This is a genomic window from Streptomyces sp. NPDC006435 (assembly GCF_040612315.1).
Taxonomy (GTDB): Bacteria; Actinomycetota; Actinomycetes; order Streptomycetales; family Streptomycetaceae; genus Streptomyces.
Genome location: NZ_JBEXPY010000005.1, coordinates 188,350 through 303,692, shown reverse-complemented (window position 1 = coordinate 303,692; position 115,343 = coordinate 188,350). Strand labels below are relative to the sequence as shown.

The window sequence follows — 115,343 nt, the reverse complement described above, 5'->3', positions numbered from 1 at the left end:
GCAGTTGCGCGAGGCGGCGGCGGCGTGCGGGCGGGCACGGGTCCTCGACCCGGTGGCGGCCGAACTCGCGCGGTACCGCGAGGTGCGGGAGAGGTACGTGACGGTGACGGAGATTTCCACAACCGGTACGTAGTCCACAGGCCCCGGCAGGATTCCCGCCTCTCCTCCAACCTGGGACCGGTGGCCGCGCGGAAGCGGTCACCGGTCCGGGGACCGAAGGGGAGGCGGAGTCATGAACGACACCTTGGTGACGCTGGTGGGCAACGCGGCGACGGGCGTGGAGTTCCGGGAGACGGCGTCCGGCGGAATGGCTCGATTCCGTTTCGCGGTGACGCCGCGTCGCTGGGATCGCGGGAAACAGCTCTGGACCGACGGACACACCAGCTTTTTCACCGTGTGGGCCTGGCGGGCGCTGGCGCTGAATCTGTCCGGTTCCGTTTCCATCGGGGAACCGCTCGTCGTGCACGGCAGGCTGAAGGTGCGTGAGGAGGAACGGGAGGGGCGGCGGAAGACGTTCGTGGACATCGAGGCGGTCGCGGTGGGCCACGACCTGACGCGGGGGACGGCCGCGTTCCGGCGGGTGGCGAAGGGGGAGCCCGTCCCGGCGATCCCCGTGGGGAGTTCGGGCGGGGCGGGCGGTCCGGGCGGCGGCGACCCGTGGGACAGCAGGGGAAGCGACGGGGGCGGCGGGGGCGGTGGGGGAGACGGTGGTGGGGGCGGTGCGGGGGAGGAAGGAGAGGAGCGGGCCGTGCGGCGGAGGAGCGGGCGGTCCACGGGGCGTCAGAAGGCCGGCGGGGAGGTCGGCGAGCAAGCCGGAGGGGAACTCGCCCCGGTTCCGTGAACGGTCCGGTCCGGACGGCCGGACAGAACATGAACCGGAGAGGACGGGGCGGTTCCGGGGCCGAAGGGGCGAGAGGAACATATGCGAGATCGGCGATAACGATTCCGATTCGGAATGGTTGTACGACGGTACGACTGGGGACTGTTCATCTTTTCGTCCCTAGGATTCCCCCGTACTCACGGGGCACTTGAGTCGACTGGCAGGACAATCCCCACACGCGTATCGGGCGCGGAGGGTCCTGCCCGGAGGGGAATTCTGTGTTTTCTGCTTCTTCAGCGACCGCTTCGCCGTCCATGGAGACGACGACCGGATCTTCACGGCGGCGCGGCATAACCAGGCTGGCCGCGTCCGTGGTGGCGTCCGGGCTGGTCATGGCAGGCGCCCTCGTCGGCGCGGGCAGCGCGGTCGCCGACGAGACCCCGCAGCACCAGGGCGGCGCGGCCGCGGTTCTGGACGGGTTGAAGACCTACGACCGCGCTGTGCTCCACGCGGACGGCAAGAACCAGCAGCTGCCCGCCGGTCTCTTCGAGATGACCGTCGACGGCGGCGGCAAGCTCAAGACGTACTGCATCGACATCCACAACCCCACCCAGGACCAGGCGAAGTACCTGGAGACCCCCTGGGACCAGACCTCGCTCAACACCAACAAGAACGCGGGCAAGATCCGCTGGATCCTGGAGCACTCCTACCCGCAGGTCGACGACCTCGCGGCGCTCGCCAAGTCGGCCGGCACCGGCCCGCTCACCGAGAAGACCGCGGCGGCGGGCACCCAGGTCGCCATCTGGCGCTACTCGGACAACGTCGACGTCGAGGCCCTCGACGGCCAGGCCGAGAAGCTCGCCGACTGGCTGGAGAAGAGCGCCGTCGACCAGGCCGAGCCCAAGGCGTCCCTCGCCCTGGACCCCGCCGCGGTCTCCGGCAAGTCCGGTGAGAAGCTCGGCCCGATCACCGTCCGCACCAACGCCGGCCAGGTCTCCGTGACCCCGCCCGCCGACGCGGCGAGCGGCGTCAAGGTCACCGACAAGAGCGGCAAGCCCGTCACCACCGCGGCCAACGGCGCCGAGCTCTACTTCGACGTCCCGGCGGGTGCCGCCGACGGCACCGCCTCGCTGACCGTCCAGGCCACCACCTCGGTGCCGGTCGGCCGGGCCTTCGCCGGTGTCACCAAGAGCCAGACCATGATCCTGGCCGGCTCCAGCGAGTCCACGGTCTCCGCGACCGCCACCGGCACCTGGGCCAAGAAGGGCGCCATCCCGGCCGTCTCGGCGAAGAAGAACTGCGCCAAGGGCGGCGTGGACGTCACCGCGAGCAACGAGGGCGACGAGGCGTTCACCTTCGAGCTGGCCGGTGCGAAGCACACCATCGAGGCGGGCAAGTCCGAGACGGTCACCATCCCGGTCGCCGAGGACCAGGCGTACGACTTCACGATCACCGGCCCCGGCGGCTTCAGCAAGACCTTCAAGGGCGTCCTGGACTGCAAGACCAGCGGCAGCACCACCGGCGGCACCGACACCCAGACCGGCGGGGAAAAGCCCGCTCCGGCCACCTCCGGCGGCAGCGCCACCGGCGGCTCGGGCGACCTCGCCGAGACCGGTGGCTCCAGCGCCACCCCGGTCATCGCGGGCGTCGCGATCGTCCTCGTCGTCGTCGGCGGCGGCGCGGTCTTCCTGCTCCGCAAGCGCAAGGCTCAGGCCTCCGCCTGATCGAGCAGTGACCGAGGGCGGGCGGATCGTCACGCCCGCCCGGTGACGGCCCCGGTACGCCGCCGCGCACGCTGATCACAGCGTCCGCAGGCCCGTACCGGGGCTTTCGCGTGCCCGGGGCGGCTTCGCACGGGGGCTCCGGGCTCTTCGTGCGGGGCCCCGGGCCCGGGGCCCCGTGCACCGCCCCGTACGGGCCCGTGCACCGACCCGTACGGGATCTCCGCGGCCGGAGGCCGTACTGGTTTCCGTCCGGGTGCCGACGTCAGGCAAGATGGGTGTATCTGCCCACACCTCTATTGCTGCCGGACGGTTTCTCTTGGCTGAGTACATCTACACCATGCGCAAGACGCGCAAGGCGCACGGCGACAAGGTGATCCTCGATGACGTCAACCTGAACTTCCTGCCCGGCGCGAAGATCGGTGTCGTGGGCCCCAACGGCGCCGGCAAGTCCACGGTGCTGAAGATCATGGCGGGCCTGGAGCAGCCGTCCAACGGCGACGCGTTCCTGTCGCCCGGCTTCACCGTCGGCATCCTCATGCAGGAGCCGCAGCTCGACGAGACGAAGACCGTCCTGGAGAACGTGCAGGACGGCGCCGCCGAGATCATGGGCAAGCTCAAGCGCTTCAACGAGGTCGCCGAGCTCATGGCGACCGACTACTCCGACGAGCTCATGGACGAGATGGGCAAGCTCCAGGAGGTCCTGGACCACGCCAACGCGTGGGACCTGGACGCCCAGCTGGAGCAGGCCATGGACGCGCTGGGCTGCCCCCCCGGCGACTGGCCGGTCGTCAACCTCTCCGGTGGCGAGAAGCGCCGCGTGGCGCTCTGCAAGCTCCTCATCGAGGCCCCGGACCTGCTCCTCCTCGACGAGCCCACCAACCACCTCGACGCCGAGTCGGTGAACTGGCTGGAGCAGCACCTCTCGAAGTACGCGGGCGCCGTCGTCGCCGTCACGCACGACCGGTACTTCCTGAACAACGTCGCCGAGTGGATCCTGGAGCTCGACCGCGGCCGCGCCCTGCCGTACGAGGGCAACTACTCCACGTACCTCGACAAGAAGGCCGCCCGCCTCAAGGTCGAGGGCCGCAAGGACGAGAAGCGCGCCAAGCGGCTCAAGGAAGAGCTGGAGTGGGTCCGCTCCAACGCCAAGGGCCGGCAGACCAAGTCCAAGGCCCGTCTCGCCCGTTACGAGGAGATGGCGGCCGAGGCGGACAAGATGCGGAAGCTGGACTTCGAGGAGATCCAGATCCCGCCGGGCCCGCGGCTCGGTTCCATCGTCGTCGAGGTCGAGAACCTCTCGAAGGCCTTCGGCGACAAGGTCCTCATCGACGACCTGTCGTTCACGCTGCCGCGCAACGGCATCGTCGGCGTCATCGGTCCGAACGGCGCGGGCAAGACCACGCTGTTCAAGATGCTCCAGGGCCTGGAGACCCCCGACAGCGGCTCGGTCAAGATCGGTGAGACGGTCAAGATCTCCTACGTCGACCAGTCCCGCGCCAACATCGACCCGAAGAAGACCCTCTGGGCCGTCGTCTCGGACGAGCTGGACTACATCAACGTCGGCCAGGTCGAGATGCCCTCGCGGGCGTACGTCTCCGCGTTCGGCTTCAAGGGCCCGGACCAGCAGAAGCCGGCCGGTGTCCTGTCCGGTGGTGAGCGCAACCGCCTCAACCTGGCGCTGACGCTCAAGGAGGGCGGCAACCTGCTGCTCCTCGACGAGCCCACCAACGACCTCGACGTCGAGACCCTGTCCTCGCTGGAGAACGCCCTCCTGGAGTTCCCGGGCGCCGCGGTGGTCATCTCCCACGACCGCTGGTTCCTGGACCGGGTCGCCACGCACATCCTGGCGTACGAGGGCGACTCCAAGTGGTACTGGTTCGAGGGCAACTTCGAGTCGTACGAGAAGAACAAGGTCGACCGCCTCGGTGCGGACGCGGCCCGTCCGCACCGTGCCACGTACAAGAAGCTCACGCGAGGCTGATCGTCTTGGCTCGTCACATCTACAGCTGCCCGCTGCGCTGGTCGGACATGGATGCCTTCGGCCACGTGAACAACGTGGTCTTCCTCCGCTACCTGGAGGAGGCGCGCATCGACTTCATGTTCCGGCTGGCGCCGGGGGACGGCTCGCCGTCCTTCTCGGGCGGGTCCGTCGTGGCCCGGCACGAGATCGACTACATACGGCCGCTGGTCCACCGGCACACGCCGGTGACCATCGAGTCATGGGTCACGAAGATCGGCGCGGCGTCACTGACGATCGCGTACGAGATCAAGGACCCGGACACGGTGTACGTACGGGCCTCGACGATAGTCGTGCCGTACGACCTGGCCCAGTCGCGGCCCCGTCGGATCTCCGACGAGGAGCGGCTCTTCCTCGAGCAGTACATGGCCGAGGAGCCCGCTGCGGTATGACGGTGCCCGTACGGTCGCTGGAGTTCGCCGACACGAGGGAGGCCGCGGATCTCGCGGCCTTCCTCGGCCGGCTGCTCCACTACGACCGGGCCGCCGCGGTGCGGCTGCAGGCGGGCGGCGGGGCGCTGGCCGTGTTCGGCAGGCCGCCGTCGTTCGAGGTCCTGGCGATCCGGGCGGCGCGGCTCGCCGTCCCGGACGAGTTCGACGTCACCGTGTCCGCCGGTGAGCTCCTCGAATCCCTGGAGGAGTCGACCGGCGCGGGCGCGATCCCGGCCCCCGTCACCGGGCCGCCGTGGACGGGCGTGCTCCCGCCGCGCGGCGGCTGGCGGGAACAGCCGGGACTGCCGGGGCCTCCGGCCCTGCGCGGCGCCGTCGCCGCCGCCGTGGCCGAGTTCCGCAGCCGCGACGAGGCGCTGCCCGAGGAACGCCGCACCCGGGCGGAACGGGACCTGATCGGCCGCGAGATCTGGTCCCGGACGGTCGGTGGCACGGCCCTCCCGCTGCGCGCCGTGCACGCCGCCCAGTCGCTGGGCTTCCTGCGCGCGGCACCGGACTTCCCGGTCGCCCTGCTCGCGGCCGGTTCCTGGCTGCGGCTGCGCACCCCGTTCGGCTCGATCGCCCTGCGCGGCCAGGGAGGCGGCCTCGGCACCCTCGCGGTGACGGTGGGCGCGGGCTGAGACCCGGGAGCCGAGAGGCGCGGGCCGGGAGCCGAGCGAGCCGGGGTCCGTAGCGGTACCGGTTCCGCAGCGGTGCCGGGTCCGGGCCCGTAGCGCCGTCGGGGCCGGGCCTCCGTCGGTCAGTCGCCCTTCCCGGTGCGCGGGCAGGTCAGGTCGGCGCCGGGCAGGGTGCCGTCGCGCAGGTAGTCGTCGACGGCCCGGTCGGCGCAGGGGACGGGAGTGAGCCCGGCGGATCCGCGCCCGTACACCCCGTGCGCGCGGATGTCCGCCGTCACCAGCCGGGAACCGGTCAGCCTGCGGTGCAGGGCCAGCGCCCCCTCGTAGGGGACGTTGTTGTCGCGCCGGGCCTGGAGCATCAGCACCGGCACGGCGTTCCCGATCACCGGGGCGGGCTCGCGGGACGTGCTCGTCCAGAACGCGCACGGGGCCGTCATGCCGTTGACGAGCGGGCCGAAGACGGGCTGGTCGGCACGGCTGCGCTCCATGTTCGTCCAGTACGTCTCCGGGTCCTTCGGCCAGCCGCCGGACGGCCAGCCGCGGTCCCCGCACATGAAGAGCGCCCCGCCCAGCATGCTGTCCGCCAGCTCGGGCGAACCGAGCAGTTCGAGCAGGGCGGCGAGCTCCGGTCCCGGCTCGACCGGCCTGCCCGCGGCGGCGTCGGTCAGATCGCGCACCGTACCGGCGAGCGCAGGGTCGTACTCCGCGTGCTGGATGAACTGCCTCAGCACCAGCCGCAGCAGCGGCGCGTCGAGCCGGACCCCGGAGACGGTGACCGGACGCCGCTCGGCGCCGTCGAGCAGCCGCTGGACGCTCGCCCGGACCCGGGCGGGAGTCGTGCCGAGCCGGTAGGCGGTGTCCCGTCGCGCGGTCCAGCCGGCCCATTCGTCCAGGGCCGCTTCGAGGGGCGCGCCCGCCCGTTGGAACAGCTCGTACTGGGTGGCCGCCGGGTCGGTCGAGGAGTCGATGACGACGCGGTCGGCGCGGCGGGGGAACATCTGGGTGTAGACGGCGCCCAGGTCGGCCCCGTACGAGACGCCGTAGTACGACAGCCGGCGCTCGCCCAGCGCCGCACGGATCGCGTCCATGTCGCGGGCGACGTTCCGGGTCGTGGCGTGCGGCAGGAGCCGGGCGTTGTCGCCGTGCGTCCGGCAGCGGCGCGCGGTGTCGCGGGCGGACCGCACCGACCGCTCGAAGTCCGCGCGGCGGGTCGTGGTCGGGCCGGGTGCGGGCGCCGGGGCGGCGGGGCCGCAGGTGATCGGGGTGGACCCGCCGAGGAAGCGCGGATCGAAGCCGATCAGGTCGTAGCGGTCCGCGACGTCCTTCAGCGCCGGTCGCAGGGCGAGCGTGCTGTCGAGGCCGGTGCCTCCCGGGCCGCCCGGATTGGACAGCAGGACGCCCCGCCGTTCGCCGCGCGGCGCGGTGGCCCGGATCCGGGAGACCGCGATCCCGATCGTCGGGCCGCCGGGATCGGAATGGTCGAGGGGGACGGTCACCTCCGTGCACCGCGCGCCCGCCGCGTTCAGCGCCTGCTGCTGCGGCGGGCAGGGGCCCCAGACGAGCCGTTGGTGGACGGGGGCTGCGGGGGGTGCGGCGGGGGCGGCCGACGCGGGCACACCGCCCGCGAGTAATCCGGCCAGGCCCAGGCCGGCGGTGACCAGTGGGGCGACGCGCATCGTGCTCCTCGGATCGGGGGTACGGGATGATCTCCGCACACGACGCTAGGAGCGCACGGGCCGCCGGACCATCGGGCCACCCGGTGGAAACCACCTGGGGCAGACCCCCGGTGGAAACCACCTGGGGCAGGTCCCCGGTGGGAGCCGCCCGAGGCGGACCCCCGTCCGTCAGGGGCGCGGCTGGTCGTCCGGCCAGATCCCGATGTGGTCCTGCTCCAGCTCCAGCATCACCCGGTGCTCCATCCCGAGCGCCTCCGTGTAGTCGGCGGGCAGTTGCAGCCGGCCCGCGCGGTCGAGCATCGCGTACTCCCGTGCCACCTGGGACTCCTGGCCCGTCGCCGCGTCCACCTCGGTGCGGCGCAGCACCTCGGAGGACGTGCGGCCGTCGCGGATGGCGACCGTGCGGCGGACCTCGGACGCCACCGTCTGGTCGTGGGTGACGATCACGATCGTGGTGCCGAGCTCCTCGTTGGCGCGGCGGAACGCGGCGAAGATCTGCTCCCCCGTGGCCGAGTCGAGCTCGCCCGTCGGTTCGTCGGCGAGCAGCACCGACGGGTTGTTGGCGAGCGCCACCGCGATCGCCACCCGCTGCTGCTGGCCGCCGGAGAGCTGCTGCGGGCGCCGGTCGCGGCAGTCCGCGATGTCCAGGATCCGGAGCAGCGAATCGGCGCGGGCGATCCGTTCGGCGTTCCGGCCCCGGCCGCGCAGCTGCATCGGCAGGGTGACGTTCTGGACGGCGGTGAGGTACGGGAGCAGGTTGCGGGCGGTCTGCTGCCAGACGAAGCCGACGACCTCCCGGCGGTAGCGGAGCCGTTCCTTCTGCCCCATCGCCAGCAGGTCGCGGCCGGCCACCTTCGCCGACCCGGCCGTCGGCACGTCGAGGCCCGCCAGGATGTTCATCAGGGTCGACTTGCCGCTGCCGGAAGCGCCGACCAGGGCCATCAACTCGCCCTCGGTGACCAGGAGGTCGAGGCCCTGGAGGGCCTGTACCTCGACCCCGTCCGCGGAGAAGATGCGGACCAGCCGGTCGCAGGCGATCAGCGCGTCGTGCCCGTAGGAGGGCCGGTCGCGGCGGGCGGTGGCCCGCTGTTCGAGCTCGGCGAGGGTGCTGCCGGTCGACGGTGACGTCATCGGGGGTCTCCTGCCCTGAGTTCGGTGATCGATCCGCGACGGCCGGCCCACCATGCCTGGACGGCGGCCATCGCGGCGGTGAGGACGACCACGCCGAGTGCCGGAAACACCAGCGACCACGGGTCGGGCCGCAGGTGGGCGGCGTCCGGCGCGGTGGCGCCCGGCCCGTCGAAGAGCGCCAGCCCCACGAGGTCGACGCCCGGGGCCAGCAGCGTGATCGCCGCCCAGCCGACCAGCACCCCGCCGAGGGCCGCGGGCAGGGCCTGCGGCAGCGATTCCAGCCACAGCAGCCGCCTGCCCTGCCGGGAGGTGAGGCCCATGGTCCGCAGCCGGGCCAGCAGGGCGATGCGCTCCGGCGCGGTGCGCAGCAGCGACAGCAGGACGGCCAGCAGGGCGTAGCCCGCCCCGACCGCGACCGCCGCCGCGTAGATCCCGCGCGCCCCCTGCTGCATCGGGGTGTCGACGAACGCCGCCCGCTCCTCGGCGCGCAGCCGTACGGAGACGCTCTTGCCCGCGGGCCGGACGGCGTCCCGCAGCGCCTGCGGGTCCGGGTCCCCGGCCACCAGCAGGGTCGTGGTCAGCTTCCGGGTGAGTGCCGCGGAGTCGACGAGCAGGAACTCGTGGCCGGGGACGGCGGCGGTGCGCGGCACGGTCCCGACCACCCGCACCCTGAGATCCCCGGCCGGGGTGGTCAGGTCGCGCGGCCCGTCGCCCAGTTCCGCGGCGGTGGCCGGCGAGGCGATCACCGGTACGACCACGCTCCCGGCCTCGCCCCTGGCGGCCCGCAGCCGGTCGGCCCGGAACGTCCCCAGGTCCGTCGTACGGGCCAGCCCGGCGTACGCGTCGGGGTCGACGCCCAGCACGACCGTGTTCTTCATGCTGCCGGAGCCGTCCGCGGCGGGCGGCATCGGCACCTCGGTCACCACCTGCACCGCGGCCACCTGCCGTACGCCGTCCGCCTCCCGGACCTCCCGGACCAGCCGGTCCGGGAGCGGCACCGCGTCGAGCGGTCCGCTGATCCGGGCGTCCGCTCCGACCGCGAGCACCGCAGCCCGGTCCCGGGCGCCCGAGACCCCGGCGAGGACCGAACCGCCGAACGCCGCCGTGGTCAGCGCCAGCAGCAGCGCGAGCAGCGGCAGCGCACCGGCCGCCGAACTCCGCCCGGCACGGGCCAGCGACAGGAAGCCGATCGCCCCGCGCCGCCGGGAGACGGCCCGCGAGGCCAGCCGCAGCGGCCACGGCAGCAGCCGCACCAGGACCAGCGCCGCGATCAGCCCGACGAGCACCGGGGCCGCGCTGACCAGCAGGTCGCCGCCGTCGCCGTCCGCCGTGCCGCGCCGCCGCAGCCCGACCACCGCACCCACCGCCAGCACCAGCACGGTGAGCTCGGCGACCGTACGCAGCCGGGACGGGCGGGCGTCCATCAGGTCGTCCCGGGTGTCGGACAGCCGCAGCCGGCGGTGCGGCAGCACCGCTCCCACCGGAACCGCGACGCAGATCAGCGCGGCGACGAAGGCCGGCCCGGCCACCGAGGGCCACAGCCGGGCCGGTCCGAAGAACGGCAGCGCGGCCAGCAGCCCCAGCGCCGCCGCGGGCACCGCGACCACCGCCGTCTCGGCGAGCAGTCGCCCGCCCATCCCGGCCAGCGAACCGCCGCGGGCCCGCAGCAGCGCCAGTTCCTCCCGGCGCCGCCCGCCGATCAGCCCGGCCGTCATCAGCAGCACCACGGCGGCGACGGCCCCGACGCCCACGGCGGCCACCGTGACGACCGGCTCGATCGCCATGTGCAGCGTGTCGTACCCGGCGAGGATCCGGTCCAGTTCGGTCCGGAAGGCCGCGTTGTCACCGGCCGTCGCCCGCAGCCGCACCAGTGCCGGGCCGCCCTCCAGCGAGGCGAGCGCCGAGCGCAGCCCCGGCACGTCGTCGGCGGCCAGCCCGGAGGCGTCCGGCGGGAACCGCCAGAACATCTCCGGCTCGCCGGTCGAGCCGAGCAGGGCGGGCCCGGCGTCCGGCGCGAGCAGCACGGCCGCGGTCCAGTAGTAGCGGGGCGGGTTCGGGGGAGGCGGGGTCGGGACCGGCTCGGGCACGAAGGCCGGGGTCCGCAGCAGCGGATCGGCCGACCAGTAGGTGCTCCGGGGCTTCTCGGGGGTGACGATGCCGGTGATCCGTACGGTCAGGTGCTCCCCGGCCCGGGTCGGTACGGAGAGCGTCGAGCCGGGCTTCGCCCCCAGCACCTTCGCGGTCTCCTCGGTGATCGCGCCCTCCACCTCGCCGGTGTCCTCGGTGACCGTGCCGCGCACGGTGGGCCAGGCCCCGGAGCGCAGTGCGGCGTGGCGGGGGAGGTCCGACAGGGTGGTGTAGCTCAGCTGCGGATCGAGCCCTTCGGGCCGGGGCAGCCAGGCCTCCTTCGCGATCAGCGCCTTGCTGGTGCCGAAGCCGTACGAGGACTCCTCGGCGCCGGGCCGCACCCCGGCGGGCAGCGCGGCGCGGGCCTTCTCGTGGACGGTCCCCAGCGCCGCGTCGCGCACCGCCGCCTCGCGCTCGGCCGGGGCCATCTGGAGGCTGGGCTGCGGGCTGATCAGCTCCATGACGCTGTGCCCGGGGGTGGCGGCGGTGATGTCGTGGCGCAGCCCGTCGGTCCCCTGGCGCTCCACCGCGCGCGGGAAGAGGGCCGCGAGGAACGACGTGACCAGCACCAGCAGGGCCAGCGCCCAGGCGGTGCCGGGCGCGGTGCGCAGCCGGGTACGGACCCAGGGGGCGCAGGCGGCGGGGGCGCTGCCCCGGACGGAACGCGTGGTCATGTCAGTCGTCCCCCTGGGTACGCAGCGAGGTCGCGGGGTCGGAGCGGCGCATGGCGAGCGCCACGACGACCACCAGCGGCAGTGCGGCGACACCCGCCAGCAGCGCCGCGGTCTGTCCGGCGGGCAGCTGCACCAGCACGCCGGGCACCGGTGCGGTGGCCTGTCCGGTCAGCACGATGAGCGGCACGACGACCCGGTTGAGCACGGTCCCGAGCACGGCCCCGACCAGCAGCGCGATGGCGATCAGCACCCCCTGCTCGGCGGCGATCATTCTGGTCAGCCTGCGGCGCGGGGCGCCCAGTGCCCGCAGGACGGCGAACTCGCCGGTCCGTTCCCGCTGCGCGCCGATCGCGTTCACCGCGAAACCGACCGCGGCCAGGGCTGCGGCGACCACCGCCACGGCGGGCAGCGCGGACTGCGGCCCGGCCCCCAGCGGGTCGCCGACCAGGTCCCGGGCGATCTCGTCGCGCACCAGGACCTGGGCCGGGTCGGTGTCGGGCCGGGCCCGCAGCGCGGCGGCGACCTCGTCGGCCCGGCCCGGGGCGGTGCTCAGCCACCACTCGTCGGCGGTGAACGAGGCGGCGGAGCGCCCGGAGAGGACCTGGCCCACGGCCCCGAGGTCCAGCAGCATCGCCCCGCCGTCCCGGTCCGGGACCCGGCCGGAGTCGTCCGCACCGGAGCCGGGGCCCATGGTCGGCAGCCGCCGCACCACGTCCGCGATCCGCACCCGGACCTTCTCCCCGGCCAGGGTGACGTCGACGTGCTGGCCCTTCTTCGCCCCGGTGGCCTTCAGGTACGCGTCGGTGACGACGGCGTTCGGCACGGGCGCCTTCGGGCGGGGCGCGGTGGCCCGTACGGAGTAGGCGGGCGCGCCCCACGAGTCGTGGGCCGCCGCGAGGTCGTAGCCGAAGGCCAGCGGGGTGCGGGCGGAGGCGGTCGCCTCCACCGGCTCCTCGTCCGTCTCCTCCCCGGAGAAGGCGAAGCCCAGCGCGGCGTTCCAGCGGAAGCCGTCGGGGACCGGGACCGGCCGTTCGGTGCCGCCGGCCGTCACGGCCCGCAGCGCGTCGATCTCCACCCGGTACGAACGGTCCGCTTCGGTCGGCGGGTTGCCGCCCAGTTCGAACCCGGTCACGGTGAAGTCGCCCGCGGCCGCCACCGCGAAGGCCACCGGATGCGGCTCGCCGTCCGCGGGCACGGCCCCGGCCGACACCCGGTAGGGCAGGCCGTAACGGTCCTCCAGCAGCACGGACAGCAGCGGCGCGGCCTCCTTCGCCGACGGGCGGCCGTGCGGCCCGGTCACCGCGATCCGCGCGTCGAACCGGACCCGCTCGCTGTTCTCCGGCAACGGCAGCCCCACCCGGACGGGCCGCGGCGCGTCGAGCGGGTCGAACAGCCGATCCCGGGACCGGTCGCCCAGGTCGTCGCGGATCAGCATGTGCTCGTCGGCGCGCGCGGTGTCCAGGACGAGGACCTCGGCGGTGCGCTCGTCGGAGAGCTCCGTGGTCGTGCGGAACGCGGGCGCCGCCTCCCGCACCCCCGGCATCCGGGCGTACGTGCCCGCCCTCGTCGGATCGTCGACGGCACCGGTCGTCACGCGCAGCGAGGCGCCCGCCCGGAAGTCCGCCTGGTCGTCCTGCGAACGGTCCCAGGACGCGCGCTGCCCGATCGCCAGCATGCCCATCGCCGACGCGAGGACCAGCAGCAGCACGGGCCCGGCGTTGCGCATCGGGCGGCGGCTGAACTGCCAGCCGGCCAGGGCCGCGATCAGCCCCCGGCCGCCCGCCGCCCGGCGCTCGGCGAGCCGGGCCACGGGCGGCAGCAGCCGCAGCGTCAGCACGGTGCCCGCGAGCAGCAGCAGCGCGGGGGCGGCGACCAGCAGCGGATCGATGCCGAGGTCGCCCTGCCGGTCCCCGCTCAGCGCACCGCCGCCGGATTGCGTGCTCCGGCCGTTCAGCTGCCAGTACGCCACCGCCGCGATCACCAGCAGACCGATGTCGGCGCCCGCCCGCAGCGGACCGGGCAGCGCGGCGGGACGACCGCCGCGGCGCTCCTGGGCACCGGCCATGAGCACGGGCGCCACCACGGCCACCGCGCAGGTGAGCGCGGTGACACCGGCGACCAGCCAGACGGTGCCGGTGAGACCGGTGTCCAGCCGCAGCCCGATCCGGGACAGTGCCCCGCGGTCCGCGAGCAGCCGGGTCAGCGGCCCGGCGAGCAGCGGGGCGACGAGCACGGCGGGCAGCGCCAGCAGCAGCGCCTCGATCGCGGCGAGCGCCGTGATCCGGCCGCGCGAGGCGCCCCGGGCCCGCAACAGCCGGGTCTCCTCGGCGCGTTCGCTGCTCAGCAGCCGGGCCACCAGCAGCAGCGCGTAACCGGCGAGCATCACCAGCTGCACGGCGACGATCACCAGCGTGGAGCGGGAGACCAGCAGGGCCCGGTCGATCTGTTCCAGCACCCGGGGGAGCGAGGTCCGCGCGGTGGCGCCGCTCTTGAACTCCGGTGCGGCCAGGAGCTTCTTCGGGGCCGCCGTCGCCGCGTCGTGCAGGGCGTCGATCTGCCCGGTGGTGACGGCGCGGAAGTCGGCGCCGGCCAGCCACGCCAGCCGGCCGGGGCTCGTCCGCCCGGCGGCGAGGACGGCGGGGTCGGCGAGCAGCGGACCGTACGTCGTGAAGGAGACCCGGCGGACGCCGCGCCCGCCGAGCTCGTCCAGCTGCCAGTACGGATCGGTCCGGTCGACGGCCTCGTACGTGCCGGTGACCAGGATGCGCAGGGGCTTCTCGGTCAGCCGGTCGGTGAGGGCGAGCGACGAACCGGGCTTCAGCTTCAGCGCGTCGGCGGCGGCCCGCGGCAGGGCGACCCGGACGGGTCCGCCGGACTTCCCGGCGCCGGATGCGGGCAGGTGGCCCGCGACGACCCGGATCCGGCTGCGGTCGAGCGAGGCGAGGTGGGTGAGGTCGGGCTCGTCGCCCCGGCCGCCGGTGGTCCGCGGCAGCGCGTACGCCCCCGACGTCTCCAGCGTCCGGACGGTCAGGGGAAGGCCGGGGAAGGTGTCGCGGGCCGTGCGCCGGGCCAGCGCGTCGGCAGCTTCCCGCCGGTCGGACGGCACCTGCGCGGACATCACCAGGGAGGCGGCGGTCGCCGACCGGTGGGTGAGCGCGTGCCGGATCGAGGCGTCACCGACGGAGCCGGAGAAGGCGGTGAGCGCGGCCAGGACCGAGGTGGTCAGCAGCACGGCGAGCACGGCCGCGGTGAGCAGCAGTCGATGGGCCCTCACCCGGAGAAAGACGAACCCCGTCACACGCGCCCCCCTGGGCCCTCATTCCACCCACGCCCCCCGGCGTTCTGCGCATGGTTTCAAGACGCGTGTGCTCTTGGAAACCGCTTCCTTACGTATTTGATGCGATTGTGATCGTTAATCGGCGAAGGGTGACCGAAATGTGTACATGGTGAGGGGTAAGGGGGTGCTCAGCCCTCGGTGTTGATCATCGAGGCGGCGGCGTAGGTCAGGTAGTCCCACAGCTGCCGGTCGTGCTCCGGTGCCAGCGCGAGCTCGTCGAGCGCCGCCCGCATGTGGCCCAGCCAGGCGTCGTGCGCCGCCCGGTCCACCCGGAAGGGGACGTGCCGCATCCGCAGCCGGGGGTGGCCGCGCCGCTCGCTGTAGGTGCGGGGCCCGCCCCAGTACTGCATCAGGAACAGCGCGAACCGGTCCTCGGCCGGACCGAGGTCCTCCTCCGGATACATCGGCCGCAGCAGCGGGTCCTCGGCCACTCCCCGGTAGAAGAGGTGCACCAGGCGCCGGAAGGTCGCCTCGCCGCCGACCTGCTCGTAGAAGGTCTGCTCCTGAAGAGTGTCGCGCGGAATCTCTGTCACCCGTCCATCGTCGCAGACGCACCGGCCGAGTACCGGGGGCCTAGGACCCCTCGAATTCCTGGCACCCGGGGCCCCGGCGCAGGAAGGTGGAGGTATGGACGCGCGCCCCGACCCGTTCGCCGCAGCCGCCGCCGAGGAGCGGTGGGCGATGGTGCGGGCGATCGTGGCCGGCGGGGCGCTGGCGGACCCGGCCTGGCGGGCCGCGTTCGAGCAGGTGCCCAGGCACCTGTTCGTGCCGTACTACTTCGTCGACGGCGGCCGGGAACGCCTGTGGTGCGAGGACCCCGACCCGGACCGGCGGGCCCGCTGGCTGCGCGGGGCGTACGAGGACGGGCCGCTGGCCACCCGCATCCGGGACGGCGAACTGATCTCGTCGAGCAGCCAGCCGTCACTGATGGCCCGGATGCTGGAGGAACTGGACGTGCGCGAGGGGCAGCGGGTCCTGGAGATCGGCGCGGGCAGCGGCTACAACGCGGCCCTGCTCGCCCACCGGCTCGGCGACGACGCCGTGACCACCGTCGACCTGGAACCGGAGATCACCGAGTCGGCCCGCCGGCACCTGGCCGCCGCCGGACACCACCCGGCGGTGATCACCGGGGACGGCGCCCGGGGCTGCCCCGGACGCGGCCCGTACGACCGGATCATCGCGACCTGCACCCTGCCGTGCGTGCCGTGGGCGTGGCCGGAGCAGTGCGTGCCGGGCGCCCGGATCCTGGCACCGTTCGCCACCGGGCTGATCGTGCTGCGGGTGCGGGAGACGGCGCACGGCAGGTGCGCCGAGGGCCGGTTCCTGCACACGGCCGCCTACTTCGTACCGCTGCGCGGCGCGTCGACGGCCCCGGTCCGGCACCCGCACACCGGCACGGTGCCCAGGCGCATCGGCGGGAACGAACTCTTCCGGTTCCTGCTGGCGCTGACCGGGGACACCCTCGACCCGCACGAGGCCCGCTCCCTCTGGGAGCGCGAGCGGCACCCCGGGCGGGAGAGGTTCGGCATCACGGTCGCGCACGGGCGGCAGTGGGCCTGGCTGGACGACCCCGAGGGGCCGTACGCCTGGCCGCTGCCCACCGCGTGACGGGGCCGGTTCCGACGTGCGACGGGCCCGGCCCCGGCAGCCGCCGGGACGGATCAGTCCCGGCGGATCGTGATCGTCGTCCACGCCCCGATGTGCACCCGGTCGCCGTCCTTGAGCGGGACGGGGACATAGGGCTGGATCGGGTCCTCGGCGCCGTTGAGCGTGGTGCCGTTGGTGGAGTTCTGGTCGACCACGGCCCAGCCGCCGTCGGGCTGCTGAACCAGCACCGCGTGCTGGTGCGAGACGCCCGGGTCCTCCGGCGGCACGGACAGGTCGATGTCGGGGGACTCGCCTGTGCTGTGCCGCCGGCGGCCGACGGTGACCTGGTTGCCGGACAGCGGAAGCTGCTGCTCCGGGGAGTACGCGGGCAGGTTCAGCCCGGTCGCCTCGGGGCCGCTGCGCTGCATCATCGCCAGGAAGTACTCACGGTCCGGGGCGATGACCGCGGTCCAGCTCGCGGGCGGCCGGTTCTGGTCGGCGCCCGGGAACGGCGACTGCCCCTGCTGCGGCGCGGGCGACTGCTGCGGGCCCTGGGGCCGGGACGGCGGCGACAGCATCCAGTCGTCGTCGCTCTTCTCCGGCGTCTGCGGCGGGGCGGGCGGCTGCGGGGCCGGCGGACCGGGCCGGTCGAAGCCGGGCGGCGCCGACTGCTGCTGGAACGACGGCGGGGACTGCTGCTGGAACGGCGGGGGCGGCGGGCCCTGCTGGAAGGCCGGCGGAGGCGGCGGACCCTGCTGCTGGAACGGCTGCGGAGGCAGGGGCGACTGCGGACCGGGGCCGGGCGGCGGCGACTGCGGACCGGGTCCCGGAGGGGGCGACTGCAGGCCGGGTCCCGGCGGCGGGGGCGACTGCGGGCCGGGGCCCGGAGCGCCGGGGTGACCGCCCTGCCCGGACAGCGGCTCGGCCGGACGATTCATCTGAGAGGGCCGCGAACCCGGGAACGGGTCGTGCTGCTGCGGGGGACCGGGCGGCTGCTGCGCCTGGAAACCGGGCGGCAGGTTGAGACCGGGCGGCGGGCCGGTGACGGCCTGCGGGGCCAGCGGCGTGTACGACGTCGCGGTGTTCGTGAGGAAGTTCCAGCGGCACTCCTCGCAGAACGGCGCCATCGCCTCACGGGGCGTGCGGCACTGCGGACAGAGCTCCGCCTGCTGGGTCGCGTCGGAACCGGCCCCCGGGGGAGGGAAGCCGTAACCGGGGGCGGGCGGCGGAGGCGGCGGCGGGGGCACCGCGCCCGCGGGCGCGCCCCCTGGCGCGCCGGTCATGCGATGGCCGCAGACCTCGCACCAGTCGTCGGAACCCGACTGGTGTCCGTTCGGGCAGGTCGGCATGTCGGCGCTTCCCCCTCTCCTTGGCCGGCCCCGGGGCCGGCGTAGTCCTTGCTCTCAGCCACCCGGTGGATCGCTCCGGCCGGGCGGCTCGGTCGTGTGTCCGTGCAGTTGTCCCGCGCCTACTTCTTGACGCGGACGGTCTTGGTCGAGCGCGTTTCGAGGGTCATCTCGTCGGCATCCGCGACCTTCGCCTTCAGTCGCACAGTACCGGTCGCGGCGTCCACGACGTCCACCACCTTCGAAAGCAGTTTCGCAGTGTCCTCGTTCCCGGAGGCCGACGCCAGCTGCACCGCACGGCCCAGTTTCGCGGTCGCGCCGTCGTAGTCGCCCGACTTGCGGGCGTCGAGTCCCTGCTGGATGACCTGGGCCAGTTCCGCCTGGCCCGTGTAGTGCGCGACCTGCGGATTGATCGAGGTGGACGCCGCCATGTCCTCGGTCCACACCGCCCGGACCAGGCCCTGGGAGAGCGTCTGCGGCACTCCGCCCGACAGGTCGGGAAGGACCAGCGAGACCCGGGAGGCCAGCATCTCCTGTCCGATTCCGGCCTGTGGCACCCGTACGCACACGTGGTAGTCACGGGACTCGTCGCCCCAGGAACCCGTGGGGTAGTCCCCGGCACGGGGGCCCGCCTCGGTGCGCCGGTCGGTCAGGTCGACCACCGAAGGCGCCACCTGCTTCACGAACTGGATCTCGACCCCGACGGGCGTCCACAGGCGCAGCGCGACGTCCGCGACCTCCTTGCCCATCGCGTTCTCCATCATCCGCGTGAAGTCCGCGGCCAGCCCCGCCGGGTCGGCGACGATGTCGGCCGTGCCGAGCAGCGCCGAGGCGACGGATGTGACCTCTTTCACCTCCCAGTCGGTGCCGACCCCGCGGGCGTCACAGGTGAAGCGGCCCGCGCAGGCGTCGAGTGCGGCCCGCAGGTCCTGCGGCGACTCGTGCTCGTTGCGGCCGTCGGTGAGCAGGATGCCGTGCCGGATGGTCACGTCGGCCGCGCCGAGCAGCCGGTCGGCCAGCTTCAGCCAGGTGCCGATCGCCGTGCCGCCGCCGGCGCTGAGCGCGCGCAGCGCCCCCTTGGCCTGCGCCCGGGTCTGCGCGTCGGCGACGGCGAGCCTGCCGTTGCCCGGGTAGACCTCCTTGGCGACGTGCGTCCCGCCGATCACCGCGAACGAGGTGCCGTCGCGCAGGGTGTCGATGGCCGCGGCCGTCGCGTCGCGGGCGTTGCGCATCTTCGTCGGCGGATAGTCCATCGAGCCCGAGCAGTCGACCATGATCACCACGGCGGCGCCCGACGGCTGCCCCGGAACGCGCGGGGACGGCACGGTGCCACCGGACAGCGGGACCCTGCCGGTGGTGCCGCCCCCGGTCGAGGTCACCGTGACGATCGCGTTGACCTCGCGACCGCCCTCCGGCAGATATTCGTTCTGGTACACCTCGACGGAGAACTGCGGCACGTTCGACTTGGAGAAGTTGGCCATCTGTTCGGCTCCTCGGTACTCCAGGCATCGGATGAGGACGGCTGGGAGAGGGAAAACGGGCGAAGACGTCGGTGGGGGATCGGACGGACGGAAACGGAGTCAAGAGTTACGGAACAGGGCTCATGCGGTGTCGCAGGCCGATCCTGCCCCTTGGGGTCGTACGGCGAACGGCAGCAGGGCCACTGTTACGTTGTCGTGGCCCCCGCCGTCGAGGGCATGGCCGACCAGCACCTGGGCGCCGTGCAGGGGGCGTCGGCCCGCGTCGGCCGGCACCGCCGCGGACATCTCGTCGGCCGACTCCGCGTAGTTCCACAGGCCGTCCGTGCACACCACCACGAGGCCGGGCCGGTCGGGCTTGAACGCCGCGGTGTGCGGCTCCAGTTCGTACGCGTCGGCGCCGAGCCACCCCGTGATGGCGTGGGCGCGCTCGTCGGCGTACGCCTCGGCCTCGTTCATCAGCCCGGCCGCCACCATCTGCGCGGCCCAGGAGTCGTCCTCGGTCAGCCGGGCCGCCCGGTGGGAGCGGTCGTCCGGCACCCAGTAGGCGCGGCTGTCGCCGACCCAGCCGACGATCAGCAGCTCGCCCACCACGACCGCGCCGACCAGGGTGCACGCCGGGGCGTTCTGGTGACGGTGCTGCTCCTGCTCCCGAACCGGCTGCCGGGCAAGGACGTTGACCGCCTCGGCGGCCGTGACGATCGCCTCGTGCATCGCCTGCTGCGGGTGGACGCCGCGCGGCAGCGACTCCAGGAGCGACTCGTTGGCGGCGCTCGCCGCGGCGGCCGACGCCTCGTCGGGGCGGCTGGCCGACGAGACGCCGTCGCAGACGATCGCGACGACGGCGGGCGAGCCGTCGGGCAGGGCGGTGGTCGAGATCGCGAACGAGTCCTCGTTGCGGTGATGGCGAAGACCCCGGTCGCTGACGGCGGCCACCGAACCGAGCTCCTGCTCCATGTGGTCGCGCTCGCGGGGCTGGGCGTGGCCGCAGTTCTCGCAGTACCCGTCGGTGTCGACACGGCCGACCCGGCAGGCCACGCACAGCCGGCCGCCGGCCGCCGACGCGGGCACGGGCGCCGGGTCCGCGACGACGGTACGGGGATCGGGCGCGCCGGCGGGCGGGGCGGCCGCGGGGGCCGGTGCGGGTGCGGCCAGCTCGAAGTCGCCCGAACCCGCCGGGGTCTCCGGGGCCTCCGGGGTGTCCGCGTCGGCCTCGCCGCTCTCCGTCACCGGCACGGCCAGGGCGACCGTCGGGTGGTCCGACGGGGCGGCGGGCACGGCCGACAGGTCGTACCCGCACGCACCGCAGAACAGGTCCCCCGGCTCCACCGGCTCGGTGCAGCCGGGGCACGGAGAAAGGGCCGTCTCCCGGGACTTCTGAGACTGCGGCTTCTGCGACATCTTCACACCCACGTCCGGGGGCGGAAACGGTTGGCCCGCTCCACCAGTTCGATCCTCTCGTCGCCGGGCTCCGCGAGCCGGGCGAGCATCCGGTACGAGCGTTCCAGCCCGAAACGCAGGCCGCGCTCGTCCAGTTCACTGCCGAGCAGCGTCCCCGGCCCGGCCCCCCGGGCGGCGGCGGGGCCGCCGGAGAGCACCCAGTCCAGCGCCGTGCCCAGGACCTCGACCGACAACTGCTCCCGGCGCACCGCGTCCAGACCGAGCCCGGCCAGCCCCGACACCTGGGCCGCCGAGGCCGTCAGGTCGGCGAGCAGCGGTTCGTCCGGGGACCGGCCGCGCAACCGGGCGCGCACCGCGGCGACCCGGGCGGCCGTGCAGTGGATCGACGCCTCCGGCACGGACTCCAGCGCCTCGACGGCCCCGACCCGGTCACCGGCGGCGAGCCGCACCCGTGCCAGGCCGAACGCGGCGCTCACGAAGCCCGGGTCGGCCGTCCACACCAGCCGGTAGTACTCGGCGGCGTTGTCCAGTTGGCCCAGGACCTCCGCGCAGACCCCCAGCGCCAGCTTGGGCGCCGGCTCGCCGGGGAACGCGTCGTACACCGCGTCGAAGGAGAGCGCCGCGCTGTCGTGGTCACCGGTCACCAGCGCGGTGACGCCGCGGTACCACACGACCCGCCAGTCGTCCGGGTGCTGCCGCTCCAGCTCGGTCAGCATCCGCTCCGCCGAGTCGGGTTCGTCCAGCTCCAGACGGGCGCGCAGTTCGCGCAGCCGGGTCTCCAGCGAGGCCGAGGGCACGGACCGCAGCGCGCCGATCAGTTCGGTGGGGGCGATGGTCATCAGACCGGCGAGGAAACCCGCGTTGGGGTCGCTCGCGTCGACCCGGGGCACGGGCAGCGCCAGCGAGGCGGACCGCACGTCGAGCCCGGCCGTCGGGGAGCCGGCCGGGGCGTGCGCCGACGTCGAGGCCGCCGGGCTGCGGGGGGCCGGAATCGCGGCCGGTGCGCCACCGGCCGACGGCCCGGCGGGCGGCAGCTGCGCCGCGCCCCGACCGGAGGGCGCCGGGGCGGCGGGCCGGGCGCCGAGCCGCGACACGTCTTCCGTCTGCTCGGGGAACAACTGCGTGTCCGTGACCCGTACTTCCGTGCCGAACAGCGTCGACAGCGCCGGGCGCGGGCGCCCCGTCTGCAACGACACCACCTCGCGCAGCACGCCCGTCAGCTGCTCCGCCATCTCCGCCGCCGAGGCGAACCGCCGCGCCGGGTCCGGGTCGGTGGCCCGCACCAGCAGCCGGTAGAACGACTCGTAGGTCCGGAACACCTCGATGTTCTCCGGATCCGGCAGCGAGTCCACGAAGACACTGGTGTAGCCCTGGAAGTCGAAGCTGAGCACCGCGAGCGTCCGGGCGACCGTGTACAGGTCGGAGGCGACCGACGGGCCGACCTCCGCGACCTCCGGTGCCTGGTAGCCCACCGTGCCGTAGATGGCCGACTCCTCGTCGTTCATCTTGCGCACCGCGCCCATGTCGATCAGCTTCAGCTGGTCCTCGGTCTGGATCGCGTTGTCGATCTTGAAGTCGCAGTACAGCAGGTTGCGGCTGTGCAGGTGGCCGAGCGCCTCCAGCGCCTCGATGCCGTACGCGCACGCCTGCTCGACCGGCAGCGGGTCGCGCTTCCCGTCGGCGGTGCGGCGTTCGTTCGCGATGTCCTTGAGCGACTTGCCGCCGACGTACTCCATCACGATGTAGCCGTCGAGCGAGCCGGTGTTCTGGTCGAGGTGCTCGACGAAGTTGTAGATCCGGACGATGTTGGAGTGCTCGATCTCGGCGAGGAAGTGGCGCTCGGAGATCGCGGCCTTCATGGCGTCCTGGTCACCGGTGTCGAGCAGGCCCTTGAGCACCACCCAGCGGTCGGAGACCGCGTGGTCGACCGCGAGGTAGACCCAGCCGAGCCCGCCGTGCGCCAGACAGCCCGCCACCTCGTACTGGCCGTGCACGATGTTGCCCTCGCGGAGCTTGGGCACGAAGGAGTACGGGTGGCCGCACTTGGTGCAGAACCCCTCCGTACGGCCCACCCGGTCGCCGCGGGACCGGCCCACCGGCGCCCCGCAGTCGGAGCGCGAGCAGAACCGCTTCCGCTCCGGCACCTCCGGGTTCTTCATCACCGCGGAGCGGGGGTCGTGGCGCGGCACGTCCGGCACCTCGACCAGGCCCATGCCCAGCCGGCCCCGGGCGGACGGGCCCGACGACGAGCCGGAGGCACGCACCGAAACCGACGGGGACGTGGCGGAGCCGGACACCCCGTGCGAGAGCCGCCCCGACACCGAACGCCGCGAGGACGACGAACGGGCGGACTCCCGGGACGAGGCCCGCGAACCGGAGCCGTGCGTGCCGGCCGTGATCCCGGTGGGCGGCGAACTCACCATCCCGTCGGGCGAGACGACCGGGGCCAGACCGCAGGTGTCGCAGTACAGCTCACCGCCGCCCATGTCCTCGTAACTGCCCTCGCACGCGGGGCGCTGGCATTCCGTACTCATCGTCGATCCCCCTGCTCGCCCCGCCGCCGCGACGGCTCCTGCGTCCTGTCCGCACCCGTGTTCATCGCCGGTCCTCCGATCCCGGTGTCCCGCGTTGGGACAGCAGTTCGGCCGCCGCCTCCTGGTAGCGCAGCACCGCCTGCCCGGCCACCCGAAGATCGCACGGCGCGCTCCACAGCATCCGGCGCGCCGCGTCGTACCGCTCGATCAGCAGCGGGTCCTCGGCCAGGCCGTGCCGGGCCACCTTCGCCTTGTACGCGTCGAGTCTGCCGCGCAGCTCCGCCCGCACGGCCAGCGGGGCGGTGACCGCGGTCAGCGATTCCCGGGCCCGCAGCAACTCCTCCTCGGCCTCGCGCTCCAGCGTCTCCAGGAGCGGCGAGAGCCGGTGCCACTGGGCGTGCCTGCGGTACTCCGACGCGGCGACCAGCCGCTCCTGGAGCGCGGTCGCCGGACCGCTGACCGCGGGTACCTCGGTGGCGGCGATCTTCGCCAGCACCTCGCCGCGCGCCGTACGGGCCTCGGCCAGGGTGCGGTCCGCGCGGGAGAGGACGTCGCGCAGCTGGACCAGCCGCTGCTCGGCGTCCTGCCGGACCGCGAGCACCGCCTCGATCTCACGGCGCACGTCGTCCAGGGCACGGGCCGCCCGGTCGTAGCGCGCCGTGTCGGGCCGGCCGCCGCCGGGCGCCGAACTGCCCGGCCCCGACAGCCAGAACGCGAGCGGGTCGGAGACCACCTGCACCCGGAGCGTGGCCAGCTCCTGGGTGATCGCCTCCAGTTCGTCGCCCGCCGGATGCTCACCGGGCCGCACCCCCACGGAGTGCGCCAGCGAACGGGTGCGGTGCAACTCGGCGGCGAGCAGGTCTATGCGGGCGGGCAGCGCGGACCACACGGAGTCGGAGGCGACGACCATGTCCAGCGAACGGGCGTACAGCTCGTTCATCCGGGCGACCAGCTCCTCCAGCGTGAACCGCTCGGAGAGCCTGGCCGGGCCGGCGATCGACGGATCGGGGCGGGCCGCCGCGTGCGCGACGGTGACGCTCTGGCCGCGCAGCAGATCGGTGAGGGCCACCAGGTCGTCCCGGTTGGGGTGGCGACGGCGGGCCCGTACCGAGCGGGCCCGGGCGAGCGCTCCGGTGTACGCGTCGAAGTACCCCCACAGCAGGGTGATCGCCTGTTCGGTGGAGGCCCAGCGCTCCCTGGTGACACCGCTCAGATCGGCGCCCTCCAGGAGCCGGCGGCCCGCATGGTCCTGCAGGGCGAGGAGCGAGGTCTCGATCGCCTCGTGCTCCGCGCCGAGCCGGGCCAGCGCACGGTCCGCCTCGTCCCGGTCCAGGACCGGGCCGGGGGGCCTGGCCGCATAGTCGGGGAAGGGGCCCGCGACGCCCATCGATCACCTCTCCGCTCCTCCGGCCGGGACGGACCCGGCAGGTTCAGTGCCACCGCCCCGGCGTCCTGTGCCGCGGCTTCGCACGCGGCCCGGAACGCCCGGTGCCGGTGCCCTTCTCGATAACGTCTGCCCCGTCGTGCCGTCCGGCACCGGGCTGTGGTCAGCCGGCCTCGGACGTGGGCTTCCTGGGCGGCGTCTTGCCGGGCAGTTTCTCCTCCAGCCACTTCTTGTACGACTTCGTCCAGCGGCCGTCCCTGCTGTAGTCGGCCAGTACCCGGTTGACCCGGGCCACCAGGTCGGTCGCGCCCTTCTTGGCGGCCACGCCGTAGTACTCCTCGGTGAACGGGGCGCCCTTGAACTCGACCGCCGGGTCCTGGGCTGTCTGCGCGGCCGCCAGGGCGTCGTCCGTGACCACGGCGTCGACCTCGCCGAGTTGCAGCCGCACCAGGCAGTCCAGCTGGTTGGAGACGTGGAGCTGGCTCTCGTCCTCCTTGCGGCGGGTCTGCGCGGGATCTTGGATCGCGTCGGGCGCCTTCCGCTTCAGCGCCGTGCGCGCGCTGGAGCCGTCGGCGGTGCACACCCGCTTGCCGGCCAGGGACTCGTACCCCTCGATGTCCGAGTCCTTCGGCGCGATGACCTGCTGGCCGGCCTGGAAGTAGGGCGTGGAGAAGGTGACGTTCTTCTCGCAGTCGATCGACATCGTGCGGACCACGAGGTCGATGTCGCCGTTCTTCAGCAGCGTCTCCCGGTCGGCGGTGGAGACGACCCGGAAGACCACCCTCCTGTCCTCGGGAATGTCGGGCAGGAGGTCCTCGGCGATGGCCTCGGCCAGGTCGATGTCGAAGCCCACGATCCTGTTCTCTGCGCTCTCCGGGTCGCGGGACGCCCAGAAGAGGCTGTTCTGGTCGACGCCCACGACCAGTTGACCGTCTCTCTCGATCTCCTCGACCTTGGCGCCGGTCGCGTCGGCCGGGGAGACGCTCGCCCACGGGTCCGTCGTGCAGTCGGCGGCCAGGGTCCGCGTCACATGCGTCGTCGCCGTCGCCCCGGGGACACCGGTGGAGGCGTCGGCGGCCGCGCCGGAACCGCCGAGGAGGAGCGGCAGCAGCGTGAACGAGGCCGTCACCGCGCAGGCCGCGGCCATGCCCGTCACACCGCCCCAGCCGCGCAGCCTGCCGACGGCGTTGCCCGTCATGCGTTTCCTGGTCATCGCTCCCCCTCTCACCGGTACTCCGAGACCCTGCGGTTGACACCGGCGATCACGGCGCCCGCCCCCAGCAGGGCGAGCAGGACCGCCCCGTACGGCAGCAGCGACAGTGCTCCGCGCCCGCTTTTCGCGGCCGCCCGGAACTGCTCCGTCTCGTGGCCGCGCGCGGCCTCCAACTCGTCGCCCACCTGCTTGTACGAGGACGTCTTCGACCGGCCGATCTTCTCCCGCGCGTCCGCGTAGTCGCCCGTCTTCTCGCTCTCGCGGGCGGCCGTGTGGCTCCGTCGCCACTCCTCGGTGGCGTTGAGCGCTCTGTTCACCGGGCCCTTCCCCTTGGAGTCCTCGGCAAGCTTTTCGGCCTTCGCCAACTGCTGACCGAGCTCTTTCATCTCGGTGGTGAAGCCGCTCTCGTACGTGTCCCGGCCCTCCGGGGTGAGGACCGAGCCCCGGGCGACCAGCGCGAGGTTCTCGTTGGCGCGGGCCTTCAGGGAGTCGATCCGCGCGGAGTTGAGCACGTCGAGGGACCGCTGCCCGTGCATGTCGGCGTCGAGCAGTCCGGACCTGGCCATCGTGTGCCCCACGGCCAGCCACAGCAGGACGGCGGTGGACGCGGCGGTCGCGGCGAGCAGACCGCGGTTGAAGACCCGGTTCGTCCTGCGGTAGTCGCGGCGCTGCGCCCGGTACAGCGCGCCCAGGGTCACGAGGCCCAGCCCGATCGAGAGAAACGGCCAGGTCCGGGCGTCGTCGCGGTCCCGGCCGAGCCGCTCGGTCTCCGAGTCGTACAGTTTCTCGGCGGCCGGCAGCAGGCCCTCGGTCATCTTCTGGTTCGCGTAACGCAGGTACGCGCCGCCCAGCGGGAAGCCCTGGCGGTTGTTGTCGCGGGCCCGCTCGACCAGTCGCACGTACTCGGGAAGTCCCTCGTAGAGCTCGGTGATCCGGGCCTTGGACTTCTGCGAGGCGCTCGGGTCGCTCGCCGCCGCCTGCAGCCACTCGTACGCGTCGGCGACGGCCTTGTCGTACTCCTTGCGGGTACCGGCGGGTTCCTGCCTCCCGGCGAGGAAGCCCTCGGTCACCGCGGCGTCGGCGGCGGCCAGGGACTGGAAGATGTCGGCCGCGTGGCTGCTCAGCGGCTGGCTGTGCTCCACCACGTCGTTGGCGGACCCCGCCCGGTCCTGGACCTCCAGCGCCGTCACGCCCCCGAACGCGACGACGAGCAGGGCCAGTACGGCACCGATGATCCGGAGCCTGCCCGGCTCGGTCGTGGCGGCGGCCCGCATCCGGCCGGTCGCCGCGGACCAGGGCGTGCGCCGGTCCGGACCGGGGGCGGTCGAGGGCACGGACGGTTGCACCCGTGCCTTCTCCGGCGCTGTGCGCACGGTCGGCGGGTGTGTCACCTGACCTCCCCCTCGGTCGTCCACGTGGTCCGGCCCCGCCCGGTCCGGGGAGCCGTCGCCCGGCCAGAAGTATGGCCGCAGGGACCGCATCCGCACCAGGAACGTTCTGGATCCCGCACCGGTCCGTGACACGATCACAGCATTCGATCAAGGTGTGCGCCGCCGATCAAGCCCGATCGGCGGTCCGGTCCGCGGAACGGACCTTCCTCCCCACCCATGAACACGTGCGGGGCGATCGAACGGTTCCCGTGCGCGAGGGGCGCCCCGCGACGCCGTGCGCCGTGGAACGCCCCTCGGGGAGACCGCAGTTGCGGGTTCAGGAGTACTGCGCGCGCAGCCTCCCGTGCACCTCGGCGCTCGCGCCCGCGTGGTCCAGGCCCAGCAGCGCGGCCCCCAGCACCGGAGGTTCCGTCACCACCCGGATGTGTGCCCTCGGGGCACGCGCCGCGAGACGTTCGGCGATCCCCCCGTCCAGCCGCGGGTGACGGGCCGCCAGCACACTGCCGCCCAGCACCACCGGCGCCTCCTCGTCCAGCAGGCCGAGCCGGCCCAGCGCGACCGAGGCCATCGCGACGACCTCCTCCGCCATCCGGTCCACCAGCGCGACCGCCGCCGGATCCCCGTCCGCCGCGGTCGTGAAGAGCACCGGGGCCAGCTCGTGCCGGCGCTCGGGCCCGATCCGGCCCAGGTGCAGGGCCTCGATCAGCGCGTACATGGAGTCCAGCCCGAAGTGCCCGGGCAGCGTGCGGGCCAGCTCGGTCGGCCCGCCGCGGCCGTCCTCGGCCCGCGAGGCGACCCACATCGCCTCCTCGGCCAGGCCGCCGCCACCGCCCCAGTCGCCGGAGATCCGGCCTATGGCGGGAAACCGCGCGGTCCGGCCGTCCGGCACCATGCCGACGCAGTTGATCCCCGCGCCGCAGACGACGGCCACGCCCCGCGGCTCGTCCACCCCCGCGCGCAGTATCGCGAAGGTGTCGTTGCGCACCTCGACCGAGGGGCTCCAGCCGCGGGCGTGCAGCGCCGCCGCCAACTGCTCCTCCTCCACCGGGAGATCGGCGTTGGCGAGGCAGGCCGAGACGTGCGCGACGGCACCGGCCGGCACGCCGGCCGACTCCAGCACTTGGTCGACGATCGCGCCGAGGTCGGCCACGGCCACGTCCACACCCACGACCGGTGGCTGGAAGCCGCCACCGCGGGCCGTCGACAGAATCGTTCCGTCGGCGGCGACCAGTGCCACGTCGGTCTTGCTGTTCCCCGCGTCGATCGCGAGGACCGAAGCGTTCATGCCCACGCCAGGTGCTCCCGGTTGTGCGCGATCAGCTTGTCGGTGAGCGCCTCGGCCTGCGCGAACTGACCGATCAGCGGATGCGCGAGCAGCGCCTTGAACACCCGGTCCCGGCCGCCGCGCAGGGCCGCCTCCAGGGCCAGGTCCTCGTACGCCGTCACATCGGCGATCAGCCCGGCGTACAGCGGGTCCAGCTCCGGCACGGCGAGCGGGACGGCGCCCGTGCGGTCGACCCGGGCCTGCACCTCGATCACCGCGTCGTCCGGCAGGAACGGCAGCGTTCCCCGGTTGTGGGTGTTGACCACCTGCACCGCACAGCCGCCCGAGCCGAGCAGCGAGGACGCCAGGTCCACGGCGGCCTCCGAGTAGAAGGCGCCGCCGCGCTTGGCGAGCAGCGCGGGCTTCTCGTCCAGCGCCGGATCGCCGTACATGGCCAGGAGTTCCTTCTCCATCGCGGCGACCTCGGCCGCGCGGGACGGCTTGGTGCCGAGCTCCTCGACGACCTCGTCGTGCGCGTAGAAGTAGCGCAGGTAGTACGAGGGGACGACGCCGAGCCGGTCGACGAGCGCCCGGGGCATGCGCAGGTCGTCCGAGATGGTGTCGCCGTGCTCGGCGAGCAGCCTCGGCAGGACGTTCTCGCCGTCCGGGCCGCCCAGGCGCACCCCGAGCTCCCACGTCAGGTGGTTGAGCCCGACGTGGTCGAGGTGCACCTCGGCGGGGGTGACGTCGAGGAGCCGGGCGAACTTCCGCTGGAAGCCGATCGCCACGTTGCACAGGCCGACGGCCTTGTGGCCGGCCTGGAGCAGCGCCCGGGTGACGATGCCGACCGGGTTGGTGAAGTCGATGATCCAGGCGTTCGGGTTGGTGCGGCGGACCCGTTCGGCGATGTCCAGGACGACCGGCACGGTGCGCATCGCCTTGGCGAGGCCGCCGGCGCCGGTGGTCTCCTGGCCGACGCAGCCGCACTCCAGCGGCCAGGTCTCGTCCTGGTTGCGGGCGGCCTGGCCGCCGACGCGCAACTGGAGCAGGACCGCGTCGGCGTCGGCGACGCCCGCGTCGAGGTCCGAGGTCGTGACGATCCGTCCCGGGTGGCCCTGCTTGGCGAAGATCCGCCGGGCGAGGCCGCCGACGAGTTCCAGCCGGTCGGTCGCCGGGTCGACGAGGACCAGCTCCTCGATCGGCAGCGTGTCCCGCAGCCGGGCGAAGCCGTCGATCAGTTCAGGCGTGTAGGTGGACCCGCCACCAACTACTGCGAGCTTCATGGTCAGCCCTTTACTCCGGTCAGTGTGACGCCCTCGACAAACGCCTTCTGGGCGAAGAAGAAGACGAGGATCACGGGGGCCATGACCAGTACGGTCGCGGCCATGGTCAGGTTCCAGTCGGTGTGGTGCGCGCTCTTGAAGGACTCCAGCCCGTAGCTGAGCGTCCAGGCGGCAGAGTTCTCCGAGGCGTAGATCTGCGGCCCGAAGTAGTCGTTCCAGGCGTAGAAGAACTGGAAGAGCGCGACGGCGGCGATGCCCGGCTTGGCCATCGGCACCACGACCCTGAGCAGGGTGCGCAGTTCGCCGCAGCCGTCGACCTTCGCGGCGTCCAGGTACTCGTCCGGGATGGTCAGCAGGAACTGCCGCAGCAGGAAGATGGAGAACGCGTCGCCGAACGCCATCGGGACGATCAGCGGCCAGAGCGTGCCGGACAGGTCCAGCTGCTTCGCCCAGAACAGGTACATCGGGATGACGACGACCTGCGGCGGCAGCATCATCATCGAGATGACGAGCATCAGCGACAGGTGCCGGCCGCGGAAGCGGAACTTGGCGAGCGCGTACGCCACGGGCAGCGACGAGACGACCGTGAGGACGGTGCCGAGTCCCGCGTACAGCAGGGTGTTGCGCCACCAGAGCAGGAAGCCGTCGGTCTGGAAGACCTTCCGGTAGTTGCCCCACTCGAAGGGGTGCGGCCACAGGTCGCGGGTCAGCGCCTGCTGGTCGCTCATCAGCGAGGTGAGCAGCAGGAAGACGAACGGCAGCACGAAGAAGAGCGCGGCCGCGACGCCGAGCGCGTGCACGGCGATCCAGTTCAGCAGCGCCTTGCGGCGCGCGGTGCGTTCGGACGGCGTGGCCGGGCCGGGGGCCGGTCCGGCCGTCTTCACGGGGTCGAGAACCTGCGCCACGTCAGTCACCTGCCTGGATCAGTCCGCTGCGGCGCCGCATCAGCAGTGCGGTGAACGCCATGGCGAGGACGAAGAGGACGAGCGCGACCACGCAGGCGGAGCCGTAGTCGAAGCGCTGGAAACCGAGGTTGTAGACCACCTGCGGAAGCGTCAGTGTCGACTTGTCGGGATAGCCCGGTTCGAACTGCTGCCCGGAGCCGCCCATCACCCCGGAGGCGACCTTCCCGGCCACGAACGGCTGGGTGTAGTACTGCATCGTCTGGATGATCCCGGTGACCACCGCGAACATGATGATCGGCGAGATGTTCGGCAGCGTGACGAAGCGGAAGCGCTGGAACGAGGACGCCCCGTCCAGCTCCGCCGCCTCGTACTGCTCCTTCGGCACGTCGAGCAGCGCGGCCATGAAGATCACCATCAGGTCGCCCACCCCCCACACCGCGAGCGCGGTCAGGGCCGGCTTGGACCAGGCGGTGTCGGTGAACCAGCCCGGCGCGGGCAGCCCCAACCCGTCGAGGGCCGAGTTGACCGGTCCGGTGCCGGGGTTGAGCAGGAAGACGAAGCAGAGGGTCGCCGCCACGGGCGGGGCCAGGTAGGGCAGGTAGAACAGGGTGCGGAAGACCCCGGTGCCGGTCTTGATCTTCGTGATCAGCAGCCCGACGCCGAGACCGAACACCACCCGGCAGCTGACCATGACCACGACCAGCCAGAGCGTGTTGCGCAGCGCCGGCCAGAACAGCGGGTAGTCGTTGAGGACGAACGACCAGTTCTGCAGCCCGCTGAACTCGGGGGCCGTGAAACCGTCGTAGCTGGTGAAGGAGAAGTAGACCGTGGAGATCAGCGGGTAGGCGAAGAAGACGCAGAACCCGATCAGCCACGGCGACATGAAGGCCGCGGTCCTCAGCGCCGAGCGGCGGTGCCTCGCGGCGAGCGTCGAGTGATGCCGCTTCGGACGGAGCGTGTGCGTGCTCATCGCGGTGCTACTTCGCCTGCTCGATCGCCGCGTCGATCTCCGCGGCGGTCTTCTTCAGGCCCGCCGCGATGTCCTTCTGCTCGCCCTTCTCGACGGCGAACCCGAGGTTCTGCAGGGACACCAGGTACGCGCCGCCGTTCACCGAGGGCGGGGTGGTGGTGCTGGCCGGGTTCGCGGCGATGTCCAGGAAGGTCTTGAAGCGCGGGTCGTACTTCAGCTTCGGCGACTTCAGCGCCGCCAGGGTGGAGGGCACGTTGTGGATGGCGTTGGCGAAGTTCACCACCGCGTCGGTGTCGGTGGTCATGAACTTCACCAGCTCCCAGGCCGCGTTCTGCTTCTGCGAGGTGGCGGCGATGCCGGCGATGGTGCCGGTCAGGTAACCCCTGCCGTAGGTGTCCGCCCGGTCGTCGGGGACGGGCATCGGGGCGACGCCGATCTCGAACCCCGGCTTGGCCTCCTCGGCCATCCCCAGCCGCCACTCGCCGTCCAGCTGCATGGCCACCTGGCCGGTGTGGAACGGGTGCTTGGCGCCCCACTCGTCGCCGAACGAGGTGCGGAACTTCTCCAGCTTCTCGTACCCGCCCAGGTCGTCGACCAGCTTCTTCTGGGTGCTCAGCATGTCGGCGAACGACGGGTCCTTCGCGATGTTCGACCTGCCGTCCGCGTCGAAGTACTTCGGGTCCCAGCCGCCGAGGTAGTGCTCGGTCGTCGTCTCGTAGCCGTGGTAGTTCGGCATGAAGCCGAGCCGCTCGTACGAGTCGCCCCTGGTCCTCGTCAGCTTCTTGGCGACCTCGGCCAGCTGGGACCAGGTCCGGGGCGGTTCGGTGATGCCGGCCTTCTCGAACGCGTCCTTGTTGTAGTAGAGGCCGTAGGCGTCGCCGAGCAGCGGCACGGTGCACCGCACCCCGTCGAACTGCGTGTACTCGTTCATCGCCTTCGGGAAGGTCTTCTCCGGGTCGATGCCGTCCTTCTTCAGGAACGGGTTCAGGTCGACGAACGCCTTCGACGAACAGAACTTGCCGACGTTGTTCGTGGTGAACGAGGAGACGACGTCCGGGGTGTTCGAACCGCCCGCCCGCAGCGCCTGGTTGATCTTGTCGTCGGTCATGTTGCCGACGACCTTCACATGGATGTTGGGGTGTGCCTTCTGGAAGGCGTCGACCGTCGCCTGGATCGCCTCCGCCTCGCTCGGGTTGATCCAGCCGTGCCAGAAGGTGATGGTCGTCTCCTTGGACGGATCATCGCTGGCACCGGAGCTGCTCTGGCCGGTACAGGCCGAGGCGAACAGAGAGATGGCGGCGGTCGCGGCGAGTGCGACGGCCGACTTCCGGCGGTTTCCGGACATGGGGGTGTCTCCCGGTGAAGGATGGGGGCGGAGGAAGGGACGAGCGGGTCAGCGGGACGTGTCGAAGACCTCGTCACGGGTGGTGACGAGGGCGCTCTCCAGCGCGCCGCGCAGCACGGGACGGTGCGTCACCTCACCGGCGATCAGCCGAGGCCGGGAGGCGGCCAGTTCGGAAAGTTCGGACTCCACCCGGCCGCGCAGCGGTTCCCCGCCGGCCGCGATCACCTCGCCGGACAGCACGACGACCTCCGGGTCCAGCACGGCGGTCATCGAGGCGAGACCGGTCGCGATCCCGGTGGCGAACAGATCGAGCAGTCGGGGGTACGGGCCGTCCTCGCCGGCCTGCGCGGCCTCGGCGGCGCGGGCGAGCAGCCGGGCCGCGACCTCGTGGTGGGTGCCGGAACCGCGGATCAGCCCGTCGTCGATGCCGAGCTCCCGGCCCAGTCGGGACAGCACCTGCGCCCCGGCCAGCTCCTGGAAGCCGCCCGCGTTCACCTTGGTGACCTGGCGGACCAGCGGGGCGCCCGGCACCGGCAGGAAACCGACCTCGCCCGCGCCGCCGGTGAATCCGCGGTGCAGCCGTCCGTTGATGACGAGGGCGGCGCCGAGCCCCTCCTCGTTCCACAGCAGGACGAAGTCCTCGTGCCCGCGCGCGGCACCGAGGCGCTGCTCGGCCACCGCGACCAGGTTCACGTCGTTCTCGTACTCCACCGGCATCGGCAGGAAGGCGGCCAGTTCCTCCAGCAGCGTGGGGGAGTGCCAGCCCGGCAGGTGCGAGGCGTACCGCAGTCGGCCGGTGCCGGGGTCGAAGGCGCCGGGGGTGCCGATGACGACCCGGTGCACGTCGGACCGGGTGAGCCCGGCGTCCTTGACCGCCCCGTCCAGCGCGTCCGCCACCTGCCGCACCACGCTGTCGGCACGCCGCCCGGGGGTGCGCAGCTCGAACTCCCCGACGGTCTGCCCGGTCACGTCGGCGACGGCGGCGACGATCCGGCGGGCGGTCACGTCCAGCCCCGCGACATGGGCGGCCCGCGCGTTCACCCCGTACAGCTGCGCGTTGGGCCCCGGTCGGCCGGCCACGGTCCCGGTCGCGACCACCAGCCCGGCCGCCTCCAGCCGCGCCAGCAACTGCGAGGCGGTGGGCTTGGACAGCCCGGTCAGCTTCCCGATCCGGGTCCGCGAGAGCGGCCCGTGCTCCAGCAGCAGATCGAGGGCGGCCCGATCGTTCATGGCGCGCAGAACGCGGGGGGTTCCCGGTGTGGTTCCGGCCATGCGTACGGCACCTGCCCTCTGTTAGGAAAGTTTCCTATTTGGTGAGGACCGTATGCGCGCGTAACCGGGCCGTCAATGGGGGGAGCCCCGGTGGCAACCAAAGCGTTACCCGGGGCACTTCCGGAACACGTGGGTCCATGATGGCGCGTCCTCAACCGCATCGTGCGTCAACGCAGTTGATGAGGCGTGGGCGTGTCCCCGGGCACGGCGCGCCGTGCCCCTCGCCCCCGACGCACCGTGTCCCCGGCGCCGGTGGTGACCGGCCGGGGACACGGGATGCGGGGCATGGCCCGGGAGGGGCCCTACTTCCCCTTGTTCAGCGGCGGGTTGATCGGGGCCGTGGCCAGGGACTGGGGCGAGGTGGCCGAGGCGTAGGCGGACGGGGCGGCGACGGCGGCCGAGGGGTCGGGGGCGGCTGCCTCCTCGGCCTGGGCCGGGACGCCGCCGACGATGCGGATGCCCGCCTCGTCGAAGGCCCGCTTGATCCGCCAGCGCAACTCGCGCTCCACGCCCAGCGACTTGCCGGGCATCGTCTTCGCGGAGACCCGGACCGTCATCGAGTCCAGGAGCACGGAGTCCAGACCCAGCACCTCCACCGGGCCCCAGAGCCGCTCGGACCAGGGCTCCTCCTTGGCCATGGCGTCGGCGGCCTCGGTGATGGCCGTACGGACCCGGTCCAGGTCCTCGGTGGGATGCACCATCACATCGACGCCGGCCGTGGACCAGCCCTGGCTGAGGTTGCCGATCCGCTTCACCTCGCCGTTGCGGACGTACCAGATCTCGCCGTCGGCGCCGCGCAGCTTCGTTACCCGCAGGCCGACCTCGATGACCTCGCCGGAGGCGACGCCCGCGTCGACGGTGTCGCCCACCCCGTACTGGTCCTCCAGGATCATGAAGACGCCGGACAGGAAGTCGGTGACCAGGTTGCGCGCGCCGAAACCGATCGCCACACCGGCCACACCGGCGGAGGCCAGCAGCGGGGCCAGGTTGATCTGGAACGCGCCCAGGATCATCAGGACGGCCGTGCCGAGGATCAGGAACGACGCGACCGAGCGGAGTACGGAACCGATCGCCTCGGAGCGCTGGCGGCGGCGTTCCGCGTTGACCAGCAGCCCGCCCAGTGTGGTGCCCTCGACCGCCTGGGCGCTGCGGTTCATCCGGTCTATGAGTTTGGTGAGCGCGCGCCGGACCGCGATGCGCAGCATGATCGCGATCGCCGCGATGAGCACGATGCGCAGACCGGTGCTCAGCCAGGTGGACCAGTTCTCCTCCACCCAGCTCGCGGCGTGGCCGGCCTGTTCGGCGGCCTCGTCCAACGAACCGACGGGCTCGGGTGACGGGGCTGCGGCCAGCAGGGCGGACAGGGACACGGCGGAACCTCCAGATGGACTACGGCAGACCAACCACACTAACGGGGCATCGCACGTGGTCCAGGGGCGCGTCCGGGGCGGGAGAAGCACCCCGCGAGGGGAAACGGAGGACGGAACGAGGCAGAGGGGCACAGTCCGCCGGGGCGGCGTGTGGCCGATCGCACACCACGCGCGCCCCCCACCGGGGCCCGGCCGGAAGCTCCCGCTCCGGCGTGCGCCCGGGGCGCGGGCGGCGGACGGCGGGGGCCTGCGGGGAGCCGGCGGCGGAAAAATCCTTCCGGCCCGTTACCCGCACGTGGTGGCGCTCCGACCAGGCAGGAGTAGAGACTGAGATCGGATCGTCCCGGCGCGAGCCACGCGCCGCCGGCGTACAAGGAGGCATCCACCGTGCCGCATGTCCTGGTTCTCAACGCGTCGTACGAGCCACTCGGCGTCGTACCGCTCCGCCGCGCGCTCGTCCTCGTCCTCGAAAACAAGGCCATCTGCCTAGAGGAGTCCGGCGCCTTCATGCACAGTGCCACCCGGGCCGTCCCGGCCCCCAGCGTCGTCCGTCTGAAGCGGTTCGTGCGCGTCCCCTACCGGGGGCCCGTACCGCTGACCCGCAGGGCGCTCTTCGCCAGGGACGGGGGACGCTGCATGTACTGCGGTGCCGCCGCGACCAGCATCGACCACGTGATTCCGCGCAGCCGCGGCGGACAGCACTCCTGGGACAACGTGGTGGCGGCCTGCCGCCGCTGCAACCACGTCAAGGCGGACCGGCACCTGCCGGAGCTCGGCTGGCGGCTGCACCAACAACCCGCCCCGCCCACGGGTCTCGCCTGGCGGATCATCGGCACGGGACATCGCGACCCGCGCTGGTTGCCGTACTTGCAACCGTTCGGCGCGGACGACGCGATGGCCCGGATCGACGGCATATCGGCCTGAGATCCGGGCCTTCGTCGTCCCTGGGGCCGGTCAGGGCCCCGGGGCGGTCCGGGATGCCCCGAACCGGGCGCGGGCCGGGCAGCCCGCGGTGACGGGTGCGGGCCGGGCACCCCGTGGCGCCGGGTGTCCCGTGGTGCCGGGCGAGGGCCGGGTGGCCCGTGGCGTCCGTGCGGGCCGGGACCCGTGAGTCCGGCCGGGAGCCCCGGCCTGGGGTCTTTCGTTTGGATCATGCCGGGCTCGCGTGCCCCGGCACGTACGCTCGCCGCGTTGTCGTCGGTCGCCGACGCTCCGCGTCGACTCCCTCCTCCGCCTTGCGATCGCACGCACCGGACCCCGCTCACTGATCCGGCCTGATCCAAACGAAAGACCCTAGCCCTTGCCGGCGACGGCGTACGCCTCCACGGACCACAGCGAGTAGCCGAACTCGGTGCCCCGGGCGTCGCCCTGGACCCTGAGGAAGCGGGTGTCCTTCGCATCCATCCGGACCGACTCGCGCCCGCCCCGGCCCTCCCGGACGGTGGCCGCCGTGCGCCAGTTGCGGCCGTCGGGGGAGACCTGGACCCGGTAGCGGGAGGCGTACGCGTCCTGCCAGTGCAGCACCACCTTCCCGACCCGGGTGGACCGGGGCAGCTCCGCCTGCCACCAGGCGCCGTCCTCGACGGGCGAGGACCAGCGGGTCCCCGGATCGCCGTCCGTGGCGGCCGACGCCGGGAAGTCGGGCGTCTCGTCGCCGGACGAGGACGCGGTGGCGGTGCGCAGCAGGTCGGGGCCGTCGGTGCGCGGGAACGCCCGGACGGTGAGTGTGCTGCGCTCGTCGCCGAAGCCGATCGGCACCTCGTACTCGCCGGCCGGGGTGCCCGCCGGGACCGTGATCTCGACGGGGACGGCGGTGTGCGAACCGCGCGGCACCCTCGTCCGCTTCGGGACGCTCACCTCGATGCCCTCGGGTGCCTTCGCGGTGAGCTCGCCCTGCACCTCGGCGGGGCGCCGGGCGGCCAGGTGCGCCTCGACCCGCTGCGGATCGCCGCCGATCACGGCGTCCGTCTCGCCGCGCACGAGATCGAGCCGGGCGGCGGGCTCGTCCCCGAACCAGGGCACGAGCGCCCGCACGTCCAGGGGCCGCGACGGCGTGCTCCCGCCGCTCCCGTCGCCCGCCCGGCTCCCGGGCACGAACGGCGGCAGGGAGCCCGTGACGACGGAGGGCGCCACCGGGACCTCCGCGGGGCGGCTGATCCGGATCGCGTCGGTCCGCAGTCCCTTGGCCGCGGTCTGGGTCCAGCCGGACTCCGACAGCGTGCCGAGCGTGCGCCAGCCCTCGCCGGGCACATGGGCCTCCAGCGTCGCACCGGCCACCGAGCCGCTGCCCGGTGCGGTCATCGCCGTCACCGTCTCCACCGGGCGGGGCCGGTTCAGCCGCACCGTGTAGCCGTCCGGAGTCCTGGAGACCGTACCGGCGTCACGGTCCGCGCCCGTCCAGGCGTCCGCCTCCCGGCGCACCCGGTCCAGGAACGGCCCGAGGACCCCCTTGCCGACCGTCGCGCCGCCCGCCTTCACGGCCTTGTGCACCGGCTCCAGCGCCAGCGACGCCCGCCACGCGGCGGCCCCGTCACCGCGCGACTGGGCGCCCAGCAGATCGACGGCCAGCTCGCCCGCCCGGCCGTACCGGGACAACTGCTCGCTCCACGGCCGCACTTCCTCGCCCAGCCGCCCGTCCGCCACGTCCGCCAGCCGCTCCGGGGCCCGGCGCATCACGGTGAACGCCGCCCGCAGCTCGCGGGCCGTCTCGTCCCGCGCCGCGGCGTCCTCGCCGGTGCGGGACTTCCAGAACGCGGCCAGCAGCGGCCGCAGATACGCCGACTCGTCACCGCCCAGCACGGACGCGGCGCTGTTCCCGGCCAGCGCGCGCAGCGCGTCCCCGGTGCGCGCGTCGCCGCCCGCCAGGTCGTCGATCGCCGCCCGCCAGGACTCCTGCGGCCGGTAGCCCCGCGGGTTCCAGGCGAAGTCGGCGGCGGTGAACAGCGGGATGCGGGACGCGGAGGACTGCTCCATCGCGTTGGCGATCAGCGCCGCGGAACCGGTCGCCACCGCCGGGTCCCGGCCGGTGTACGGGCCGAGGAAGAGCCGGTCCTGGGCGTAGTCGTTGACCGGGTAGTTGTCCAGCGTGACCAGCGGGTGCCGGAACGCGGCACGGGCCCCGGCCAGTTCCCCGCCGGTGATGGTCCGAGGCACGACCCCGACGCCGGTCCAGGCCACCTGGACCCGGTCGTCCAGCTCCTCGGCGAGCGCCGTGCGGTACTCGGTCGCCCCGTCCTGGTAGAACTCCGTCGGCATCACCGACAGCGGCGGCGCGTCCGGGTGACGGTCCGCGAGGTGCCGGGCCACCGCGCTCGCCACGCGCGCCTGCGCCCGGGCCGCGGCCTCGGGGCCCCGGCCGAAGGTGTCGGCGTCGGCGTCGCAGTGCCACTCGCTGTAGCTGACGTCCTGGAACTGGAGCTGGAAGGCCCGCACCCCCAGCGCCCACATCGCGTCGAGCTTCCTGGTCAGCGCCCGCACGTCGGAGGACGACGACATGCACATGGCCTGGCCGGGCGAGACGGCCCAGCCGAGCGTCACGTGTGCCGCCCGCGCCCGCTCGGCCAGCGCCCGGAAGTCGGCGCGCCGGTCGGCCGGGTACGGGTCGCGCCAGCGGGCCTGCCGGTACGGGTCGTCGCCCGCCGCGTACAGGTACCTGTTCTGCTTCGTGCGCCCCATGAAGTCGATCTGCGCCAGCCGCTCCTCGCGGGACCACGGCTGCCCGTAGAAGCCCTCGGCCATGCCGCGCACGGCGGTGGCCGGCCAGTCCCGGACGGTCACCCCGGCGACGCCGCCGTCCCGGATCAGCTGACGCAGCGTCTGCACGCCGTGGAAGAGGCCGTCCTCGCCGACGCCGTCGAGGGCGACGGTGTCCCGGCCCCCGGTCCGGCCGACCGCGATCCGGTAGCCGCCGGAGGGCAGATCACCGCGGGCGGGGGCACGCAGGGCGCGCAGCGCGTCCCGGGCGTCCCCGCCGCCGAGCCGGACGACCGGGCCGCGGCCGGGCAGGGACTCGTGGACGGTCCGCACGCCCGCGTCCCGCAGGACCTGGCGCAGCGCGTCGACCGCGTACGGATCGGCGTGCGCGTCGGCGACGAGGGTGACCTCGGAGGTGAGCGGCACGGACCGGCCCGCGGCCTCGACGGACTGCGGCCGGGGCCACACCGCGGGCGGCGTCCCGTCCGCCGCGCGGTCGGGCGTGGTGGCGGCGGGGGAGGAGCCGGGCCCCGGAGGGGCCGCGACGGCGGCCGGGGCCTGGGCGGAGAGCAGCCCGCCGAACACGGCCACCGCGATGGCCGTCGCCTGCCCCCTGCGTGTGAGCCGCATCGCTCTCCTCACCTCGTTCCCGCCGATGGGCTCCGAGCCCACCACCCGCGTGCGAGGGTGTCAATGCGCGTGGTTGTTGTGCCGGAAATGCCCGGTATGGCAAGTGGGGTGAGGGATGGTCGGCCGAGGCCGGACGGCCTCAAGGATGACGCCGGATGGCCGAAAACGGCGAACAACTTACGGGGAAACGGCCCCGGGGGAACGGAATGTGACCCGGAGCACGTTGAACTCGTTGCGGTAACGCCTACGCCTGTGGCAGAGCCCACGGGGTAGGTCTGCCGTGTCCTGCTTCCCCCACGGCCAGGAGGCCGCCATGCCCGCCGCCGCGCAGCTTCTGCTCTCCGCCCTCTCCGGACAGGTTCCTTCCCCCGCCGCCCCGCCGGTCGATCCGGCCCCGGACGCCGGCCCCGGCCCGCTGACCAGCGAGCCGCCGCTCGGTGACGCGATACCCCTGACCAGCGAGCCGCCGCTCGCCGACGTCACCCCCCTGACCAGCGAACCCCCGCTCGCCGTCAACGCTCCGCTGACCAGTGAGCCGGCCGTCTCCGGCGGCGTGTGGGGCCCGTAGTCCCCAGGAGTCCGCATGGGCTTGACCCGGCTCGCCGCACTGCACGGCGTCGCCACCTCCCACTCCCCGTCCGCCGGTCCGGCGGTCCCCGTCCCCGACGGCACGGTCGTCGCCGTGCTCGCCGCGCTCGGCGTGGACGCCACCACACCCGAAGCAGTACGGGAATCGCTCGCCGCCGCCGAGTCGGCGGCCCGTTCCCGGCTGCTCCCGCCGACCGTGGTGGTGTGGGCCGGAGAGCCGCTGCCGCCCGCCCTGGCCGCCCTGCCGCCCGGCACCACGCTCGACGTCCGGCTGGAGGACCCCGGCGCACCCCCGGTCCCGCGCACCCGCGTCCCGGCCGGGCGAACGGATCCGGCCGCTTCGCAACCGGCCGTTCCGCAGCCGGCCGTTGGGGCGGGCGACGCCGGGACGGACCCGCCGGCGGCCCCCGCCTGGTGGACGGAGCCGCCGCTCGGGGTGCACCGGCTGGCCGTGCGCGCGCCGGGCGGCCGGACCGCCGCCTGCACGCTCGTCGTCGCCCCGCCCCGGGCGCCCCGCCCGCCCGCCCGCGGCCACGGCTTCCTGGTCCAGCTCTACTCCCTGCTCTCCGCCCGCTCCTGGGGCATGGGCGATCTCGGGGACCTCGCCGACCTCGCCGCCTGGTCCGGGCGGGCCCTCGGCGCCGGCTTCGTCCAGGTCAACCCGCTGCACGCCGCCGTGCCCGGCGACCCCACCGACCCGTCCCCGTACCGCCCCTCGTCACGGCGCTTCCCCGACCCCGTCCACCTGCGGGTCGAGGACATCCCCGAGTACGGGTACGTGACCGACCGAGGCGCCCTCGACGACCTGCGCCAGAGCGCCGCGTCGCTCACCGACACGGTCCTGAACAAGGGCGCCCTGATCGACCGCGACGCCGTCTGGGAACTCAAGCGCCGAGCACTCGAACTGGTACGGGAGGTGCCCCTCACCCCGGGCCGCCGCGCCGCGTACTGCGACTTCCTGGCCGAACAGGGACGGGCCCTGGAGGACCACGCCCTGTGGTGCGCCCTCGCCGAGGTGCACGGCCCCGACTGGCACGCCTGGCCCGCCGGGCTCCGCGACCCCCGCTCCCGGGAGACCGCCCGCGCCCGCGGCGAACTCCTGGACCGGGTCGACTTCCACTGCCGGCTCGCCTGGCTGACCGACGCCCAGCTCGCCGGGGCCCAGCGCGCCGCCCTGGACGCGGGCATGGCCGTCGGCATCGTCCACGACCTCGCCGTCGGCGTGCACCCCGACGGAGCCGACAGCTGGGCCCAGCAGGACGCCCTCGCGCACGGCATGTCCGTCGGCGCGCCCCCGGACGCCTTCAACGCCCGGGGCCAGGACTGGGGCCTGCCGCCCTGGCGCCCCGACGCCCTCGCCGCCTCCGGCTACGCCCCGTACCGCGGCCTGCTGCGCGGACTCCTCGCCCACGCGGGCGCGCTGCGCATCGACCACGTCATGGGCCTGTTCCGGCTCTGGTGGGTGCCCGAGGGCCGCCCGCCCACCGAGGGCACCTACGTCGGCCACGACGCGGAGGCGATGCTCGCCGTCCTCGTCCTGGAGGCGCACCGGGCCGGCGCGGTCGTCTTGGGGGAGGACCTCGGCACCGTCGAACCGGGGGTCCGCGAGGCCCTGGCCCGGCGCGGCGTCCTCGGCACCTCCGTGCTCTGGTTCGAGCGGGACTGGGCGGACACCGGCCGCCCCCTGGCCCCCGAGCGGTGGCGCGCGGACTGCCTGGCCACGGTCACCACCCACGACCTGCCGTCCGCCGCCGCCCGGCTGACCGGCGACCATGTGACGCTGCGCCACCGCCTCGGCCTGCTCACCCGCCCCCTGGCGGTGGAGGCGGCGGCGGACGCGACCGACACCGCCGAATGGCTCGGGCACCTCTCCCGCCTCGGCCTGCTGCCCGAGGGCGAGAGCGACGAGGAGGGCGCCGTCCGCGCCGTCCACCGCTTCCTGCTGCGCACCCCCGCCCGGCTGGTCGGCGTCTGGCTCCCCGACGCGCTGGGCGACCGCCGCCCGCAGAACCTCCCCGGCACCTGGGACCAGTACCCCAACTGGCGCCTGCCCGTCGCCGACGCGGAGGGAAACCCGGTCACCCTGGAGGAACTGGCCGCCGCGCCCCGGCTGCACCGGCTGATGGAGGTCCTCGCGCCCCTGCGGAGGGGGTCGCGGCCCCGGCACGGACCCGCCCGCGAATGAACCCGCACCGGACCCGGCGCCGGGGTCGGGGAGTGCGCCGGGCCCGGCCGGAGACCGCCCCGTGCCGGGGTCGGCGCCGGGTCCACGACCCCGTACGGCACCCCCGGGCGCGCGCCCGTCCAGGGCGTTCGCTACGTTTGCACCGTGGACAAGAAGAACGCTATGCGCGCCGGTGCCGTCGCGGCCGGAACGACGCTGATGATGCTGCTCATGTCGTCCCCCGCGCTCGCGCTCACCCGCGACGACGGTGACGACCCGGGGCCCGGCCTGAGCGCGATGGAGACCATCGGCCTCTACGTCGTGGCACCCATCGTGCTGTTCCTGGTCATCACGGGCCTGGTCATGGTCCTCGACAAGTCCAAGAAGCAGGCCTAGGACCGCAGGTCCGGGCCGCCCCGGACGCCGACGGACGATTCCGCGCGGCGGACGGCGGCCCGGCGGCCGGACCCGGCACCCACTCCTTCCGTGTGCGCCGCGGGTACTCGTACCGCGCGGCGCACACGCGTGTCCGGAACACGGCGCGCACCCCGGTCGGGCCCGGTGCCGCCCGCGGGGCGCCGGGTAGGTTTCGGCCATGACCGAGTGGGACCTCAAGAAGCTCCGCATCCTGCGCACCCTGCGCGACCGGGGCACGGTCACCGCCACCGCGGAGGCCCTGCTGATGACCCCGTCCGCGGTCTCGCAGCAACTGTCCAACCTGGCCAGGCAGCTCGGCGTACCGCTCCTGGAGGCCCGGGGCCGACGGGTCCGCCTCACCGACGCCGCACACCTCGTCCTGCGCCACGCCGAGGCCGTCTTCGCCCAACTGGAGCGCGCCGACGCCGAACTGACCGGCTATCTGCGCGGTGAGGCGGGCGAGGTGCGGATCGCGGCGTTCTCCACGGCGGTGCCCGCCCTCGTCGTCCCCGCCGTCCGGCTGCTGCGCGCCGAGGACCGTCCGGGGCCCGGCGTGCGGGTGCGGGAGGCGGAGGCCGCGCAGGCGTACGAGCTCCTGGCGGCCGGCGAGGTGGACCTCGCGCTGTCCCTCGCCGCGCACGCCCCGACCGCCCGCGACCCCCGGTTCACCGTGCTGCCCCTGCTCGCGGACCGCCTGGACGTGGCGCTGCCCGCGGACCACCGCCTCGCCGCCGCGCCCGCCCTCCGCCTGGCGGACCTCTCCGGCGACCCGTGGATCTTCGGCGGCTCGGGCCCCTGGTCGCAGATCACGACCGCCGCGTGCGAGGCCGCCGGATTCGTGCCCGAACAGGCGCACAGCGCCTCCGGCTGGACGACGATCCTGGCCATGGTCGAGGCGGGCATGGGCGTCGCGCTGGTCCCGCGGATGGCCTCGGCGCAACGGTGCGTCCGGGACGGCGTGGTGATGCGCGCGCTCGACGCCGACCAGCCGCGCCGCCACGTGGCTGCGGCGGTGCGGCACGGCGCCGAACGGGGCCCCGGGGTGGCCCGGGTCCTGGCGGCGCTCACCGCGGCGGCCCGATCGTTCACTTCAGCTGAATAGACGATGCAAAAACATTCGATGGACCTGACGGTTCGTGCACTGCGACAGTGGGCGCATGACCTTCGACCAGGATGAGAACCACCACGACGACCCCCACGCCAACGACGCGGCCCCGTACGGTGGCGGCGACCCGTACGCCGACTACCGCACCACCGACCTCCCCTTCACCGAGCTCGTCGATCTCGCCGACCGCCGTCTCGGCGCGGGCGTGATCGCCGCCAACGACGAGTTCTTCGCCCAGCGGGAGAACCTCCTGCTCCGGGAGCGCGCGGTCTTCGACCCCGAGCGCTTCGGCCACAAGGGCAAGATCATGGACGGCTGGGAGACCCGCCGCAGGCGCGGCGCCGACGCCGACCACCCGTTCCCCGCCCCGGACGAGCACGACTGGGCACTGATCCGGCTCGGCGCCCCCGGCATCATCCGCGGCATCGTCGTCGACACCGCCCACTTCCGCGGCAACTACCCGCAGCGCGTCTCGATCCAGGCGACCTCGGTCGAGGGCACCCCCGGCCCCGAGGAACTCCTGGCCGACGACGTGAAGTGGGAGGAGATCGTCCCGTCGACCCCCGTGCGCGGCCACGCCGCCAACGGCTTCGAGATCACCGGCGGCCGCCGCTACACCCACGTACGGCTGTGCCAGCACCCCGACGGGGGCATCGCCCGCCTCCGCGTCCACGGCGAGGTCGTCCCCGACCCCGCCTGGCTCGCCACGCTCGGCACGTTCGACCTGATCTCGGTCCTGAACGGCGGCAGCTACGAGGACGCGTCGGACCGCTTCTACTCCTCGCCGACCCAGATCATCCTGCCCGGCACCTCGCGCAAGATGGACGACGGCTGGGAGAACCGCCGCCGCCGGGTCCGCGGCACCAACGACTGGGTGCGCTTCCGCCTCCCCGCCCAGGGAGCGGTCCGCGCGGTCGAGATCGACACGGCCTACCTCAAGGGCAACTCGGCCGGCTGGATCGCCCTCCAGGGCCGCAACGGCGAGACCGGCGAGTGGTTCGAGATCATCCCCCGCACCCGGCTCCGGCCCGACGCACTGCACCGCTTCCCGCTCCGGGCCCGGGCGATCGTCACCCACGTCCGGCTCGACGCCTTCCCGGACGGCGGCGTCGCCCGGATGCGCCTGCACGGCAGTCTGACGGAGACGGGCGCGGCCGAACTGGCCCGCCGCCACGAGGAGTCGAGCGCCTGACCCGCCACCACGAGGAGTCGAGCGCCTGACCCGGCTCCGCACCCCCGCTCCCGCCCGTCGGACGGCTGCGCGACGGCGCCCGTCCGACGGGCGGGTCTCCACCCCGGCGGCACCCGGCCGGGCTCCACGGGGGAGCGGCCGGCCGGGTGCCCCGGACCGTGCGGTGCCCCGGGCCGGTGAGCGGTCCGGGGCGGACGGCCGACGGCCGACGGCCGTTACGCGGTGGCCGCCGCCGCGTCCGCGGTCCGGGCCCTGAGCGCGCGCTCCACGCCCGAACGGGACTCCGACATCAGCCGGTGCAGGGCCGCGCCCGGCTCGGCCGAGGACAGCCAGGCGTCCGTGGCGTCCAGGGTCTCCTGCGCGACCTGGAAGGACGGGTAGAGACCGATCGCGATCTGCTGGGCCATCTCATGGCTGCGCGAGTCCCAGACGCCCTTGACCGACGCGAAGAACTTCTCCGTGTACGGGGCCAGCAGCTCGCGCTGGTCGGACTGGACGAAGCCGGTGATGACCGCCTCCTGGAGGGAGTTCGGCAGCTTGTCGGACTCGACGATCGAGGCCCACGCCTCCGCCTTCGCCTCCTCGGTGGGGCGGGCCGCACGGGCGGTCGCCGCGTGGCACTCGCCCGCCGCCGTCCGGTCCCGCTCGTACTCGGCGGCGATCCCGTCCTCCTCCATGAGGCCGGTCGCGGCGAGCCGCTCGACGAACGCCCAGCGCAGCTCCGTGTCGACGGCCAGGCCCTCGATCACCTCCCGGCCGTCCAGCAGCGCCTGCAGCAGATCCGTCTGCTGCGGGGTGCGGGCGGTCGCCGCGAAGGCACGGGCCCAGGCCAGCTGGTGGTCGCTGCCCGGCTCCGCCGCGCGCAGGTGCGCCAGCGTCGCCTCGGTCCACCGGCTCAGCCCGGCCTCGCGCCACTCCGGCGCCGCGTACAGGTCCAGCGCCAGCTTCACCTGGCGGTGCAGCGACTGGACGACGCCGATGTCCGACTCCTTGCCGGCCCCGGAGAGCACCAGTTCGAGGTAGTCCCGGGTCGCCAGCTCGCCGTCCCGGGTCATGTCCCAGGCGGAGGCCCAGCACAGGGCCCGGGGCAGGGACTCGGTGAAGTCGCCCAGGTGCTCGGTGACCACGCGCAGCGATTCCTCGTCGAGCCGGACCTTCGCGTACGACAGGTCGTCGTCGTTGAGCAGGATCACGGCGGGGCGGGCGGTGCCGGCCGGGAACGGCACGACGGTGCGCTCGCCGTCGACGTCCAGCTCGATCCGGTCCGTGCGGACCAGCTTGCCGGACCCGTCGAGGTCGTAGCAGCCGATGGCGATGCGGTGCGGGCGCAGCGTCGGCTCGCCCTTGGCACCGGCGGGGAGGGCCGGGGCCTCCTGGAGGACCGTGAAGGACGTGACGTGGCCGTTCCCGTCCGTCTCGATCTCCGGGCGCAGGATGTTGATGCCCGCGGTCTCCAGCCACGCCTTCGACCAGGTCTTCAGGTCGCGGCCGGAGGTCTCCTCCAGCGCGCCCAGCAGGTCCGACAACCGGGTGTTGCCGAAGGCGTGCACCTTGAAGTACGCCTGGACGCCCTTGAAGAACTCCTCCTTGCCGACGTACGCCACCAGCTGCTTCAGGACCGAGGCGCCCTTGGCGTACGTGATCCCGTCGAAGTTGACCAGCACGTCGTCCAGGTCACGGATGTCGGCCATGATCGGGTGCGTGGACGGCAGCTGGTCCTGGCGGTAGGCCCAGGTCTTCTCGGAGTTGGCGAAGGTGGTCCAGGAGTTCGGCCACCTCGTGCCCGGCGCGTCCGCCTGGCAGGCGACCGAGGTGTACGTGGCGAACGACTCGTTCAGCCACAGGTCGTTCCACCACTCCATGGTGACCAGGTCGCCGAACCACATGTGCGCCAGCTCGTGCAGGATGGTCTCGGCGCGCCGCTCGTACGCCGCGTCCGTCACCTTCGACCGGAACACGTACTGGTCGCGGATGGTGACCGCGCCCGCGTTCTCCATCGCCCCGGCGTTGAACTCCGGCACGAAGAGCTGGTCGTACTTGGCGAACGGGTAGTCGTAGTCGAACTTCTCCTGGAACCAGTCGAAGCCCTGCCGGGTCACCTCGAAGATGTCGTCCGCGTCGAGGAACTCGGCCAGCGAGGGACGGCAGTAGATGCCGAGCGGGACGGTCCGGCCGTCCTTCTCGTAGCTGCTGTGCACCGCGTGGTACGGGCCGACGATCAGGGCCGTGATGTACGTCGAGATGCGCGGCGTCGGCTCGAAGGACCAGACGTCGTCCTTCGGCTCGGGCGTCGGCGAGTTCGAGATCACGGTCCAGCCGGACGGGGCCTTCACGGTGAACCGGAAGGTCGCCTTCAGGTCGGGCTGCTCGAAGCTCGCGAACACCCGGCGGGCGTCCGGCACCTCGAACTGGGTGTAGAGGTACGCCTGCTGGTCCACCGGGTCGACGAAACGGTGCAGGCCCTCGCCGGTGTTGGTGTACGCGCAGTCGGCGACGACCCGCAGCTCGTTGGAGCCCGCGACCAGGTGCGGCAGCGCGATGCGGGAGTCGCGGAACACTGCCGCGACGTCGAGCGATTTCCCGTTCAGCTCGACCTCGTGCACGGCGGGCGCGACCAGGTCGATGAACGTCTCCGCACCGGCTTCGGCGGAGTCGAAGCGCACGGTGGTCACGGACCGGTAGGTGCCGCCCTCCTGCGCTCCGGAGAGGTCGAGATCGATCTCGTACGCGTCCACGGTCAGCAGGCGCGCCCGCTCCTGTGCCTCTTCGCGGGTCAGATTCGTGCCAGGCACGCGGTCATCTCCTTGGTATGTGACGTTTTCGGTCATCCTTCCACGTCGCGCACTTCGGTGCGGTGGCCATCCATTGGCTACTTCGGTAGCATCAGTGGTATGAAGATCAGTGTGAGCCTGCCGCAGGAGGACGTCGCATTCGTCGACGAGTACGCCACGAAGACCGACGCCGACTCCCGGTCCGCGGTGATACACGCCGCGATCGAGCTGCTGCGCGCCTCGAATCTGGAGGCCGACTACGAGGCGGCGTTCGCGGAATGGGACGCGAGCGAGGACGCCGCGTTCTGGGACCAGTTCTCGGGGGACGGGCTCAACGATGAGGCGCGGTGACATCTACCTGGTCGAGTACGAGCCGGTCCGGGGCAGCGAGGCGAACAAAGCCCGCCCGTCGGTGGTCGTCTCGAACGACGGGGCCAACGCCGTCGTCTCCAGAACGGAGCGCGGTGTGATCACCGTGGTGCCGCTGACGTCGAACACCTCCCGGATCTACCCTTTCCAGGTACTGCTCCCCGCAGAGGAGTGCGGCCTGCCGAAGGACTCGAAGGTGCAGTGCGAGCAGGTGCGCGCGATGGCCCACGAGCGGTTCCTCCGACGCGTCGGCACCGTCCCCCGGCAGCGCATGGCCGAGATCGACGCCGCCCTGCGGCGCCACCTCGCCCTCTGAGCACACCCGGACGCACGCATGCGAAGGGGCGGCCACCGCACCCGGTGACCGCCCTTCCGCGCGTTCGGCGTCAGCCCTTCAGCTCCGCCGCGACCAGCTCCGCGATCTGCACCGCGTTCAGCGCGGCGCCCTTGCGCAGGTTGTCGTTGGAGACGAAGAGCGCGAGGCCGTTCTCGACGGTCTCGTCGACCCGGACGCGGCCGACGAACGAGGCGTCCTTGCCGGCCGCCTGGAGCGGGGTGGGGATCTCGGAGAGCTCGACGCCGGGGGCGTCCTTCAGCAGCTCGTGGGCGCGCTCCACCCCGATCGGGCGGGCGAAGCGGGCGTTGATCTGGAGGGAGTGGCCGGAGAAGACCGGCACCCGGACGCAGGTGCCGGACACCTTCAGCTCCGGGATCTCCAGGATCTTGCGGGACTCGTTGCGGAGCTTCTGCTCCTCGTCGGTCTCGAAGGAGCCGTCGTCGACGATCGAGCCGGCCAGCGGCAGCACGTTGAAGGCGATCGGACGCTTGTAGACGCCCGGCTCGGGGAACTTCACGGCCTCGCCGTCGTGGGTGAGCGCGTCGGCCTCGGCGGCGACCTCGGTCACCTGGCCGTGCAGCTCGGCGACGCCGGCCAGGCCGGAGCCGGACACGGCCTGGTAGGTGGCGACGACCAGTGCCTGGAGGCCGGCCTCGTCGTGCAGCGGGCGCAGCACGGGCATGGCGGCCATCGTGGTGCAGTTCGGGTTGGCGATGATGCCCTTGGGGCGGTTCGCGACGGCGTGCGGGTTGACCTCGGAGACCACCAGCGGGACCTCGGGGTCACGGCGCCAGGCGGAGGAGTTGTCGATCACCACGGCGCCCTGCGAGGCGACCTTCTCGGCGAGCGCCTTCGAGGTCGCGCCACCGGCCGAGAACAGCACGATGTCCAGCCCGGTGTAGTCGGCCGTGGAGGCGTCCTCGACGGTGATCTCCCGGCCCCGCCACTCGATCGTGGAACCCGCGGAGCGCGCGGAGGCGAAGAGCCGCAGTTCGTCGGCCGGGAACTCGCGCTCGGCCAGGATCCTGCGCATGACTGTGCCGACCTGACCGGTGGCGCCGACGATTCCGACCTTCACGGGGACTCCTTCGAACGTACGAACTGGCAGGGTTGCCGCATTCATGAAGCGTATGTCCACGGCCTCCCGGTCCAATCCATTGTCCGGGGTTCGGACAGCGGCCGTCCTGCCGGGCGGACACGGCAGTGGGGCGGGAGCCCGGATGAGCGCCCGCCCCACTGCCGTGCGTGTCGCACGGATCACACGGTGACCGTTACTGCGTGACCTTCTCGATCACGACGCTGCCGGTGCCCGCGGCGGTGCCGCGGCCGTTCACCAGGCTGACCTCGCCGAAGAACTGCCGGCCCTCGGGGGCGGCCCCGCCGACCGAGACCTCGGCGTCGATCTGCGCCGAGGCGCCGTTGGCCAGGTTCACGGCCTTCGACTCGTCGACCTCGATCGTGCCGAGCGACGCCGAGTAGTACACGTCGCGGTAGTCGTACGTGGTGGTGCCGGCCGGGACGCTGTAGCCGTCGATCACGACGGTGTACGTGCCCGCGGCGGGCTTCACCAGGCTGACCGCCTCCTCGGAGCCGGCCGTGGTGGAGGTACCGACCTCCTCGTCGCCCCGGTAGACGTACAGGTCCAGGTCGGCGTTGGCGTCCGAGGTGCCGCCGATGGCGACGTCCAGCTTCTCGACGCCCTCACCGATGGTGACCGTGTACTCCTGGGAGTCACCCGTCTTGATCGACGGCTTGTCGACCTTGGCCGAGCCCAGCGAACCGCCCTTCAGACGGCCCTCCAGGTCGCCCGCCTCGTTGGTGACCTTCCAGCTCACCGGGGCCGGCGTGCCGACCTTCGCCTCGGCGATGGTCTGCACCGCGGGGTCGAAGGTCGCACCGAGCAGCGAGACGTCCAGCTTGTACGGGTTGTCCAGCAGCGGCGACGTGCGCCGTGCCTCGACCTCGATCTCCCAGACGCCCGGCTGCGGGTCCTTGTAGGAGCGCACGTCCGGACGGCAGGTGTTGGTCGGGTTCTCGTAGTTCGGGTAGCAGTAGATCGTCGAGCTGTCCTCGACCGCCACGCCGTACGGGTGGATGGAGATGAAGCGGGTCTGGCTGCCCGAGCGCAGCGCGCCCAGCGAGACCTCGAGGGTCTTGGCGCCCTCGGGCACGGTCACGAAGTACGAGTCGCTGCTGTTGCGCTGCACCGAGTCGGACGCCTTGAACGTGTAGGCGGGCTTCACGAGATCCTTGGAGACGACCACCGTGGTGAGGATCTGCTGGTCCACACCGACGGTCCTGGCGTCGTCCACCTTCAGGATCGCGCTGTGCACGCCCGCGCTGCCCGGCTTCGCCTGGACCTTGACGGTCACGGGCTTGTCGAGCGGCAGGGAGACGGACTTCGAGCCGAGGAGCTTGAAGGTGCCGTCGTTGTTCTTCCACGACAGCTTGTGCTTGACGTTCTTGTCCGGGCCCGTGGTGCGGGTGATCGTGACGTCGTACGTCTTCTTCTGGCCGGTCTTCAGGCCGCCCTCTCGGTCGTACAGACCGGTGCCGAAGCCGGGGGTCTTCAGCGCGAAGTCGATCGCGGTGTCGACCGGGGCCTTCACCGTGTACTCGTGCGCCGGGGAGCCCTGCTTCACGATCTGCTTCCAGGCGCCGACGATGTCGATCAGACCGGCGCCCTGGGCGTGCGCGGGCACACCCTTGATGTGGGTGGCGGTGCTGGTCAGCGCGGTCCGCAGGTCGGCCGGCGGCAGCTCGATGCCCTGCTGCTTCGCGGCGGACAGCAGCAGCGCGGTCGCGCCCGCGGCCTGCGGCGAGGACATCGAGGTGCCCTGCAGCATGGAGTAGCCCGCGGGGAGCGAGTAGCCCGACTCCTTGACCGGGCCGCCGGGCAGCCAGGTCTGGGTGGTGTTGATGGACGCGCCGGGGGCCGTCAGGATCGGCGCGAAGCCGCCGTCCTCACGCGGACCGCGCGAGGAGAAGGGCAGCATGTCGTACTTCTTGGTGACGTTCGAGCCGTAGTTGGCGGCCCACGTCTCCTTGGAGATCGACGCACCGACGGAGATGACGTGGTCGGCGAGACCGGGGTCACCGATGGTGTTGACGCCCGGACCGTCGTTGCCGGCCGAGATGACCAGCTGGACGCCGTAGATGTCGATGAGCCGCTTGTACAGCTCCGAGCGGGCGTTGTTGCCGTCGTTGAGCGGCGGCAGGCCACCGATCGACATGTTGACGACGTCGACGCCGCGGTTCACGACGAGGTCGATCATGCCCTCGGTGAGCGCGATGTTGGTGCAGCCGCCGGACCAGGTGCAGGCACGCGAGGAGACGATCTTCGCGCCGGGCGCGGCGCCGTTCATCTCGCCGCCGAACAGGCCGTTCGCGGCGGTGATGCCCGCGACGTGGGTGCCGTGCTCGCCCTCGATGACACCGATGTTGACGAAGTCGGAGGTGTCGCCGGCGGCGTTGTACACGACGTCCTGGCGCGTCTCGACGACGAACGGGATGCGCTCGGCGACCTCGGTCCGCGGGTCGTCCTTGCCGAAGTAGGAGACCTGGTGCTTCTCCTTGTACGGCTTGAGGACGGTGTCGTCGGAGAAGTCCGCGTTGCTGTTCAGGTCGACGCGGGTGGTGCCGGTGACCGGGTCGTAGAGCACGGCCCAGACGTCGGTGGTGTCGCCGTCGCGGTTCAGGTCGCCCGCCATGTCGCCGCCCTTGGTGGCGGCCTCGGCGAACAGCTTGATCCGGTAGTCCCCCTCGGGGGCCTTGTACGTGAGGCCCTTGTAGGTGAACGTCGGGCCGGACACCGCGTCCGTCATCCGCAGCCAGGTGCCGTCGCCGTCGCTCACCGGGTCGGTGGCGGTCACCCAGTCGACGATCTTGCGCTCGCCCGTGGTGGTCTTCTGCAGCGCCGGGTGGCCGAGGTCGACGCCCGAGTCGATGACGCCGATGGTGATCCCGCGGCCGTCGGCCTTCGGGTGCTGCTCGACGAAGTCGACCGCGCCCGTCTCGAAGGACGGGTTGTACGGGTTCTTCGCCGGGGTCTGCTTGCCGGGCGCCGGGTAGGAACCGGACGCCTTGACCCGGGACTTGACGCCGGCCGCGCGGTCGGCGGCGGGCGTCGGGTCGTCCAGCTTGATCTCCTGCTTGAGATCGATGCCGTGGACGGACGACAGCTTGGCCGCCGCCCGGATGGTCGCGTCGGCGGACGCGGTGGGCACGGTGGCCCGCACGTAGCCGAGCTTGTCGTACGCACGTCCCAGCACGGACCCCTTGACGGCGTCCAGCTGCTTGGTGACCTGCTCGGTCGCACCGGGAGTGGTGGCGACCATCATCGTGACGTTCTTCTGCCCCTTGGCCTTGGCCTTGGCCAGAACGTCGGCGTCCGCCGCGCCGAGCTTGTCGGCGGTGGCGCCCTCGGCGGCGGCCTTGACGGGGGCGGGGTCGGGTGCATCGGCGGCGAAGACGGGGGTGACGCCGGTGGCGGCCAGCGCGGCCACCAGGCCGGCTGCGGCCGCCACTCGGGCCGCACGTCTCGCCCCGGGTATGTAACTGGGGGACTCGGTGGTCATCAGCATCCCTGCAATAGGCAAAGAGAGAGTCCGGAATTCGGTACCGGATGACCGCTCACCCTTTCGTAAATGACAGGGGTTTGTGGAGAGTTGAGGGTGGTGAGATGTGGACATGGCAGAATCCCGCCACTGGTGCCGATGTGCCATCGGGGATGAAGCGGTGAATAAGTGGCGCCCGTGGGTCGTGTTTCCGCCATGTACGGTTCCGCTCCCGGCCACCCCGGGCCTCACGTTCCGTCCGGCGCCGGTCGTCGTCGTCCGGCCCGCCGTGTTCCGGGACCCCGGTGACGAGTTCCATGGCGACCGCCTACTCGGGCCGGTGGGCGTCCGTGGCCCGAGGGGGCGGACCGCCGGGCAGGCGGAGGCGCACGTTCCACGGAGGCTGCGGCGGACCGCGCCCGATCGCCAAGTCGTAAAGTCGACTTTCGGCCATGACTCGGTTCTCGGCGAGGAGCGCGGTCACGGCCCGCGCCACGGCAGGACGGGCCGGAGAACCTCCCCGGCACCCGGACGGGCCGGGAAACCTCCCGGCAACCAGGTGTGACGGAACGGGCAGGGAGCGGGAACGGGGCCGGAACCGGGAACGAGAGCGGGACCGGGGCGTTCCGGGAGCGGGAGCGGGAGCGGGAGCGGGAGCGGGAGCGGGAACGAGAGCGGGGCCGGACCGGATGTCCCGGCCCGGCCCCGTCACCCGTCCGTCAGACGCCGGTACCGGCCGCGGCCTCCGCGTCGCACTCCTGCGCCCGCAGCGCCCGCGCCAGGTCGTCCCGGGACTCCAGCACCAGCCTGCGCAGGGCCGGCGCCGCGTCCGCGTGCGCGGTCAGCCAGGCGTCCGTCGCCGCCAGCGTGGCCGGGTCGTCCTGGAACGCCGGGAACAGGCCCTTGACCACGACCACGCCGATCTGGATCGACCGCTCGGCCCAGACCCGCTCGATCGCGTCGAAGTACTTCTCCGTGTACGGCGCCAGCAGCTCCCGCTGCGAGGACTGGGCGAAGCCCGAGATCGTCGCCTCCACCAGCGCGTTGGACAGCGCGTCCGACTCCACGACGCCCGCCCACGCCTGCGCCTTGACCGCGGCGGAGGGCCGCGAGGCCAGGCACCGCACCTGGTGCCGCTTGCCGGACGCCGTGTCGTCACGGGCCAGTTCGGCGTCGATCACCGACTCGTCCGCCACCCCGTGCGAGGCCAGCGGGGACAGGAACGCCCACCGCAGCTCCTGGTCGACGTCGAGCCCGTCGATCCGGGCCGAGCCGTCGAGCAGCCCCGACAGCAGCTGGAAGTCCGCCTCCGAGTCGGCGACCGACGCGAAGAACCGCGCCCACGCCAACTGGTGCTCGCTGCCCGGCTCGGCGACCCGCAGCTCCCGCAGCGCGCCCTCGGCCAGCGCCCGGCCGCCCTCCTCGCGCCACCCGGGCGCCGCGTACTGCGTGAGCACGGTCCGGGTCCAGGCGTGCAGCATCTGGAGCACGCCGATGTCGGACTCCCGCCCGGCGAAGGCCAGCACCAGCGCGGCGAAGTCGCGGGCCGGCATCAGCCCGTCCCGGGTCATGTTCCACAGCGCCGACCAGCACAGCGCCCGCGCGAGCGGGTCCGTGATGTCGCCCAGGTGCTCCCGCAGCGTGGCCAGCGACACCTCGTCGAAACGGACCTTGCAGTACGTGAGGTCGTCGTCGTTGACCAGGATCAGCTCGGGCCGCTCCGCCCCCGCCAGCTCCTCGACCACCGTGCGCGGCCCCGCCACGTCCGCCTCGGCGCGCGCGTACCGCACCAGGTTCCCGTCGGCGTCACGGCGGTACAGCCCGACCGCGACCCGGTGCGGCCGCAGCTCCGGGTGGGACTCGGCCGCCTCCTGGAGGACCGCCAGTTCCGTGATCCGGCCCGCCGCGTCGTACGTCGCCACCGGGGTCAGCGAGTTGACGCCCGCGGTCTGCAGCCACGACCGCGACCAGGCGGTCATGTCGCGTCCGGACGTCTCGGCCAGCACGGACAGCAGGTCGCCCAGCTGGGTGTTGCCGTAGGCGTGCTTCTTGAAGTAGCGCCGGGCGCCCTCCAGGAACGCGTCCCGGCCCACGTACGCCACCAGCTGCTTCAGCACCGAGGCGCCCTTGGCGTACGTGATGCCGTCGAAGTTGAGCTTGGCGTCCTCCAGGTCACGGATGTCGGCCGTGATCGGGTGGGTGGACGGCAGCTGGTCGGCGCGGTACGCCCAGGACTTGCGGTTGTTGGCGAAGGTGATCCAGCCGTTCTCGAAGCGGGTCGACTCCACCATGGAGAACGCGCCCATGAAGTCGGCGAACGACTCCTTCAGCCACAGGTCGTCCCACCACTGCATGGTGACGAGGTCGCCGAACCACATGTGCGCCATCTCGTGCAGGATGACGTTGGCCCGGCTCTCGTACGCCGCCTGCGTCACCTTGCCGCGGAAGATGTACTCCTCGCGGAACGTGACGCAGCCGGGGTTCTCCATCGCGCCGAGGTTGTACTCGGGCACGAACGCCTGGTCGTACTTCCCGAACGGGTACGGGTAGTCGAAGTTGTCGTGGAAGAAGTCCAGGCCCTGCTTGGTGATCAGGAAGACGTCGTCCGCGTCGAAGTGCCGGGCGAGCCCCTTGCGGCACATCGCGCCGAGCGGGATCTCCAGCGTCGTGCCGTCGTCGAACGTGCGGCTGTAGGAGTCCGTCACGTAGTGGTACGGACCGGCGACGACCGCCGTGATGTACGTGGAGATCGGCTTCGTCTCGGCGAACCGCCGGACCTCGCCCTCCCGCGACTCCTCGGCCCCGTTGCTCCAGACCGTCCAGCCCTCGGGGGCCGCCACGGTGAAGCGGAAAGGAGCCTTCAGGTCGGGCTGCTCGAAGTTCGCGAAGACGCGCCGCGCGTCGGCCGGCTCGTACTGCGTGTAGAGGTAGACCTCGCCGTCCTCCGGGTCGACGAAGCGGTGCATGCCCTCGCCGGTCCGGCTGTACGCGCACTGCGCGTCGACCACCAGGACGTTCTCGCCCTCCGGCAGGTCCTCCAGCGCCACCCGCGTGCCGTCGAAGACGGTGGCGGGGTCGAGCGGGGCGCCGTTCAGCGTCACCGCGTTCACACTCGGCGCCACCAGGTCCGCGAAGGTCGACGCACCGCCCCGCGCGTTGCGGAACCGGATGGTCGTCACCGAGCGGAAGGTCCGCGGACCGGCGGAGGCGGCCTCCTCGTCCCCGTCGGGTCCCCCGAGGGCGGAGCGCAGATCGAGATCGATCTCGTAGCCGTCGACGCTCAGCAGCTCGGCCCGCTCGCGGGCCTCGTCGCGGGACAGGTTCTCACCGGGCACGGGCGCACTCCTTTGTGTCACGTTCGAATACTTTGATCCTCCCATGCCGCCACTCGGCCCGGCAGGCGGGAATGACCGGTGCGCCCGAAGGTGTTCTCGCGCACAGGTGCGCACGCTCTTACGAGGAGAGACATGTCTGACAACAGCACGGCGACGACCGGAAAGACCCCCGCCGACTTCTGGTTCGACCCGCTCTGCCCGTGGGCCTGGATGACCTCCCGCTGGATGCTGGAGGTGGAGAAGGTCCGTGACGTCGAGGTCCGCTGGCACGTGATGAGCCTCGCCGTGCTCAACGAGGACCGGCTCGACGAGCTGCCGGAGGAGTACCGCGAGCTGCTGTCCAAGGCGTGGGGCCCGGTCCGGGTCGTCATCGCCGCCCAGCAGAAGCACGGCGACGAGGTCGTCGGCCCCCTCTACACCGCGCTCGGCACCCGCTTCCACAACCGGGGCGAGGGCCCCACCCGCGAGGCGGTCCTGGGCGCGCTCCAGGACGTCGGCCTGCCCGCCGAGCTGGCGGACTTCGCGGACTCGGACGTGTACGACGCCGAACTGCGCGCCTCCCACAAGGAGGGCATCGACAAGGTCGGCCAGGACGTCGGCACGCCGGTCATCGCCGTGCCGGGCGCGGACGGCGAGCAGATCGCCTTCTTCGGCCCGGTCGTCACCCCCGCCCCGAAGGGCGAGGAGGCGGCGAAGCTGTGGGACGGCACGCTGCTGGTGGCGTCCATCCCCGGCTTCTACGAGATCAAGCGGACCCGGACGCAGGGCCCGATCTTCGACTGACCCGTCTTCGGCCGGACCGTACCGCCGCCCCGCCCCGGCAAAGGAACGGGGCGGGGCGGCGGTACGGGGAAGAGGCCGGGCGGGGGGCGACGGACGGACCCGGACGTACGCGACCGGCGCGCGGCGACGGGGCCGGGGAGCCGGCCGGGCCGGTGCAGGCGTCCCCGTACGGGTGCTGACGCTGCCGGAGTCACGACCTCACGAGGGACCGGCCGCCGACCGGTCGGCGGCCGCCTTCCCGGCCGCCTTCCCGGTGGGCGCGGCGGCCCGGTGCTCCGCCGCCTCCAGTGCCAGGGTGACCGCGAGGGAGGCGGCCGCCATCACGGTCATCGCCGTCCCCGGCGACGTCCACTGGGCGAGGGAGCCCGCGAGCGTGGCGGCGACGCCCTGCATGGCGATCATGCCGGAGGAGTGCAGCCCCAGCGCCTGCCCGGTGATCCCGTCCGGTGTCAGGGCCATCAGCCGCTCCTGGTACAGCAGACTCGCCGAGAAGCCGACCGAGGCGAGCAGCACCAGGGCGAACGCCAGGGGGAGCGCCGGGCCCGCGGCGAAGAGCAGGTACGGAGCGGCCAGGAACAGTTGCAGCGGCGCGGCCAGCCGCCCCCGCCGGGAGTGCGTGACGAACCGGCCCGTCACGACGTCCCCGACGAGCATCCCCAGCGCGGCGAAGGCGAAGAGGAGCCCCGCGTGCCCGGGGTCGTACGGTACGAACAGCGACTCGCAGCCGACGACCAGTCCGTTCGGCACCCAGAGCGCGAGATAGGTCCGGCGGCGCGGACCCGAGGACCACAGCACGGCGTTGGTCCGCCAGGTCTCGGCCACCGAGGGCCGCCCGGCGGTGCGCGGCGGCCGACGGGCCAGCCCGAACCGGGCGACGGCCGCCCCGGCCAGATACAGGACGGCGGCGACCAGCAGCGTGCCGCGCGCGGACAGCGTCGCCACCAGGAGCCCGCCGAGCGCGTACCCGCCGATCTGCATCAGGCCGGCGCACATGTTCAGCACCGAACGCCCCAGCAGATAGCCGTCCTTGGGCAGCACCTCGTTGAGCAGCCCGTACCGCACGCCCCCGCCCACCGCGGCGATCAAGCCCTCCACCACGATGATTGCGAAGACGGCCGGCAGCGGCAGCCCGGGGACGGCGAGGAGGGCGGTGGCCGCCGCGAAGGCGAGCGCCATGCCGGTCATCGCGGCCCGCGGCGGCAGCCGGTCCGCCGCCGACATCAGCACGGTCGCCCCGACGACCTGGGCGAGCGAGGAGCCGAACATGGACAGGGCGGCGAGCAGCGGCGATTCGGTGGCGGCGTAGACGAGGGAGCCGAGCGCCAGCCCGCTCGTCGTGGATCCGGCGACGTGGGTGGCGCCCGCCGCGAAGAGCGGTTTGAACTGCGGCGTGCGGAAGAGTTCCCGGTAGGTGCGCATGCGGGGGAGTCTCGGAGGGGACGCGCCGTGACCGTTACTGTTTCGCACGGAGGCGAAACGTGACGGCGGGACGCGGAGGCGTGACGGCATGGGCCTGTGGCGGATCGGCGCGGACACGCTGGCCGGGAGCCGGTTCGTCGTGTCGCCGCTCGCCGAGACCGTCGCCGCCCTGAAGGCCCTGGAGCGGGGCCGCCCCGACCACCCCGGCGAACGCGCCTGGCTCGACGCCCACCTGCCCGCCCACCGCGCCCGCCGGGCCGCCGACCCGGTGACCGCGCTGCTGGTCGCGGCGGCGCTCGGCGGCAGCTGGAACGCGGACTTCGCCACGCCCACACCGACGGGCGAGGGCGCCCCGTCCTTCGAGGAGGAGCTGGCCCCGGTCCGGGCGACCACGCCCGAACGCGCCCGGGCCGACCTCGTGGTCTCGCTCGGCGGCGGCCCCCTCCCGCCCCTCCTGGACCGCGACGACCTGGCGCAGCGCTTCGCCGACGTCCTGGAGTGGGTCTGGCACCGCGCCGTGCTGCCCGACTGGCCGCGCAGCCGCCGGATCATCGAGGCGGACGTCGTCGCGCGGACCGGGGAACTGGGCCGGGGCGGCTGGGCCGCCGCCCTGAGCGGTCTGCGCCCGGGGATGCGGTGGCTGGGCGACGGGCGGCTCCGGATCAACGCGTACGACTACCCGACGAAGCAACTGACCGGTGTGCGGCTGCTGTTCGTCCCGGTCACCCGGCGTTCGGGCTGGGTCTCCTGGGACGACGACGCGCGGCGGTACGCGATCGTCTACCCGTGTTCCGGCGCCCTGGCCGACGTGGGCCGGGCCCGGGTCCCGGACAGCCTGTCGCGCCTCCTCGGCCCCGCGCGGGCGACCGTCCTCGTCCTGCTCGCCGACCCGAAGAGCACCACCCAGCTCGTCGCCCTGACCGGCCAGGGCCTGGGCTCGGTCGGCCGCCACCTCAAGGTCCTCCTGGATGCGGGGCTGGCGGACCGCCGCCGCACCGGCCGCTCGGTCCTGTACTTCCGTACGGCCGCGGGCGACGTACTGGTGGGGGCCGCCCGACGGGACGGCCGAGGGGGCTCCCGCGGACCGGGGCCCTTCATCGCGTGACCGTGTAACCGGTCCGTGACGGCGGGGTCCTGGAACGAAGACGCCGGGATCCCCTCGGCACGACGCCTCCTCATAGTGATCGGGCGGGCACCGGGAAGCCGATGCCGTTCCGGTCGCAACCATTGACTCACCAAGGGGATCTCCATGTCCGGCAACCGCCGCAAGGCCTTTCTCGTCTCCGCCGTCCTCGTGGGCGGCGCCATGCTGATGACGGCGTGCCAGGACTCGGAGGCGACCACGGACACCGACGCCGCGCGGGGTTCCTCGTCGGCCTCGGCCACCCCGTCCGGCCCGTCGGCCGGGAGCGACGACCAGGGCACGGAGAAGGGTTCGGGCAAGGGCGCCGACAAGGGTTCCGGCACGGCGGGCAAGGGAACCGGGGGCGGGGACGGCTCCGGCGCCGACACCGGCAACGGCGAGCGGCAGCCGGTCGGGCAGGTCTGCGGCGCCAACGACATCTCCTGGAGCACCAGGTCCGAGACCCAGGCCGGTGGTTACGTCCTGATCACCGCGAAGGCGAAGCCGGGCATCACCTGCGTCCTGCCGGCCGCGCTGCCGACCGTGGCGTTCGGTTCCGACGGAACCGAGGCGGGCCCCGCGGAGCAGGCCGTCGGCGAGCAGATCACGCTGAGCGGGAGCACCACCGCCTACGCCGGGGTGAACCCGAAGACCACCGGGGAGGACGGCGGCAAGGAGCTGGACAGCATCATCGTCGCCGTCGGCGACAGCGACCCGAACCCGGTGTCCCTGAAGGTCGGCACCATCGTCGTCGACGCCCCGGTCGTCACCAACTGGCACACCTCCCCGACGGACGCGGTTCCGTTCGACTGAACAGCCCCACACCCTCGTCGAACACCCGACGGGCCCGGCAGACCGCTGCCGGGCCCGTCCCGCCGTTTCCGCACGGCCGGGGGCGGGGGAAAAATCCCTCCGGCGTTGTCGGTGACCTCTGTTAGCTTCGGGCGGCCCGTGCGTTCCACGGGCCTCGAAACGTTCACAGGGGAGGGCCAATTGACCGGATCAGGGAGAACGGGCAGACGCAGACGGACGGTGGTGGCCGGCTGCGCGGTGGCACTGCTGGCCACGGCCGCCGGCCCGGCGCAGGCGTTGGACAACCTGCCGCCGAAGCAGCCGCTGATTCAGGATCTCCGGACGGAGAACAGTCCCTGCGCGACCGGGGACGACCCGACGTACGTCTCGCGGCCGCCCAGGCTCAGCGCCGTGCTGTACGACCCGGAGGAGGACAACCAGCCCGTCGAGGCCAACCTGGTCAAGGGCGAGTTCGAGGCGTGGTGGACGGACGGGGCGGGGGTGGAGCAGCGTCGTACCCACACCACCCTCATGTCGTTGTCGGGGACTCCCCGGTACTGGACGGTGCCGGACGACATCCCGGCGAACACGGTCGTCTCCTGGCACGTCCGTGCCGACGACGACGAGGCGACTTCCTCATGGAGCGACGAGGGCGACGGCTCGGCCTGCTCGTTCGTGTACGACGACGTGAGCCCCGAGAAGCCGACGATCAGCTCCCCCGAATACCCCGATGACGGCTCCTGGACGGACGGGGTCGGCGTCTACGGTCACTTCACCATGGACTCGCCCTCCGACGACGTGGTGGCGTACAGGTACGAATTCCCGGGCGTCCCTTACGGGACGGTCTCCGCCGGGGAGCCCGGTGGGCCCGCGACCGTTCCGTACTTGCCGCTCACTTCGGGGCCCGAGTGGCTGGCGGTCCGCGCGGTCGACCGGTCGGGCCGATTGAGTGCGGAGTCGCGGTACGAGTTCAACGTGCAGTCCGGGCGCGCCCCCGTCGCCCGCTGGAAGCTGGACGACCCGGCGGGCTCCCGCTCCGCCGCCGCCGAGACGGGCACCGCAGCCCGGGCCGGCACCGGTGTGACCTTCGGCGGCCCGGCGCCCTCGGGCACGGGGGCCACCGCCACGGTCGGCCTCGACGGCAGTGGCCACGGCTTCCTCACCACCGACGCCCCGGCCACCGACATCCGCAAGTCCTTCGCCGTCAGCGGCTGGGCGCGGCCCGCCGAGACCGGTCGGAACATGACCGTCGCCAGTCAGGACGCGGACGGGGGGCCCGGCTTCGCCCTCGGCCTGCGCAACGGGGAGACCGGCCCCGCCTGGTCGTTCGCGATCGGGGACGCGACGGTGTCCGGCGGCGCACCCGAGACCGGCGAGTGGGCCCATCTGCTGGGGCTGTACGACGCGGAGACGGGCCGCGCCCGGCTGTACGTCAACGGCCACGAGGTCGGCACCGAAGTGGCGGCGACCCCCGCCGAGGCGGCCGGCGCTTTCCAGATCGGCCGCGCCCGCGGGGCCGCCGGCTACCGCGACCGGTGGCACGGCGACATCGGCGACGTACGGGTCCACGACCGGGTCGTGGTGCCGGGCGAGGTGACCGAACTGGCACGGCGCAAGTCGAAGCTGCTCGGCCGCTGGGCGTTGGAGAACGCGACGGACGGCACGAGCCCCGAGCAGTCGGGCGGCGCCCCGCTGCGGCTCGGCGCGGGAGCCTCGATCTACCAGGGCTCCGACAGTTCCTGCATCCCGGAGCTGGACCCCGACTGCCCCTACGTGCCGCCGGCACTGGTCGGCAACGGGCATCTCGGTCTGGACGGCGAGACCGGATACGCCGCCACCGACGGGCCCGTCGTGGACACCGCGGAGAGTTTCTCCCTCGGTGTCGTGGTGCGGCTGACGGACTCCGCCCCGGCCCGCCCGATGACCGTGCTCTCGCAGGCCGGTGAGCACACCGACGTGCTCAAGGTGCGCTACGACCCGTCCACGTACAGCTGGCAGCTGGTGATGCCGGAGAAGGACGAGGCCGGGGCCCCCGAGAAGGTGGTGGCCCAGATCAAGAGCTCGGCGGGTGGTCAGGAGCGTCGTCTCGCCGTGGTCTACGACGACGGGACCGACACGGTCACGCTCTTCCTCGACGGCTCCGTCAAGGAGACCGCGAGCCTCCCGCACGGGCTGCGCAGCACCGGCGCCCTCCAGATCGGCCGGGCCAGGGCCGGTGGCGGATGGGGCGAGTACTTCCATGGGGACGTGGACGAGGTGCAGGCGTACTCCGGCGCGCTGCGGGAGAGGGACGTGCCGTTCCTGGGCACGGGCGTGGACTACTGCCCGTGCTGATCCATCAGCACTGAACCGGGCCGAGAGGTGCGACGGCCCGCGGGAACACCGGTTCCTGCGGGCCGCCGGGCACCGGGACGGTGTCCGGCCGGGGCCCTCACGCGTCGAGCCACTCCGTCACCTCGACCGTGTCCCCGACGCTCACGACGCCCTCGCACACCACCGCGTTCTTCGCGCCGAAGCTGACCTTGTTGCCGTACTCCGGTTCGCGCCGGTACGTCGACAGGGTGCGGATCGGTTCCGGGCCCGCGCGGTGGCCGGTGACCTGGTCGACCATGGGGACGGCGCACCGCATCGCCCGTACCGAGTGGGCCAGTTCGACGGAACCGATGGTCATCCGGCGCACCCGGTCCTCGAAGTGGGGTTCGTCGTCGCCGGTCAGGACGATGTTGGGGCGGAAGCGGTCCATGGGGACGGGGGAGGCGTCGCCGCCCGCGGTGATACGGGTGTTGAGGTCGTCCAGCGAGGCCGTCGAGGCGATCAGCACGGCGTGCGCGTCCGCGAAGTTGACCTTGCCGGGGGTGTCGCCCCAGCCGTCCCGGTCGAAGCCGGGCGCCACCCGCACCAGGCGGGACTTCGCGCCGAGCACGTCGGAGAACCACTCCGCGATCTCGTCCCCCTGGTCGACGGCCTCGCCGAGAGGACGGTCGAACATGCTGACCTCGCGGCGCGGGCCGTCCGGGTCGACGTCCAGGCGCAGTGGCTCGATGTCCTCGGCCGACAGGCTCAACGCCGCGCCGCCCTCCAGGACCCCGACCCGGACCGCGGCCATGGCGGGGTGCGTGCGCTGGCTGCGGAACGCGCCGTCCGCAGCGTCCACCACCATGAACGTGCGGTCGTGTTCGAGGCCGGTCCCGAGGACGTGCGCGGAGTCGACCGTGGTCCCGGCACAGCCCTTGACCGGGTAGTAGGTGAGGCGGTGAACGGTGATGGTCACAAGACACTCTCCCGGGCGGCCGCTTCGAGGTCGTCGATGCTGCCGGATGCGATGGTGCGGATGTGGCAGGTGTGGCAGGTGGGATCCCCGGCCCGGAAGGCGTCCGTGGAGACGGCGGGAGCGGGGTCCATGGCGCCCATCATCGCATCCACCTCGCACGACGTGAGTTCCTTTTGGGGACTTTGTGGCGCCGGCCGGCGGAGGGGACCGGAACCGCGTTGGTACGATCACCTGTTCGATGTCGGCGGTGCCCGGGCACCCGGCCATCACTTTGTGGAGAGAACATGCAACGTCCCCTCGTCCCCCTCGTCCCGCTCGTCGTCGCGGCGGTGCTGCTGTGCGCCGGATGCTCCGGGGAATCGGGTTCGGGATCCGGATCGGATGCGGCGCGGGGGTCGGGGAAGGCCGCGAAGGCCGCCGGGGCCGACTCGGCGGCGGACCACGGGGCGGCGGTACGGGCCGCGGTGGCCGCGACGGAGCGGAGCAGCGCCCGGATCGACGAACGGATCGAGATAGGGGACGGCACCACCAACTACGTCATCTCGGTCAAGGGCGACTTCGACTGGGCGGGTGACAAGGGACGCCTCGCGGTCGACCTCCGCAATCCGGCGGTTCCCGGGAAGACGTCGCCCCGCATGGACGAGATCTTCGCCGGCGACACCGTCTACTTCGGCGGGTTCGCCGAGATGGCGGGCTCCTGGGGGTCGATCCGCCGGGACGAGGCGGAGGCCCACTACGCGCTGCGGGCACCGATGAACGACCCCGAGCACGTCCTGCGCCAGGTGGCGCAGATGCGCAGGATCTCGAAGGTCGGCGAGGAGACGGTGAACGGCGTGCGCGCGGTCCACTACCGCGGCACGCTCACCGAGAAGACGGTCACGCTGCGGATGGCGAAGGACATGAAGGCCAAGGTCGCCACCATGGGGGAGAAGACCGGTGGGCTCACCGTGTACGCGGACGCCTGGATCGACCGGAACGGGCGGATCGTGCGCACCCGGCTCGACTGGCCCCTGGGCCCGGCGGGCATCAGGGCGACGATGGACCTGACGGACCACGGGAAGCCGGTACGGGCGAAGGCCCCGGCCCCCGACGAGGTCGTCCCCATGCCGCAGGTCGGCGGCCCCCTGCCGGGCTGACCGGCCCTGTGCCGCGCGATGTGACGCAAGGGCCCTCGGCCGAAGTCCTGCTGACATGCTTACGGCGATCACGACAAGTGGACAGGCAGTCGAAGGGGTGGGGAATGTCCGGGGTAGGGGTCGGGAGAAGAGCGTCGGCGCTGCTGTGCGCCGTCGTGCTGATGGGTGGGGTGGCCGGATGCGGTGGGTCCGACGGTGGGCCCGGGGGCGGTGAACCGTCCGGTGCACCCGCCATGAGCGACACGCAGCGGATGAACGAGTCGCTCAAGTTGTTCAAGGGCTATGAATCCTTCCGGATGAAGGGCGAATTCAGGTCCGAAATGTCGGTCGGGGTCGACCTGCGTGCCGATCGGCAGGGAAACTGCGTCGGCACGTACAAGCAGAATCAGGTGCCCGACGAGGTGACCATCATTCGTGACCGTGGCTGGGTGCGCTACGACGACAAAAACCTTGAGGAGATACGCAAGGTCACGAAGATTTACATGCCGGACAAACTGGCCGCTGTCGACGAAGCGATCAAGAAGTCCCGCGGAAAGTACATCGAATACCCGGCCCGTGACCTCTTGGACAACCCGGGGCTGTTCCTCTGTGCGTTCCACCTGGCGTTCATGAAAGTTCCGGGAAAGGTGAGAAGCGCCGAGGAAGTGGGAAACCCGCGCACCAGGGGCAATGAGCGGACCGTTCAGCTCACGCACGGTTCCGGCGAGGGCGAAGTATCGGTGCACGTGCCGGAGAAGGGCGGGAACGCACCCCGGGGCATCGAATTCAATCTCGGTGACGTGCCGGTGATACTCGAACTCGACGAATACGACAAGCCGGTGACCGTGAAGCCGCCCGCGCCCGCGGACGTCGTGCAGGAGAAAGAGGTGCGGGCGCTGGACCTGTCCTCGGATCTGCCCGGCGACTGAGCGAGGTCGGTGCGCCCCGGTCGGGTCCGGGCCCCGGCGGAAAGTCCTTCGACACGGGGGACGGATCCGGCCATGATCGGGTGCGTGAGTTCGTATGTGAGTGACCCGGTTCGTGTCGGTACGGAGCAGCTGCCGGGAGGGCGGTTGCTGGGGTGGGCCGAGTGGGGGCCGGCGGACGGGGTGCCGGTGCTGCTGTCGCCCGGTGCGGCCACCGGCAGGCACCTCGGGTTCGGCGCCGACGCGGTGGCCGGGCTCGGGGTGCGGCTGATCTCCGTCGACCGTCCCGGGCTGGGGGCCTCCACGCCCCTGCCGGGCCGTACGTTCGACGACTTCGCCGACGACGTCCGCGCGTTCGCCGCGCTGCGCGGCCTGGACCGGCCCCTGATGGTCGGCAACTCGCAGGGCGCGCCCTTCGCGCTGGCGTGCGCCGCCGCCGGGGTGGTCGGCGCGCTCGCGGTGGTCTCCGGCGCGGACGAGGTCGCCGAGCCGCGCTTCGCCGACGCGCTCCCGGAGGACCTGCGCCGCCTCGTCGATCTGGCCGTGTCCGACCCGGCCGCCGCCGAGCAGGTCTTCGCCGGGTTCACCGCGCAGGGCATGTGGGACATGGTCATGTCCCACAGCCCCGAGCGCGACCTCGCCGTGTACCGGCAGCCCGCGTTCGCCGCCGCCTACCGGCGCGCCCTCGACGAGGCCTTCGCGCAGGGCGCGGCCGGCTACGCCCGGGACACCGCCCTGGCCATGGGGCGCTGGGGGATCGGGCTGTCGGACATCGCCGTACCCGTCGACCTCTGGTACGGCCAGGAGGACACCGGCCACTCGCCCGACCACGGGGCCGGGCTGGCCTCGCGCATCCCGGGTGCGGTCCGGCACCTGGTGCCGGAGGCCGGTGGATCGGTGCTCTGGACCCACGCCGAGCAGGTGCTGCGCACTCTCCTGGCCCACGCCCCGACCGCCTGAGCACGGAGCAACGCGGCACAGAAGGGCCCCCGTCCGTCACGTCCGGGCGGGGGCCCTTCCTCCATCCGCCTGCCGGGTGAAGGTTGAGAAGACGATCACGAGGCAGGACGATTCCCGCGCCCCGCGGTCAGGGGGCGAGCAGCAGCACGTCGGCGCGCTCCTTGGCGGCCGCGTAACGCTTCGCCACGTCCTGCCAGTTGACGACGGCCCACATCGCGTCGATGAAGTCGACCTTCTGGTTCTTGTACTGGAGGTAGAAGGCGTGCTCCCAGGCGTCGAAGACCAGGACCGGGACGGAGCCCTGCCCGACGTTGCCCTGGTGGTCGTAGACCTGCTCGACGATCAGCCGGCCGCTGACCGGCTCGTACGCCAGGACGCCCCAGCCGGAGCCCTGCGTGGTGGCCGCGGCCTTCGTCAGCTGGGCCTTGAAGCCTGCGAACGAGCCGAACGACTCGGTGATCGCGTCCGCGAGGTCGCCGACGCCGTCCGCCGCGAGGGGCTCGCCGCCGCCGTCACCGGTCATGTTGTGCCAGTAGATCGAGTGCAGGATGTGGCCGGACAGGTGGAACGCGAGGTTCTTCTGGAGGCCGTTGATCGCTCCCCACGCACCCTTGTCGCGCGCCTCCTCCAGCTGCTCCAGGGTGTCGTTCGCGCCCTTCACGTACGCGGCGTGGTGCTTGTCGTGGTGGAGCTCGATGATCTGCGGATTGATGACCGGTTCGAGCGCCGCGTAGTCGTACGGGAGTTCCGGGAGCGTGTACGTGGCCATGTGGTCGAACCCTCCAGCTGCTGCCAGGTTGTTATTGCAAGTTCTATGCAGGAGCAGGCTAACAGCAGGAGGGCGCCCGAAGTGATCAGTCCTTCGACCTAGGACGTGTCCGGGGACCTGCCTCGTCGCGGCCGGGCCTGTCGGACGGAGACGGGCCCGGCCGCGACGGGTGGTCAGGCGCGGGCGCGGGTCCGGGCCGCGGCGAGGCGGGTCAGGTGGTCCTCGTACGCCTTCGCGTAGTGCGCCGCGCGTGCCGGGTCCGGCTCGACGATCTCGGTCGGGGCCGTCCACGCCGCCGTGTCCAGCTCCGTCCCGAAGCGCCGCGCCGCGGCCAGCACCGCGCCGCGCGCACCTACCTCGCCCTCCACGATCCGGACCGGCCGGCCCAGCACGTCGGCGAACAGCCGCATCCACGCGGGCGAACGGGTGCCGCCGCCGCACAGGGCGAGGGTGCCGGTGAGACCGGCGGCCTCCAGGCAGTGCCGGGCGGCGAAACCGATGCCCTCGCAGACCGCCCGGATCAGGTCCCCCGGCGTGGTCTCCAGCGACACCCCGGTCAGTTCGGCGCGCAGCCTCGGCTCGACGAACGGGGCGCGTTCGCCGGACGGGGCGAAGTAGGGCAGCACCCGGACCCCGTTCGCGCCGGGCGGGGTGGCGGCGAGCAGCGCGTCGACCTCGGTGTGGCGCACCCCGGTGGTGCCCAGGACCCAGTCCAGGGCCGCGGTGCCGACCATCGCGGGCATGGCGCGCAGCCAGTGGCCGGGGCGGTCGGTGGAGATGTGCAGCCCGGCCGGTTCGCCCTCCAGGTCGAGCCGTCCGGTGGCCACCAGCGCGGCCAGACAGGTGCCGACGATCAGCAGCCCGTCGCCCGGCCGGGTGACGCCCGCGCCCAGGGCGCAGGCCGCCAGGTCGTACGGGCCGTTGGAGATCCGTAACCCGGAGGGGAGTTCGGCGGTCGCGACCGGGTCGCTGACCGGGGCGAGGAGCGGGGCCCGGTGGGTGAGGCCGAGCGCGGCCAGGACCTCGGGGGAGTACGCCCGGGTCAGCGGGTCCAGGAACGGCATCGACGCGTCGGACACGTCCGTGGCCCGGACCCCCGTGAGCCGCTGGAACACCATGTCCTTGCAGTACAGGGCGGTCGCCGCCGCGTCGAGCGAGGCCGGGTCGTGCCGGTCCAGCCAGGCCAGCACCGGGCCCGGACAGCCCGGGAACATCGCGCTGCCGGTGCGCCGGTAGACGGTCTCGAAGACCCCTGACTCCAGCCAGGCGTCGACCAGTTCATGGGCCCGGCCGTCCATCCAGGAGATCGCCGTACGGACCGGGCGGCCCGCCTCGTCGACCAGCCAGACGCCGTCGCCCTGACCGGTGAGACCGGCGAACACGACCCCGTCGGAGCCGAGCGCGGCCAGCACCTCGCGGACCGCCCCGTACAGCTCGTCCATGTCCTGTTCCACGAAACCGCCGTGGATCGCGAGGCCCACCGGGCGGGACTCGACCGCCAGGGTGCGGCCCCGCGGGTCGAAGGCCGCGGCCTTCACCACGGACGTGCCGACGTCGATGCCGATGTAGCGCGGCTCGGTTCCCGTCACGGTCACAGCTCCCCTCGGAGCGCGTGGGCGAGCGGTTCGCCCCGCACATGGCGGGCCACCTCGGCCGCCGCGATCCGGGCCGCCTTCTGCGCGACGGCCCGGCTGGCCCCCGCCACGTGCGGGGTCATCAGCAGGTTCGGGGTACGGAAGAGCCGCGACGTGGCGGGCGGCGGCTCCTGCTCGTACGTGTCGAGCGCCGCGGCCCGCAACTGCCCCGAGTCCAGGGCGTCGCACAGCGCCTCCGTGTCCAGCAGCCCGCCCCGGGCCGCGTTGACCAGCACCGCGCCGCGCGGCAGCAGCGCCAGTTCACGGGCCCCGATCAGATGCCGGCTCTCCGGGGTGAGCCTGGCGTGCAGGGTCAGCACCCGGGAGCGGGCCAGCAGCGCCTCCAGCGACGGGGCGCGCATGCCGTGCACGTCGCCGCGCACGTACGGGTCGTACACCTCGACCTCGGCGCCGAACGCGGCGAGCACCCGGGCCACCCGGCTGCCCACCGCGCCGTAGCCGATCAGCCCGACCGGGGTGTCCTCCAGCTCCAGGCCGCAGTGCTCGTACGTGTAGTGGGAGGCGTCCCAGAGGCCGTCGACGGCGAGGGAGTGGTGGGACTCGGGGATGCGGCGCAGGGCGGAGAGGATCAGCCCGACGGTGAACTCGGCGGTCGCCGCCGCGTTGCGCCCGGGGGCGAAGCACACCCGTACGCCCCGGGCCCGCGCGGCGGCGGCGTTCACATTGACCGGACCGCCCCGGCAGACCACGACCAGCCGCAGGTCCGGGGCGGCGGCCAGGACCCGCTCCGTGAACGGGGCCATCTGGGTCACGCACACCTCGACCCCGTCCAGGGCGGCGATCAGCGCGTCCTCGACGTCGCTGGCCTCGTCGACCTCGGCCACCCTGCCGAAGGGCTCCAGCGGCCAGGGCAGGGTGAGCTCGGTCAGGCGCGTCCCGGTGTCCGGGGAATCGGTGCCGAGGGCCCGGTCCAGGGCCTCGGCGAGCAGGGAGTTGCGGACGAAGTGGTCACCGGCGAGCAGGATCCTCGTCGGGGGGCGGACCGTCTCGGGGCGGGTCATCGCAGAGCGTCTCCTTGTCCGGGGGTCGGGGACACGGGCGGCCCGGGGGCCGGCGGTGATGCCTGGTGATGCCTACGGTGTCATCGGGGACGGGCCACGGCCCCGGACCGGCGCGCGGATCCGGCCCGGTCGCCCGCCATCTCCACCCCCGCGCCGGATCGGACGTCCGCCGCCCCCGCGTCCGTGCCGGGCCGGTGGTCCGCCGGTCCCGGGTCCGCGCCGGATCGGTCATCCGTCCTCGTCACCTCCCGCGCCGGGCCTCCGGCCGGTGGCGCAGACCTCGTAGGGCACCTTGTGCTCGTCGAGTTCGCGCAGCGCCCGGGGGGACGCCCCGTCGTCGACCAGCAGCAGGTCGAAACGGGAGAGCGGGGCGAGCCGGTGCAGGGCGACCCGGCCCAGCTTGGAGTGGTCGAGCAGCAGCACGTTGCGGCTCGCCGAGTCGAGCATCGCCCGCTTCACGGAGACGATGTGCTGCTCCTGGTGGTAGGCGAAACCGCCGGACGCGGCGGAGGTCGAGGTGAAGCAGACGTCCACCTGGAGCGACTGCACCGCCTCCACGCACGAGACGCCGAGGAACGAGGAGTGCAGCGGGTCGAAGTCGCCGCCGAGCCCCATCAGGCGTATGCCGCGCTCCTGCGACAGCAGGTTGATCGCCTCCAGGAAGTTGGTGACGACGGTCAGCGGGGTGATGGAGCGCAGCCGCCGCGCGATCTCCAGGGTGGACGTCGAGTCGTCGAGCATCACCGCCATGCCCGGTTCTATGAGCTCCAGGGCCCGTTCGGCGATGGCGGCCTTCTCGGCGCGCATCGTCTTCAGCCGGTAGGAGACGTTCGACTCGAAGACACCGGACGGCTGGGCGGTGACCCCGCCGCGGAACTTGCGGACGATGCCTTGCCGTTCCAGCTCGTCCAGATCCCGGTGGATGGTCATCAGGCTGACGTCGAAGCGCTCCGCCAGTTCCGCGGCGCTCACCTCGCCCTGTGCGAGGACGTACTCGGCCATGGAGGCCTGCCGGGGGGCGGGTCCCCGCTGTGGAACGTTGCTCACGTGCTGATCCTTCGTCCTGGACGTGCCGGCCGGTCGGCCCCGGGGCGTGCTCCCGTCCGGCGGGGGCACGGGTGGAACGGCTCCGGCGTCGGACCCGGCCGTCGTCGCGCGGGCGGCCGGCGCCGGACGTGCGGGTGTGCGGACGTACGGACGTGCGGGGGGTGCGCGGGTCCGGCCGTGACCTCCACGGTCCGGCCGGGAACGGGCAGGCGGGCGACGGCGGCGTTCACACATTGAGCCGACTGGTTAACAGAGCTTGGAACAACGGAAGTTGGCCGTCAATCCCTCGCGCAACGGAAATTCTCGGTGCAGAGTGAGAACTTCACAGAGGGGACCGATATGTGGATGGGCATCGATCTCGGCACGCAGAGCGTCCGCGCGGTGGTGGCGGGGGACGACGGTGAGATCCTCGGCAGCGGCTCGGCGCCGCTCACCGGCAGACGCGACGGCGTACGGCACGAGCAGCGGCCCCTCGACTGGTGGACGGCCGTCCGCGCGGCGAGCCGCCGGGCCCTGCGCGACGGCCCCGCCCCGCGCGCGCTCGCGGTCTGCGCCACCTCCGGCACCGTACTGCTCGGCGACGCGGCGGGCCGGCCGCTGACCCCGGGCGTGATGTACGACGACGGCCGGGCCGCGGCGGAGGCGGAACGGGCCGGGACCTCGCCGAGCTGGGGGCTGCCCAAGGCGATGTGGCTGCTGCGGGAGCACGGGGGAGCGGCGGGCGGCGCCGTACGGATCATGCACCAGGCCGACGTGGTCCTGGCCCGGCTCGCCGGGACGCCGCTGCCCACCGATTCCAGCCACGCCCTGAAGACCGGCTACGACCCGGAGCGGGAGGCCTGGCCGTGGCGGCGGTTCGAGAGGCTGGGGCTGCCCGGCGAACTGTTCCCGGACGTGGTGCGGCCGGGGACGCGGATCGGCGAGGTGGGGCGGGCGGCGGCCGAGGAGACCGGGATCCCGGCGGGCACGGCCATCGTCGCCGGGATGACCGACGGGTGCGCGGCGCAGATCGCCTCGGGCGCGCTCGCCGTCGGCTCCTGGAACTCGGTGCTCGGCACGACACTGGTCCTCAAGGGGGTCACCTCGTCACCGGTCGAGGACCCGGCCGGCGTCGTCTACAACCACCGGGCGCCGGACGGGAGCCGGCTGCCGGGCGGGGCCTCGGGGGTCGGCGGCGGGGCGCTGACCGCCGCCTTCCCGGCCGCCGACCCGGCCCTCATGGACATGCTGGCCCGCGCCCACGAACCGGCGCGCGTGGTGGCGTACCCCCTGGTGGCGACGGGGGAGCGGTTCCCCTTCGTGGCACCGGAGGCCACCGGCTTCCTGCTCGGCGAGCCCGCGAGCGACGCCGAGCACTGGGCGGCCCTGCTGACCGGGGTGGGTCTGGTCGAACGGCTCTGCTTCGACTACCTCGACCTGCTCGGCGCCCCGGCGCACGGCGCGCTGACGTTCACCGGCGGCGCGGTCCGCAGCGGCCACTGGAGCCGGCTGCGTGCCGACATCCTGGGCCGCCCGGTGCGCATCCCGCAGTACAGCGAACCCGCGCTCGGCATGGCCGTGCTCGCCGCGTACGGGGCGGGGGCGACGGACACGCTGCACCGGGCCGCGGCCCGGATGGTGCGACTGCGGCACGTGCTGCACCCGCATCCGGTGCGCACGGCGTGGTACACCGAGCCCTACCTCACCCTGGTGGGCGAACTGGAGCGCCGCGGCTGGCTCCCCGGCCCCGTCGCCGCCCACGCCCGTACCCGAACGGAGAACGCATGACCGGGAGCCCGGCCACGCTGCTGCTGGCCCGCCACGGACAGACCGTCTGGCACGCGGAGAACCGCTACGCCGGCGTCAGCGACATCGCCCTCACCGACGAGGGCCGCCGCCAGGCCCGGCAACTGGGCGAGTGGGCGGCCCGCAACCGGGTCGACGCGATCTGGACGTCCACGGTCGGCCGCGCCGTCGAGACGGCGCAGCCCGCCTGCCGGGCGCTCGGCCTCGTGCCCCGGCGCGAGCACGATCTGCGCGAGTGCGACTTCGGCGAGGTGGAGGGGCGCACCCTGGCGGAGTTCGCGGCGGACCACCCCGACCTGGCCGCGGAGTACCGAGCCGACCCGGTGGCCCACCCCTTCCCCGGGGCCGAGGACCCCCGGACGGCCGCGGCCCGGGGGGCGGCGGCGCTGCGCCGGATCGCGGCCGGGCACCCGGGGCAGCGGGTGCTGGTCGTCGCGCACAACACCCTGCTGCGGCTCGTGCTGTGCGAACTGCTGTCGATCCCGCTGGGCTCCTACCGCCGGGTCTTCCCGCAGCTGCGGAACACGGCGGTGAGCGAGGTGCGGATCGGGGAGTCGGGCGGGGCGCTGCTCTCCCTCAACGTGCCCTGCGCCCCGGACACCCCTGCTCGCTGAGCACCGTGCCCCGCCCGCCGGATGCCGGATGTCACTCGGCGGGCGCGGCCCGGCGCTGGCGCACGACACCGACGGCGATCAGCGCGGCGGTCAGGGCCCCGCTCGCCAGCAGCTGGTCGCGGGTGTCGGGCCGGAGCAGCATCAGGACGAAGACGCCGACCATCGCCACCAGCGCCAGCACCGTCAGGACCGGGAAGAGCCACATCCGTACGACGAGCTTCTCCGGGGCCGAGCGCTCCAGCCGGCCGCGCAGGATCAGCTGGGAGACGGCGATGAAGATCCAGACCACCAGGATCACCGCGCCGATCATGTTGAGCAGCCAGTGGAAGACGTCGTCGGGACGCCAGTAGCTGAGCAGCACGCACAGGAAACCGAACCCGGACGACATCAGGACGGCGGTGCGCGGGACCCCCGAGGAGATCCGGCCGAGCCGCTTCGGGCCCTGGCCCCGGGCGACCAGCGAGCCGGCCATGCGCGAGGCGCCGTAGATGTTGGCGTTCATCGCGGAGAGCAGGGCGACCAGGACGACCACGTTCATGATCTGGGCCGCGCCGTGGATGCCGAGGTGGTCCAGGGTCGCGTAGAACGGGCCGACCTTCGCGACCTTCTCGTCGTCCCAGGGGACGAGCGTGACGACGACCGCCATCGATCCGACGTAGAAGAGCGCGATCCGCCACATCGCCGTCCGCACCGCACCGGCGACGCCCCGCACCGGGTTCTCGGACTCGGCCGCGGCGATGGTGACGGTCTCCAGACCGCCGTACGCGAAGACCGAGGCGAGCAGGCCGACGACCAGGCCCTCGACGCCGTTCGGCATGAAGCCGCCCGCGCCGGAGAGGTTGGCGGTGCCGGGGGCGTCCGTGCCGGGCAGCAGCCCGAGGATCGCCAGCAGGCCCAGCACCAGGAAGAGCGTGATCGCCACGACCTTGAGGGTGGCGAACCAGAACTCGAACTCGCCGAACTTCTTCACCGAGGCCAGGTTCGCGCCCAGGAACACCAGCATGAACAGCGCGACCCAGATCCACTCCGGGGTGCCGGGCAGCCAGCCGGTGACGATCTTCGCGGCGCCGATGCCCTCCAGGCCGACGGCCACGCAGAGCAGCACCCAGAACGCCCAGCCCACGGTGAATCCGGCCCACGGCCCGATCGCCCGTTCCGCGTGGACGGAGAAGGAGCCGGAGGCCGGGTTCGCGGCCGACATCTCGCCGAGCATCCGCATCACGAGCATGACCAGCAGCCCGGAGACGGCGTACGCGATGACGATCGACGGGCCCGCGGCGGCGATGCCCTCGCCGGAGCCGACGAAGAGCCCGGCGCCGATGACGCCGCCGAGGGCGATCATCGAGAGGTGGCGCTGCTTGAGCCCGTGGGTGAGAGCCGAATCGGCCCCGGTTCCCCCGGCACCACCGGTGTCGGGAGAGCCGGGAGCGCCGGGGGAGTCGGAGGTGTCGGTCGGGACGCCGGTGGGGGGAGGCGCGGAATTCCGGGACATGGACGTGCTCTGTTCGATAGGTGAGACGTGGGGGGACATGCGCGGACAGTCTGGACACGCACCCCGGCGACGGGGAACCGGTGTCCGCTATCCGGGCGCGATGCTCACCCAGGGTACGCACCCGGACACGGTGGGGCGGCGGTCCGGCCGTATCGCGCCCCCGGTCCGCCCCGGTCCTGCGGAGGCGGCCCGCATTCCAGGCGCCCCTCCCGGGGGATTTGGCGGGAAGCTACAGTTCCGCAAGGGCGTCCGAATCGGTGGAGCGGAGGGCATCCCGCCCCCACCTCAGTGACGAGCATCACGCCGTCGCGTGATTGTGCGCGGCCCTTTGTGCGGACCCCACCAACGCCCCGACCAACGCTTTGTGGGCCACTGATGGTGATCGGTCGTTAACCCGTGGGCTAACGTCGGCCCCAGTCTGTCCCCACCTGCCCTCACCCCCGCGGAGTCCCGATGAGCACTGCTGCCGCCCCTGCCCGTACCGGAGTGGTCCTCGCCGACCTGCTGCCCGCCGCCCGGAACCGTTACGCCGTCGACACGGCGCTGGTCCTCGGCGGTGCCGCGCTCACCGGGATCGCCGCCCAGATCGCCGTGCCGATCCCCGGCTCGCCGGTCCCGGTCACCGGCCAGACGTTCGCCGCGCTCCTCGTCGGCACCGCGCTCGGCGCCCGCCGGGGCTTCCTCTCCCTCGGGGTGTACGCCCTCGTCGGCATGGCGGGCATGCCGTGGTTCGCCGAGGCCCGGTCGGGGATGGCCTTCCCGTCGTTCGGCTACGTCCTCGGCATGCTGCTCGCCGCCGTCGTCGTCGGCGCCCTCGCCCGTCGCGGTGGCGACCGCTCGATGCTGCGCACCGCGGGCACGATGGTGCTGGGCTCCGCGATCATCTACGCGGTCGGCGTCCCGTACCTGGCGCTGTCCACCGGCATGTCGGCGAGCGCCGCGATCGCGGCGGGACTGGTGCCGTTCCTGCTCGGCGACGCGCTGAAGGCGGCGCTGGCCATGGGCGCGCTGCCCGCGGCCTGGAAGCTCGTCGGCCGCCGCGGCTGACGCCGCCACCGCTCGCGCGGGGAGGCCCGCCGGATCGCGACACGCACGCGACCGGCGGGCCTCCGTCGTGTCCGGGCACCGACCGGGAAGGCTCCCGGCGCCCGGACCCGGCCGGATCCGATGTCGGCCGGACCCGGGCGGGCCCGGCGCGGGACCCGGTGCAGGATCCGGCCGGGCCCGGCGCCGTCGGCCGTCAGGCGTCGGCGGGTGCCTTCGCGTCCGTGCCGTTGCGGCGGTTCCTGGCCTCGCGGACCAGCGAGACGGCCACCACCAGCGCCGCGACGAGCAGCGAGAGCAGCACCTGCTCGCGTCCGCCGTCGTCGGTCAGCATGTAGACCAGGACGAACGAGATCATCGCGATGGTCGCCCAGGTCAGGTACGGGAAGAGCCACATCCGTACGATCAGCTTCTCCGGCGACTCGCGCAGGATCATGCCGCGCATCCGCAGCTGGGTGAAGCAGATGACCAGCCAGACGAACAGGGCGACCGCGCCGGAGGAGTTCAGCAGGAACTGGAAGACGGTGTCGGGCCACTGGTAGTTGAAGAACACGGCGACGAAGCCGAAGACGACCGAGGACAGGATGGCGGCCTGCGGCACGCCCCGCTTGTTCGTCCGGGCGAACGCCTTCGGCGCGTCCCCGCGGCCGCCGAGCGAGAAGGCCATCCGCGAGGCCGTGTAGAGGCCGGAGTTCAGGCACGACAGCACGGCGGTGAGCACGATGACGTTCATGACCTGTCCGGCGTGCGGGATGCCGATGGAGTTGAGGGCGGCGACGTAGCTGCCGTCCTTCACGATCGACGCGTCGTTCCACGGCAGCAGGGTGAGCACGATGAAGATCGAGCCCAGGTAGAAGACGGCGATCCGCCAGATCACGCTGTTGGTGGCCTTCTGGACGGCGCGCTGCGGGTTCTCCGACTCGCCGGCGGCGAGGGTGACGATCTCGCTGCCCATGAAGGAGAAGACGACCATCAGCACACCGGTGAGGATGGCGCCCGGCCCCTGGGGGAAGAACCCGCCGGTGTCGGTGAGGTGCGCGAGACCCGCGCCCGGGTTGTCCGAGCCGGGCAGCAGCCCGAAGACGGCGAGCAGTCCGACGACCACGAAGGCGCCGATCGCCACGACCTTGATCCCGGCGAACCAGAACTCGAACTCGCCGTACGACCCGACCGAGACCAGGTTCGTCGCGGTCAGCACCACCATCACGATCAGCGCCCACGCCCATTGCGGGACGCCGGGCACCCAGCCCTCCAGGATCTTGGCCCCGGCGGTGGCCTCGACGGCGAGCACCACGACCCAGAAGAACCAGTACAGCCAGCCGATCGAGAAACCGGCCCAACGGCCCAGCGCCTGGTCGGCGTAGGCGGAGAAGGAGCCCGAGCTGGGGCGGGCCGCGGCCATCTCGCCGAGCATCCGCATCACGAAGACGACCATCAGGCCGACCAGCGCGTAGGAGAGCAGGATGGCGGGTCCGGCGGCGGCGATGCCGGTGCCGGAGCCCACGAAGAGGCCCGCCCCGATCACGCCGCCGATGGCGATCATCGAGAGGTGGCGGTTCTTGAGGCCCGCCTGGAGGCCGTCCGAGGAGTTCGAGGAGTGGGGGGAGTCCGGGCCGTTCGACCGGTCCGGATCGCCGGGGTGGGGGCCCGGCCCGATCAGAGTCGTCTGCGACGTCATGGATCGAATTCCTTACGTTCTCGGGTCACGCGGTGCGTGCCCGGCTGCGGCAGTGGGGTGCGGCAGCGAGTGATGCATTGAAGCCCGACGAACGGTGAAAACGGAACCCCATCTTCCGGTTCATTGACCGGATCTTTGCCGAAGTGTCCTTGCTCACATCCGGCCCGCGCGTTTCGATCACCCGAGGTCCGCCGCGAATTCCGGGCCGGCCGGTCGGAGGGGGCGCGACCCCGATGGCGCCCGCCGCGCGGGGCTCGTGCCACACTCGGATGCATGCGCGTGTACCTCGGCTCGGACCATGCCGGTTATGAACTGAAGAACCACCTCGTCGAATGGCTCACGGCCCAGGGCCACGAAGCCGTCGACTGTGGCCCCCACATCTATGACGCCCAGGACGACTACCCGCCGTTCTGCCTGCGCGCCGCCGAGCGGACGGCCGCGGACCCGGACAGCCTCGGCATCGTGATCGGCGGCTCCGGCAACGGCGAGCAGATCGCCGCGAACAAGGTCAAGGGCGTGCGTGCCGCGCTCGCCTGGAGCGAGCAGACCGCCGCCCTGGGCCGCGAGCACAACAACGCCAATGTGATCGCCATCGGCGGCCGGATGCACTCGGTGGAGGAGTCCACCAAGTTCGTCGAGGTCTTCCTCGCCACCCCGTACTCGAACGAGGAGCGTCACACCCGTCGCATCGAGATGCTGACGGCGTACGAGACGACCGGCGAGCTCCCCCCGATCCCGGCCCACCACCCGCAGCAGGGCTGACCGGCCTCCACCTCCTGTGCCGCCGGAACCCCCGGCGGCACAGCCGTTTCCGCCCGGCCGCCCGTACCGCCGGTCCCGCGCAGCCGTTTCCGTACGGTCGGCCCCCGTCGCCGGTCCCGTACCGCCGTTCTCGTACCACCGCGCCCGTACGTCACGTCATCGAGGAGAGTCGCCGCCGTGCCCGAGGGACACACGATCCACCGCCTCGCGGCGGACCACCGGGACAGGTTCGCCGGGCGTCCGGTGCGGGTGAGCAGCCCGCAGGGCAAGTTCTCGGACAGCGCCGCGCTGCTCGACGGCCTGGCCTTCACCGGCGTCGACGCCCACGGCAAGCACCTCTTCCTCGGCTTCGGGGACACCGGCTGGGTCCACATCCACCTGGGCCTGTTCGGCAAGCTCGGCTTCGGCCCGGTCCCGGCCCCGCCGCCCACCGACACGGTGCGGCTGCGGCTGCTGAACGACGAGCACCACGCGGACCTGCGCGGCCCCACGACGTGCGCGCTGATCACCGAACCCGAGAAGCGCGCGATACACGACCGCCTGGGCCCGGACCCGCTGCGGACCGACGAGGACGGCGAGCGGGCCTGGCAGCGGATCTCGCGCAGCCGGATCACCGTCGCGGCCCTGCTGATGGACCAGAAGGTCATCGCGGGCGTCGGCAACGTCTACCGCGCGGAGGTGCTGTTCCGGCACGGGATCGACCCGTACCGCCCCGGCCGGGACCTCCGGCGCGCGGAGTGGGACGCGATCTGGGCGGACCTGGTGATGCTGATGCGCGAGGGCGTGCGGAACAACCGGATCGACACGGTCCGCCCCGAGCACACGCCGGAGGCGATGGGCCGCCCGCCGCGGGTCGACGACCACGGCGGCGAGGTGTACGTGTACCGCAGGGCCCGGCAGGCCTGCCACATCTGTGGCGGCGAGATCCGCACCGCCGATCTCGCCGCCCGCAACCTCTTCTGGTGCCCGGGGTGCCAGCGGGCCTAGGTTCACGGGCCCGGAGCCCGGACCCGGTCCGCGGTGTCCGGTCCGGTCCGGTCCGGTCCGGCTCGCGAGCCCGGACCCGGTCCGCGGCGTTGCTAGAACCCGTGGGGCAGCCACGGCTCCGCGTCCGAGGAGAACGCCAGCGACGCCTCCGCCAGGGCACCGGGCCGCAGCTCCCGCACCCGGCCGGCCAGGGCCAGCGAGCTCAGCGACTCGCCGCCCAGGTACGCCGACCCCAACTCCCGCACCGAGAGCGCGAGATCGGCCGGATCGTCGGTGCGCCGGCACGACGCGGTGCCCTTGGCGTCACCCGTGAGCCGCCAACGCCCCGCGTTCCAGGGGCAGAACGCGTCCTCGACCTCGAACACCACGTCCACCGGTGCCCGGTACGCCCGCGCCTCCAGCGCCGCCCCCAGCTCCACCAGCCGTACGTGGAGCGAGTCCCGGACCCGGATGTCGCACCGCCGCACGTCCGACACCATGTGCAGCACCGCGTCGTCGACCGGCCGGTTGCCCGCCACGACGGTCGACGTCAGGTCGATCTCGAAGAGGAACCGCCACAGCGCCGCGTACGCCGCCGGGTCCAGCGCCCCCAGGTCGTTCACCACCACCTTGCCCGCGGGGCCGGACGCCTCCCACTTGGGGTTGAGGCGATAGGACACACAGCCCACGAGCTCGCCGTCCCGCTCCGCCAGCACGTACTGCCGGGCCGAACCGCCCTGCCGCTCGTGCACCGGGTCGACCACGGCCTTCCGGTCCCAGGCCGCATTGTGCGCGGGCGTGCCGGGACGCCCGGCCACCAGCCGCTCGTACACGCTCGCGCACGCGGCCAGCGCCTCGTCCGGCTTCGCGTGGCGCAGCCGGATCCCGTCGGTGCCCTCCGGCACCGTCAGCCCCACCCGGGTCGTGTCGATGGTCAGGGACATCTGCCGCGAGGCCATGCCGTACCCGAACCGGCCGTAGATCTCCGGCTCCGACGCCGTCAGCACGGCGATCGGCTCGCCCAGGGCCCGGACGTCGTCCAGCTGCCTGCGCATCATCGAGGTCAGCAGACCGCGCCTGCGATGGGTGGAGGCGACGCTCACCATCGTGACCCCGGCGGCGGGCACCAGGGCCCCGCCCGGCACGGCCAGCCGGAAGCTGAACGCCCCCGCCGTGCCCACGACGTCGTCGCCGTCCCAGATGCCGAGCGACCGCTCGTGCTCGGTCAGCTGCTCCTCCAGCTCGCGCTGCTCGGGCGGCTCCGCGACACCGCCGAATGCGAGCTCCAGGCACTCGAACCACTGGTTCCACTCGGACGGACGCAACACGCGAAGCTCTGTAGTCATGGAGCCATGACTACCAGGGGCACGGCTCCGGGGCGAACCGATTTCGAACGCATTGTCACAGGGGCCCCCTGCACTCGGGGCGTCCGGCTAGATAAGGTCCCCGCAATGGCTCGACGCGCGGCAACAGACTCGTACCCGGCACGATTGCGGAAATCGGTGCACCGGGCACGCGTCGCGCTGCGCAGATCCGGGGTCGACTACTTCCGCGGCGACGGGTCGGACTGGATCGCGCTGGCCGGACTGCTGCTGACCGTCCCGGTCATCACCTGCGTCACCCTGATCAACCCGCTGTGGTGCTCACCGGCCGCCCTCGTCCTGCCGATCGTCGCGGGCGGACTGCTGCTGCGGCCCGCGAGCCTGCTGGGCCTGTACGCGACCGCCGCCACGGCCCTGATCGTGGAGTCGCTCGGGCTGGGCCCGTACGACGACGGGCCGGGCCGGGTGACGCCCGGCATCGTCCTGGTGGTCGCCGCCTGCGGCCTCTTCGGGCTGGTCCTCGCCCAGTTCCGGGCCCGGGTCGGGGTGCCGTGGCGGCGCGGCGGCACCATGCTCTTCGACCTGCGCGAACGCATCCGGGTGCAGAGCGCCCTGCCCCGGCTGCCGCAGGGCTGGCACCGCGAGATGGCGCTGCGCCCGGCCGGCGGGCAGTCCTTCTCCGGCGACTTCGTCGTGGCCGCCCGCACCAACGGCGGCCGGACCCTGGAGGCCGTCCTCACCGACGTCTCCGGCAAGGGCATGGACGCGGGCTCCCGCGCCCTCCTGCTGTCCGGGGCCTTCGGCGGGCTCCTCGGGTCGCTGCCCCCGCACGGCTTCCTGCCGGCGGCCAACGGCTATCTGCTGCGCCAGGACTGGGACGAGGGCTTCGCCACCTCGATCCATCTGGTCCTGGACCTCGAATCGGGCGACTACGAACTCTTCTCGGCCGGGCACCCGCCCGCCCTGCAACTCCACTCCGGCAGCGGGCAGTGGGAGGAGAAGGCGGCCGAGGGGCCGCTGCTCGGGGTGTACGACGGAGCCCAGTTCGACGCGGTGAAGGGTTCGCTGGCCCCCGGCGACGTGCTGATGCTGTTCACGGACGGCCTGGTGGAGGCGTCCGACCGCGACATCGCGGAGGGCATCGACCGGCTGACCGGCGAGGCGGACCGCTACGTCGCCACGGGGTTCGAGGGCGCCGCCTGGCATCTGATCGAGGCGTGCGCCAAGGACGTCAACGACGACCGGGCGCTGCTGCTGCTGTCCCGCAGGGCCTGAATCAGGAACCGTACGCAAACGCACCGAACCGGGCGCGCGTCAACGGGAGTCGGCCCCTCACCGGATCGTGGACACGATGCGCCGGGGAGCGGTACGGGAGCGGGGCGGGTCGGGGAAGAGCGGCAGGGCTGTCCGGTACGGGAACGGGGCGGGGCGGCAACGAGGCGGTACGGGAACGGGGCGGGGCGGGGCCGCCGGGGTGTCGCCCCGCTGCCTCCGCGCCCGCCCCGTCGTCCCCGGCCGGGGGCCTGTTCCGCAGTCCCGGTCCGGGGCCGTTCAGGCCGGGACCGTAAGTCTTCCGGCGTCGGTGCCGTCACCGTTCCCGTCGTTCTCGCCCCCGTTCCGTCCGCCCGGCAGGATGCGGGCCAGCCAGTGCGACCGTCCGGCCGCCAGCGGGGAGAGGACCGCGAGGACGAGCACGTAGCCGGCGATGAACGGCGGCAGCCGCTCGTCCAGCCCCGCGCCGGCGGCCATCGTGGCGAGGATCAGTGCGAACTCGCCGCGGGCCGTCAGGGTGGTGGAGATGTTCGCCGCGGCCTGCCGTCCGAAGCCGTAGACCCGTGCGGAGACCAGGCCGGAGGCGATGTTCATCGCCGCGGTCAGCACGACGGCGGCCAGCACCGGCCACATCACGCCCGGCAGGTCACCGGGGTTGATGGAGAGCCCGAAGGCGAAGAAGAAGATCGCCCCGAAGGCGTCGCGCAGCGGATGGACCAGCTTGAGGATGCGCTCGCCCGACGTGGTGCTGCCGAGCATCAGGCCCACCATGAAGGCGCCGATCGCGTCCGCGACCCCGAACCACTCGGAGACCCCCGCCACGAAAACGGCGGCGCCGAGGAAGGAGATGACGAGCAGTTCGTCGTCCGAGGTGTGGATCAGCTTGCTGATGAGCTTCGTGCCGAACCGGGCGGTGAGCGCGAGCAGCAGCAGGAAGCCGAACGCCTTGCCCCCGTCGAGCACCGCGGCGCCGAGGCTGTCCGAGCGCGACAGGATCGGCTGCAGGGCGGCGAGGTAGAGGGCGAGGAAGACGTCGTCGACGACGATGATGCCGAGGATCGTCTTGGTCTCCGGGCTGGCCAGGCGCTTCGTGTCGACCAGGATCTTGGTCACGATGGCCGACGACGAGATGCCGATGACCCCGGCCATGACGAGGGCCTCCGAGGTGCCCCAGCCCAGGGCGAAGCCGAAGGCGAGTCCGGCGCCGACGTTCAGCGCCAGATAGACGGAGCCCGCGATGAGCATCTTCCGTCCGCCGGCCTTGAGGTCGTCGAGGTGGAATTCGAGGCCGAGGTAGAAGAGCAGCAGCACCAGGCCGAGTGCGGAGAGCATCTCCAGCTCGTGCGGATCGGCGACGAGCACGATGCCGGGCGTGTGCGGGCCGAGCAGGATCCCGGCCAGGATGAACAGGGGGATGGTCGGCAGTCCGATGCGGCTGCCGAAGCGGGCGAGGACGGCGGCGGCGAGGAAGGCGCCGCCCATGGCGATGAGCGTGTCTGCGTGTCCGATGAGCCTGATCCTTCATTTGGTCAAGAGAGCGTCAAGAAGTCGTCAGTAATTAGTTTACCGAACGATTGACGTCGAAACTATGCCGCCTCGTCGGCCCCGCTGTCCGGCTGCCGCTGTCCGGTTCCCGCCGACCCGGCTGTCCCGGCCCCGGTGCCGGCCCCCGCCACCCGTCCCGCGGCAGCCCGACCGCCCGTCCCGCCCGGTCCCGGGACTGCACACCCCCGGTACAACCTGGGGTTTTCCCCACCCCCGATCCGCCAGCAGCCGCCATGTTCCGGGACCACCCCCGCTCCATAGGTTCGAAGCACGGCCGAAGAAGCGGCCGGCGAGCAAGGAGAGGCGGAGAACATGGGGCTGCGAGGCACCCGACGCACGCAGGACGGGCAGCACCCGGCGGACACCCACCGGGGGGCCGGGCTTTTGGACCTCGCGGTCGAACTGCGCGGTGTCCGCAGGCAGTACGGCCGGGGCGGATCCGCCGTCCACGCGCTGCGGGGCATCGACCTGGCCCTCCCGCGCGCCTCCTTCACCGCCGTCATGGGTCCCTCCGGCTCCGGGAAGTCGACCTTCCTCCAGTGCGCTGCCGGGCTCGACCGCCCCACCGAGGGCTCCGTACGCCTCGGGGGCACCGAGATCACCGGCATGAGCGAGAACCGGCTCACCGAGCTGCGCCGCACCCGGCTCGGCTTCGTCTTCCAGTCCTTCAACCTGCTCCCGTCCCTGACGGTCGAGCAGAACGTCATCCTCCCCATGCGCCTGGCCGGGCAGAGCCCCCGCTCCGCCCGGGGCCGCCGCGAGGCGGCCGAGATGCTCGCCCGGGTCGGCCTCGGCGACAAGGGCGGCCGCCGCCCCGGCCAGCTCTCCGGCGGCCAGCAGCAGCGCGTCGCCGTCGCCCGCGCCCTGGTCACCCGCCCCGACGTGGTCTTCGCCGACGAACCGACCGGCGCCCTCGACACCACCACGGCCGCCGAGATCCTCGCCCTGCTCCGCGACGCGGTGGACGGCCTCGGCGCCACCGTCGTCATGGTCACCCACGACCCGGCGGCCGCCGCCCACGCCGACCAGGTGCTCTTCCTCGCCGACGGCGCCATCGCGGACAGCCTGCCGCGCGCCGACGCCGCGCGGATCGCCGCCCGGATGACCGCGCTGACCGCCCGCACCGCCCGCACCACCCCCGTTCACGCAGGAGCAGCAGCCTGATGTCCCTCGTCCCCAACGGCCTCGCCCGCGCGGCCGTGCGCTTCAAACCCTCGTCGTTCGTCGGGACGTTCGTCGCGCTCCTGCTGGCCGCGGCCGTCGTTTCCGCCTGCGGGATCCTGCTGGAGACCGGCGTACGCGCCGCGGTGCCCGCCGAGCGCTACGCGAAGGCCCCCGTGGTGGTCGCCGCCGACCAGCAGATCCACCTGAAGATCCGGGAGGACGACCCGGACACGCCCGTGACCGTCCCGGACACCGCCCGGCTGCCCCTGGCCCTGGTCGACAGGGCCGCCTCGGCCCCCGGCGCGGCCACCGTGATCGGCGACGTCACCTACCCCGTGCACCGGGACGGCACCCCCCTCACCGCCCACGGCTGGGGCTCGGCCCCCCTCACCGACACCCGGCTGGCCACCGGCGAGGCACCCCGCACCGGTGAGGTCGTCGTCCCCGCCGGGACCGGGACCGGGGCCGGCGGCAGGATCACCCTCGACACCCCGGTCGGCCTCCGGGAGTTCAGGGTCTCGGGCACCACCGCCCCCGGCACCACCGTCTGGTTCGCCGACCGGCAGGCCGTGCAGCTCTCCGGCCACCCCGGCCGGGTCGACGCCCTCGCCGTGCTCGCCGAACCGGGCACCTCCACCGACGTCCTCGCCGACCGGGTGCGCAAGGCCGTCGGCAACACCGCCGCGGCACAGGTCCACACCGGCGACGACCGGGGCGCCGCCGAGGACCCGGCCCTCGCGGGCGCCAAGGAACTCCTCTTCGGCCTCGGCGCCTCCTTCGGCGGCGTCGCCACCATGGTCGCCGTCTTCACCGCCGCCGGTACGGTCGCCCTCTCCGTCGGCCAGCGCGGCCGCGAGTTCGCCCTGCTGCGCGCCATCGGCGCCACCCCGCGTCAGCTGCGCCGCAGCATCGCCGCGGAATCCCTGCTCGTCGCCCCGCTCGCCGGAGCGCTCGGCTGCCTGCCCGGAACCGCCCTGGCCACCTGGTGGTTCGGCCAACTTCAGGACCGGGGGGCCATCCCCGAGGCCGTCGACCTGCACGTCTCCCCGCTGCCCATGGCCGTCGCCGTACTCGTCACCATGGCCACCGCCCTGGGCGCCGGCTACCTCGCCGCGCGCCGCCCCGCGAAGATGCGGCCGGGCCTGGCCCTCGCCCAGACGGCCGTGGAACGCGCCCCGTTCGGCGCCGTCCGCACCCCGCTCGGCATCGCGGCCCTCATCGGCGGCATCACCCTCGCCGGCGTCGCCTCCGTCACCTCCGGCGAGGACTCGGCGAACGCGGCCCTGGGCGTCGTCATGCTCTTCATGGTCGCGGTCGGACTGCTCGGCCCGGTCATCGCCCGGATCTGCGCCGCCGTCCTCGGGCTGCCGCTGCGCGCCGCCGGGGCGTCCGGCTCGCTGGCCGCCGCCAACTCCCTCACCAACTCCCGCCGACTGGCCTCCGCGATCACCCCGATCGTGCTCGCGATGGCCTTCTCGTCGACGCTCGTCTTCATGCACACCAGCCAGGAACGGGTCACCGCGCACCAGCAGCGCGACGCGATCGTCGCCGACCACATCGTCTCCGCCCCGGCGGGACTCGCCTCCGACGCGACCGAACGGGCCGCCGCGACCCCCGGCGTCTCCACCGCCGTCGGGCTGCTCCGCACCGCCGTCCTGGTGCCCGGCGGATCGAACGGCCCGATGCTCCAGACCGCCTCCGCGCAGGGCGTCATCGGCTCCGGCAGGGAACTCCCGAAGGTCCAGGACCTCGACGTCAGGAGCGGGTCCCTGGCCGCCCTGCGGCCCGGGACGATCGCCGTCGACACCACGCTCGCCGGCTCGCTCGACCTGGACACCGGCGACCGGCTCGCCCTGCGGATGCCGGACGGCACCAAGGCGTCCGCGAAGGTCGTCGCGATCTACGGGCGGGGCCTGGGCACCAGCCTCGTCACCCTGCCCGCGGCCGACCTGAAGCCCCATGTGACCTCGCCGTACGCCTCCGACCTGCTGGTGCGAGCCACCCCCGCCGCCGCGCGCGGACTCGCCGCGCTCGGCACCGTCTCCGACCGCTCCGGCTACGCCGCGGCACAGGACGAGGGCCGCGAACTCAACGCCTGGGCCAACACCACCATGGCCTCGGTCCTCGGCGGATTCGCCGGCATCGCCGCCGTCAACACCCTCGTGATGACCGTCCTCGACCGCCGCCGCGAACTGACCATGCTCCGGCTGGTCGGCTCCACCCGCCGCCAGGTCATGGGCATGATCCGCTGGGAGGCGCTGCTGGTCACGGTCGCCGGGGTCGCGCTCGGCACCGGGATCGCGCTGGCCACCCTCGTCCCGATGATGAAGGGCCTGACGGGCGAGTCCCCGTACATCCCGCCGGTGCTGTACGGATCCTTCGTCGCCGCGATCGTCGGACTCGGCCTCCTCGCCGCCACGGTCCCGGCCAGGGCGGCCCTGCGCACGACGGCCGCCCACCCGTAGAGTCGGTCCATGACGACCCGGCGCGGTGACCTGACCCTGACCGAAGTCGAGGCGATCGCCCGCGCGGCCCACGCCGGGCAGCGGGACAAGGCGGGCCGCCCGTACACCGAGCACCTCGCGGCCGTCGCCGAGGGCGTACGGGCCAGGGGCGGCAGCGACGAACAGATCGCCGCGGCCTGGCTGCACGACGCGGTCGAGGACGACGCGCTGTCGGAGGAATGGCTGGCCGGTGCCGCACTGCCGCAACGGGTCAAGGACATGGTCCTCGCCGTCACCAAACGGGACGGCGAGGACCTCGTCGCGTACACCCGGCGCATCCTCGACACCCCGGGCGCCCTGCTGGTCAAGGAGTCCGATCTGGCCCACAACGCCGACCCGGACCGCCTCGCCGTGCTGGAACCGGCGACCCGTACCCGGCTGACCGAGAAATATGCCCGGGCACGGAAGCTGCTCGGGCTCACTCCGCCCCGATGACCCGGTGAACAACAGGTTCAAGCCAACATGGCGCGGTACTGACCCCGAGGGCGGTGCCTTGGGGCCGACCCCGGGGCGCCGCCCCCGGGGTCAGCGCCCGGCCGGGTTCCGCCGGAACGCCCACTTCATGTCCGGTTCCGTCACGGCGCGCAGCGCCCGTCGCACCGGCGGCGTGCACATCACCGTCACCGCGCCGGCCGCGACCACGGAGACGAGGATCAGACCACCGGGCGCCGCGAGCCACTCGTAGAGGTCGAACACCCCGGCGTAATCGGCGCCCTTGATCAGGAAGCCGTGCAGCAGGTAGCCGCAGATCGTGCCGCCGCCGAGCACCGTGAACCACATGTGACGGCGCGGCACCCAGGACAGGAACCCGACGGTGAGCAGCAGCGCGCAGCCGAACATGACCAGCGTCATCACGGCACCGGACCACCACGGGGCGCCCATCTCCTGCGCGCTGTTGCTGCGGTAGAACCAGCCCAGCTGCATCCGCGGCGCCGCCCAGTACGCGCACAGCAGGGCCGCGGCGAACAGCGGGAGCGCGAACATCCGGACCTCGCGCCGGCGCACCGCGTGGAAGTGCTCGGGCCGCAGCTGCAGTCCCAGCACGAAGAACGGCAGGAACTGCAGGATGCGCTGGAGGTCGAGGTCGTCGCCGATCGTCGGGGAGAAGGAGGCGAGCACCGCGACGGCGAGCGCGACCGGCAGCGGATGGCGCAGCGCCTGCCACAGGGGCGTGGTGATCCGCCAGACGAAGAGCGCGATCAGGAACCAGGTGAGGTACCAGGGGTCGATCAGGCTGATCGGCTGGTCCGGCGAGTCGTCCGCGTACCGCTTGAACAGCGAGTACGCGGTCTCGAACACCACATAGGGCACGGCGACGCCGGTGATCAGGCGCCGCACCCTGGTGGCGGACATGTCGAAGGAGCGGGAGAAGTAGCCGGAGACGATGATGAACGCCGGCATGTGGAAGGTGTACGCCACCATGTACAGCGCGCGGGCGGTCCGGCTGCCCTCCATCACCGGTTCCCACGAGTGCGCCACCGCGACGAGCACGATGGCCAGATATTTGACGTTGTCGAAGTAGGCGTCGCGCTTCTTCGCCGACGGGGGCGCCGACGGCTTGTTCGCCACGGGTGCGGGCGCCGCGGCGGCAGTCGTCGTCCCTCGGTGTCTGGGCTCCGACTCCCGGGTCGCCGATGGGAGCGGGGCCCTCTGAAATGCGTTCGGAGCGTGGAACATCTCACGCACCTTAGACGCCCCGATTGCAATTCGTAAAACCGCTCGTGGATATCTCGCGCTCCCGCCCAATCGAAAGCGAAACCACCGTCAACCGCCCGCTATGCACCGATTCATCCACCTTAAATGGTGCATAGCGGCAGGCTGTTGTGGGCCGTTAATTTCATCGCACTCGAACCTTGGAATTGCGTGTGAATGAAGTGTGGGGATATGGAAACCATCACATTCGCAGCCTTGTTCGGGTGGGTTATTCACAGTCCGCGCACAGGCGCGGGAGGCCCGCGGGGGTCTCCGTGCGACCCGCGTGCGGACGTGCGCCCCTGGCGTGCGCGGGGCGCGAGGATGGCGCGATCTCGTCAGTGTGATCCGTCACCCGGCAGCAACCACAGGGGAGTTGGTGGCACGATGGAACGCGACGGAGGGTGCTCGGCCGCACATCTCCGGGCCGGCAAGGTGTACCGATCCGAGGGTGTGATCAGTGGTGGCCATTTCACTGTCCGTGGTGCTTCTGTTTGCGATCATCCTGGTGGTCATGATCCGGAGCGGTTCCATCAAGCCGGGACCCGCGGTCGTCGCGGCCCTCTTCGGCTTCTTCCTGGCGTCGACCGGCATGGCGCCGTCGATCAACCGGTTCATGAACTCGATAGCCGAGACCATCAACCAGATCTCCTTCTGACCGACCCCGCCGGCGCTGCTGACCCCGCGACAGATGCCGTGCGCGGCCCGGAGTCCGGGCCTTTCGGCGGGGCGCACCCGCGGGCCGTCGACGAGGAGCGCGACCGTGCGGCACCGAAGGCCGGGGGGCGACGTGGTGCCGTCGAGGGGGCAGCACGAGAACAGCACGAAACGCAAAGGGCCCGGTCCGGCGAGTGATTTCGCCGGACCGGGCCCGAGCATGGAGCGGGCGACGGGAATCGAACCCGCGTAGCTAGTTTGGAAGACTAGGGCTCTACCATTGAGCTACGCCCGCGAGGCCGCACCGCAGGTCCGGTGACCGGCGGCACGTGAAGCATCGTAGCGGGTCGTGGGCGCTGCCCGCACACCCGTTGTCACGGCGACCCGGCACGGTGTCCGACGGCACCCGCCCTGAAGGGGCCGACGCACTGTCCGACTGCATGTACCCTACGTGTCGCACCGACGGGGTGTGGCGCAGCTTGGTAGCGCGTCCGCTTTGGGAGCGGAAGGTCGTCGGTTCGAATCCGGCCACCCCGACCACCGGCAAGATCAGTGACCATCGCAGGCGGCGTTCCGGGGCCGTCCGCGGGATCGCGGAGCACGGGCAAGATCGCATTGTGGGAGTCCGACTCCTTGCCGTTACTATGCAAATTGCGTGCCCGTGTGTCTGATGTACCGGGCTCGGTCCGCGAAGCCGCCTCCCGTGCGGCGGAGCAGAACCCCAAGAAGTCAGCCACAAGGAGACCGAACCGTGAAGAGCGCCGTGGAGACCCTGAACCCGACCCGGGTTCGGCTCACTGTCGAGGTGCCCTTCGAGGAGCTCAAGGACAGCCTCGACGCGGCGTACAAGAAGATCAACCAGCAGGTCACGGTGAAGGGCTTCCGCAAGGGCAAGATCCCTGCCCGGGTCATCGACCAGCGGTTCGGTCGCGGTGCGGTGCTGGAGGAGGCCGTCAACGACGCGCTCCCGAAGTTCTACACCGAGGCCGTCAACGAGGGTGAGCTCAACGTCCTCGGTCAGCCCGAGGTCGACATCACCGAGCTGAAGGACGGCGAGCTGCTGGCCTTCACCGCCGAGGTTGACGTACGCCCCGAGATCGAGATCCCGGACTACTCCGGCATCGAGGTCACCGTCGACGCCATCGAGGTCACCGACGAGGACGTCGAGAAGGCCGTGGAGCAGCTCCGCGAGCGCTTCGCCTCCACCAACCCGGTCGAGCGCGCCGCCGCCGAGGGCGACGTCGTGACGATCGACCTGGAGGCCAAGGTCGACGGCGAGGTCCTGGAGGACGGCGTGGCCGAGGGTGTCTCGTACACCATCGGTTCCGGTGAGCTCCTCGACGGCATCGACGCCGCGGTCACCGGCCTGGAGGCGGGTGGCGAGGCCACCTTCACCTCCGAGCTGAAGGGTGGCTCGGCCGAGGGCAAGGAGGCCGAGGTCACCGTCAAGGTCTCCGCGGTCGCCGCCCGTGAGCTCCCCGAGCTGGACGACGAGTTCGCCCAGATGGCCAGCGAGTTCGACACCCTCGACGAGCTGAAGGCCGACAGCCGCAAGCGCCTGGAGAACACCAAGCAGTACGACCAGGCCACCCAGGCCCAGGAGCGCGTCCTGGACGAGCTGCTCAAGCTCGCCGAGGTCCCGATCCCGGAGAAGCTGCTCGCGGACGAGGTGCAGACCCGCAAGCACAACCTGGAGCACCACCAGCTCGGCCAGATGGGCCTGACCCTCGAGAAGTACCTGGAGATCCAGGGCAAGACGGTCGAGGAGTTCGACGCCGAGACCTCCGAGCAGGCGGTCAAGGGCATCAAGACCCAGTTCATCCTGGACGAGATCGTCAACAAGGAGAAGCTGAACGTCAACCAGGAGGAGCTCACCGAGCACCTCATGCGGCGTGCCGCTTCCTCCGGCATGAGCCCCGACCAGTTCGCCCAGGCCGTCGTCGAGGGCGGCCAGGTGCCGATGCTCGTCGGCGAGGTCGCCCGGGGCAAGGCGCTGGCCGTGGTCGTCGAGGCCGCCAAGGTCGTCGACACCAACGGCGAGGTCATCGACCTGGAGGACGACGAGGAGGAGGCCATCGAGGCCGTCGAGGCCGCCGAGGGCACCACCGAGGCCGTCGCCGACGCCGCCGAGGAGAAGAACGAGGCCTGAGCCTCGCGCTGAACCCCTTCGACGGGCTCCGGACGCAGTCGCGTCCGGAGCCCGTCGCCATATGGCGCGCGGTGCCCCACAACCCTTGTGCGGACTGCGGACCTTGCGCTCCGAGCGAACAGTTGCGGAAGCGGGATGGCGTTGTCCCACCTGCGCGTTAGGGTCCATGAATAGGAAGGGCAGGGGAGTCCCCGGCCCACCCGGTACGAAGACGCTGAGACGGCCGGAGCCGTCAGAGACGAGCAGGTGGATACGTGACGAATCTGATGCCCTACGCCGCCGGAGAGCCGTCCCTCGGTGGAGGCCTCGGTGACCAGGTCTACAGCCGGCTGCTCGGCGAGCGCATCATCTTCCTCGGTCAGCAGGTCGACGATGAGATCGCCAACAAGATCACCGCGCAGCTGCTTCTTCTCGCCGCGGAGCCCGAGAAGGACATCTACCTCTACATCAACAGCCCCGGTGGTTCGGTGACGGCCGGCATGGCGGTCTACGACACCATGCAGTACATCCCGAACGACGTGGTCACCATCGGCATGGGCATGGCGGCCTCGATGGGCCAGTTCCTGCTCACCGGCGGTACCGCGGGCAAGCGCTTCGCGCTCCCGAACACCGACATCCTCATGCACCAGGGTTCGGCCGGCATCGGCGGTACGGCCTCGGACATCAAGATCCAGGCCCAGTACCTGCTGCGCACCAAGCAGCGCATGGCGGAGATCACCGCCCGTCACTCCGGCCAGACCGTCGAGACGATCATCCGCGACGGCGACCGCGACCGCTGGTACACCGCGGAGGAGGCCAAGGAGTACGGCCTCATCGACGAGATCATCACGGCCGCATCGGGCGTTCCGGGCGGCGGCGGCACCGGCGCCTGATCCGGCACCCCCGGATCCGGCTCCACCGCCCCGCGCACCTCTCGTACGCCGAGACACCCAGCCACAGAACGCCACCAGGATGGTGAACACCCACATGAACAACTTCCCCGGCGCCTCCGCGAGCGGCCTCTACACCGGCCCGCAGGTGGACAACCGCTACATCGTCCCGCGCTTCGTGGAGCGCACCTCGCAGGGCGTGCGCGAGTACGACCCGTACGCGAAGCTCTTCGAGGAGCGCGTGATCTTCCTCGGCGTGCAGATCGACGACGCCTCCGCCAACGACGTCATGGCGCAGCTGCTGTGCCTGGAGTCGATGGACCCGGACCGGGACATCTCCATCTACATCAACAGCCCCGGCGGCTCGTTCACCGCGCTCACCGCGATCTACGACACGATGCAGTTCGTGAAGCCGGACATCCAGACGGTCTGCATGGGCCAGGCGGCCTCCGCCGCGGCCGTGCTGCTCGCCGCGGGCACCCCCGGCAAGCGCATGGCACTGCCCAACGCCCGTGTGCTGATCCACCAGCCGTCCTCGCAGACCGGCCGTGAGCAGCTCTCCGACCTGGAGATCGCGGCCAACGAGATCCTGCGGATGCGCACCCAGCTGGAGGAGCTGCTGGCCAAGCACTCCACCACCCCGCTGGAGAAGATCCGCGACGACATCGAGCGCGACAAGATCCTGACCGCCGAGGACGCCCTCGCCTACGGTCTCATCGACCAGATCGTGTCGACCCGCAAGCAGGCGGCCACGGCCGTCTGACGTCCGCCTTCGCCCCTTGGCACACGGGGTTCGCCCGGCCTTTGCCGTGTGAACCGTGCCAAGGGGGCCCCGAACGGGGGGCAAGGCAAGGTACCGTCGGATAGAGGCACCAGGAGCCGCTGAACCAAGCTGCTCCCAGGCGAAGGGGAAGCACCTCGTGGCACGCATCGGTGATGGCGGCGACCTGCTCAAGTGCTCGTTCTGTGGAAAGAGCCAGAAGCAGGTGAAGAAGCTCATCGCGGGTCCCGGTGTGTACATCTGCGACGAGTGCATCGATCTCTGCAACGAGATCATCGAGGAGGAGCTCGCCGAGACCTCCGAGGTGCGGTGGGAGGAACTCCCGAAGCCGCGCGAGATCTACGAGTTCCTCGAGGGGTACGTCGTCGGGCAGGAGCCTGCGAAGAAGGCCCTCTCGGTCGCTGTGTACAACCATTACAAGCGGGTCCAGGCGGGTGAGAACGGCGGCGCGCAGGGCCGGGACGACGCCATCGAGCTGGCCAAGTCCAACATTCTGCTGCTGGGCCCCACGGGCTCCGGCAAGACGCTGCTCGCGCAGACGCTGGCCCGCATGCTCAACGTCCCGTTCGCCATCGCCGACGCGACGGCGCTGACGGAGGCCGGCTACGTCGGCGAGGACGTCGAGAACATCCTGCTGAAGCTGATCCAGGCCGCGGACTACGACGTCAAGAAGGCCGAGACCGGGATCATCTACATCGATGAGATCGACAAGGTCGCCCGCAAGAGCGAGAACCCGTCGATCACCCGTGACGTCTCCGGCGAGGGCGTCCAGCAGGCCCTGCTGAAGATCCTGGAGGGCACCACCGCCTCCGTGCCGCCGCAGGGCGGCCGGAAGCACCCGCACCAGGAGTTCATCCAGATCGACACGACGAACGTGCTGTTCATCGTGGGCGGAGCCTTCTCCGGTCTGGAGCGGATCATCGAGTCCCGGGCGGGTGCCAAGGGCATCGGCTTCGGCGCGACCATCCGTTCCAAGCGGGAGATCGAGGCGAGCGACCAGTTCCAGGAGGTCATGCCGGAGGACCTGGTGAAGTTCGGGATGATCCCGGAGTTCATCGGCCGGCTGCCCGTCCTGACCTCGGTCCACAACCTGGACCGCGAGGCGCTGCTGCAGATCCTCGTCGAGCCGCGCAACGCCCTCGTGAAGCAGTACCAGCGGCTGTTCGAACTCGACGGCGTGGAGCTGGACTTCGACCGCCCGGCCCTGGAGGCCATCGCCGACCAGGCGATCCTGCGCGGCACCGGCGCGCGCGGCCTGCGGGCCATCATGGAGGAGGTCCTCCAGTCCGTGATGTACGAGGTGCCGTCCCGCAAGGACGTCGCCCGCGTGGTCATCACGGCCGACGTAGTCCGCAACAACGTCAACCCGACCCTGGTCCCGCGCGAACCGCGCACGATCGGCAACGGCGACGGCGGCCGGCACGAGAAGTCCGCGTAGCGGCAGACACGCATACGGAAGAGGGGCGCCCGGCCGGGCGCCCCTCTTCCGCGTGACGCGGGGTGATCAGGCCTTGACGCGGGACGTGTTGTAGAGCTTGGCGGTCAGGTCGGCCAGAGTCTCCTTGGGCATGCCCCCGCCGGAGATGGAGAGCGCCACGTCGACGCCGTTGAGTACGCCGACGGTGCTGTAGTCGGCCCAGGCGCAGACCGGCGTCGTGAACTCCTTCGGGCCCTTCTCCATGGTGCCGTCGCCCTCGGGGTTGGTGATCTTCGCGTCCTGGCACTTCATCAGCGCACCGCTGAACCCGGACGGTTCGAAGGACTGGGGGCTGCCGACGAGCTCGACGCTCCACTTCGTCGAGCCCTTCTGCAACCCCGCCTTGACGAGCTCGAAGGACTGGTCGACCGCCTTGGCCGGGTCGGCGACCTCGCCCCAGTAGCCCTGGAAGCTCAGCGACTTCGCGGTGAGCTTGTTCGTCTCGGAACCGGCCTGGTACTGGGCCCTCGCCTGTTGGGCGTCCTTGATGCCCAGGGTCACGGCCTCGACCTTCTCCGAGCCGCTCAGCGCCCCGGAGCGGTCCCCCGTCGACTGCTTCTTGTACTCGCCCACCGAGGCGGCGGTCTTCAGCTTGTAGCCCCTGGTGGAGTCCGCCACGTCGCCGTTGTCGGGGCCGCCCGAGGTCAGGAAGTACACCCCGCCCCCGATGACCGCCAGCGCCACGACCACGGCGGCGACTATCAGGCCCGTCTTCTTCTTCGGCTCGGCCGGGGGGAACGGGGGCTGCCCGCCGTAGGCCGGCTGGCCGCCGTACGGGGGAGTGGGGGGCTGCTGGCCGTACGGGGCGGGCTGCTGGGCCGGCGGGTAGCCGTAGCCCTGCTGGGGCTGCTGCTGGGGGTATCCGTACCCCGGCTGCCCCTGCGGGGGCTGCTGGCCGTACGGGCCCGGCTGCTGGCCGTACGGGCCGGGCTGGCCCTGGGGCTGACCACCGTAGGGTCCGGGCTGGCCCTGGGGCGGCTGGCCGCCGTACGGGCCCGGCTGGTTGTAGCTCATCTGCGGTGTCCCCTGTTCGTCATGCCTATACGTTCTCGTGCGCTCCGGACATCCTGACGGAAGGTTCATCCGTGTGGAGCACCGGGAGGAACACCGTTACCGAACAATCCCGTTTCGGCGCATGACTGTGACGGCCCTAAACTGTCCCCCGTGACCGAGAACACTCAGCAGACGCCAGCCAGCAACCCCGAACTGCCGACCCAGTACGCACCGGCCGAGGTAGAGGGGAAGCTGTATGAGCGCTGGGTAGAACGGGGTTACTTCGAGGCCGACGAGCACAGCGAGAAGCCGCCGTACTCCATCGTCATCCCGCCGCCGAACGTCACGGGCAGCCTCCACCTGGGGCACGCCTTCGAGCACACGCTGATCGACGCCCTGGTCCGCCGCAAGCGCATGCAGGGCTACGAGGCGCTGTACCAGCCCGGCATGGACCACGCCGGCATCGCCACCCAGAACGTCGTCGAGCGCGAGCTCGGCAAGGAGGGCAAGTCCCGCCACGACCTGGGCCGCGAGGCCTTCGTCGAGCGCGTCTGGAAGTGGAAGAACGAGTCCGGTGGCCAGATCTCCGGCCAGATGCGCCGCCTCGGCGAGGGCGTCGCCTGGTCCCGCGAGCGCTTCACCATGGACGAGGGCCTGTCCACCGCCGTCCAGACCATCTTCAAGAAGATGTACGACGACGGTCTGATCTACCGCGCCGAGCGCATCATCAACTGGTGCCCGCGCTGTCTGACCGCGATCTCGGACATCGAGGTCGAGTACCAGGACGACGACGGCGAGCTCGTCTCGATGACGTACGGCGAGGGGGACGACACCATCGTCGTCGCCACCACCCGTGCCGAGACGATGCTCGGTGACACCGCCGTCGCCGTCCACCCCGACGACGAGCGCTACAAGCACCTCGTCGGCAAGCAGATCAAGCTGCCGCTGACCGACCGCACGATCCCCGTCGTCGCCGACCACCACGTCGACCCGGAGTTCGGCACCGGCGCCGTGAAGGTCACGCCCGCGCACGACCCGAACGACTTCGAGATCGGCAGGCGCCACGACCTGCCGTTCCTCACGGTCATGGACGAGCGCGCCGTCATCACGGTCCCCGGCCCCTTCGAGGGACTCGACCGCATGGAGGCCCGCTCCGCCATCGTCGCCGCGCTGCGCGCCGAGGGCCGGATCGTCGCCGAGAAGCGGCCGTACACCCACTCCGTCGGCCACTGCTCGCGCTGCAAGACCACCGTCGAGCCGCGGCTGTCCATGCAGTGGTGGGTCAAGGTCGGCCCGCTCGCCGAGGCGGCCGGTGACGCCGTCCGCGACGGCAAGGTCAAGATCCACCCGCAGGAGATGGAGAAGCGGTACTTCGACTGGGTCGACAACCTCCACGACTGGTGCATCTCGCGCCAGCTCTGGTGGGGCCACCGCATCCCCGTCTGGTACGGCCCGAACGGCGAGGTCGTCTGCGTCGGACCGGACGACGAGGCGCCGACCGGCGAGGGCTGGACGCAGGACAGCGACGTCCTGGACACCTGGTTCTCCTCCGGCCTGTGGCCGTTCTCCACGCTCGGCTGGCCGGAGAAGACCGACAGCCTCGCGAAGTTCTACCCGAACTCCGTCCTGGTCACCGGCTACGACATCCTCTTCTTCTGGGTCGCCCGGATGATGATGTTCGGCCTGTACGTCAACGAGGGCGTCCCGCCCTTCGGGACCATCGTCCTGCACGGCATGGTCCGCGACGAGTTCGGCAAGAAGATGTCGAAGTCCTTCGGCAACGTCGTCAACCCGCTGGACTGGATGGACAAGTACGGCTCCGACGCGCTGCGCTTCACCCTGGCGCGCGGCGCCAACCCCGGCGTCGACGTCCCGATCGGCGAGGAGTGGGTCCAGGGCTCCGCCAAGTTCTCCAACAAGATCTGGAACGCCACCCGCTTCGCGCTGATGAACGGCGCGACGATCGAGGGCGAGCTGCCGTCCGCCGACGAGATGTCGGTGACCGACCGGTGGATCCTCTCCCGGCTCAACAAGACGGTCGCCGAGGTCGACGCGTACTACGACGACTTCCAGTTCTCCAAGCTCAGCGAGGCGCTGCGGCACTTCGCCTGGGACGAGGTCTTCGACTGGTACGTCGAGCTGTCCAAGACCACGTTCTTCGGCGGCGGCCGTCCGGCCGAGGTCTCCGGCCGGGTCCTCGGCGAGGTCCTCGATGTGATGCTGCGCCTGCTGCACCCCGTCGTCCCCTTCGTCACCGAGACCCTGTGGACCGCGCTCACCGGCCGTGAGTCCGTCGTCATCGCCGACTGGCCGAAGGACTCCGGCTTCCGCGACGACGCGGCCGAGCAGGAGATCGAGCTCGTCCAGCAGGTCGTCACCGAGGTCCGCCGGTTCCGCTCCGACCAGGGGCTCCAGCCCGGCCAGAAGGTCCCGGCCGAGCTGACCCTGGACGGGACGGCGCTCGCCCCGCACGAGGCGGCCATCCGTCAGCTGCTGCGTCTGCAGCCGGCCGGGGAGGGCTTCCACGCCACCGCCTCGCTGCCCGTCGCCGGGGCCACGGTGGCCCTCGACCTCTCCGGCACCATCGACGTCGAGGCCGAGCGCAAGCGCCTGACGAAGGACCTGGGCGCCGCCGAGAAGGAGAAGGCCCAGGCCCTCGGCAAGCTCTCCAACGAGGCGTTCCTCGGCAAGGCCCCGGACAACGTGGTCGACAAGATCCGTGGCCGGCTCGCCAAGGCCGAGGCGGACATCGAGCGCATCTCCGGTCAGCTGGCGAAGCTGCCGCAGGGCTGATGACCTGAGCACGGAGCCCCCGTCCCTCTGACCGACCAGGGGGACGGGGGCTCCGCCCTTTTCCGCGTACGTCCTCGCGTGTGCACGTCCTTGCGTGTGCGTCCGTGGCGTGCGTGTGTCAGGACTCCAGTGCCACCGGGCCCGCGGTCACCGGTTCCGCGTTGCGCCGGGTCTTCGCCCAGCCGTTGCGGCCGCGCAGCATCCGCGCGAAGGCCCGTGCCGAGACGACGAACAGGTGGTACGCGTACAGCCACAGCGCCAGGCCCCACAGCAGCGACCTGACGAACGAGGCGTCGGGGGCGTGGTCCCGGCGGTAGACCGGGCCCCACAGCACGAACGGCGCGACCGACACCGCGGCCAGCACCAGGAGCAGCGGCCACTGGGCCGACAGGGTCGCCGTCACACCCGTGTCCTGCCCCCGGACCAGGCCGACGGCGAGCACGCCGAGGACGAGCACGCTCAGCGCCAGGGTCACCAGATGGGCCAACGGCTGGACGAAGGTGTACAGGGTCTCCAGCACCCCGCGGCCCGGGACGTGGCGGGACGCGACGATCCGGGGCGCGTAGCGCACGCACTGGAGGTTCCCCTGCGCCCAGCGGGTGCGCTGGGTCAGTAGCCGGCGGGCGCTGGGCAGCGCCTCCTGGGAGACCCAGGTGTCGGCGACGTGCGTCGTGCGGTAGCCGGCCAGCAGCATGTGGAGGCCCAGTTCGTAGTCCTCCAGGAGCGCGCCCCGACGCCACGGGCGGCGCTCGGCCGCGCCGATCCGGTCCAGCGCGCAGAGCCGGGTGAACTGGCCGTTGCCGCCGAGGCCGGTGGAGCCCGTGCGGTTGCGCAGCAGCTGCATACCGGCGTTGGAGACCGCGAACTCCATGTCCTGCACCCGCACCAGGAGCCGGGCCGCAGCGTTCACCGGGCGCCCGCGCTCCGGGAAGGGCCGCGGGTCGCCCGCGTTGCGCATCCGTACGCCGATCTGCACGCCGCCGACGTCCGGGTCGCCGAACGCCGCGGGGCCCGACACCAGCTCCAGGGCGCGCGGGTCGAGCCGGCCGTCCGCGTCGACGACACAGACGACCACCCGCGAACGGTCGGTGCCCTCCGGCAGGAACGCCCCGAGCCGGTCGTACGCGGCGTTGAGCGCGGCGCCCTTCCCGGTCCTGGCGTCCGGACGGCGGCGCCGGACCAGATGCACCCGGGGGTCGGTGGCGGCGAGCGACTCGACGACGGCACCCGTGCCGTCGTCGCTGTCGTCGTCGATCACCCAGACGTCCGCCGCCGGGAAGTCGGTGCGCAGCCGGGTCACGGTGGTGCCGACGACCGCCTCCTCGTCCCGGCACGGCACGAAGAAGTGCCAGTCGAACCGGGCGGGGTCACCGGGCACGACCGGCGGACGGCGCAGGTACGACCGGCGGGCCCCCGCCCAGTAGAGCAGGAAGCCCAGCAGGAGGACGAAGGGGTGGACGACCAGGACGGCGGTGGACGGGGCGGGCATGCGGCTGCCTCCTTACGACGGACGACGGACGACGGGGAGGCGGATCAGGCGGCGAGCGCCGACGGGGACCCGGCGGATGCGGCGGATGCGGCAGGCACGGCGGCCGAGGCGACGAGCCGGGCGATCCGTTCGGCGGCGAGGCCGTCGCCGTACGGGCTGGGCAGCGCGGCCAGCCGGCGCAGCCCCCGGTCGCCCTCCGCGAGGCGCAGCCGCGCCAGCCGGCCGAGCTCGGGACCGGGGGCCACGAGATCGGCGAAGTCGGCCATCGACTCGGGGCGCTCGGTGGAACGGCGGACCACGAGCAGCGGGCGGCCCAGCACCGTGCACTCCTCCTGGATGCCGCCCGAGTCGGAGACCAGCAGCGCGGCATGGCGGGCCAGCGCCAGGAAGTCCCCGTACCCGAGCGGGTCCAGCACCCGGATGCCGGTCAGCAGCCCGTCCAGCCGCTCCGCCTCGATCCGGGCGCGGGTGCGTGGGTGGAGGGGGAGCAGCACCGGGATCTCGTCGGTGGCCAGGGCGGCCAGCTCGGTGAGGACGGCGCGCAGCGTCGCCGGGCCGTCGGTGTTCTCCGGGCGGTGCACGGTGGCCAGTACGTAGCGGTCGTGGACCAGCCCGTTCCGGGTCAGCAGCGCGGCGCGCCGCGCTGCCGGGGGCAGGTGGCGCCGGACGGCCTCGACGACGGTGTTGCCGGTGACGGAGATCCGGTCGGCGGGGACGCCCTCGGCGAGAAGGTTCGCCCGGTTGTCCGGGGTCGCCGCGCAGAGCACGTCGGAGACCGCGTCGACGAGGACCCGGTTGTGCTCCTCCGGCATCGCCGGGTCGTGGCTGCGCAGTCCGGCCTCGACGTGGACGAGGGGGATCGCCCGCGCGTTGGCGGCCAGCGCGCCCGCCAGGGTGGCGTTGGTGTCGCCCTGGACGACGACCGCGGCGGGCCGGTCCCCGGTGAACAGCGCGTCCAGCTGCTCCAGCGAACGGCCGATCTGCACGGCGCGCGAGGTGCCGCCGACGCCGCTGAGCACCTCGGGACGGGGCAGCCCCAGCTCCTGGAGGAACCGGCCCGACATGGCGTCGTCCCAGTGCTGGCCGGTGTGGACCAGCCGGGTGGCGTCGCCGAGGCGGTGGATGACGGGCGCCAGCTTCACCAGCTCGGGCCGGGTGCCCAGAACCACGGCGACGGAGCGGGCCGGCAGTGCGCTGTACATGGGTGTCCTGTTTCTCTCGCCGTCTCCGGCCCGATGGGGGAGGAACCAGGGTGGGCGGGAGCGGTGGCAGCACCGGGGCACGAGGGTTGCAGCCGGGTTGCGGCGCGGCCGGTCCGCACCGGTGGGGACCTGGGTCCGGGACCTTGGACCCGGAAAGGGCGTCGGCCGGCGGGTCCTCCTGCCCGGGGCCCGACCGGGACCTCGGTCCCGACCAGGACCCCGGTCCCGACGGGGACCTCAGCCCCGGCCGTCGGGCCGCCGCGGACCGGCGGCCGGGGAGTAGCGGTACCCAACGCCCCGTACCGTCCCGATGGGCGCCGGCGCACCGGTCGTCGCGGCGATCTTCCGGCGCAGCCGCAGCACCGTGTACTTCACCCGCGAGGCGTCGCTGTCCGCCAGCGCGTCCCACACCGCCCGCAGCAGCCGTTCCGCGGAGAGCACCTGCCCCGGATGGCGGGCGAGCTCGGCCAGCAGGGCGAACTCGGTCGGGGTGAGGTCGAGCCGGTGCCCCGAGAGGACGGCCTCGTGCGCGTCCGGGTCCAGGGCGAGCAGCCCGTCGTCGACGAGGGGGGCGGGTTCGTGCGGGGCCCCGACGGCGCGCCGCAGCCGGGCCCGCAGCAGCGGCGCGTGCAGCAGGTCCGACACCCCGGGCGTCAGGTAGTCGTCGGCCCCGGCCTCCAGGGCGCGGGCGGCGTCCGCCACCCGGTACGTCAGGTCCACCACCGCGATCGGCAGATCGCTCATGTCCCGCACCCGGCCCAGCACCTCCCACGGGTCGAGGCCGGGCAGCCGGAGGCTGAGGATCAGGGCGTCGGGACGGCGCTCGTACAGGGCGCGCAGCACGTTCCCGCCGGTGTGGACGACCAGCGTCTCGTACCGCGGATCGGCGGTCACCCGGGCGAGTGCCGGATGCAGGCCGTCGGGCGCGGCGATCAGGATCAGCGGACGGGAGCGCACACCTCCCACCATGCTCCCGCCGGGCGCGACACGCAGGCAGCGGGCCCCGTCGCGCCCGGTCCGGTCCGCGCCCCGGGCGCTGCGCGCGTTGTCGGCGCCCATCCGTAGACTGGCCCCGTGAGTGAGCCCCGCCCTTCCGACCGGTACGACGACTCCGATCCCGACGAGACCTTCGCGGGGATCGTCGACGAAGAGACCCAGCGCGACCCCGACCTGGCGGTGATCGAGGCCGGGAGCCGCACGCTGCGCACCCGTTCCGGGCCGCCGCAGGGCGACGCGGTCCCCGCCCGCCCCGCCGACCCCGAGGTGGACAAGGCGCTGCGCGCCGTGGAGCAGGAGCTCGCCGGGCGCTGGGGCGAGACCAAGCTGGAGCCCTCCGTCACGCGCATCGCCGCGCTGATGGACGTGCTCGGCGAGCCGCAGCGCGCCTACCCCTCGATCCACATCACCGGCACCAACGGCAAGACGAGCACGGCCCGCATGATCGAGGCGCTGCTCGGCGCCTTCGACCTGCGCACCGGCCGCTACACCTCGCCGCACGTGCAGTCGATCACCGAGCGGATCAGCCTGGACGGCGCCCCGATCGCCCCCGAGCGCTTCGTCGAGGCGTACCAGGAGATCAAGCCGTACGTGGAGATGGTCGACAACTCCCAGCCGTACCGGCTCTCCTTCTTCGAGGTGCTGACGGGCATGGCCTACGCGGCCTTCGCCGACGCACCGGTCGACGTCGCCGTCGTCGAGGTCGGCATGGGCGGCAGCTGGGACGCGACGAACGTCATCGACGGCTCGGTCGCCGTCGTCACCCCCATCTCGCTGGACCACACCGACCGGCTCGGCTCCACGCCCGCCGAGATCGCCACCGAGAAGGCCGGGGTCATCAAGCAGGGCGCCACGGTCATCCTGGCGCAGCAGCCCGTGGACGCCGCGCAGGTCATGCTGAAGAAGGCCGTCGAGGTCGACGCCACGGTCGCCCGCGAGGGCATGGAGTTCGGCGTCGTCTCCCGCGAGGTCGCCGTCGGCGGGCAGCTGCTGACGCTGCGCGGCCTGGGCGGCGAGTACGAGGAGGTCTTCCTCCCGCTGTACGGCGCCCACCAGGCGCACAACGCCGCGGTGGCGCTCGCCGCGGTGGAGGCGTTCTTCGGGATCGGCGCCGAGCAGCCCGGTTCGCTCGACATCGACACGGTCCGCCGGGCGTTCGCCTCGGTGATCTCCCCGGGCCGCCTCGAGGTCGTCCGTTCCAGCCCCACCGTCGTCCTGGACGCGGCGCACAACCCGGCGGGCGCCCGCGCCACCGCCGAAGGGCTCTCCGAGGCGTTCGGCTTCTCCCGGCTGATCGGGGTCGTCGGCACCAGCGCCGACAAGGACGTCAAGGGGCTCCTCGAAGCCTTCGAGCCGATCTTCGCCGAGATCGTCGTCACGCAGAACTCCACCGCCCGCGCGATGGACGCCGACGCGCTGGCCGCCGTCGCGGTCGAGGTCTTCGGGGAGGACCGCGTCCAGGTGGAGCCCCGCCTGGACGACGCCCTGGAAGCGGCGATCACCCTCGCCGAGGAGGAGGACGAGTACGCGGGTGCCGGCGTCCTGGTGACCGGCTCCGTGATCACGGTCGGTGAGGCCCGGCTGCTTCTGGGAAGGCGTTGACCCGTGCGTACGCTCTGTGCATCGACATTGATCGGCGAGTTCTTCGTGATCGGCTTCGCCGGACTCGTCGCGATGAAGTCCGACGGCCTGTCGGACGCCACGGTCTGGACGGTCTGCGGCATCGGCATGCTGCTGTCCGTGCTGCTCTGCGGCATGATCACCCGTCCCGGCGGGGTACAGCTCGGCTGGGCGCTGCAGATCGCCCTGGTGCTGAGCGGCTTCGTCGTCCCGACGATGTTCTTCCTCGGCGCGGTCTTCGGCGGACTGTGGTGGGCCTCGGTCCACTACGGCCGCAAGGTCGACGAGGCGAAGGCCCGCTGGGCGGCCGCGCAGGAGGCGGCCGAGGCGCCGGCGGGTGGCTGACGGGCCACCTGCCGACCGGGCCCGGCCACCGGCCCGCCCCCGTACACCTGTAGCCTCGGTGCACCGCACCCGCATGCCTGCAAGGAGCAGCACACCATGACCCAGCGCACCCTCGTTCTCCTCAAGCCCGACGCGGTCCGGCGCGGACTGGTCGGCGAGATCGTCGGGCGGATCGAGCGCAAGGCCGGCTGGCGGATCACCGCGCTGGAGCTGCGCACCCTGGACCGGGCCACGCTGGAGCAGCACTACGCGGAGCACGTCGGCCGTCCGTTCTACGAGCCGCTCGTGGAGTTCATGCAGTCCGGTCCGATCGTGGCGCTGGTCGCCGAGGGCGAGCGGGTCATCGAGGGCATCCGTACGCTGGCCGGTCCCACCGACCCGATCGCCGCCGCGCCCGGTTCCATCCGGGGCGACTTCGGCACGATCACCCGGGAGAACCTCATCCACGCCTCGGACTCCGAGGAGTCCGCGGAGCGGGAACTGAAGCTTTTCTTCCCCGGACTCTCCTGACCCCCGATCAGCCGAACAGCGCTCATGACCTGGGGCGACCGAATTAATTCGGTCGCCCTTCGGCATAGGGTTCCGGATCGCGGGAACGCATGCCACAGACGTAACGTCACCATGAGTGGAACGGCCACCCGTTCCGCCCACAATGGCGAAGGACCCTCGCGCAGTGTCCGCGTACGCGGCACTACGATGGACTCTTCCACGCCCACAGCGCTCACCTCGCCGTCCAGAACCAGCCACATCGCTTTTTTGGAAGGCCCGACGCATCCTCATGGGGAACAAGGGGAAATCAATGTCGTTCATCGGCCGTGACATGGCTATCGACCTCGGGACTGCCAACACGCTGGTGTACGTCAGGGGGCGCGGCATCGTCCTGAACGAGCCGTCCGTCGTGGCCATCAACACCAACACCGGCGGCATCCTGGCGGTCGGCTCCGAGGCGAAGAAGATGATCGGGCGCACGCCGGGCAACATCGTTGCCGTGCGCCCCCTGAAGGACGGCGTGATCGCCGACTTCGAGATCACCGAGCGGATGCTCCGCTACTTCATCCTGAAGATCCACAAGCGCCGTTACCTGGCCCGCCCGCGGGTGGTCGTCTGCGTGCCCTCCGGCATCACCGGGGTCGAGCGCCGCGCCGTGATCGAGGCGTCGACGCAGGCCGGCGCGCGTCAGGTGCACATCATCGAGGAGCCCATGGCCGCGGCCATCGGCTCCGGGCTGCCGGTCCACGAGGCCACCGGCAACATGGTCGTCGACATCGGCGGCGGCACCACCGAGGTCGCGGTCATCTCGCTCGGCGGAATCGTCACCGCGCAGTCGATCCGGGTCGCGGGCGACGAGCTGGACAACGCGATCATCCAGCACATCAAGAAGGAGTACTCGCTCCTCCTCGGCGAGCGCAGCGCCGAACAGATCAAGATCACGATCGGTTCCGCACACGACCTGGAGCAGGACGAGCACACCGAGATCCGCGGCCGCGACCTGGTCTCCGGCCTCCCCAAGACCGTGGTCATCTCGGCCGCCGAGGTCCGCAAGGCCATCGAGGAACCGGTCAACGCGATCGTCGACGCCGTGAAGACCACGCTCGACAAGTGTCCGCCGGAGCTCTCCGGCGACGTCATGGACCGCGGCATCGTCCTCACCGGCGGTGGCGCGCTGCTGCGCGGACTGGACGAGCGGCTGCGCCGCGAGACCGGCATGCCGATCCACATCGCGGAGGACCCGCTGGACTCGGTGGCCCTCGGATCGGGCAAGTGCGTCGAGGAGTTCGAGGCGCTCCAGCAGGTGCTGGACGCCCAGCCCCGCAGGTAGCACATCAGATGGACAACACAGCGGTCCGCCGTACGGAACACTGCCGATCCGTACGGCCGATCGTTGATATACAGGCACGAACATTCCGACGAGGAAGGCACGGCCGCCGCACGTGAGGGACACACGAGAGAGCCGGCTGCTCCTGGTGCTGCTGATCGCCATCGCGTTCGCATTGATCACGGTGGACATCCGCGGGGGCGAGGAGTCACCGGTGGACGGCGCCCGGCGGGTCGCCGCAGCGGCCCTCGGGCCGGTCGAGAACGGCGTCGCGGCCGCCGTCGACCCGGTGGGCAACGCCATAGGGGCGGTGCGCGACTCCGGTGAGCGGCACAACCGGATCGCCCAGCTGGAGAAGCAGAACGCCGAGCTCAAGGCGAAGCTCGGCAGCGACGACCGCAACCGCAGCCGGGCCCGCGAGCTCGACCGGATGCTGCAGAAGTCGGCCGCCGGACAGTACGGGATCAAGGGCGCCGAGGTCATCGCCATAGGAGCGGCCCAGGGCTTCTCCTGGACGGTCACCATCGACGCGGGCTCCCGCGACGGGATCAAGCGCGACATGACCGTCATCAACGGCGACGGGCTCGTCGGCCGGGTCACCACCGTCGGCCCGGACACCGCCACGGTGCTCCTGGCCAACGACCCCGACTTCACCGTCGGCACCCGCATGGAGAAGACCGACGAGCTCGGCTTCGCCACCGGCCAGGGCACCCGGCCGCTGTCGGTCCAGTTCCTCAACGGCAAGGCCAAGGTGAAGAAGGGCGACCGGCTCGTCACCTTCGGCTCCAGCAAGGACAAGCCGTTCGTGCCCGGCGTCCCGGTCGGCGAGGTGGTCCGCGTCGACCCGTCGGGCGGCGACCTGACCCGTACCGTCTACGTTCGCCCGTACGTCGGGTTCAGCAAGCTCGACATCGTCGGAGTCGTGGTCCAGGCACCGCGCGAGGACCCCCGCGACATGGTCCTGCCGAAGAAGCCGGCCAAGCCCGCCAAGCCGAAGCCCACCCCCACCGTCACCGTCACGATCTCGCCCAACGGCGACATCGTCGACACCGAGGGGAACGTCGTCGGCAACATCCACGAGAGCCCGGACCCCAGCGGGAACCCGGACCCCAGCGGCGGTCCGGACGCCACCTTGAACGCCGGCACCGCGGCAACCGAGCAGAGGTAGAGCTGATCTCCATGCGTCTGAACCGGATCCTGCTCTCCACGGTCCTGGTCGTGGTCGCCCTCGTCGTCCAGGTCTGCGTGCTCGCCCGACTCCAGCTCCCCGGCGCCGTGCCGGACCTGCTGCTCCTGGTCGTCCTCGGCCTCGCCTTCGTGTACGGGCACGTCAGCGGCGCCCTCATCGGCTTCGGCGCGGGACTCCTCGCCGACCTGGCACCGCCCGCCGACCACGCCGCCGGCCGCTACGCGCTGGTCCTCTGCGTCATCGGCTACCTGGCCGGACTGCTGAAGCCGGAGAACGGGCAGCTGAAGTCGGCGATGGTCCCGATGGCCGGGGTCGTCGTCGCGGCCGTCGGCTCGACCCTGCTGTACGCGCTCGTCGGCGCGCTCGTCGGGGACACGGCGGCCCGTCACGTGGGCCTGGGCGGCCTGCTGTTCACCGCCGCCGTCTACGACCTGCTCCTCGCGCCCTTCGTCGTACCGCTGATCATGGCCGTCGCCAGACGCACGGTGAACGACCCGCTCGCCGAGACCTCCGGCGGCGGGGACGTGGCCGCGGGCTGGCTCGCCTCCGGCACCGGACTGCGGATCGGCAGCCAGCGCGGCGGACTGCGCGTCAAGGCCGCCCGTACCCGCGCGTCCCGCGCCGGACGGATCAAGGGAGTCAAGCGACTGTGAGGCCGCACCACAGGGGCACCGCCCCCAGGACCGACGGACCGATCACCAGCGGGGGCGCCGCGTGAGCAACATCCCCGAGACCGGCCGGACCCAGCGGGTCCGGATCAGGCTCGCCGTCATCCAGGTCCTCGTCTTCTCCCTGCTGCTCACCCTCGGCGGACGCCTCTGGTACCTCCAGATCCGAAACGGCCAGGAGTACAGCGACGAGGCGAAGAACAACCACGTCCAGCAGGTCGTCCAGCCCGCCGTCCGCGGAACCATCCTCGACGCGCGCGGCGTGCCCCTCGCCGACAACGAGACCCGGCTGGTGGTCTCCGCGAGCCGCACCGAGTTGATGAAGATGAAGGACGACGGCAGGAGCGTGCTGATCCGGCTCGCCGGCGTCCTCGACATGAAGCCCAAGGAGGTCCTCGACAAGGTCCGGCTCTGCGACTCCAAGACGCCGCAGCCCTGCTGGAACGGCTCCCCGTACCAGCCGATCCCGGTCACCGACGAGGCCACCACCCAGCAGGCCCTGACGATCCGCGAACGGGCCGAGGACTTCCCCGGCATCACCGCCGAACCCACCGCCGTACGCCGCTACCCCGCCCCCGGCAAGGCCAACACCGCGCAGGTCCTCGGCTACCTCTCGCCGGTCACCGACGAGGAGATCACCAAGGCCCAGGACACCGACTCGCCCTACCTCCGCTCCGACCAGGTCGGCCGCTCCGGACTGGAGCGCACCTACGACAAGGAGCTGCGGGGCAAGGCGGGCGTCACCCGCTACGAGGTCGACAACCTCGGCCGGGTCATCGGCCAGGCGAAGAACGACAAGGCGGAGCCCGGCTCCACCGTCGTCACCTCCCTCGACGCCCGGGTCCAGGCCGTCGCCGAGTACGAGCTCAACAACGCCATGAAGGAAGCCCGCAAGTCCTTCGACAAGAACACCGGCGAGAACTACAAGGCCGACTCCGGCGCCGTCGTCGTCATGGAGGCGAAGACCGGCCGTGTCGTCGCCATGGCCTCCCTGCCCAACTACGACCCCAACGCCTGGGTCGGCGGCATCTCCGCCAAGGACTACGCCGCGCTCACCGGCAAGAACTCCAACTACCCGCTGCTGAACCGGGCCATCCAGGGCCAGGCAGCCCCCGGCTCGATCTTCAAGGTCATCTCGTCGACCGCCGCGGTCAACGCCGGCTACCCCTTCGACGGCAACTACCCCTGCCCCAGCTCGTACAGCATCGGCGGCCAGACCTTCAAGAACTTCGAGTCCCAGGGCTACGGCTCCATCACCATCGGCCGGGCCCTGGAGGTCTCCTGCGACACCGTCTACTACGCCCTCGCGCACAAGGAATGGGCCAAGGACGGCGGCAACAAGCCGAAGAAGCACCCCAAGGACTGGTTCTACAAGACCGCCCACCAGTTCGGCCTCGGCAAGGAGACCGGCATCGACCTCCCCAACGAGGTCAGCGGCCGGGTCCCCGACCGCAAGTGGAAGCAGGACTTCTACGACGCGAACAAGGACGCCTGGTGCAAGCAGGGCAAGAAGGGCGGCACGTACGTCGAGCAGATCGCGTACGAGAACTGCCTCGAAGGCAACCGGATGCGCGCCGGTGACTCCGTCAACTACTCGATCGGCCAGGGCGACACCCTCGTCACCCCGATCCAGATGGCCACCATCTACGCCGCGATCTCCAACGGCGGCACGCTCTACGACCCCACCGTCGGCAAGGCGATCGTCAGCGGCGACGGCAGGACCGTCGAGAAGATCGAGCCCAAGGCGCACGGCAAGCTGCCCTTCACCCGCCAGACCCGCAACGACATAGACGAAGCCCTCGCGGGAGTCGCGACCCGCGGTTCGGCCGCCTGGCGATTCGGCGGCTGGCCGCAGGACAAGATCCCGATGCACGCCAAGACGGGTACGGCCGAGGTCTACGGCAAGCAGACGACCTCCTGGTTCGCCACGTACACCAAGGACTACTCGATCGTCATGACGATCTCCCAGGGCGGCACCGGCTCCGGCGCGTCCGGGCCCGCCGTGCGCAACATCTACGACGCCCTCTACGGGCTCGACGACTCCGGCAAGCAGGACCTGAAGAAGGCGCTGCTGCCCACCCCGCAGAAGTCCCTGCCCAAGATCCAGCCGGACGGTTCGATCGACGCCCCGCGGATCAAGCCCTACGACCCCGACTCGCAGAAGACCGCCGAGGGGCAGACCCTCGCGGCGGTCCTGGGGAGGCGTGACTGATGGCAGGCTTCTCCGTCCAGCGGTACGCCCCCGAGCGCTCCGCCTGGGGCAGGCTCACCGCCCGCGACTCGGTCGTCCGCAAGCTCGACTGGCCGCTGCTCGGGTCCGCGATCGCGCTCTCCTTCATCGGCTCGCTGCTGGTCTACTCGGCGACCCGGGGCCGTGACTCGCTCAACCACGGCGACCCGTACTACTTCTTCTTCCGGCACGTGCTCAACACCGGCATCGGCTTCGCCCTGATGGTCGGCACGATCTGGCTCGGCCACCGGACCCTGCGCGGCGCCGTCCCGATCCTGTACGGCCTGTCGGTGGTCCTGGTGCTTGCGGTCCTCACCCCGCTCGGCGCCACCGTCAACGGCGCCCACGCCTGGATCATCATCGGCGGCGGCTTCTCGCTCCAGCCCTCCGAGTTCACCAAGATCACCATCATCCTGGTCATGGCGATGCTGCTCGCCGAGCGCGTCGACGCGGGCGACCAGCTCCACCCCGACCACCGGACCGTCGCCAAGGCCCTCGGGCTGGCCGCCGTCCCGATGGCCATCGTCATGGGGATGCCGGACCTCGGCTCCGTGATGGTCATGGCCGTCATCGTGCTCGGGGTGCTCCTCGCCTCCGGCGCCTCGAACCGCTGGGTCTTCGGACTCCTCGGCGCGGGCGCGGCCGGAGCCGTCGCCATCTGGCAGCTCGGCCTGCTCGACGACTACCAGATCGCCCGCTTCGCCGCCTTCGCCAACCCCGCGCTCGACCCGGCGGGCGTCGGCTACAACACCAACCAGGCCAGGATCGCGATCGGCTCCGGCGGCCTCTACGGCACGGGCCTCTTCCAGGGCACCCAGACCACCGGCCAGTTCGTCCCCGAGCAGCAGACCGACTTCGTCTTCACCGTCGCGGGCGAGGAGCTGGGCTTCCTCGGCGCCGGGCTGATCCTCGTCCTGCTCGGCGTCGTCCTGTGGCGCGCCTGCCGGATCGCCCGCGAGACGACCGAGCTGTACGGCACGATCGTCGCCGCCGGGATCATCGCCTGGTTCGCCTTCCAGGCGTTCGAGAACATCGGGATGACGCTCGGCATCATGCCGGTCGCCGGTCTCCCGCTGCCCTTCGTGTCGTACGGGGGATCCTCGATGTTCGCCGTCTGGGTGGCCATCGGACTGCTCCAGTCGATCAGGGTGCAGCGACCGATAAGCGCCTGAGCCGGTCCGGGAGCACTGCGCATTACCGGACAACACGGATAGATTCGGGTCATGGCGGACTCGAAGCGCGAGATCGAGCGGAAGTACGAAGCCACGGCCGGGACCCGGCTGCCCGACCTGAGCCGGGTGGCCGGGGTCTCGGCCGTCGTCCATCGGGGCGTCACCGAGCTGGACGCCGTCTACCACGACACCGAGGACCACCGGCTCGCCGCGGACTCCCTCACCCTGCGCCGCCGCACCGGCGGGAGCGACGCCGGGTGGCACCTCAAGTTCCCGGTCGCCTCCGGCATCCGGGACGAGCTGCGCGAACCCCTCTCCGACACCCTGCCGCGCTCCCTGGCCGGCCTGGTCCGCTCCCGGGTCCGGGGCGCCGCGCTCGTCCCGGTCGTCCGGCTGCGCTCCGCCCGCGACGTCCACCACCTGGTCGACGACCGGGGCGAGCTGCTCGCCGAGGTCGCCGTCGACGAGGTGCGGGCCGCACGGCTGACGGGCGGCGGCTCCACGGCCACCTGGACCGAGATCGAGGTCGAGCTCGCCGACGACGGCGACCCGGCGCTCCTGGACGCCGTGGAGCGCCGGCTGCGCAAGGCGGGCATCCGCCCGTCCGCGTCCGCGTCGAAGCTGGCCAGGGCCCTCGCCGAGACCGGGCCCGGGACCGCACCCGATTCCGCGAAGAAGCCGAAGAAGGAGAAGGCGGCCCGCGCCGAGAAGGCCCGCGAGGAGCCCGCACCCCCCACCGCGGGCGACCACGTCCTCGCGTACGTACGCCGCCAGACCGAGGCGATCGTCGCCCTCGACCCCGCCGTGCGCCGGGACCTCCCGGACTCCGTGCACCAGCTGCGGGTCGCCACCCGCAGGCTGCGCAGCGCCCTGCGGACGTACCGCAGGATCCTGGACCGCGACGTCACCGACCCGGTCGGTCGCGAGCTGAAGTGGCTGGCCGCCGAGCTGGGCATCGACCGCGACCAGGAGGTGCTCGACGCCCGGCTGCGCGGCCGCCTCGACGAACTGCCCCGCACCCTGCTCCTCGGCCCGGTCCGCGGGCGGCTCCGGATCAGGTCGACGGCCCGCCGGGCGGGCTCCCGCCGCCGCACCGTGGCCGTGCTCGACGGGAAGCGGTACCTGGCGCTCCTGGAGAGCCTCGACGCCCTGCTCGCGGACCCGCCGCTGCTGCCCGCCGCGTCCCGCGCCCCCCGCCGGGCGCTGCCCCGCGCCCTGCTGAAGGAGTACCGGCGCCTCGCGAAACGCGTCGGCCACGCACTGGACCTGCCGCCCGGCCACGACCGGGATATCGCCCTGCACGAGGCCCGCAAGGCCGCCAAGCGCACCCGTTACGCGGCGGAGGCGGCCCGCCCCGCGCTCGGCAAGCCCGCGAAGCGGTTCGCCAAACGGATGAAGGCGGTGCAGAGCCTCCTCGGCGACCACCAGGACAGCGTGGTCGCCCGCGAGGCCCTGCGGACCCTGGCCGTCCAGGCCCACGGGGCGGGGGAGTCGGCCTTCACCTGGGGACTGCTGTACGGGCGGGAGGAGGCGGCCGCCGCCGCACGCGAGCGGGAGCTGCCCGGGGTCTGGGAGCGGGCGTCGCGCCCGGAGCTCCGGGCGGCGCTGGGAGGCTGAGCATCGGGGTACGCTGGATGGTCACCCCTGCCGGCTCTCGAAAGTTCGCGATGTCAGTCGATTCGGTCTTCCCACAGCTCGAAGCTCTGCTCCCGCATGTGCAGAAGCCCATCCAGTACGTCGGCGGTGAGCTGAACTCCACCGTCAAGCCGTGGGACGAATGCGACGTCCGCTGGGCGTTGATGTACCCCGACGCGTACGAGGTCGGGCTCCCCAACCAGGGCGTCATGATCCTGTACGAGGTGCTCAACGAGCGTCAGGGCGTCCTCGCCGAGCGCACCTACAGCGTGTGGCCGGACCTCGAGGAGCTGATGCGCGAGCACCGGGTCCCGCAGTTCACCGTGGACAGCCACCGCCCGGTCAAGGCGTTCGACGTCTTCGGGCTGAGCTTCTCCACCGAGCTCGGCTACACCAACATGCTCGCCGCCCTGGACCTCGCGGGCATCCCGCTGAACGCCGCGGACCGCACCCTCGACGACCCGATCGTGCTGGCCGGCGGCCACGCCGCGTTCAACCCCGAGCCGATCGCCGAGTTCATCGACTGCGCGGTCATCGGCGACGGCGAACAGGCCGTCCTGGAGATCACCGAGATCATCCGCGCCTGGAAGGCCGAGGGCCGCCCCGGCGGACGCGAGGAGGTGCTGTTCCGTCTCGCGAGGACCGGCAACGTCTACGTGCCGGGCTTCTACGACGTCGAGTACCTCCCCGACGGCCGCATCGGCCGCGTCGTGCCGAACAGGTCGGGCGTGCCGTGGCGGGTGTCCAAGCACACCGTCATGGACCTCGACGAGTGGCCGTACCCGAAGCAGCCCCTCGTGCCCCTCGCCGAGACCGTCCACGAGCGGATGTCCGTCGAGATCTTCCGCGGCTGCACCCGCGGCTGCCGTTTCTGCCAGGCCGGCATGATCACGCGCCCCGTGCGGGAGCGAAGCATCACCGGCATCGGCGAGATGGTCGACAAGGGCCTCAAGGCGACCGGCTTCGAGGAGGTCGGCCTGCTCTCGCTCTCCTCCGCGGACCACACCGAGATCGGCGAGATCGCCAAGGGCCTCGCCGACCGGTACACCGAGGACAAGATCGGCCTCTCGCTGCCCTCCACCCGCGTCGACGCGTTCAACGTGGACCTGGCCAACGAACTGACCCGCAACGGCCGCCGCTCCGGTCTCACCTTCGCCCCCGAGGGCGGCTCCGAGCGGATGCGCAAGGTCATCAACAAGATGGTCTCGGAAGAGGACCTCATCCGTACCGTCGCCACCGCGTACGGCAACGGCTGGCGCCAGGTGAAGCTGTACTTCATGTGCGGCCTGCCCACCGAGACCGACGAGGACGTCCTCCAGATCGGCGACATGGCGGTCAACGTGATCGCCAAGGGCCGCGAGGTCTCCGGCCAGAACGACATCCGCTGCACCGTCTCCATCGGCGGCTTCGTGCCCAAGCCGCACACGCCGTTCCAGTGGGCCCCGCAGCTGAGCGCCGAGGAGACCGACGAGCGCCTGGCCAAGCTCCGCGACAAGATCCGCGGCGACAAGAAGTACGGCCGCTCCATCGGCTTCCGCTACCACGACGGCAAGCCCGGCATCGTCGAGGGCCTGCTCTCGCGCGGCGACCGCCGGGTCGGCTCCGTCATCCGCGCCGTGTACGAGTCCGGCGGCCGTTTCGACGGCTGGCGCGAGCACTTCAGCTACGACCGCTGGATGACCGCCGCGGACAAGACGCTGCCCGAGTACGGCGTGGACGTCGACTGGTACACCACCCGCGAGCGGACCTACGAGGAGGTCCTGCCCTGGGACCACCTGGACTCCGGCCTCGACAAGGACTGGCTCTGGGAGGACTGGCAGGACGCGCTCGACGAGACCGAGGTCGAGGACTGCCGCTGGACCCCGTGCTTCGACTGCGGCGTCTGCCCGCAGATGGACACCAGCATCCAGATCGGACCGACCGGCAAGAAGCTGCTGCCGCTCACGGTCGTGAAGTAGCCGCCACCGGCGGATGTGACCGACGAGAGGTGGCCGGGGGAGAAGAGGAGAGGGGCGCGCAATCAAGAGTGAGGGCGGCCCGGACGGTGGGGGGGGGGCGCGGGGGGGGGGACCGCGGGCGCCCCCCGGCC

87 protein-coding genes and 2 tRNA genes (1 of these 89 running past the window's edge) are annotated in these 115,343 nt (G+C 72.3%); 48 read left to right on the top strand and 41 right to left on the bottom strand.

All coding sequences use genetic code 11. The features are described from left to right. The 6 genes from ABZZ04_RS08890 to ABZZ04_RS08865 all read left to right on the top strand — a co-directional run. On the top strand, positions 1–133 hold the final stretch of the coding sequence (locus ABZZ04_RS08890) for a GTP-binding protein (RefSeq protein ID WP_356931490.1). It extends 1,910 nt beyond the left edge of the window; only the last 133 of its 2,043 coding nucleotides appear in the window; the start codon falls outside the window, past its left edge; its stop codon occupies positions 131–133. Positions 134–232: 99 nt separating this feature from the next. Continuing rightward, entirely contained in the window at positions 233–841 is a 609-nt protein-coding gene (locus ABZZ04_RS08885; protein ID WP_356931489.1) for a single-stranded DNA-binding protein, read from the top strand. A gap of 293 nt (positions 842–1,134) precedes the next feature. After that, a complete protein-coding gene (locus ABZZ04_RS08880) occupies positions 1,135–2,544 on the top strand; it encodes an LAETG motif-containing sortase-dependent surface protein (protein ID WP_356931488.1) in 1,410 nt (469 codons plus the stop codon). 316 nt (positions 2,545–2,860) lie between these two features. Continuing rightward, positions 2,861–4,525: an energy-dependent translational throttle protein EttA gene (gene ettA / locus ABZZ04_RS08875; RefSeq protein WP_356931487.1), complete on the top strand. Its 1,665-nt coding sequence runs from the start codon at positions 2,861–2,863 to the stop codon at positions 4,523–4,525. Positions 4,526–4,530: 5 nt separating this feature from the next. Then, positions 4,531–4,953: a thioesterase family protein gene (locus ABZZ04_RS08870; RefSeq protein ID WP_356931486.1), complete on the top strand. Its 423-nt coding sequence runs from the start codon at positions 4,531–4,533 to the stop codon at positions 4,951–4,953. Further along, positions 4,950–5,630, top strand: a complete 681-nt coding sequence (locus ABZZ04_RS08865) for a hypothetical protein (protein WP_356931485.1) — start codon at positions 4,950–4,952, stop codon at positions 5,628–5,630. Before ABZZ04_RS08870 ends, ABZZ04_RS08865 begins: the two co-directional genes overlap by 4 nt. A gap of 119 nt (positions 5,631–5,749) precedes the next feature. Here the strand turns inward: ABZZ04_RS08865 and ABZZ04_RS08860 are convergent, their stop codons facing one another. From ABZZ04_RS08860 to ABZZ04_RS08840, 5 genes are all read right to left on the bottom strand, one after another. Next, positions 5,750–7,303 (bottom strand): alpha/beta hydrolase, encoded by a 1,554-nt coding sequence (locus tag ABZZ04_RS08860; protein WP_356931484.1) that lies wholly within the window; start codon positions 7,301–7,303, stop codon positions 5,750–5,752. Positions 7,304–7,471: 168 nt separating this feature from the next. Beyond that, positions 7,472–8,434, bottom strand: coding sequence for an ATP-binding cassette domain-containing protein (locus tag ABZZ04_RS08855; protein ID WP_356931483.1), 963 nt, complete (start codon positions 8,432–8,434; stop codon positions 7,472–7,474). Continuing rightward, positions 8,431–11,235 carry an FtsX-like permease family protein gene (locus ABZZ04_RS08850; RefSeq protein ID WP_356931482.1) on the bottom strand — a complete coding sequence of 935 codons (2,805 nt, stop codon included), beginning with the start codon at positions 11,233–11,235 and terminating at the stop codon, positions 8,431–8,433. The genes ABZZ04_RS08855 and ABZZ04_RS08850 overlap by 4 nt, the downstream gene beginning before the upstream one ends. A gap of 1 nt (position 11,236) precedes the next feature. Further along, positions 11,237–14,533 carry an ABC transporter permease gene (locus ABZZ04_RS08845; RefSeq protein WP_356931481.1) on the bottom strand — a complete coding sequence of 1,099 codons (3,297 nt, stop codon included), beginning with the start codon at positions 14,531–14,533 and terminating at the stop codon, positions 11,237–11,239. Positions 14,534–14,700: 167 nt separating this feature from the next. Further along, positions 14,701–15,105: a globin gene (locus ABZZ04_RS08840; protein WP_356931480.1), complete on the bottom strand. Its 405-nt coding sequence runs from the start codon at positions 15,103–15,105 to the stop codon at positions 14,701–14,703. Positions 15,106–15,199: 94 nt separating this feature from the next. Between ABZZ04_RS08840 and ABZZ04_RS08835 the strand changes: the two genes are divergently transcribed. Further along, a complete protein-coding gene (locus ABZZ04_RS08835; protein ID WP_356931479.1) occupies positions 15,200–16,180 on the top strand; it encodes a methyltransferase domain-containing protein in 981 nt (326 codons plus the stop codon). Between the two features lie 53 nt (positions 16,181–16,233). Here the strand turns inward: ABZZ04_RS08835 and ABZZ04_RS08830 are convergent, their stop codons facing one another. The 14 genes from ABZZ04_RS08830 to ABZZ04_RS08765 form a co-directional block, all read right to left on the bottom strand. Further along, positions 16,234–17,508, bottom strand: a complete 1,275-nt coding sequence (locus tag ABZZ04_RS08830; protein WP_356931478.1) for an FHA domain-containing protein — start codon at positions 17,506–17,508, stop codon at positions 16,234–16,236. Positions 17,509–17,627: 119 nt separating this feature from the next. After that, a complete protein-coding gene (locus tag ABZZ04_RS08825) occupies positions 17,628–18,986 on the bottom strand; it encodes a VWA domain-containing protein (protein ID WP_356931477.1) in 1,359 nt (452 codons plus the stop codon). Between the two features lie 120 nt (positions 18,987–19,106). Beyond that, positions 19,107–20,384, bottom strand: coding sequence for a protein phosphatase 2C domain-containing protein (locus ABZZ04_RS08820; protein WP_356931476.1), 1,278 nt, complete (start codon positions 20,382–20,384; stop codon positions 19,107–19,109). A gap of 2 nt (positions 20,385–20,386) precedes the next feature. After that, a complete protein-coding gene (locus tag ABZZ04_RS08815) occupies positions 20,387–22,918 on the bottom strand; it encodes a tetratricopeptide repeat protein (RefSeq protein ID WP_356931475.1) in 2,532 nt (843 codons plus the stop codon). 61 nt (positions 22,919–22,979) lie between these two features. Beyond that, a complete protein-coding gene (locus ABZZ04_RS08810; RefSeq protein ID WP_356931474.1) occupies positions 22,980–24,305 on the bottom strand; it encodes a hypothetical protein in 1,326 nt (441 codons plus the stop codon). A gap of 160 nt (positions 24,306–24,465) precedes the next feature. Continuing rightward, positions 24,466–25,515 carry a glutamate ABC transporter substrate-binding protein gene (locus ABZZ04_RS08805; RefSeq protein ID WP_356931473.1) on the bottom strand — a complete coding sequence of 350 codons (1,050 nt, stop codon included), beginning with the start codon at positions 25,513–25,515 and terminating at the stop codon, positions 24,466–24,468. Between the two features lie 11 nt (positions 25,516–25,526). Continuing rightward, positions 25,527–26,789 (bottom strand): hypothetical protein, encoded by a 1,263-nt coding sequence (locus ABZZ04_RS08800; RefSeq protein ID WP_356931527.1) that lies wholly within the window; start codon positions 26,787–26,789, stop codon positions 25,527–25,529. A 433-nt stretch (positions 26,790–27,222) separates the two neighbouring features. Then, positions 27,223–28,197 (bottom strand): BadF/BadG/BcrA/BcrD ATPase family protein, encoded by a 975-nt coding sequence (locus tag ABZZ04_RS08795; RefSeq protein ID WP_356931472.1) that lies wholly within the window; start codon positions 28,195–28,197, stop codon positions 27,223–27,225. Beyond that, complete coding sequence (locus tag ABZZ04_RS08790; RefSeq protein ID WP_356931471.1) at positions 28,188–29,453, bottom strand: 6-phospho-beta-glucosidase; 1,266 nt, start codon at positions 29,451–29,453, stop codon at positions 28,188–28,190. Before ABZZ04_RS08790 ends, ABZZ04_RS08795 begins: the two co-directional genes overlap by 10 nt. A gap of 2 nt (positions 29,454–29,455) precedes the next feature. Then, positions 29,456–30,358 carry a carbohydrate ABC transporter permease gene (locus ABZZ04_RS08785; protein WP_356931470.1) on the bottom strand — a complete coding sequence of 301 codons (903 nt, stop codon included), beginning with the start codon at positions 30,356–30,358 and terminating at the stop codon, positions 29,456–29,458. Between the two features lies 1 nt (position 30,359). Further along, positions 30,360–31,328, bottom strand: coding sequence for a sugar ABC transporter permease (locus ABZZ04_RS08780; protein ID WP_356931469.1), 969 nt, complete (start codon positions 31,326–31,328; stop codon positions 30,360–30,362). Positions 31,329–31,335: 7 nt separating this feature from the next. Beyond that, positions 31,336–32,673 (bottom strand): ABC transporter substrate-binding protein, encoded by a 1,338-nt coding sequence (locus ABZZ04_RS08775; RefSeq protein ID WP_356931468.1) that lies wholly within the window; start codon positions 32,671–32,673, stop codon positions 31,336–31,338. Positions 32,674–32,721: 48 nt separating this feature from the next. Continuing rightward, positions 32,722–33,945, bottom strand: coding sequence for an ROK family transcriptional regulator (locus ABZZ04_RS08770; RefSeq protein ID WP_356931467.1), 1,224 nt, complete (start codon positions 33,943–33,945; stop codon positions 32,722–32,724). A 302-nt stretch (positions 33,946–34,247) separates the two neighbouring features. Continuing rightward, positions 34,248–35,315 carry a mechanosensitive ion channel family protein gene (locus tag ABZZ04_RS08765; protein ID WP_356931466.1) on the bottom strand — a complete coding sequence of 356 codons (1,068 nt, stop codon included), beginning with the start codon at positions 35,313–35,315 and terminating at the stop codon, positions 34,248–34,250. Positions 35,316–35,702: 387 nt separating this feature from the next. Between ABZZ04_RS08765 and ABZZ04_RS08760 the strand changes: the two genes are divergently transcribed. Then, the gene (locus ABZZ04_RS08760; RefSeq protein WP_148835238.1) at positions 35,703–36,239 is read left to right on the top strand and encodes an HNH endonuclease; all 537 of its coding nucleotides are present in this window, start codon (positions 35,703–35,705) and stop codon (positions 36,237–36,239) included. Positions 36,240–36,608: 369 nt separating this feature from the next. Here the strand turns inward: ABZZ04_RS08760 and ABZZ04_RS08755 are convergent, their stop codons facing one another. Next, on the bottom strand, positions 36,609–39,638 hold the full coding sequence (locus ABZZ04_RS08755) for a beta-N-acetylglucosaminidase domain-containing protein (RefSeq protein WP_356931465.1): 3,030 nt from the start codon (positions 39,636–39,638) through the stop codon (positions 36,609–36,611). Between the two features lie 313 nt (positions 39,639–39,951). On the opposite strand from ABZZ04_RS08755, the gene ABZZ04_RS08750 reads away from it, so the two are divergent. From ABZZ04_RS08750 to alc, 5 genes are all read left to right on the top strand, one after another. Next, the gene (locus ABZZ04_RS08750; protein ID WP_356931464.1) at positions 39,952–40,206 is read left to right on the top strand and encodes a hypothetical protein; all 255 of its coding nucleotides are present in this window, start codon (positions 39,952–39,954) and stop codon (positions 40,204–40,206) included. A 15-nt stretch (positions 40,207–40,221) separates the two neighbouring features. Continuing rightward, entirely contained in the window at positions 40,222–42,411 is a 2,190-nt protein-coding gene (gene malQ / locus ABZZ04_RS08745) for a 4-alpha-glucanotransferase (RefSeq protein ID WP_356931463.1), read from the top strand. A 144-nt stretch (positions 42,412–42,555) separates the two neighbouring features. Next, positions 42,556–42,786 carry a hypothetical protein gene (locus ABZZ04_RS08740; RefSeq protein ID WP_124717671.1) on the top strand — a complete coding sequence of 77 codons (231 nt, stop codon included), beginning with the start codon at positions 42,556–42,558 and terminating at the stop codon, positions 42,784–42,786. A gap of 199 nt (positions 42,787–42,985) precedes the next feature. Continuing rightward, entirely contained in the window at positions 42,986–43,909 is a 924-nt protein-coding gene (locus ABZZ04_RS08735) for a LysR substrate-binding domain-containing protein (protein WP_356931462.1), read from the top strand. Between the two features lie 55 nt (positions 43,910–43,964). Continuing rightward, positions 43,965–45,104 carry an allantoicase gene (gene alc / locus ABZZ04_RS08730; RefSeq protein WP_356931461.1) on the top strand — a complete coding sequence of 380 codons (1,140 nt, stop codon included), beginning with the start codon at positions 43,965–43,967 and terminating at the stop codon, positions 45,102–45,104. A gap of 215 nt (positions 45,105–45,319) precedes the next feature. Here the strand turns inward: alc and pepN (ABZZ04_RS08725) are convergent, their stop codons facing one another. Beyond that, the gene (pepN, locus tag ABZZ04_RS08725) at positions 45,320–47,896 is read right to left on the bottom strand and encodes an aminopeptidase N (RefSeq protein ID WP_356931460.1); all 2,577 of its coding nucleotides are present in this window, start codon (positions 47,894–47,896) and stop codon (positions 45,320–45,322) included. A gap of 99 nt (positions 47,897–47,995) precedes the next feature. On the opposite strand from pepN (ABZZ04_RS08725), the gene ABZZ04_RS08720 reads away from it, so the two are divergent. Both ABZZ04_RS08720 and ABZZ04_RS08715 read left to right on the top strand, forming a co-directional pair. Next, complete coding sequence (locus ABZZ04_RS08720; RefSeq protein WP_356931459.1) at positions 47,996–48,226, top strand: ribbon-helix-helix domain-containing protein; 231 nt, start codon at positions 47,996–47,998, stop codon at positions 48,224–48,226. Next, positions 48,213–48,560 (top strand): type II toxin-antitoxin system PemK/MazF family toxin, encoded by a 348-nt coding sequence (locus ABZZ04_RS08715; RefSeq protein ID WP_356931458.1) that lies wholly within the window; start codon positions 48,213–48,215, stop codon positions 48,558–48,560. Before ABZZ04_RS08720 ends, ABZZ04_RS08715 begins: the two co-directional genes overlap by 14 nt. Before the next feature lie 70 nt (positions 48,561–48,630). On the opposite strand, the gene ABZZ04_RS08710 is transcribed toward ABZZ04_RS08715, so the two are convergent. From ABZZ04_RS08710 to pepN (ABZZ04_RS08700), 3 genes are all read right to left on the bottom strand, one after another. Beyond that, positions 48,631–49,659 carry an aspartate-semialdehyde dehydrogenase gene (locus tag ABZZ04_RS08710; RefSeq protein ID WP_356931457.1) on the bottom strand — a complete coding sequence of 343 codons (1,029 nt, stop codon included), beginning with the start codon at positions 49,657–49,659 and terminating at the stop codon, positions 48,631–48,633. A 193-nt stretch (positions 49,660–49,852) separates the two neighbouring features. Then, positions 49,853–53,164: a S8 family serine peptidase gene (locus ABZZ04_RS08705; RefSeq protein WP_356931456.1), complete on the bottom strand. Its 3,312-nt coding sequence runs from the start codon at positions 53,162–53,164 to the stop codon at positions 49,853–49,855. Between the two features lie 692 nt (positions 53,165–53,856). Further along, positions 53,857–56,472 carry an aminopeptidase N gene (pepN, locus tag ABZZ04_RS08700; RefSeq protein WP_356931455.1) on the bottom strand — a complete coding sequence of 872 codons (2,616 nt, stop codon included), beginning with the start codon at positions 56,470–56,472 and terminating at the stop codon, positions 53,857–53,859. A gap of 132 nt (positions 56,473–56,604) precedes the next feature. Here pepN (ABZZ04_RS08700) and ABZZ04_RS08695 point away from each other — a divergent pair, with 132 nt between their 5' ends. Continuing rightward, on the top strand, positions 56,605–57,255 hold the full coding sequence (locus ABZZ04_RS08695; RefSeq protein WP_356931454.1) for a DsbA family protein: 651 nt from the start codon (positions 56,605–56,607) through the stop codon (positions 57,253–57,255). A gap of 198 nt (positions 57,256–57,453) precedes the next feature. On the opposite strand, the gene ABZZ04_RS08690 is transcribed toward ABZZ04_RS08695, so the two are convergent. Continuing rightward, positions 57,454–58,674 carry an MFS transporter gene (locus tag ABZZ04_RS08690; RefSeq protein ID WP_356931453.1) on the bottom strand — a complete coding sequence of 407 codons (1,221 nt, stop codon included), beginning with the start codon at positions 58,672–58,674 and terminating at the stop codon, positions 57,454–57,456. Between the two features lie 88 nt (positions 58,675–58,762). Here ABZZ04_RS08690 and ABZZ04_RS08685 point away from each other — a divergent pair, with 88 nt between their 5' ends. The 3 genes from ABZZ04_RS08685 to ABZZ04_RS08675 all read left to right on the top strand — a co-directional run bounded on the left by ABZZ04_RS08685 (position 58,763) and on the right by ABZZ04_RS08675 (position 62,923). After that, positions 58,763–59,779, top strand: a complete 1,017-nt coding sequence (locus ABZZ04_RS08685) for a winged helix-turn-helix domain-containing protein (RefSeq protein ID WP_356931452.1) — start codon at positions 58,763–58,765, stop codon at positions 59,777–59,779. 144 nt (positions 59,780–59,923) lie between these two features. Continuing rightward, positions 59,924–60,610, top strand: a complete 687-nt coding sequence (locus ABZZ04_RS08680; protein ID WP_356931451.1) for a DUF4232 domain-containing protein — start codon at positions 59,924–59,926, stop codon at positions 60,608–60,610. A gap of 219 nt (positions 60,611–60,829) precedes the next feature. Continuing rightward, entirely contained in the window at positions 60,830–62,923 is a 2,094-nt protein-coding gene (locus tag ABZZ04_RS08675; protein ID WP_356931526.1) for a LamG domain-containing protein, read from the top strand. 97 nt (positions 62,924–63,020) lie between these two features. On the opposite strand, the gene ABZZ04_RS08670 is transcribed toward ABZZ04_RS08675, so the two are convergent. Further along, entirely contained in the window at positions 63,021–63,860 is an 840-nt protein-coding gene (locus ABZZ04_RS08670; protein WP_356931450.1) for an MOSC N-terminal beta barrel domain-containing protein, read from the bottom strand. Further along, on the bottom strand, positions 63,857–63,991 hold the full coding sequence (locus ABZZ04_RS08665) for a hypothetical protein (RefSeq protein ID WP_356931449.1): 135 nt from the start codon (positions 63,989–63,991) through the stop codon (positions 63,857–63,859). The genes ABZZ04_RS08670 and ABZZ04_RS08665 overlap by 4 nt, the downstream gene beginning before the upstream one ends. Positions 63,992–64,144: 153 nt before the next feature. Here ABZZ04_RS08665 and ABZZ04_RS08660 point away from each other — a divergent pair, with 153 nt between their 5' ends. The 3 genes from ABZZ04_RS08660 (at position 64,145) to ABZZ04_RS08650 (ending at position 66,861) form a co-directional block, all read left to right on the top strand. Continuing rightward, a complete protein-coding gene (locus ABZZ04_RS08660; protein ID WP_356931448.1) occupies positions 64,145–64,996 on the top strand; it encodes a hypothetical protein in 852 nt (283 codons plus the stop codon). Positions 64,997–65,229: 233 nt separating this feature from the next. Beyond that, positions 65,230–65,904 carry a hypothetical protein gene (locus ABZZ04_RS08655; RefSeq protein ID WP_356931447.1) on the top strand — a complete coding sequence of 225 codons (675 nt, stop codon included), beginning with the start codon at positions 65,230–65,232 and terminating at the stop codon, positions 65,902–65,904. Positions 65,905–65,988: 84 nt separating this feature from the next. Next, positions 65,989–66,861: an alpha/beta hydrolase gene (locus ABZZ04_RS08650; RefSeq protein WP_356931446.1), complete on the top strand. Its 873-nt coding sequence runs from the start codon at positions 65,989–65,991 to the stop codon at positions 66,859–66,861. A 127-nt stretch (positions 66,862–66,988) separates the two neighbouring features. Here the strand turns inward: ABZZ04_RS08650 and ABZZ04_RS08645 are convergent, their stop codons facing one another. The 4 genes from ABZZ04_RS08645 to ABZZ04_RS08630 form a co-directional block, all read right to left on the bottom strand. Further along, positions 66,989–67,630 carry a superoxide dismutase gene (locus tag ABZZ04_RS08645; protein WP_148835200.1) on the bottom strand — a complete coding sequence of 214 codons (642 nt, stop codon included), beginning with the start codon at positions 67,628–67,630 and terminating at the stop codon, positions 66,989–66,991. A gap of 173 nt (positions 67,631–67,803) precedes the next feature. Continuing rightward, entirely contained in the window at positions 67,804–69,219 is a 1,416-nt protein-coding gene (locus ABZZ04_RS08640; RefSeq protein ID WP_356931445.1) for an FGGY-family carbohydrate kinase, read from the bottom strand. A 2-nt stretch (positions 69,220–69,221) separates the two neighbouring features. Continuing rightward, positions 69,222–70,286 carry an NAD(P)-dependent oxidoreductase gene (locus ABZZ04_RS08635; protein WP_356931444.1) on the bottom strand — a complete coding sequence of 355 codons (1,065 nt, stop codon included), beginning with the start codon at positions 70,284–70,286 and terminating at the stop codon, positions 69,222–69,224. A 228-nt stretch (positions 70,287–70,514) separates the two neighbouring features. Continuing rightward, entirely contained in the window at positions 70,515–71,288 is a 774-nt protein-coding gene (locus ABZZ04_RS08630; protein WP_356931525.1) for a DeoR/GlpR family DNA-binding transcription regulator, read from the bottom strand. Between the two features lie 384 nt (positions 71,289–71,672). On the opposite strand from ABZZ04_RS08630, the gene ABZZ04_RS08625 reads away from it, so the two are divergent. Beyond that, positions 71,673–73,100 carry an FGGY family carbohydrate kinase gene (locus ABZZ04_RS08625; RefSeq protein WP_356931443.1) on the top strand — a complete coding sequence of 476 codons (1,428 nt, stop codon included), beginning with the start codon at positions 71,673–71,675 and terminating at the stop codon, positions 73,098–73,100. Further along, entirely contained in the window at positions 73,097–73,732 is a 636-nt protein-coding gene (locus ABZZ04_RS08620; RefSeq protein ID WP_356931442.1) for a histidine phosphatase family protein, read from the top strand. The genes ABZZ04_RS08625 and ABZZ04_RS08620 overlap by 4 nt, the downstream gene beginning before the upstream one ends. 31 nt (positions 73,733–73,763) lie before the next feature. Here ABZZ04_RS08620 and ABZZ04_RS08615 read toward each other — a convergent pair whose 3' ends face one another. After that, complete coding sequence (locus ABZZ04_RS08615; protein ID WP_356931441.1) at positions 73,764–75,224, bottom strand: amino acid permease; 1,461 nt, start codon at positions 75,222–75,224, stop codon at positions 73,764–73,766. Between the two features lie 453 nt (positions 75,225–75,677). On the opposite strand from ABZZ04_RS08615, the gene ABZZ04_RS08610 reads away from it, so the two are divergent. Continuing rightward, complete coding sequence (locus tag ABZZ04_RS08610; protein WP_148835189.1) at positions 75,678–76,271, top strand: biotin transporter BioY; 594 nt, start codon at positions 75,678–75,680, stop codon at positions 76,269–76,271. A 193-nt stretch (positions 76,272–76,464) separates the two neighbouring features. Here the strand turns inward: ABZZ04_RS08610 and ABZZ04_RS08605 are convergent, their stop codons facing one another. Then, positions 76,465–77,946 (bottom strand): amino acid permease, encoded by a 1,482-nt coding sequence (locus tag ABZZ04_RS08605; RefSeq protein WP_356931440.1) that lies wholly within the window; start codon positions 77,944–77,946, stop codon positions 76,465–76,467. 273 nt (positions 77,947–78,219) lie between these two features. On the opposite strand from ABZZ04_RS08605, the gene ABZZ04_RS08600 reads away from it, so the two are divergent. After that, entirely contained in the window at positions 78,220–78,708 is a 489-nt protein-coding gene (locus ABZZ04_RS08600) for a ribose-5-phosphate isomerase (protein WP_148835186.1), read from the top strand. A gap of 177 nt (positions 78,709–78,885) precedes the next feature. Then, positions 78,886–79,695: a DNA-formamidopyrimidine glycosylase family protein gene (locus tag ABZZ04_RS08595; protein ID WP_356931439.1), complete on the top strand. Its 810-nt coding sequence runs from the start codon at positions 78,886–78,888 to the stop codon at positions 79,693–79,695. Positions 79,696–79,787: 92 nt separating this feature from the next. Here the strand turns inward: ABZZ04_RS08595 and ABZZ04_RS08590 are convergent, their stop codons facing one another. After that, complete coding sequence (locus ABZZ04_RS08590; protein ID WP_356931438.1) at positions 79,788–81,020, bottom strand: GNAT family N-acetyltransferase; 1,233 nt, start codon at positions 81,018–81,020, stop codon at positions 79,788–79,790. A gap of 105 nt (positions 81,021–81,125) precedes the next feature. Between ABZZ04_RS08590 and ABZZ04_RS08585 the strand changes: the two genes are divergently transcribed. Further along, complete coding sequence (locus tag ABZZ04_RS08585) at positions 81,126–82,271, top strand: PP2C family protein-serine/threonine phosphatase (protein WP_356931437.1); 1,146 nt, start codon at positions 81,126–81,128, stop codon at positions 82,269–82,271. A gap of 276 nt (positions 82,272–82,547) precedes the next feature. On the opposite strand, the gene ABZZ04_RS08580 is transcribed toward ABZZ04_RS08585, so the two are convergent. Further along, a complete protein-coding gene (locus ABZZ04_RS08580) occupies positions 82,548–83,750 on the bottom strand; it encodes a cation:proton antiporter (protein WP_356931436.1) in 1,203 nt (400 codons plus the stop codon). A gap of 375 nt (positions 83,751–84,125) precedes the next feature. Between ABZZ04_RS08580 and ABZZ04_RS08575 the strand changes: the two genes are divergently transcribed. The 3 genes from ABZZ04_RS08575 to ABZZ04_RS08565 are packed head-to-tail and all read left to right on the top strand — an operon-like array spanning position 84,126 to position 87,916. Further along, entirely contained in the window at positions 84,126–84,977 is an 852-nt protein-coding gene (locus ABZZ04_RS08575; RefSeq protein ID WP_356931435.1) for an ABC transporter ATP-binding protein, read from the top strand. Next, a complete protein-coding gene (locus ABZZ04_RS08570) occupies positions 84,977–87,442 on the top strand; it encodes an FtsX-like permease family protein (protein WP_356931434.1) in 2,466 nt (821 codons plus the stop codon). Before ABZZ04_RS08575 ends, ABZZ04_RS08570 begins: the two co-directional genes overlap by 1 nt. A 9-nt stretch (positions 87,443–87,451) precedes the next feature. Continuing rightward, the gene (locus ABZZ04_RS08565) at positions 87,452–87,916 is read left to right on the top strand and encodes an HD domain-containing protein (protein ID WP_356931433.1); all 465 of its coding nucleotides are present in this window, start codon (positions 87,452–87,454) and stop codon (positions 87,914–87,916) included. Positions 87,917–88,006: 90 nt separating this feature from the next. On the opposite strand, the gene ABZZ04_RS08560 is transcribed toward ABZZ04_RS08565, so the two are convergent. Further along, entirely contained in the window at positions 88,007–89,158 is a 1,152-nt protein-coding gene (locus ABZZ04_RS08560) for an acyltransferase family protein (protein ID WP_356931432.1), read from the bottom strand. Between the two features lie 478 nt (positions 89,159–89,636). On the opposite strand from ABZZ04_RS08560, the gene ABZZ04_RS08555 reads away from it, so the two are divergent. After that, positions 89,637–89,831 carry a hypothetical protein gene (locus ABZZ04_RS08555; RefSeq protein ID WP_356931431.1) on the top strand — a complete coding sequence of 65 codons (195 nt, stop codon included), beginning with the start codon at positions 89,637–89,639 and terminating at the stop codon, positions 89,829–89,831. A gap of 220 nt (positions 89,832–90,051) precedes the next feature. Here ABZZ04_RS08555 and ABZZ04_RS08550 read toward each other — a convergent pair. Beyond that, positions 90,052–90,125 (bottom strand) — tRNA-Gly (locus ABZZ04_RS08550). Positions 90,126–90,293: 168 nt separating this feature from the next. Between ABZZ04_RS08550 and ABZZ04_RS08545 the strand changes: the two genes are divergently transcribed. The 5 genes from ABZZ04_RS08545 to clpX all read left to right on the top strand — a co-directional run bounded on the left by ABZZ04_RS08545 (position 90,294) and on the right by clpX (position 95,067). Beyond that, a tRNA-Pro gene (locus tag ABZZ04_RS08545) sits at positions 90,294–90,370 on the top strand. Between the two features lie 211 nt (positions 90,371–90,581). After that, positions 90,582–91,979: a trigger factor gene (tig, locus tag ABZZ04_RS08540; protein ID WP_356931430.1), complete on the top strand. Its 1,398-nt coding sequence runs from the start codon at positions 90,582–90,584 to the stop codon at positions 91,977–91,979. 266 nt (positions 91,980–92,245) lie between these two features. Further along, positions 92,246–92,851 (top strand): ATP-dependent Clp protease proteolytic subunit, encoded by a 606-nt coding sequence (locus ABZZ04_RS08535; protein WP_187438547.1) that lies wholly within the window; start codon positions 92,246–92,248, stop codon positions 92,849–92,851. 79 nt (positions 92,852–92,930) lie between these two features. Then, complete coding sequence (locus ABZZ04_RS08530) at positions 92,931–93,611, top strand: ATP-dependent Clp protease proteolytic subunit (protein WP_356931429.1); 681 nt, start codon at positions 92,931–92,933, stop codon at positions 93,609–93,611. A 157-nt stretch (positions 93,612–93,768) separates the two neighbouring features. After that, the gene (gene clpX, locus ABZZ04_RS08525; RefSeq protein ID WP_148835162.1) at positions 93,769–95,067 is read left to right on the top strand and encodes an ATP-dependent Clp protease ATP-binding subunit ClpX; all 1,299 of its coding nucleotides are present in this window, start codon (positions 93,769–93,771) and stop codon (positions 95,065–95,067) included. Positions 95,068–95,133: 66 nt separating this feature from the next. On the opposite strand, the gene ABZZ04_RS08520 is transcribed toward clpX, so the two are convergent. Continuing rightward, positions 95,134–96,120 carry a hypothetical protein gene (locus ABZZ04_RS08520; protein ID WP_356931428.1) on the bottom strand — a complete coding sequence of 329 codons (987 nt, stop codon included), beginning with the start codon at positions 96,118–96,120 and terminating at the stop codon, positions 95,134–95,136. Positions 96,121–96,270: 150 nt separating this feature from the next. On the opposite strand from ABZZ04_RS08520, the gene ABZZ04_RS08515 reads away from it, so the two are divergent. Then, positions 96,271–98,892, top strand: a complete 2,622-nt coding sequence (locus tag ABZZ04_RS08515) for a valine--tRNA ligase (protein WP_356931427.1) — start codon at positions 96,271–96,273, stop codon at positions 98,890–98,892. A 118-nt stretch (positions 98,893–99,010) separates the two neighbouring features. On the opposite strand, the gene ABZZ04_RS08510 is transcribed toward ABZZ04_RS08515, so the two are convergent. The 3 genes from ABZZ04_RS08510 to ABZZ04_RS08500 form a co-directional block, all read right to left on the bottom strand. After that, the gene (locus ABZZ04_RS08510) at positions 99,011–100,381 is read right to left on the bottom strand and encodes a glycosyltransferase family 2 protein (protein ID WP_356931426.1); all 1,371 of its coding nucleotides are present in this window, start codon (positions 100,379–100,381) and stop codon (positions 99,011–99,013) included. Between the two features lie 44 nt (positions 100,382–100,425). After that, positions 100,426–101,583, bottom strand: a complete 1,158-nt coding sequence (gene wecB / locus ABZZ04_RS08505) for a UDP-N-acetylglucosamine 2-epimerase (non-hydrolyzing) (protein ID WP_356931425.1) — start codon at positions 101,581–101,583, stop codon at positions 100,426–100,428. Between the two features lie 237 nt (positions 101,584–101,820). Further along, on the bottom strand, positions 101,821–102,642 hold the full coding sequence (locus ABZZ04_RS08500; RefSeq protein ID WP_356931424.1) for a response regulator transcription factor: 822 nt from the start codon (positions 102,640–102,642) through the stop codon (positions 101,821–101,823). 15 nt (positions 102,643–102,657) lie between these two features. Between ABZZ04_RS08500 and ABZZ04_RS08495 the strand changes: the two genes are divergently transcribed. From ABZZ04_RS08495 to ABZZ04_RS08450, 10 genes are all read left to right on the top strand, one after another. Continuing rightward, complete coding sequence (locus tag ABZZ04_RS08495; RefSeq protein WP_356931423.1) at positions 102,658–104,181, top strand: folylpolyglutamate synthase/dihydrofolate synthase family protein; 1,524 nt, start codon at positions 102,658–102,660, stop codon at positions 104,179–104,181. A 3-nt stretch (positions 104,182–104,184) separates the two neighbouring features. Continuing rightward, positions 104,185–104,544 (top strand): DUF4233 domain-containing protein, encoded by a 360-nt coding sequence (locus ABZZ04_RS08490; RefSeq protein ID WP_356931422.1) that lies wholly within the window; start codon positions 104,185–104,187, stop codon positions 104,542–104,544. Between the two features lie 96 nt (positions 104,545–104,640). Further along, positions 104,641–105,054 (top strand): nucleoside-diphosphate kinase, encoded by a 414-nt coding sequence (gene ndk, locus ABZZ04_RS08485; protein ID WP_093898216.1) that lies wholly within the window; start codon positions 104,641–104,643, stop codon positions 105,052–105,054. A 289-nt stretch (positions 105,055–105,343) separates the two neighbouring features. Further along, a complete protein-coding gene (locus tag ABZZ04_RS08480; protein ID WP_356931421.1) occupies positions 105,344–106,363 on the top strand; it encodes a rod shape-determining protein in 1,020 nt (339 codons plus the stop codon). A 112-nt stretch (positions 106,364–106,475) separates the two neighbouring features. Further along, positions 106,476–107,528, top strand: coding sequence for a rod shape-determining protein MreC (mreC, locus tag ABZZ04_RS08475; protein WP_356931420.1), 1,053 nt, complete (start codon positions 106,476–106,478; stop codon positions 107,526–107,528). Positions 107,529–107,539: 11 nt separating this feature from the next. After that, positions 107,540–108,202, top strand: coding sequence for a rod shape-determining protein MreD (gene mreD / locus ABZZ04_RS08470; RefSeq protein WP_356931419.1), 663 nt, complete (start codon positions 107,540–107,542; stop codon positions 108,200–108,202). 61 nt (positions 108,203–108,263) lie between these two features. Continuing rightward, a complete protein-coding gene (gene mrdA / locus ABZZ04_RS08465) occupies positions 108,264–110,429 on the top strand; it encodes a penicillin-binding protein 2 (RefSeq protein WP_356931418.1) in 2,166 nt (721 codons plus the stop codon). Next, positions 110,429–111,619, top strand: coding sequence for a rod shape-determining protein RodA (rodA, locus tag ABZZ04_RS08460; RefSeq protein ID WP_356931417.1), 1,191 nt, complete (start codon positions 110,429–110,431; stop codon positions 111,617–111,619). The genes mrdA and rodA overlap by 1 nt, the downstream gene beginning before the upstream one ends. 51 nt (positions 111,620–111,670) lie before the next feature. Further along, positions 111,671–113,236, top strand: coding sequence for a CYTH and CHAD domain-containing protein (locus ABZZ04_RS08455; protein ID WP_356931416.1), 1,566 nt, complete (start codon positions 111,671–111,673; stop codon positions 113,234–113,236). Positions 113,237–113,286: 50 nt separating this feature from the next. Further along, positions 113,287–115,212: a TIGR03960 family B12-binding radical SAM protein gene (locus tag ABZZ04_RS08450; protein WP_356931415.1), complete on the top strand. Its 1,926-nt coding sequence runs from the start codon at positions 113,287–113,289 to the stop codon at positions 115,210–115,212. Positions 115,213–115,343: the final 131 nt, after the last annotated feature.

Bases quoted from the DNA above. Each gene is read 5' to 3' on its own strand.
- ABZZ04_RS08705 (WP_356931456.1), bottom strand. From the start codon at position 53,164: ATGCTGATGACCACCGAGTCCCCCAGTTACATACCCGGGGCGAGACGT.
- ABZZ04_RS08755 (WP_356931465.1), bottom strand. From the start codon at position 39,638: ATGCGGCTCACACGCAGGGGGCAGGCGACGGCCATCGCGGTGGCCGTG.
- ABZZ04_RS08860 (WP_356931484.1), bottom strand. From the start codon at position 7,303: ATGCGCGTCGCCCCACTGGTCACCGCCGGCCTGGGCCTGGCCGGATTA.
- ABZZ04_RS08850 (WP_356931482.1), bottom strand. From the start codon at position 11,235: ATGACCACGCGTTCCGTCCGGGGCAGCGCCCCCGCCGCCTGCGCCCCC.
- ABZZ04_RS08635 (WP_356931444.1), bottom strand. From the start codon at position 70,286: ATGACCCGCCCCGAGACGGTCCGCCCCCCGACGAGGATCCTGCTCGCC.
- ABZZ04_RS08880 (WP_356931488.1), top strand. From the start codon at position 1,135: ATGGAGACGACGACCGGATCTTCACGGCGGCGCGGCATAACCAGGCTG.
- ABZZ04_RS08590 (WP_356931438.1), bottom strand. From the start codon at position 81,020: ATGACTACAGAGCTTCGCGTGTTGCGTCCGTCCGAGTGGAACCAGTGG.
- ABZZ04_RS08790 (WP_356931471.1), bottom strand. From the start codon at position 29,453: ATGAAGCTCGCAGTAGTTGGTGGCGGGTCCACCTACACGCCTGAACTG.
- malQ (WP_356931463.1), top strand. From the start codon at position 40,222: ATGGGCTTGACCCGGCTCGCCGCACTGCACGGCGTCGCCACCTCCCAC.
- alc (WP_356931461.1), top strand. From the start codon at position 43,965: ATGACCTTCGACCAGGATGAGAACCACCACGACGACCCCCACGCCAAC.
- rodA (WP_356931417.1), top strand. From the start codon at position 110,429: ATGGCAGGCTTCTCCGTCCAGCGGTACGCCCCCGAGCGCTCCGCCTGG.
- ABZZ04_RS08585 (WP_356931437.1), top strand. From the start codon at position 81,126: ATGGCTCGACGCGCGGCAACAGACTCGTACCCGGCACGATTGCGGAAA.
- ABZZ04_RS08625 (WP_356931443.1), top strand. From the start codon at position 71,673: ATGTGGATGGGCATCGATCTCGGCACGCAGAGCGTCCGCGCGGTGGTG.
- ABZZ04_RS08805 (WP_356931473.1), bottom strand. From the start codon at position 25,515: ATGACCAGGAAACGCATGACGGGCAACGCCGTCGGCAGGCTGCGCGGC.
- ABZZ04_RS08565 (WP_356931433.1), top strand. From the start codon at position 87,452: ATGACGACCCGGCGCGGTGACCTGACCCTGACCGAAGTCGAGGCGATC.
- ABZZ04_RS08715 (WP_356931458.1), top strand. From the start codon at position 48,213: ATGAGGCGCGGTGACATCTACCTGGTCGAGTACGAGCCGGTCCGGGGC.
- ABZZ04_RS08450 (WP_356931415.1), top strand. From the start codon at position 113,287: ATGTCAGTCGATTCGGTCTTCCCACAGCTCGAAGCTCTGCTCCCGCAT.
- ABZZ04_RS08615 (WP_356931441.1), bottom strand. From the start codon at position 75,224: ATGTCCCGGAATTCCGCGCCTCCCCCCACCGGCGTCCCGACCGACACC.
- ABZZ04_RS08855 (WP_356931483.1), bottom strand. From the start codon at position 8,434: ATGACGTCACCGTCGACCGGCAGCACCCTCGCCGAGCTCGAACAGCGG.
- ABZZ04_RS08510 (WP_356931426.1), bottom strand. From the start codon at position 100,381: ATGCCCGCCCCGTCCACCGCCGTCCTGGTCGTCCACCCCTTCGTCCTC.
- ABZZ04_RS08570 (WP_356931434.1), top strand. From the start codon at position 84,977: ATGTCCCTCGTCCCCAACGGCCTCGCCCGCGCGGCCGTGCGCTTCAAA.
- ABZZ04_RS08830 (WP_356931478.1), bottom strand. From the start codon at position 17,508: ATGCCGACCTGCCCGAACGGACACCAGTCGGGTTCCGACGACTGGTGC.
- ABZZ04_RS08820 (WP_356931476.1), bottom strand. From the start codon at position 20,384: ATGTCGCAGAAGCCGCAGTCTCAGAAGTCCCGGGAGACGGCCCTTTCT.
- ABZZ04_RS08815 (WP_356931475.1), bottom strand. From the start codon at position 22,918: ATGAGTACGGAATGCCAGCGCCCCGCGTGCGAGGGCAGTTACGAGGAC.
- ABZZ04_RS08690 (WP_356931453.1), bottom strand. From the start codon at position 58,674: ATGCGCACCTACCGGGAACTCTTCCGCACGCCGCAGTTCAAACCGCTC.
- ABZZ04_RS08645 (WP_148835200.1), bottom strand. From the start codon at position 67,630: ATGGCCACGTACACGCTCCCGGAACTCCCGTACGACTACGCGGCGCTC.
- ABZZ04_RS08620 (WP_356931442.1), top strand. From the start codon at position 73,097: ATGACCGGGAGCCCGGCCACGCTGCTGCTGGCCCGCCACGGACAGACC.
- ABZZ04_RS08685 (WP_356931452.1), top strand. From the start codon at position 58,763: ATGGGCCTGTGGCGGATCGGCGCGGACACGCTGGCCGGGAGCCGGTTC.
- ABZZ04_RS08660 (WP_356931448.1), top strand. From the start codon at position 64,145: ATGCAACGTCCCCTCGTCCCCCTCGTCCCGCTCGTCGTCGCGGCGGTG.
- mreD (WP_356931419.1), top strand. From the start codon at position 107,540: ATGCGTCTGAACCGGATCCTGCTCTCCACGGTCCTGGTCGTGGTCGCC.
- ABZZ04_RS08575 (WP_356931435.1), top strand. From the start codon at position 84,126: ATGGGGCTGCGAGGCACCCGACGCACGCAGGACGGGCAGCACCCGGCG.
- ABZZ04_RS08885 (WP_356931489.1), top strand. From the start codon at position 233: ATGAACGACACCTTGGTGACGCTGGTGGGCAACGCGGCGACGGGCGTG.
- ABZZ04_RS08610 (WP_148835189.1), top strand. From the start codon at position 75,678: ATGAGCACTGCTGCCGCCCCTGCCCGTACCGGAGTGGTCCTCGCCGAC.
- ABZZ04_RS08680 (WP_356931451.1), top strand. From the start codon at position 59,924: ATGTCCGGCAACCGCCGCAAGGCCTTTCTCGTCTCCGCCGTCCTCGTG.
- ABZZ04_RS08560 (WP_356931432.1), bottom strand. From the start codon at position 89,158: ATGTTCCACGCTCCGAACGCATTTCAGAGGGCCCCGCTCCCATCGGCG.
- ABZZ04_RS08535 (WP_187438547.1), top strand. From the start codon at position 92,246: ATGCCCTACGCCGCCGGAGAGCCGTCCCTCGGTGGAGGCCTCGGTGAC.
- ABZZ04_RS08655 (WP_356931447.1), top strand. From the start codon at position 65,230: ATGAGCGACACGCAGCGGATGAACGAGTCGCTCAAGTTGTTCAAGGGC.
- ABZZ04_RS08580 (WP_356931436.1), bottom strand. From the start codon at position 83,750: ATGGGCGGCGCCTTCCTCGCCGCCGCCGTCCTCGCCCGCTTCGGCAGC.
- ABZZ04_RS08775 (WP_356931468.1), bottom strand. From the start codon at position 32,673: ATGTCCGGAAACCGCCGGAAGTCGGCCGTCGCACTCGCCGCGACCGCC.
- ABZZ04_RS08600 (WP_148835186.1), top strand. From the start codon at position 78,220: ATGCGCGTGTACCTCGGCTCGGACCATGCCGGTTATGAACTGAAGAAC.
- ndk (WP_093898216.1), top strand. From the start codon at position 104,641: ATGACCCAGCGCACCCTCGTTCTCCTCAAGCCCGACGCGGTCCGGCGC.
- ABZZ04_RS08520 (WP_356931428.1), bottom strand. From the start codon at position 96,120: ATGAGCTACAACCAGCCGGGCCCGTACGGCGGCCAGCCGCCCCAGGGC.
- ABZZ04_RS08750 (WP_356931464.1), top strand. From the start codon at position 39,952: ATGCCCGCCGCCGCGCAGCTTCTGCTCTCCGCCCTCTCCGGACAGGTT.
- ABZZ04_RS08665 (WP_356931449.1), bottom strand. From the start codon at position 63,991: ATGGACCCCGCTCCCGCCGTCTCCACGGACGCCTTCCGGGCCGGGGAT.
- ABZZ04_RS08455 (WP_356931416.1), top strand. From the start codon at position 111,671: ATGGCGGACTCGAAGCGCGAGATCGAGCGGAAGTACGAAGCCACGGCC.
- ABZZ04_RS08530 (WP_356931429.1), top strand. From the start codon at position 92,931: ATGGTGAACACCCACATGAACAACTTCCCCGGCGCCTCCGCGAGCGGC.
- ABZZ04_RS08800 (WP_356931527.1), bottom strand. From the start codon at position 26,789: ATGCGGGCCGCCGCCACGACCGAGCCGGGCAGGCTCCGGATCATCGGT.
- ABZZ04_RS08630 (WP_356931525.1), bottom strand. From the start codon at position 71,288: ATGGCCGAGTACGTCCTCGCACAGGGCGAGGTGAGCGCCGCGGAACTG.
- ABZZ04_RS08735 (WP_356931462.1), top strand. From the start codon at position 42,986: ATGACCGAGTGGGACCTCAAGAAGCTCCGCATCCTGCGCACCCTGCGC.
- ABZZ04_RS08605 (WP_356931440.1), bottom strand. From the start codon at position 77,946: ATGACGTCGCAGACGACTCTGATCGGGCCGGGCCCCCACCCCGGCGAT.
- ABZZ04_RS08780 (WP_356931469.1), bottom strand. From the start codon at position 31,328: ATGAGCACGCACACGCTCCGTCCGAAGCGGCATCACTCGACGCTCGCC.
- ABZZ04_RS08720 (WP_356931459.1), top strand. From the start codon at position 47,996: ATGAAGATCAGTGTGAGCCTGCCGCAGGAGGACGTCGCATTCGTCGAC.
- ABZZ04_RS08695 (WP_356931454.1), top strand. From the start codon at position 56,605: ATGTCTGACAACAGCACGGCGACGACCGGAAAGACCCCCGCCGACTTC.
- ABZZ04_RS08825 (WP_356931477.1), bottom strand. From the start codon at position 18,986: ATGGCCAACTTCTCCAAGTCGAACGTGCCGCAGTTCTCCGTCGAGGTG.
- ABZZ04_RS08865 (WP_356931485.1), top strand. From the start codon at position 4,950: ATGACGGTGCCCGTACGGTCGCTGGAGTTCGCCGACACGAGGGAGGCC.
- ABZZ04_RS08480 (WP_356931421.1), top strand. From the start codon at position 105,344: ATGTCGTTCATCGGCCGTGACATGGCTATCGACCTCGGGACTGCCAAC.
- ABZZ04_RS08810 (WP_356931474.1), bottom strand. From the start codon at position 24,305: ATGGGCGTCGCGGGCCCCTTCCCCGACTATGCGGCCAGGCCCCCCGGC.
- wecB (WP_356931425.1), bottom strand. From the start codon at position 101,583: ATGTACAGCGCACTGCCGGCCCGCTCCGTCGCCGTGGTTCTGGGCACC.
- ABZZ04_RS08500 (WP_356931424.1), bottom strand. From the start codon at position 102,642: ATGGGCGCCGACAACGCGCGCAGCGCCCGGGGCGCGGACCGGACCGGG.
- ABZZ04_RS08770 (WP_356931467.1), bottom strand. From the start codon at position 33,945: ATGGCCGGAACCACACCGGGAACCCCCCGCGTTCTGCGCGCCATGAAC.
- ABZZ04_RS08835 (WP_356931479.1), top strand. From the start codon at position 15,200: ATGGACGCGCGCCCCGACCCGTTCGCCGCAGCCGCCGCCGAGGAGCGG.